The organism is Sphingomonas rhamnosi (genome assembly GCF_036663615.1).
Lineage (GTDB): Bacteria > Pseudomonadota > Alphaproteobacteria > Sphingomonadales > Sphingomonadaceae > Sphingomonas.
Genome location: NZ_JAXOJJ010000003.1, coordinates 230,687 through 346,029, shown reverse-complemented (window position 1 = coordinate 346,029; position 115,343 = coordinate 230,687). Strand labels below are relative to the sequence as shown.

Below are 115,343 nucleotides of genomic sequence, written 5' to 3'. Positions count from 1 at the left end.
CGACGCGATCGACATCGACAGCTGCCAGGACGTGACGATCCGCCGTTGCCGCTTCTCGGTCGACGACGACTGTATCGCGCTGAAGGGCACCGAGGGTCCGGGCGCCGCCGGCTATGCAGCCGCGCCACCCGTCGAGCGCATCCACGTGCACGACTGCATCTTCGAACACGGTCTCGGCTGCATCACCTTCGGCAGCAACGCGACGCTCGTCCGCGATATCAAGGTCGAGCGGATCACCAATGTCGGCGACATCCCGACGATCCGCTTCAAGGTGCGCCCCGACACGCCCGGCCAGATCTATGAGCGGCTCCACGTCCGCGGCGTCCGCCTCGCACTGGCGCCCACGCCCTACAACCACTGGCACAATGGCGAAGTGTTCTACGGCTACGGCAAACCCAATTTCGGCGCGGACGATCCCGCGATCGGCCTGATCGTCAATGCCCGCCTCACCCACGGCACCAAGGTCCCCGCCAAGTCCCCCGGCGCGATCATCCGCGACATCGTCATCGAGGATGTGAAGGGGACAACGCGGGGCTTCGGCAACATCAGCGGGAACGCGACGACGGCGGTCTCCAACTTCACGCTGCGCGATATCGACGTGACGCTGACCGACCCCAAGCGCACGAAGCTGATCGCGCACGGCGTCCCGGGGCTGAAGCTGGAAAATGTCCGGGTGAACGGCGCGCCGGCCGAAGTCGACGCGTGACGCGCGCCGTTCCCCGGCGGGCTAAAGCCGGTACGCCGCCTTGGCGAGATCATACGCCAGGGACTTCGCCACCGCGAAGGCTTCGTCGGGCTCCAGCCGATGTTCCCCGACCAGCCGCGCAAGGAACCCGCAGTCGATGCGCCGACTGAGATCATGCCGCGCGGGAATCGAGAAGAACGCACGCGTGTCGTCGTTGAAACCGACGGTGTTGTAGAACCCCGCGGTCTCGGTCACCTGCTCGCGGAACCGGCGCATGCCTTCGGGGCTGTCATGAAACCACCAGGCGGGACCGATCCGCAGCGCCGGGTAATGCCCCGCCAGCGGCGCGATCTCGCGCGCGTAATTGCTCTCGTCCAGCGTGAAGAGGATGATCGTCAGCGAACGCTCGTTCCCGAACGCGTTGAGCAGCGGCTTGAGCGCCTGGACATATTCGGTGCGCGACGGCCAGTCGTCGCCCTTCGCCTCGCCGAACGCGTTGCTGACCGCCGGGTTCTGACCGCGCAACGCACCGGGATGGATCTGCATCACCAAGCCATCGGTCATGCTCATCCGCGCCATCTCGGTCAGCATCTGACCGCGGAAACGCTCGGCATCCCGGGCACTCGCCTGCCCGTCGATTACCCGGCCATACAAGGCAGCGGCCTCCTCCTGCGGCAGATTCTCGGTCTGCGCGGTGGGATGGCCGTGGTCGGTCGAGGTCGCACCGCCATGCTCGATGAAATAGCGTCGCCGATCGCGCAGGCTGGCGAGATAGCCGTCCCAGTTGCCGATATCGCGACCCGTGATCCGACCCAGCTCGGGCAGGTCCGTCGTGAACCTTGGATGCTCGGGATCGACGACATTGTCGGGGCGAAAGGCGGTGACCACCTTGCCGCCCCAGCCGCTCGCCGCTATCGCCTTGTGGTGGCGCAGATCGTCGAGCGGATTCTCGGTCGTCGCCAGCGCCTCGATGTTGAACCGCTCGAACAGCGCGCGGGGCAGGAATTCCGGTCGCTGCAGCTGCGCATCGATCTGGTCGTAAAGGCGGTCGGCATTGTCCGCGGAGAGCCGCTCGGTTAGCCCCAGCACCTCGTGGAACGCGAAATCCAGCCACATCCGGCTCGGCGTCCCCCGCAGCAGGTGGACATTCTCGGCGAAGCGCCGCCAGATTGTCCGCGGGTCCGTCTCGGTCCAGCCACCGTCGATGCGCGGTACGCCGAGATCCTCGAGCGGCACGCCCTGGCTGTAGAGCAGGCGGAAGATGTAATGATCCGGCACGATGAACAACGTCGCCGGGTCGGGGAACGGCTGGTTCTCCGCGAACCAGGACGGGTCGGTATGCCCATGCGGGCTGATGATCGGCAGATCCTTGACCGAGCGATACAGGTCGCGCGCGATCGCGCGGGTTCCGGGATCGGCCGGCAGCAGCCGGTCGGGATGCGGCGCCAGCGGCGCGTGGATGGTCATGTCAGAACCCCTGGGATGCGCCGCCGTCGACCGGCAGCAGGACACCGGTGACGAATTTGGCGGCGGGTGAGCACAGATAGACGGCGGCAAGCCCGATATCCTCGGCCTCGCCGAACCGCTGCATGGGCGTGCGTTGCAGGATGCGGTCCGAGCGCGCGGGATCGCCGTCGAGCGCCTTACGCAGCATCGCGGATTCGATCCAGCCGGGGGCGATCGCATTCACGCGCACGCCCTGCGACGCCACCTCGGTCGACAGCGCGCGGACCATGCCGACATAGGCCGACTTCGCCGCCGAATAGGCGACCACACCCGGCATGCCGATCAGCGAGGTCATCGATGCGGTGAACAGGATGCTGCCATGCTTCGCCGCGAGCATCCCCGGCAGCACGCAGCGCGTGAGGTTGTGCGCGGCCAGCACATGCGTGTCGAGCATGCCGCTGAACTCCTCGACGCTGGTATCGACCGCGGCCTTCTTGAAGTTGATCCCGGCATTGTTGCACAGGATCGAGATCGGCCCGACCTTCGCGCGCACGCGATCGACGAGGGCTGGGATGCTGGCATAGGCGGTCACGTCGGCGACCTCCCAATGCGCGCCCTCGCCCAGGTCGGCGGCGGCGTTCTGCACCATATCCGCGCGGCGGCCGACCAGTACGACCTGCGCGCCGGCCGCGTGCATCGCCCGCGCCATGCCGAGCCCGAGGCCCGAGCCTCCGCCGCTGATCAGCGCGACCTCGCCGTCGAGGCGGAACGCCGCGGCGGGATCGAGCGGCCCGTCCCTATGCAGCACTGCGGCACCCCCGATCGAGGTCTGGTGTGTCCTGGTGCTTGTACATCACGAAATACTCCCTGTGCCCGAGCGCCTCGGGTTTGCTCGGCGTGCCGGCCGCGGTGTCGGCGACCAGCGCACCCAGTTGGTCGACGCAGTCATCGAGCGTCATCTCGCCCGCGAGCACGCGCCCCGCGTCGAAATCCATGTCCTCGTGCATCCGCGCATAGGTGCGGCTGTTGCCCGTCACCTTGATCAACGGCGCGACCGGCGAGCCGATCACGCTGCCGCGTCCGGTGATGAACAGCACGATCTGACTGCCGCCGGAGATCAGGTCCATGATCCCCTCGGTATCGTTCGGATTGGTGTAGCCGAACTGCATGAAGTGCGGATCGGGCACCGAATCCATGACCCACATGCCCGGCCAGGGCGGCGTCTCGCCGACCTTGATGACGCCCTGGATCGGCCGCGATCCGCTTTTCGCGAACGCGCCCATGCTCTTTTCCTCGATCGTGGTGAGCCCGCCGGCGAAATTGCCCGGCGACACCGAATATTGGCGCACCTCGCGGCAATAATGCTCGGCCTTGGCATAGGCGGCTGCCAGTTCGGCGCGCGCCTTCTCGTCGGCCGCGCGCGCGAGAATGGTGTCGCGCAGCCCGATCATCTCGACGATCTCCTCGCAGATCGCCGATCCGCCGGCATCGACCACCCGGTCGAACAGGCGACCGACCGCGGGATTTCCGACCAGCCCGCTCGTCCCGTCCGAACCGCCGCATTCGGCGCCCAGCGTGAGGTCGGCGAAGCCCATCGGCACGCGTGGTGTCTCGCAATGGATGCGGTCGCGAAGCGATCGGACGATTGCCTTGCCCTTCTCGGTCGACGATCGCGTGCCGCCGACGTCCTGGATGAAGAACGCGTCCGCCGGCCGCCCGGTCTTCGCCACCGCCTCGGCGATCCGCGCCGGCTGCGTGTATTCGCAGCCGAGCCCGACCGACAGCACCGCACCGACATTGGGATGCCGCGCCAGCGACAGGACCAGCCGGATGGCATATTGATTGTCGTAACAACCGGGGAAGCCAATCACCTGCACATCGTCCTCGCCCGCGGCGATGGCATGCGCGACGTGCGCCGCGCACTGCACAGTGTAGATCACCAGCACCAGGTTGCGCACGCCCTTGCGTCCATCGGGGCGAAGCCAGCCGGTCCATTCGCGCGCGAACGGGTCGTTCCGAACCTCAATCATAGACAATGTCCTTCGCCGCGCCGGTCACCACGTCGAACGCGCCCGACCGCTCGTCGAACCCGCTCACGCAATTGTGCAGATGGACCCATCCGCCCACGCCGATCGCCTCGGTTGCGCGGCCGATCGGGATGCCGAACTTCACGATCGGATCGCCCGCGGCGATGGCGGACAGCGCGATCTTGTGCCCCATCGCGATCGGCTCGGCCGCCGGAACGACGCCGACCGTCGCGCCGCGTAGTTCGACGGGGTCGCCCGCCACCGCGTCGGCGAGCAAGGTCGCGACGGTGTCCGCCGCATGGATCTGGAACGCGGTGGTCACAAGATGCCGTATTTCGCAAACGCCGCGGTGCTGGACATGCCGGCCTCGATCTCGCGGCGCACAAGCTTTTCGCCCCGCGCCTTCTCCAGTGCGCGCTCGATCACCTCGGCCTCATGGTCGCGTGGCACGATCAGCACGCCGTCCAGATCGCCGAACACCAGGTCACCCGGCTGCACCGTCACCGGTCCCACCTCGATCCGGCAGCGATAGTCCAGCACCTTGGTCCGTACGCCAGAATCCTGCGCGAACCGGCCACGGCTGAATACCGGCCAGTCCTGTTCGAGCACCTGCGGCGTGTCGCGGTGAAAGCCGTTGACCACCGCGCCGTTCGCCCCGCGCGACCGCGCCGTCGCGGTCAGGATCTCACCCCAATAGGCGCAGCGCATCGCGCCGCCGCTGGCCAGGTAGATGTCGCCCGGCTCGAGCTGATCGAGCGCCTCGGTCAGCTTCCCGAACGGTTGCGCCTGCTCGCCATAGACGTCGATCATCACCACCGGCATCGCGCGGCCGACCAGCGTCATCGCGGTGCGCATCGGTTGGATCGGCTGCGGCAGGAACTGATGGAACAGCCCCAGCGTGTCGAGGATGTCGCCGACGACCGGCGTATACAGCTCGGTGCGGACAAGGTCGAAAAGGTCTGCGTCGGTCACGGCGTTTCCATCGCTGGAGGAGTTCGGCGCAGGATCGCCGCCATCGCCGCGACGGCGAGCGGATAGGCGAGGCCTGCGCCGATGAAGAGGATCATGTAATTGCCGCCCGTTGCATCCAGGATGCGGCCGACCGCCATCGCGACGAACATGCCGCACACGCCCGCCGCGAACCCGCCGATGCCGATCACCGAACTGACGGTGCGCCCGGGCATGGTGTCCGAGACGATCGTGTAGAGATTGGCGGAAAGTCCCTGATGCCCCGCCGCGGCCAGCGCGATCAGGAGCACCGCGGGCCACAGGCCGGGCGCCGCCGCGACGCCCATCACCGGCAACGTACAGGTCGCCATGCAGGCCATCGCCAGCAGCCGCGCGTTGCGCGTCGCCATGCCGCCGCGGATGAACCGCGACGAAAGCCAGCCGCCCGCGACGCTGCCGATATCGGCGATCAGATAGATCACGACCAGCGGCCCGATCGCCGACATCATGTTGACGCCGAACCGGTCGTGCAGGAACCCCGGCACCCAGTTGAGATAGAACCACCACACCGGGCTGGTCATCAACATGCCGACGACATAGGCCCATGTCCCGCGATGGTGCAGCAGCGACAACCACGGCACGGCGTCCGTCGCTTCGGGTTCTATCCGGTCACCCTGGATATAGGCGAACTCCGCGGCGGACAGCCGTCGCTGCCGCTCTGGCCGTTCGTAGAAGCGCAGCCACAACGCGACCCAGACGATGCCGAGCGCACCTGCGATCAGGAACGCCGCGCGCCAGCCGAACGCGGCCACGACGAACGGAAGCGTGATTGGCGTGATGACCGCGCCGATATTGCTACCCGCGTTGAACAGCCCGGTCGCGAAGGCACGCTCCTGTTCGGGAAACCATTCGCGAATGGCCTTGATCGAGGCCGGGAAGTTGCCGCCTTCCGACAGCCCCAGCGCGCCCCGCGCGATCTTGAAGCCGATCACGCTGGTCATCAGGCCATGCGCTGCCGCGCTGATGCTCCAGCCGACGACAGCCAGCGACAATCCCCGCCGGACGCCGATGGCATCCATCATCCGTCCGCCGAAGAGATAGCCGAGCGCGTACAGCATCGAAAAGGTCGCGACGACGTCGCCATACGCCGTCTCCGACCAGCCGAGTTCGACATCGAGAATGGGTTTGAGCAGGCCGAAGATCTGCCGATCGATGTAGCAGATCGTGGTCGACGCGAAGAGCAGCGCACAGACCGTCCAGCGGTAACGCCCAACTCCCGGCGCGGACGCAGGAGCAGCGGGAAGCACGGTCGAAACGCTGGCCATCGGATCGCGGCTTCCTCTCCCAGGCCATAATGCCGGGACTTCCCGTACAAATCCTGTATTACAGGTTTCTAACGGTTCATATTGGGAAGGCAAGCCGATTCTTGCTACGGAAGGCCAACGGACCTGTCAGACCGGCACGGTTGCCCATCCCGACCTCTGCCAAGGAGACGATTTTGCAGCCCAGCGCCAACGCTGCCGACACCCCTCCCGTCAACGGCGGTCTTGTGGATCAGGTGATCGACTATCTGCGCGACCATGTCGCCACCGAGCAACTGCGGCCGGGCGCCCGCCTACCCAGCGAATCGACGATCAGCACGACGCTAGGCGTCAGCCGGCCGGTCGTGCGCGAGGCGATGCGGACGCTGGCCGCGACCGGGCTTGTCGAGATGGCCGTCGGCAAACGGGCTCGGATCGTGCCCGTCGAGGGCAAGATGATCGGCCGCGTTATCAAGAACGCGGTCCTGATCGGCCAGGCCGACGCCACCGACATCCTCGAGATGCGCCGCGGGATCGAGATCGCGATGGTCGCCCTCGCCGCCTCGCGTCGCAGCGACGCGGACGCGGCAGACCTGCGATCGATCGTAGACGAGATGGCCGGCCGGCTAGGCAACCCCGATCGCTATGCAGAACTAGACATGCGTCTGCATACCTCCTTAGCCCACGCCACCCGCAATCCGCTGTATCCGTTGCTGATCGAAGCGTTTCGCCAACTCATCCAGGCATCGATGCTCGAAGGCCTGGAACGCTGGGCGGCGACGCCCAAGCTGCAGCGCGTGCAGGACTTGCACGTCGAGATCGTCAACGCCGTGGTCGCAGCGGATCCTGCCGGCGCCGTGCTGGCGATGACGCAGCATTTCGACGACGCGATCAGCGCGATCCTGGGGCCGATCGTCACCGAACCGCCAGCCGATGTCTAGACTAGGCTTACTGGAACATTTGGCAGTATCGCGCGCCCACTCTATCCTGTAATACAGGTTTAGGAGGACACCGCTATGCGTATCGAAAAATTCGAAACCTGGATCTGCAAACGCCCGCATGGCCTGTTCGACGAGGAGCGCCAGGGCGCCTCGCCGATGCCGTGGAGCTATGGCGTGGGCCGGATCACCACGTCGGACGGGGTCGAGGGCATCGCGACCTTCTGGGCCGCGCGGTCGGGCGCCGTCACAGACGCGTATCTGAGCGACGTGATCGCACCGGTCATCCTCGGTCGCAGCATCCACGACCGCGAGAAGATCTGGCACGACTTCTGGAATATCGATCGCCACGGCGCCTTCTTCCCGGTGTTCCTGCCGGGTCCGATCGATGTCGCACTCTGGGATGCAGCCGCCCGCACGGCGGGCCTGCCGCTGCACCAATATATCGGCAGCTACCGCACCAGCCTTCCGGTCTATGCCAGCAGCCTGTGGCTGCCGACGATCGAGGAGTACGTCCGCGAGGCGCTCGCGTACAAGGCGCGCGGGTTCAAGGCGTACAAGGTCCACCCCTGCGGCCCGAGCAGCCTCGACATGGATATCCACGCCGCCGTGCGCGCGGCGGTCGGGCCGGAGATGGTCCTGATGAGCGATCCCGTCGCCGAATACACCCTGCCCGAGGCGATCCGCGTCGCGCGACACATGGAGAGCTTGAACTATCATTGGCTCGAGGAGCCGTTCCGCGACTACGAACTGGACAAATACGCCAAGCTTTCCGCGGCGGTCGACATCGCGATCGTCGGCACCGAAACCACGCGCGGCGGCCCCTGGGGCGTCGCACAGGCGATCAAGTCCGACGCGGTAGACATCGTCCGCGCCGACGTGTCGTGGAAGGGCGGCATCACCGGCACCTTGAAGGTCTGCCACCTTGCCGAAGCGCACGGCATGAACTGCGAACTTCACACCACGACGATGGGCCCGATGGACATCGCCAATCTGCATGTCGCCTGCGCTGTACGTAACTCTGAATATTTCGAGCTGTTCGTACCGGAGGATAGTTTTCAGGTTCCGATGGAACAAAGTCTACGCGATTTCATGGATGAAGAGGGCAACATACATGTACCAACCGGTCCCGGTCTTGGTATTGATATGGACTGGAGTCTGATAGACGACAACTGCATATCGCAACAGATTTTTACGGCTTAGCCGATAGCCCTCGCCGGCACCCAGTCAATGAGTGTAAATGATGGGTCATTTTCGTGAAAAGGGAATGGGAGCGTCGGCCCGGATCAGAGCATGGGCGATTATGACGTCGTAGTTCACCAAATCCGGCACAATGACCGCAAAGGGATTGTCGAAAACTGGGGCACATCCGCGCTAGGCGCGCCGTCACGCTGAAAAAAGTCGTCCGTCCCGACGCTGTTCAACCATACAGGGCTGCATTTGCCGCCGAATTTATACACTCCGTTGACTAGATTAGACGCCCCGGTTGAGGCGAAGACCGTCCTGGGCTGCCGCGTTGAAGTGGTTGGAACTCTCCCACCAACGGCATGGTCAACCACCTTCATTCCGCCTGCAACGATCGGAGTTGAACAATCTAGATCCAGAGCATCGGAATCGACCGGTTCCGATACATTCCCGCGTGATGCATCTAAATTAAGGCTTCAGCTGATTTCGATACAATGTATAATACGAGCCTCGTTATCGATACAGCGGAGACGAGATTGGGTCGTGTTTTTGGATATGCGCGCGTCAGCCGACAGGATCTGACCACTGACAATCAACGGCTCGAGATCGAGACCGCAGGCTTCGCCATCGAACCACGCCGCTTCGTGGCCGAAACAATCTCGGGATCCGTTCCAGCGTTCCAACGCCCGAAGTTTGCGAAGTTGGTCGACCGTGTCGAGGAACACGACCGCATCATCGTAACCAAGCTCGACAGGCTCGGCCGTAACGCGATGGACGTTCGGTCCACCGTCGATGAGCTCGCACGTCGCGGTGTATCGCTTCACTGCTTGGCGTTGGGAGGGGTCGACCTAACGAGTTCAGCAGGCCGGATGACGATGAGCGTTATCGCCGCGGTCGCGGAGTTTGAGCGTGATTTGCTCATCGAACGGACGCAAGCAGGCCTGAAGCGCGCCGTCGAGCAAGGACGTCGCCTGGGGCGTCCGCCAGCACTCGATGAGCAAAGCCGCAGTGACGTACTTGAAGCCCGTAAAGGGGGCGCTTCCTTGGGCGAGCTTGCCAAACGCTTCGGCGTGTCGCGCGCTGCAATCCAGAGGATAGAGCGGGCGACACGCGATAAGGTGCAGTAGCACATACACCTTGATGACCACTGTCGTCTTTAATGTCGATCGACCGCAAGTTCATCGTCAATGCACAGCAGCACCATGTTGGCGCTTAGTAAGCGAGCGAGCTTCCGTTCTTTATTACAGAGATCGGCCAACATGCGCTCAGCATCCTGCCGTTCAACCTTGAACGTAAAGGTATAAACGCGACGTCGCTCGGTGATGGGGCCACCATCTACCGAATTGAAGATTGTGGCGTGCTCAAAGGTTTCCTCGCGAACCCGAGGTTGAATGGCGGAGATATCGTACATCCTACACAGATCGTGGAGTCGGTTCCAAGCATATCGTTTCCGGCCTACCCTGCCGCTTAAGGGGTATATAAAGTTGATCATCACTAATACTCACAGGCTTAATTGCCTGTTACTTGGTAGGTTTCAAGCGTCAAATAAGTCTATATAATTTACAGCGTTCGTTGCGCGATCGGACTATTTGCTTCGTTGACGCCGCTTCCGCTCTTTCGCCTGCACCCGTTGACGTTCGGCCTTCTCGGCTGGGGTGAGCGTAGAAAGATCCTGCCGCCCGGGAACATCGTGGGCAAACCCCAGGTCAATTAGCTCGAGTTCAATATCGAGGCCAGATCGATCTGCGAACGACCGGGCAAGCGTGTCGGCTTGAACCCGATCATAAACGTAGGCGGTCACTGGTCTGCTGCTCGCAGCGTCACGCACTGAGGTTCGAGCGATGAATTGGTAAATCGTATCGAACTCTCGGCTTTCGATCACGGCCTGCGGATCGACATCGAGCGCTGTCAGGATACGACGCTCATGTTCATGCGGCTTGCTCGTGTAGATGAACGCCGCTTCGTCGATGTGTGCATAGCGATTGCTGCCGGCCTGCCTCGGACTGATGTAACCATGCGGTAACCGGGCTGAAAACGTTGGATGCTCGCGGCTATTGCACGACCAGATACGAGGTCCAGGACGAAGGGAAAGGTATCCGGCGATCTTTGCCAACCCGGCCTGGCCGGCGACAGAGTTGAAGCGATAGCGCGACGCATGATGGCCTTCTGCAAAATACCGGATCGTGAGGCGTCGCGGCGTGTACGAGCGCTCGAGGCCAACTTTCTTCATGGGGTGCCAGTCGACATCGGGCGCAATCGACTGGCACAGGCGGTAGAACAATGACGTGTCGAAGCCCGCAGCAAGGATCACGACAGATTGGAACGCGCAGAGTTGGGCTGGTGACCACAACGACCACCAGGTCCATGCGGGATTCTCGGCGAGTTCAGCCCACGACTCCAAGTGGGTCACTACAATGTTACGTCCGTCGGACGCCCGAGCGTGCAGCGCCGCCACGGGCGCAGCCAGCGTATCGAGATGGAACTCCCGCCGGCCTAGCGTCGACCTCGGCACGATACGACTGGCTACCTCGCCGGGTTCGATGACGAACAGCTGCTCCAGAAGACCGGTTGAAATTGATGTTTGCAGCTTGCACTGATCCCACAGCGATAGCGCCTCGTCGATTACCAGGTGCCATTCGTCGAACCGCTCGAGATTAGCGCTCTTGAGACCTTCATGGGTGCAGAATACAACGACGTGGCCGCTTTCATAGGTGGTCGGGAGTGCTTCGATCGCTACTCGCACACAGACAGTGCCGTCTACTTCGCCCGCAAACGCGCTTCTGATCTCCATGATATGGATATTGCGCCCGCCAATGCGCGCCATCTCTTCAAGCGTCGTCCTTCGCTCGACCATTAGATCTCGTTTATCAACGGCGAAGAGGTAGAGTCCTGGATCGTTCGCCATCCTTGAAATTTGATCGTAGGTTTTACCGGTACCGATTCCCCGGCTATCGTAGTTCATCGTGTAGCTCATGATGTCACGCGGCGCTTCTATATACTGTCACGCTTAGCTTAAAGTCTTAAGACTAATGTGACATGGATCAGTTGAGGGGCATGGCTAACAACCAGAAAATCGGTTTGTCGATATCTATCAATTGGCAGCAATGAACTGCGTCGGGTTCCCTTGAACCCGGCAGAGTTCAGCAGTTGCCCGCGATGGCGCGCAAGCGCTGCGCGTCATGATGATCATGATGTATGAAATCGCCATCGTGCTCGCGGCACGACGACGGGCAGTTCGAGCGATCACTCGCGACACGTCGCTTCGGATCGATCGACTGCAATTTTGGCAAGATCTCGCCTTTGGCCGGCCATCAGACGAAAAGCACAATGAAGCCGCCGCAGGCGGCGTAGTTCATAGAAGCGCTCTGTGACCCGGTATCTATAGCGATAAAGGCTGGGGTACGGACATAGCTCGGGTTATCGGCTCTGGTTGAAAAAGATATTGACGTTTGAAAAGCCGATTCTGCACTGTCGCTTAGTCAGCAAACGGAGAATGACAGTGGCAGACTACTACACCCAGACGTGCTTCAAACTAACCGCTTCGGACACGGAGATCGCGATCCTTTTGGAACTCGATCGTTATGACGAGGACGATCCCGACACAGTAACGCCGAGTTCAGGGTTTCTCTCCGCGTTTCCTCCTACAAGCGCTCACCCGTTGTCGGGATACCTGGACTATATCGAGGAAGAAGGTCAGTGTCACAGCCCATCCTTCGCCCATAGTCTGAAGAAGCGAAACGGCGAGTGGTACTTCGCAGACGGCGAGATGTACCTGGGTTATGTGTCAGCCGTCCTCGCCAAGGTCTGCGTTTCCGCTTTTCCGATTCGGTTTAGCTGGGCGTGCATTTGCTCCAGCATGCGCGAGGACGAGTTCGGGGGAGGAGTTACGATCATCGACGAGAACGGCATCAGCGGCTGGTCGACCCTCGACGCCGTCGACCAATGGAGGGCTGCTGCATAATGGGGCATTGGCGGGCGCTGCCGACTAATAGCGGCGCCCCGCCCCGACTGCTTGCTCGCCGCTCTTGATCCGCTGCTCCGTCTCGCGGGTCGCCATCTAGCGGACATTCATACGCTCGGCGAGGGCGGATGACCTATCTCTGCGACAGACGCATACCGCCGATGCACGACGACCAGTCGATCGTGAGGGCGTTCAGCCCACCACTGCTGGATCGAGCTTTCCGGATCCACGATGCGCCGCGCGCCACTGTGCGTTAAACCCCAGCGGGGTTTGCCCATACCACGTGAGCCTCAGTTCGAGTTGCATACGCCTGCACCACGTCCCGACGAAAGCCCCAGCACACGAGCATGAGCGCGAATGGCGCCGGCGCCAGGCGCTGTCGGTTTTCGTCGTGAAACCGCAGACGCCGCGGCAAAAGAACGACATCAGCAACGCCGAGCACTCGTTTTCGAAACACAACGGTTTCAGTTCGAGCCGGGAACAGGCCAATAATCGACCCCACCTCCTGTCGATCCCAAGCATCGGCGCAACGTCCAATCCAAGTCGAGAGCGACGAATATGGCGGGTTGCACCATGCAAGATCCCCTGACCACTTCGTCGTTAGACCATTATCTTCTTCGGTCAGGATTCGATCAGCCGAAACGTAACTCCGCAAGTCGCCGGCAACATCGAGCGAAAATCGACCGAAGGACCGTTCTATCTCTGCCAGAAACGCAGGCGGCGTAAAGCGCACGTCCTTCTTGACGTTATAGTGCGCGACAAAGTTGGCATTAGCCTGCGCGCGAGGACCGAGAACGCGGAGTAGGGCTTCTAGCGTTTTAACCGTCCCCCCGCCCCGCTCGAGCGACCGGACTGTCGGAACTGACACGTTCGATCGTGCAGCTACATCCGCTTGGGTCCAGCCACGTTGCGCGCGCGCGGATCGCAGCTGCTCCCCTACCGTGTTGCCTCCCGCAAGGCCTGTGACACGAAAACTTACGATGGACGCAACCTTCTCGAGTACCTGGACTGATCCTGCCCCAGTCTCCAGCCCTAAAATCGTATGCCGGCTAACGCCACATAGTTCAGCAAGCTTCGCTTGCGTGAGGCCACGGCCTTTCCGCGCATTTCGTATGGCTGCGCCAACGTCCATGCAAAAAATCCTCTACAATCCTGTCGAGGATCCTTTGCATGTACACAATCGGTTCTCAAGCAAGGCTAGGCGATGGCCTGCACGTGCGGTCACCGCATCACTGCGAAGATGTCGACGCGCCAAGTTACAGTCGACTGTGAGGGGATATAATTGCGTGACACGGCAAGGCTCCGGGATTTTCGGCCAAGCCGACCAGATCCATCGTTGAAGTCGCAAAGTATCTCGCCCGTATCGACGACGAAGGTACGGATGACGCGGCAAGCACGGTATCTTTAACCAGAGAGAGTTAAATTTATGCGTCAGATAAACCAACGGAATGTCAGCTACCAAAAGATATTGACGTATCGAAACCCGATTTGTCACTGCTGGTTTGTCGATATGACAGAACAGGAAAACCAAATGCAGATGACTACCCTATCAGAATATATCCGATGCGATTACCCTAGATTCGAGGCTTTTCGTGATGCTACCTCCGTAACCTCTGAAGATTTCAAAAACCAAAGTTCATTCCCCGTTTCACAGTCCTTCCTCAAAACCTTCCCACCAACGCGTGCCGGCGAACCACTAAGCGGGCTGTGGGATTTTCATGATCGCCTTGGATTTGGCCATGCATTGGTGCCGTCGTACTACGCTTCAAACGTCGATGTCGTTTGGCATCGAGACCGCGCGTGGATTTACGCCCGTAACAGCCAGGTCAACACGACTGCGCTGACCGATCTAATTGCTCATGTTTGCCGCAAGTACCTACCTATCAGCGTGTCTTGGATATTCCACAATCACAGCCTCTCCCGGTAGCGTCGGTGGTGCATGCGTATTGATCGATGAAGGCGGTCGTGTTGAAGGCGACTGTACTTGGAATGCGCTCGAGCGCTGGCAGGTCAAAACGGATCAAGCACATTGCGCGGATATGCCGGAGATTGACAATACTCAGCATTTCTCTGATCTTATTACGAGAGTCCGATGCCATGCGCGTCAAGATGATAATTCGAAGACGAAATCGGCGGTATCCGGTACTATTGTGATGTACGTTCCTGGATCGGCAACGCCCAAATATCGCGACAGTCGGTACAAGCCTACGATGACGGCGATGCTCAAGCCTCTCCAGCATTCTTATGTGAGAGAGTCCAGCACATGGCTGCAGAAGCCTGGCGATGAAGCAGGTGGCTTCGGCGGATCGGAGCTCGTCATTCATACTGGCGATTTGGACCTGACGCTCCGCGTATTGACGGATAGGTTGCCTAAAACCGACTTTGCTGAAGGTATTGACCTTCAGTATGATGTCAACGGACAACTCTACTTTACTAGTTATAGCGGCACTAAATGGTCCAAGCCCGCGCGAATCAGTGCTCGTGATTGCGGAAGAGCGATGCCGGCGGATCGCACTATTAAACAAAAATAATGACGTGAAGGTGCCGCAATCAACTAGGTGCTTGAGGCACCTCTCAGCCAGGATATTCCCATGACTTACAGTAAGATTAACACCAAGTTCAAATGCAGCGCGGAAATCGCTGAAGCGCTACGCGATGCATTAGCTATTAAGTCATCCGACTTCGCTGGCCAGGCATCCGTTCAATTAGGCACGAACTTTACCGCGCATTTTCCACCAACCCGGGAGGGGGAACCGCTGTCAGGTCTGTGGGATCATTTCGATCCGCAGAGACTCGGTTATGCGGCCTTGGAGTACCGTGATCCGCGGATCGAAGTCCAGCGGTTGAACGGGGGCGTCGTTCTGTCTGGCAATCGAGCCTGTATCGATCGGGCCGTCGAAATCATACGTCACGTGTGCCGTGATCAACTACCGATCGTCATCGAGTGGTTAAGCGTTGACCATCACGATAGGCCTAATCGGACGATATCGAAAACCGCCTTGATCGGGTGTGACGCAGTGTTGACCAGTAGTAGTGCAGAGACAGCGGAACAGTGGCGTACCGAAATTTCGGGTGCCGAAGTCTCCTTGAACGAAGGGCAGTCAGCCGGGGGCAGCGTCAACGAAGACGAAACGGGATACGTCGACGTATTCTTGGCGGAGGGCCTCGGCCTAGCAGCGTGTACATCGGCCTATGCGAGTCCGATAGATATAGCGCTACGGGCAGCAGGGTTAGGTACTGTGGAAAGAATGACGGACGGGTATTCGGACGAGGCTTGTGATGACGGGTCCGATGTCTGCAACGGCATCGTTGCGTACATCCAAAACATGCCCGCGGCGATTTCGCTCATTCGTCGGACGCTAACCGCTGCAGGTTGCAGCGTCGGCTGCCAAGTTCAGTATGGACGTGCTGGCAACATTCTGTTCGAAACCTTCCTGGCCGACGGTTGGTCCGACCCTTCGTTCGCCTCGGTCATTGACGGTGGGCGAGCGTTCGAAGGTGACGTTTGGCACGGTGGGGTACCGCGCTTCGCAACTCCGGTTCCTTGCGAGGACCGTACAAAAATGTAACTGAACCTTTCTATGGATATCGGTCAGGCGGTGCGCGAAGCACGTAAATCTGGAGGGCTGACCCAGCAGGCACTAGCCAACATGGCTGGGCTCAGTCGTCGTGCGATCATTCTGCTCGAAGCAAATGGGGGGCGTATTAGCAGCCTCCAGTCAGCCGCCGTCGTACTCGGACTTCGCGTTACCGGCTTGCCGGCCGGCCAGTCCCTCGCGGTACAAGTCAGTCGAGCGCGGACCAAACGAAAGATGACACAGGCAGCCCTGGCGGAGGCATCGGGGATCTCGATTCCGACTGTGCGTGAGATAGAGAGCGGTGCCGGGTCGGTTGCCTCACTCTCAGCGGTTCTCGCTGTCTTGGCGCCTAACGCTAAGCGCCGAAGACACCCGCGCAGCCATTGGGGCAGTGTTACCGATGAGCGCTTCACGCCGCCTGCTTGGCTGACTGCAATAGAAGAAACAATCGGGCCGATCAGTATCGACCCTTGTTATGATCCTCGTAGTTTCGTGCGAGCTGCAAAGTACCTCACGCAGGCGGAGGATGGCCTTACAACACGTTGGTGCGGCCATTTAGCATACGTGAATCCTCCGTACAGTCAGAACGCGACCTGGATTCACCGGTGCGCCGACGCTTGGCGCGATAGGGAAGTTGAAATCGTCGTGTCGTTGCTGCCCGCCAGGATCGAAACGGCGGCATTTCACGACAGAGTTGTCGGCTCTGCTGACATCATCCTGCTCCGAGGCAAACCACGGTTTTTCAACGAATTTGGCGAGCAGATGCCGATAGCCCCCTTTGCCGGGATGGTCGTGATTTGGGGCGCAGCGCCCCAGTGCGTGATTGATCTTGCCGAACGGCTTGGCGGGTCGATCGTGTGGGCTCATAAGTGTTCCGGTTCCCCCGCACCATGCGATCCTGTCAGCGAACTTTTGGCGGCTACATAGTACGCTGACGGTCGGCACCGAGCGGCCGTGAAGGCAACGGTATTGCAAACCACGACGTTGTCTTGTCACCACTACCCCAAAGCCCAAATTGCCGAGTGCGGACCGTCAACTTCTCGGCGAAACTGGGTGGATTACGGCCCGTCCGGTTTGGAGCGGGGGTACACGTGAGCGGACGCTTGTTAAGCGAACGACAGCGAATGAGTGTCCGCACCTGCGGGCTAAAGCAAGCGTCGCGCATGCGCGAGCGGCGATGGCGGGCGGCACCGCGTGTTACATCGAGAAGCCGGTGGACGGCGATGAGCTATTGCGTGCCTGGAGGGCGTCCTCCGCTCCCTGACCTAATCGGCCAGCCCCTGCGGGTTGCGCAGCGGCGCAAGGCCCAACGCTAAGCAGCCGTTCGCCAGAAACGTCACTAAGCCTTGCTGGCTTCCTTCAGAGCCTTCCGCCCGTCAGACCGCATGGCCGACGATGCCGTAGGCGCTGCGCTTGCCGAAACCGCGAAGATGATCACGTTGTGGGGTGCAATCGTTCCCTGAGCATCAACGACCGTCTGCATGTCGGGATCGAAGCGCCAATCGTCCCAGCGCCACGTGCTCTCGCCGGGAACCTGGACGACGACGTACGAACCGCGCCGTAGCCTAGCCGACGTGCGACTATCGCTGAAGTCGAGCCCCAGATCGAAGAGCTGGACCTGCTTGTTCCACTCCCGCCGCATCAAGTTCTTGGTGACGCCGCCAGCGAGGGCGACCAGCTGCGGGAGCGCTGGCTGGACCGACCCAAGGAGCTTCAAGCCATCCTTGAAGATCGAGCTCTCGAGCACATCGATGATCGCCTCGTCGCCGGCATTGCCGATCAAAACGGTTCGCCCCTTGAACGACAGACCGTCTGCTGGAACCGTCACCCCCGTGAAGATCGGCATGCCGCTGACGGCGGCGCGCGCGCCGTCTGAGACGTGAAGCACACTCGCGAACTGCAGATCCTGCGACTCGCCGCCCGCCTGGTCGCGACCCTGAAAGTCGAAAAGCACCTTGTGCGTTCCGTTGCCGGGATAGCGGTGGACCTGAAAAGCGTCGAGCGTCACCTTTACCCTCTGTCCGATCAGCGACCGGTCGGCCTCGATGCGCGCCGCGGGCGTGATGGTCACGAGCCCCGACCCGCCAACGCCCTCCTCGATGAACCCGAAGAGGTGGGTCGTCTGCTTCCACGGCTTGGAGAAGATGTCACCCAATCCCTGACCGCGGACGCCGGCTTCCCGAATCTCGCAAGCGCCCTCCTCGTCGCCGATATGCTCGAGGAAGGCCGCAACGTCCGCCTCGCTCTGGTACCCCAAGCTCAACTGCTCGTCGAAGTCGTTCAATTCCGTGTCCTCGTCTGCGGCATGACCCGGCTCCTTATGGAGGCGGCTATGTCGGCATTGATGCTGTCGGCCACCTCGATCGTGACCGCCATCGCATACGGCACATCCACCCTCGACATATGCGGCATCTTCGACACCGACTGCACGTTGATGACGAAGTCCCCGTCGTCGCCGAAGGGGATTGCCTTGCGATTCCCCTCGTAGACCGCGTGGATCAGCGTCCCGCGACGGGCGAATCCGACGGCGGGCTGATTGGAGACGCGCTGCACGCCTTCCCACAGCTGCGTCTTGCCCGATGTGCCTACGAGATCGAGGGCAACCGCGCGGTACTGCGAGCTGTTGGGGAATACTGGCGTGAGCCATGCGAGGGTGACGACGATGCGCCTGAACTCGACGCTGGAGCGCAGCTCCGTGGGCAGGGGTATCCGCCACTCGTGACGCTGCTCCTTGCGGATGCTGTCCTCGGCCAGCAGCGTCACGCGGTGTCCACCTCCGCCAACGACGCGATCGCTGTCCACGGCCCCGTACCCGATCGCGCGCGACACTGCCTCCTTGCGCCGGACGACGTGGCCAGACGGGATGTGTACTCCCGTCATTTCCTGACCAAGGTCCCCCCAGCTCGCGCCATGCGCGATCAACGCCTTCAGAACGCAAGGCGCGGTGGGGCGGGTGTACCAGGGCTGCTCGGTATTAATCGGGGAGTCGTCGAGCACATCGCCGATGAGCATCGCCATGCGCGTCGCCAGCGCGGCCGCGTTGCTAGTGCCGGCAGACCGGCGCGTGAAGTCCAGGTGCCCACCGTGCGGATCCGGAGATGCTACGCTCTGGCCGAAACGGTCCGGATGCTCGCGACCGTGAACGCGCAGCATCGCTCCCTCGGTCGGGTGGGCGACCTGGCGTCCGCCGGGCAGCATCACGTCGGGCTTCACGGATCGGTTGAAGCCATGGCCGAGGCCCGATGCAAGGATCGGCGCGGCCACATCCCCGAACGGATCACTGAGGTTGGCCGGGAGAGAAAGGGTCGAGCCGTCCGCATGGGCGGCCGCGACCGTCAGCGCGTTCACCGACTCGGCCGGCGCGAAGATCGTGCGCTGCGACTTCGACGCCTCCACGGCGCGGAGCAATTCGGCCCGCCGGTGCTCCGCAGTCGCGGCACGCATCGCCGCACCGGTCTTGTAGCCCGGCACCTCGAAGGTATCGCGGATGTTGCCGGCGCTGATCACGAACAGCACCTTGTACTTCCATGCGAGATGATCGAGCAGCCGCGCCCAAGCGCTCATGGTACCGGCGAAGCCGAATGCCTCATCGCAGATCGAGTGATTGATCACGACGACGTCGGGGCCACTGGCCTCGAGCCCGCCAGTGCCCTCCTTCAGCTCCTTCACGGCGCGATGGATCACGCCGAGCGCCAGCTTGTCCTTGGGCGGCGTCTCGAATGATCCATCCGGCATCAGGACCGGCACCACCTTCAGACGCCGATCGATCGGCGGATTAGCCTCACTCAGGTCTCCGCGCAGGATCAGCGACGCCATGGCCGTTCCGTGGAAGCGGCGGTTCACCGGCGCCATCGAGTCCGCAACCTCGAGCTCGATCACGTCGAGTCGGTTCCGGAGCAACGCGTGGTTCTCAACGGGCCAACCGTCCAGCAGCGCCGCGATCGACGCCCGGACAGGATCAGCTGAGCTTTCCTCATCGTCTTCCGCCTCGGTCGCGATCAATTCGTCGATCGCGAAGCGGAACCCGTTCTGGGGACGGATGGACATGATGTCGTCGTCGAGCGCCAGCGTACCGGTGCGGGCAATGATCTCGTCGACTGCGTCACCGGGAAGGTGGATCAAGGCGGAGTGGTACCGGATCTCGTCGATCCGCTCCTCGTCGAGGACCGTGCCGCCCAGCAACTCGACGTTCGCACGGAACTCCGTAACCGCGCGTAGGCGGGTGGCGCCATCGCCTCGATACCACAGGTCGACCTCGAGCCTGAGGTCGTCACCGGGCGTGCGGCTCTGCTCTTCCCTGAGGCGTCGGCGCGTGGCCTCGCCGATCCGGTCCTCGGGACCCCAAGGCCGCAATTGATGCAGGAGGCCGAACAGCTTCCACCAGTCGCCATGCTTATCGGGCGCGGGCTCGTCCGCCTTGAACTTGTTCCAGAGGCTGCGGAGGAGTTCGAACGTCGCCTTGGTTGGCATGCCGAGGTAAAGAGCGCCCGACACCTCGTCCGACGTTACATCCTCGTTGGCGAGAAGCTCGACGTCAGCGTCCAGACCGCCCTCTTCGTCCTGCTCGTCATCGTCATCCGAGACGCCGGTTGCGGGATCGAAATAGGATCGTACGCCCCGCAGTGTCGCCACTTCTTCCGCGAGCCACTCCAGTCCGACCTTGCTCGCCGCGTTGACGAAGCGCTCCGGCGAACCGATGATCTCGATGACCAGCGCACGTTCGGGAGCGAGGGCGGATGGATCGTCTGCAACCTCGATGTCATCCCGGTCGAGGATGTCGCTGAAGCCCTTGTCAATCGCAGGCCCCAATCGCTGTGCCTGGGTGCCACTTGGGACACTATGCCGTTGGCGTCGATCGGGCTCGCCCTTAATCCGCGGCAGTGTCTCCGTGCGATTCCGGGTCAGCGGCAGTATCTCGTTCTTGCTCGCCATCCCTCGAAGTCATCCCCACCCTAGGCCCGAAGCGGGCTCGCCACGCCTTCAACTGCTGCAAGACTATCGTCTTAGGCGAGCCCTTGCCGAGCACGATCTTGCGCTTGATGTCGAGCAGGAACTCCTCCGCCTCCGCGAAGCTGCTGCCCTCCAGGTCGCGAGCCAAGGCCGTCGGGTCGATGCCCAGTGCCTTGCGGTCCGCGCCGACATGATCGAGCCAACGGCGGAACACGGCGCGTGTAGGCATAGGGAGCTCCAGACGAAGCTGGAAGCGCCGCCACACCGCGCGATCGAGAAGCTCTGGGTGATTGGAGGCGCACACGATCACCGTGTACGACGGCAGGTCGTCCATCTGCAGGAGCAGGGACGACACAACCCGCTTGATCTCCCCCGTCTCGTGGATGTCACCGCGCTCCTTCCCGAGCGCGTCGAACTCGTCCAGGAACAGCACACATGGTGTCGCCCGGGCGAAGTCGAACACGCGCTTCAGGCGCGCCGCCGTCTCACCGAGATAGCTGTCGATCACCGCGTCGTAGCGAACCGTCAGGAACGGCACGCCCAGAGCGAATGCTATCGCCTCGGCGAGCGTCGTCTTCCCATTCCCAGGGGGGCCGGCGAGCATGACCCGATGACGGGGATCCAGCGAATTCGCGCGCAGGACGTCCGCCTGCTGCTGCTCCTCGATCAGGTCGCGGATCTGGGCCTCGACCGCTGGTGGCAACACCAGCTCGTCGACGCTGCGTAGTGCCGGCCGCTCCACCAGCAGATCTCTGACCTTGTCGGGCAGAAACGAACCTCCGACGGCTCGAGGGATCGGACGTGTCGCCACCGCGACCGAACCGAGCGCCTTCGACAGGCGTTCGGCGAGGGTATGATGCTGCTTTGCGCGCGCTTCCGCAACCAGCGCCGAGACAGTGCGCTCGAGCTTCGCGTGGTCGTTCTGTGCGCCGGCCTCTGCCAGCTGTACAACTAGGTCAGCCCTGCTCATCCATCACCGCCATCGGAAGCACAGCATCCGCCAGCCTCCGCCCTCTCTTCATTCGCCGCGGCCACGTGCAACGTCAAGGTCGATCAGCCTCACCAAGTGTAACAGAGTGGCACGCAATCGTGTAACACTATCTTGATCCAGGCCATCAAAGGGCTCGAATGCCGAGTGCGAACCGCCCACGGGTCCGATCACCAATTCCATGGCATGAATTTGGGACGGACGCGGGAAACTCCTGCCACTGAGGTACCTGTAGAGGGTCATGCGCGCCACGCCCAGGTCGTCAGCGGCCTCGCTCCTACTGCCGCGACTGTCAACGAACGCAGCGAGCCTCGCCCTGAACCGGTCTCGATCTTCCATCGGGCTGCATTGTAACAACTAACAGTCGTACGCAACACAAAGCGGTACATCCTGTAACACTTTGGATCGAACTAATACCGGGATTGTAGCGGCAGGACGCGGTCGCGTGGCATAACGGCGCACGTCACGGTCGAGCAGGGCGAGCGTCTCGGTGGCCCTTGCACGCGTGACCTCGATCGCCCGCTCCAGCGGAGCTAGGACGGTGAACGAAAGCTGCCGTCCCGAATCGGCGCCCAACCCAGCCATGCCGGCAGCCAGGCCGGCGCGCGTGCCGGAGCTTCCGTTCGGCACGACGAGGCTTGCGAACCGCACCCCCAGCTCCCGCTCCTGTCCGATGGTCTCAGCGGCGAATGAAGCGTAGCCGACGCAGCCGACGGCAACGATCCGCCTGAGCCTATCACGCACCCCTTCCGGCCGACCTTCTCGATATCTGCAGCATGGCGTTGCGCGGCAGAAAAGGCGTCCCCGCCGCGGGGCACACGATGGACGGCCGCGCCGAAGAGATCGTCCAGCAGGATGTTGCCGTTGTGCAGGTAAGTGTCGTCAACCCGCGGCACCGTGTTGGTCAGAAAGAGTTCGCATGCGAGCCCCGCGCGCGCCGCCGCAGCCGCGCTCAGCCGGGCGTAGTTCGACTGCTGCGCACCCGTCGTAATGAAGGTGTTGCAGCCTTTCTCCAGCGCATCGCCGATCAGGAACTCCGGTTTAAAGAGCTTGTTGCCGCCGCCGACACCCATCAGGTCGTCGCGCTTAACATAGATCGCTGGCCCACCCGCCTGTTCGAGCCGGGGCAGCCGTTGGATGGGCGTAGGACCCTCGAGCAATTGGAATCGCGGCAAGTTGGCGAGCTGGGTAAGCATAGATTTATCCGCAAGGCGTACGCCTACCGTGTATCTAATGTCGCGGCAGCTCTACAACGATGGCTGCGCGGTCCGCCCAATTTCATCCGTGACCGCAGCGGCCTCCAGAACGTGTTCAGCTGCCCGGCCAATCCCGCTATGTTTCGACGCATGTTCGATCCAACCTCGATACCCATCGCGTTCCTTGCGCGCACTGCCGACGTGCTCGGTGACACCAAGGGCGGGCTGAGCGGCCGCTGGATCATCAGGGCATTCCTTCAATATGGGCAGCGATGGGATGTCCGCGTGCCGTACCCGGAAACCTTGGATGGCGTGAACAAGCGTAACGGCATCCTCGAAAGCCTGAAGGTCTTTTCGGGAGAGCAGCAATTTATCATCATCGATGAACTGAGCCAGCATAGTTCGTTCGCCTTCGGCGGACCGAGCAAGGACCAACGCATCCGGCTCCGCCACGACCTCCACACTAAACATGGGGCGTTCAGGACCGAGACCCTCGCCAAGGAGCTCGATGTCCCGCTGGTTGAGGTCGCACGTCACTGGCTGGAAAGCTATCCGGCCGCGCTCAGTCTCTTCGACCACGCCAAGACCAAGTACGACCTGAGCGGCCTTGGTCGCAACGTACTTGACGACCTGCGCCTCGCACTCGAGAAACTGCTGCACGCAGTGCTTGCCAACGACAAGTCGCTAGAGAATCAGCTGCCCTTCCTTGGCAAGCTGCTCAAGGAGAAGGGCGCCTCGAAGGAATTGGTCAACATGCTAGATAAGCTGCTGCGCTATTATTGCGACTTCCAGAACCAGCATGTGAAGCACGATGACGACGTGAAGGACGAGGAAATCGAGATCGTCTTCGAAATGACTGCCGCGTTTATGAAGCACATCGTGCGAATCACCCGTTGAAAGGAGCCAAGCGCACGCCCGTTCTCGGCGACCACAAGCGCGTGAGGTCGAAGCTGGTCACGCCGTTCAACGAGGCGTTCGGGCCGATGCGCGAGGTGTCTTGGATCAACACGATGATCCCCGAACTGCTCTGGATCGCGCTCTTGCAGGACGCCTGGGGACCGCGGCATGGCATCGAAATAATCACGGCGTTCACGCGCGATGTGCGAGCAAGCGACGCGTCGCGCGACCGGACGATCTGGGCCTCGGCCGGTAAGTTCGCCGGGCTACCGGAAGGTACGCTGGCGTCGATCGTGAAGGGCCGGCCCTACCGCGAGGATCTGTGTCGCCCGCTCGCACCGCTCCACGCGCACTATCCCGACCACCCGCTGCGCGAACTCGTTGCTGGTGACGGCTCCACCTTGTCGATTGACCTGGGCGAGCTGAAGGCGCTGGTCAGCGAGCTGTTCGACCGCGGGTCGGTGGTCGCGACGATGACGCAGGCTACGGCGACATGGCTTGCCTTCGACAGCGATCGCTTGAAAGTGAACGAGGGCCTGGCGCTCGCGGACTTCCCGCGGATCGAGGATTACCCCAGTACCGAGCAGTCGATCCGCATCGCGGCGTCGATCAGGGCGACGATGAACCAGATGTTTGGCGACGTCGACGCGATGGCGTCGGGAAGCGACTGGCCGGTCGCGTTCTGGAACCGCGGTCTCGAACTTGAACCATGCGAGGACTGATGTGACGGATGCGCTGCCAACGGACGGCGAGGAAGACGATGGCATCGAGCTGTGGCCGCTCATCCGCGACTATTGCGCGGACGTAGACCGCGAACTCGCCGAGCGCCTTAACGCCTGGCCGCCGGACTTCGCACACATCCACGTGCACGAGGTGATCGGCGGCATGCTCGCGCGGCAAGCGACGCTCGCCAAGGACGTGGCGCATGCGCCCGCACTGTGGACAGGAAGCAGCGCGCCGATCCTCCTGCGCGCGATGGCGGACGTCTACATCAACATTGCATGGCTGTTGCTCGACCCCGTCGAGCGCTGCCGCCGGTTCGTGATGTTCGGGCTGGGGCAGGCGAAGCTCGAGCTTGAGCATCGCCGCGCGCAGATCGGAGCGCGCGAGCCGACGGCGCAGGAGGCGGCCATGCTCGGGTCCGGACAGCAATGGATCGACAGCCAGCGCGTCGAGTGGCTGCTCGACGTCGACATCGGCAATTGGTCGAGCCTATCGGTTCGTCGGATGGCCGAGGAGGCCGGTTGCCTCGACTTCTACAATTATGTGTACACGCCGTTCAGCGCCTGCGCACACTCCATGTGGCACCACGTCGCGCGCTACGACCTGGTCGAGTGCTGCAATGCACTACACCGCTATCACCGTCGGCCCATCAGCGAGGCAAGGGACCCGGACGTCCACTACCTGACGCTAGCGGCGAAATACTGGAGCAAGACGGTCAGCACCTTCAGCAATACGTTTTCGCTGACGTTCACGGAGCCGTCATCCTATCGTACGCTGCTCGCCGCCGTCAGCGATGACGGCGGCGATGACTCCCAGGATCATTGATGCCCACGCACCCCGCTCTGCGGCGCCGGCGCGGTAGCTTCCAGCCCGGCCGCACGAAGTGGTACGTTTAGCTATTCGGGATCCGCTCGAGATAATCGTTATGCTCGGGCTCGGCTTTCCAGAACACCTCGAACGGCGCCAGCTCGGCGACAACCTTGCTCGGCCACAGCCCCGACGCCTCGACATCGGCGATCGTGTCCTCGGCGACGGCCTTCTGCTCGTCATCCGCGTAGAGGATCGGTGACTGGTAGCTGACGCCGACATCGTTGCCTTGTCAGTTCCTGGTGGTGGGCTCGTGGATGCCCCGCCCGTGCTAGCCCGCTAGTCCGTTCCGCTACTTCAACTCGTCGCCTCAGGTGATCCGACTGGTAGTGATGATGTATGCCGGTTTGCTTAGCGGAAAGCCGACAGCCCGGACACGGCGAGAGAGATGGAATCTGAACCTGAATGAGTGTCAAGTTCCGGGAAGCAGAAATGATCGGTTGAATGTCGACTTGTGGGTCCTTGCCGCCGCACCTCGGTTATCGGCATCGGACAGCGGAACGTTCATGTGACTAAGCGATTTGTCATTGCGGCCTTTCAGCCTTGCGCGGTTGGGCGGATAACGATGCTACTGACTTCTACTTCGGGCGGCTGCTCGATTGCATAGAGGATCCCGCGGGCGATCGCGTCTGGCGGGATTCCGATCGCAGCGATTTGCCCTTCGAATAACGCCTTGGTCGGCCGGTCGGTGATGCTGTCACCGAAGTTTGTGGCGATCATCCCCGGAGACACCTCGGTCACTCGCAGGCGTGGTCCTGCCTCCTGTCGCAGTATCTCTGTCACCGTGCGAACGGCATTCTTGGTGGCGGCATAGACGCCCATCGTTGGCAGCATTTTGATGCCGGCAGTGGAAACGACGTTGATTATATGCCCTCTCTCCTGACACGCGAACACGGGAAGGGCGGCGGCGATGCCGTACAGCGTGCCACGCAGATTCACGTCGATCATGGCGTCCCAGTTGTCGACATCCAGCGCGTCGAAACGGGAAATGGGTGCAATCCCCGCGCAGTTGATGAGGACATCAAGGCGATCGGCGCGTTCCACCGCGAACGCGACGAGCGCTTCGAGATCTTCTCGCCGGCGCACGTCGGTCGCCTTTGCCACCGCGGTTCCGCCAGTGGCAGTGATCGCCGCTACCAACTCTTCGAGCACATCCGCGCGGCGCGCGCCAAGCACGACGAAGGCGCCGTGTTCAGCCAGCAGTTTAGCCGTCGCTTGGCCGATTCCGCTACTCGCGCCTGTGATGGCGACAACCTTGCCTTTGATACCCATCGTCAATCTCCTCGTCATGGAGATGGGCAGTGCATTGGAGATGGACTATGGCACGTCGTCTATGGATTTGTCGCAATCGTCCAAATTCTCCATCGACCCTTTGTCCGACGTGCTGACCGTTCTCGGCGCGCGGGTCGCGCGGCAAACCCGGCTGGAGGCATCGGGACGATGGGCGTTCGCCTTTCCGGCCGTCGATCGCCTGAAATTCGTGGCCGTGCTTCGCGGCAGTCAGTGGATGCTGCTTTCGGGATGCGCGCCTCAATTGATGAACGCGGGGGATGTGTGCTTGGTCGGGCGTACCGCCTATGCCGTAGCAAGCCACCCCGCCGAGCTACCGATCGATGGGCAGCCGCTCTATGCCGAATGCGATGTTGCCCAAGTTGGGGGCAACGATACGATTGGGATCGGAGGGAGCGTGACGTTCGGCGCCGGAAGCGCCGAATTCCTGCTCGACATGCTTCCGGCATTCATGATCGTCCCTCGATCCTCGCCGTCGGCCGATGCGGTCGCGACGATCCTCACCCTGATGAGCGGCGAACTAGATCGGGGTAGGATGGGTAGCGACATTGTCAGCGCCAGGCTCGCCGACGTGCTGATGGTGGAAGCGATCCGTGCTTATGCGGGCCGTGCCGATGTACCTCGGATCGGGTCGCTTGCCGCGCTTTCGGACATTCGCCTTGGCCGGGCGCTTCGTGCCATCCACGATGATGTTGCGCGACCCTGGACAGTATCGGGGCTTGCCGGCTTGGCAGGTATGTCGCGTGCCGCGTTTTCCGCCGAGTTCACTTGCCTCGTAGGGCAACCGCCGCTCACCTATGTCCGCACGTGGCGTCTTACTCTTGCCCGCGCAGCGCTGATGCGCGGCGATGCGACCGTGGCCAGCATAGCGAACAGGGTCGGCTACACCTCACAGAGCGCGTTCGGGCACGCGTTCCGGCGCGCCTTCGGCATTTCTCCGAAAGCAAACTTTTTATCGGAAGAATGACGGCTATCCAGCTAAAGCAATCAAGCACCCGCCATACCGGTGCCCGCCAAGCCTCGATGATCAGCTCCCGGGTGGTTACCTGATATTTGCTATAATGTCTCGATGAACAAATGTCTGAAGCTGGGAAGTCGAAAGCGGCCGGCGAATGGCCGATATTGGGTCAATGTTCACCGCTTAGGCATTTTCACCGGATCGAAGCGCTGCGCCAATTCGTCGATTTGAATGTTGGCACCGTGCGCGATACGCAGGCCTGAACCGTTGGGCACCAGTACCAACGACATGCGATCGCGGCTTGGCGGCCGTTGCTCACCGGCAGGCGTTCTGAAGGCGCCTACCGACCAACGTACCACGATCACGAACGCCCCGCCCGCGATGGGCTGCACCGACTCGATCTCCTCAAGTAGCAGCGGCACGCCCTTGAACATGACCTCGAAGTAGACACGGTGGGCGCGATCGACCTGCGCCTTCCCCTGCCAGTGCATCCCGACGATGTTCATCCAATGGACGTCGTCGGCATAGAGCGCGCCCATCGCATCCATGTCCGCAGCGTTCCATGCGCCTGCGTAGCGATCGACAAGATCCCGGACCCTGGCGTCCGGGACAGCAGCAGCGGCGCTCGCCTTGCCGGTCATGAGCGTTCCCGCTGCCAGGATACCCGTGATTGCCTGTCGTCTGTCCATTCGACGTCCCTCCGTTCACGGGCGTCGTTAGCAGGGACGACGTAGTGGGAATTGAATGAAAGCGTCATCGACCCGAGATCCACTCCGTGAGAAACGCGCGCGGCGCAGTGCCGGCAAGTGCGCGGCAATCGCGCACGAAATGTGCCTGATCGGCATATCCGGCGCGGTACACCAGGTCGGTCCAGCCGGTACCGGGCGAGCGTGCCTTGGCATCAAGGACAGCGTTCAGCCGCACGGTCCGCGCAAACAGCTTTGGCGTCAGACCAACCTGTGTTTCGAAGCGCCGGGTGAATTGTCGATCACTTAACCCAGCACGTTGGGCAAGCGGCTGAATGCGCAGTCGGCCGCCGGATCGGAGCAGGGCCGCCGCCATCCGCGCCACGGGATCGACGGGCGGCACGACGGTAAGCCGCTGGGCGATCCAGAATTGCGCCGCGGCGACGCGCGCGTCGAAGTCATGCGCCGACATGACACCGTCCCGCAGCGCGCTGGCTGCCTTGCCGATCACGTCGCCAGCCGGCACCCCTTCGTTGACCAGCGCGCCCATTGGGATCCCGAACAGCGCATGAAACCCGCCAGGTTGGAAGCGCATGGTGAAAACATGAAGGCTGCCCGACATGAACAGGCGTGTACGGCGATAACTCTGCGGACCGACGATTACTGTTTGCGGCGTCAGAGAGGCCGGGCCGTCATCGTGAGACACGGCGTAGCGATCGCGCAAGTAGAACTCGATAAACTGATCGGGCCGCGCAGGCAGCGGTGCTGTAACGACGTCAGTGCCGAGTATGGCCAGCCGTTCGGCAAATGACATGACGACGCTTCTCAGCTCCGCTGTCGCAAGACGCTGCGCGATGATCACACCGCATCATCGGCCGATGACACATGACGTCAATAACTAATTGTTCGCCAATGCTCGATCATCGTAGCGATGACCGCCATCGATCAACGGGCCTGAGGCAAGCGGATAATCTACCATAGAGCTTGAGTAGCGGTGACTGGTCTAGGAATCACTTCGCGGACATGAACGGGCGTCTGCTTCAAGCCGCTCCTCCAGTGCTCTGAGTGTCCGGGTGGCCTCAGATGAAGGGACGGCTGAAGTCGGGGAGGCAGAAACGGTCTGTGACTGTCCACAACTCGGTCAACGCGTCAGGGCAGGCCTCTCGGCTCGCTAGCGCCAGCTGGTCGCGCGTCGAATGACTCCTTCGACAGGCACATCATGCAATTGCCGATACCGGGCCTCTACTAGGCTGAAGAGGCCGAATGCCAGGAGTCCTGCCCCAATGATGACATCGAAAGGGCTGGTCAACCAGGATAGTACATGTGCCATGCCGCCTGCCTCGCTCGCTTGCTCTTCGATTCCAGCCCTTGCGAGAAGGTAGCCGCTGATGAGGAACACGAGACCGCGTGCCGCATAGCCTGCGCGCCCGCTCCACTGCACCAAGGCTTGTTTCGCTACCGACGGCTCAAGGTAACGCAGGAACGAGCCTTTCGCTGCTTTCGCGAGCTGGACCGCACCGAGCACGACCAGCACCGATGCGCCGACCAGGACCAATGCCCAACCGCCAGGCAGCTGCATGGCCGTCCGCGCTCCTTGTCGAGTGCTGTCCCCGGACAGAGCCGCTCCGCGCATCAGCTGTACCGACTGCCACGCGAGCAGGAGATGGATGGCGCCACTGACGCCCGCGCCTGCCCGCTCCATCATACCTTTGCGATCGGAGCCGTGACGTTCGATGTCGAGAGCCGCATCGGCTAGGCGCCATATGCCATAAGCCGTTAATCCGGCAGCGATTACCCCTAGCAGCAACTGACCGCCGCCCCGGCCGAGATATTCAATCGCTCCACTGGGATCTTCCGCTCTGCCGGTTCGAAGGATGAGCAGGGCAATGACGATGTAGAGCAGCCCGCGTGTGGCGAAGCCGATCCGGGTCAAGGCTGTCAGGCGCGAGCTGGCGTTCATGCGGTCTCCCTTACCTCGGCACAACACCTACGAACCTATCTCGTTCCGGCATCGGAACGGCTTGCCGGTCGGGCTACGTCCTTGAATTCGTACTTGAGAGCGCCAACTGGTTCCTTGGTGCACAGGGCAGTGTCAGGCCAAATGCACCAGTTGGTAACGAGAGTTTCCGCCCCCACGGCGTTCCTGCAGCCCCAATCGCCGAGCATGCGTTGGTGTGGACGGCGAAGGCCGCGGACGAAGAGGCCAACTGGCGTGGTGGTCGGAACAGTATTAATCGACACATTCGAAGAAATCTTACGAACTGGAGTTACCCCTGATATTCGTCAGGCGTGGGAGGCCGTCTACGGTGAAACTGCGAGCTTGCCTGCTGTGGCTACCGCATTCGGGCGCCGGTCAGTCGCAGTTACGTCCGCGCCCGCTCGGGTGGTCGCAACCGCGAGCAGCGCGACGCCCAACAGCGATGAATATCGTACCGTCCAACCGCAGCCTCTTTGTGAACACCCATGGTACACGCTTTCCCTGAACGGGAAGGCAACAACGTTCCGTCTTCAGGCTGAATGAACGTCCGAAGGCGGGGAGGGCGCCGGCGGACCCGGATGTGTGGCAGCGGGTCCAAGACGACTGAGCTTGCCGCAATGGAGACAGTTACAGAAGTCGGCGGACCTCAATGTCCAGCGCCTGGGATCACAAATGGTGCGCCTTGGGAGCGGTGATAAGCCGCTGTAAAAAGCCCGTTCCCGCCGGACGCGGCACTTAGCCGTCGTTAATATTTCCCGTATACTCAGGGGCGGCGCGGAGACGCCGGGTGTGGAGAGTTTGATGGCGTTAACGACCGGGGGGAGTGACTTTAGCGTCTTTTTCGAGTCATCGCCGGCTCCGGCGTTGATGCTCGATTGCGACCTGACGATTCTGGCGTGCAACGCCGCGTATGAACGTGTCGCGCATGTGGATCGGGCAACCATGGTAGGGCGCCCGGTGTTCGACGTGTTTCCAGGCTCGGACGTTCAGCAGGCAAATCGCCTCCGTGAATCGTACGACCGGGTATTGAAAAGCCGAAAGCCGGATGACATCGCGCATCTGCAATTCGCCACGGCGCTCCCAGAAAGTCCCGGACTTCACGAGCGGTATTGGACGATTTCAAACAGTCCGATCATTCAAACCGACGGCACGCTCTGCGGAATTCTGTCTTGCCCAGCCGACATCACCGAGTTGGTTCGGCTGCGTCAGGGCGCCCTTTATGACGAAGATGCGGAGGTCGAGCCCGGGGCGCAGGAGCGCCTACAGCGCTGGACGCGGACCGTGCACAATGTTCTCGAATCCGAAAAGGAGCGGCTTCGCCAGCTGTTTCAAAGCACGCCAAGTTTCATCGCCGTGCTACAAGGCCCGCACCATGTGTTCGAATTGGCTAACGACGCCTATTACCAGTTGGTCGGGCATCGGGAAATCATCGGCCATCGCGTTGCCGACGTCCTTCCTGAAATCGTTGCGCAAGGTTTCATTGAAAAACTCGATAGAGTATTTCTAACGGGGGTGCCGTTCAACGCGCGTGCCTTGCCGCTGGAGATCCAGCGCTCCGCCGGCGGTGAGTTAGAGCAATGCTATATCGACTTAATCTATCAACCCATTGTGGACAACCATGGCAAAGTCACTGGAATATTCGCTCAAGGGAATGACGTAACGGATGCTCACAAACTGGCTCAGGACGTTGCATACCAGGCGTCCCATGATTTTCTGACCGGGCTGTGCAACCGACGCGAGTTTTGTCGTCAGATTCCGGACATCGATGAACCGGGTTCCCATGCCCTACTGTACATGGACATCGACCACCTGAAAATTGTCAACGACCGGTGTGGCCATGCGGCTGGTGACACCTTGCTTCTCCAGGTTGCAGATGCGCTACGTTCGCAATGCGACGACGAACACGATCTTCTTGCCCGTCTTGGAGGCGACGAGTTCGCCCTCGTGCGGCGAAATTGCAGCGCGGAGGCCGCGCTCGCGCTTGCTACCCGTTTGTGCGCCGCGGTGAAGGATATAAGTTTCATTGAACGGGGCAAGCGTTACGGCGTAACGCTGAGCGTAGGCGTCGCCATGTTCGGAGAGGCCGAACGGCCGTCCTTCGAGACCACCCTGGGCATGGCCGATGCCGCCTGTTTTCTCGCCAAGGAGAAGGGGCGCAACCGCGTACAGATGAGCTCCGCGTCCGACGAGGATGTCGCCCTTCAACGCCAGGAAATGGACAACGTCACCCGTCTCAAGGAAGCCTTGCGCGAAGATCGCGTCATCCTTTACGCGCAGCAAATCGTCGGCCTTCGGACAGACGACGAGACGCGAGACGTGTCTTACGAGGTGCTTGCCCGATTGTGCGAACCTGACGGTACGATCGTCGCTCCCAGCGGCTTCATACCCGCGGCAGAGCGTTACGGCATGATCGAGGAGCTAGACCGCCACATCGTTTGCAAGACCTTCGCGCATCTGCAAGGGAAGGTCGGCGAACGGAATGACGACATACGATACTTCGTCAATATCTCAGGTCTGACGTTGAGTGCCCACGGGTTCGTTGCCTTTATTGATGAAGCCCTAAAGCGATGTCCGGCGGTGGGGCCGTCCCAGATATGTTTTGAAGTGACCGAAACGGCAGCATTGTCGAATGTTCAGAGGACGGCCGAGGCAATGCGACGGCTTGTCGAGATCGGATTTACCTTTGCGCTCGATGATTTCGGAAGCGGAATGGCGTCGTTCGCTTATCTTAGCCAACTACCCGTCCAGTTCGTGAAAATTGATGGTGATTTTATAAGGGCGATGCGGGATCAGCCCTCTGCCGAAATTATCGTGGACGCGGTCGCGAGACTCGGACGTGCAATGAACATTCGCACGATCGCCGAATCTGTGGAGTATGAAGAGTTGATTCCGCGTCTCAAATCCCTAGGCCTAGATTACGCGCAAGGGTATGCGTTGCATCTACCAGAACCGATTGACGAGGTAACATTTTACCCGGTTGGCCGGCGATCAGAGACTTCGCGCGTAACACGGCCCGCTCCTTGATCGAGTAGCGTCTTGCGGGGGCAGTTCGCAAATTGCCCTCGAACTTGTAAGTGCATACGCGCAGGGCGGCCGCCACTCTCGCGACGTTGACAGCCACTGCTGCATTAGCGCAACCCACGAGGCACCGGTCATCGAGCGGTAGGTTTGAACCTGAATAAGCGTCCGATCACGGAACAGGACCGGGCCTGCTTGGATGTCCAGATTGGCGTCATTCGTGACCTATTAGCTGCTAGTCGGCTGCCTCCCAACTGTAGACATACATGCGGCTTGCCAGGCCTATCTAAAGCAGACACCATGCTGCCAGCGGTATGCCGCCGCGCAGGGTGAATCGGGCTATGATGGCTGCCTTCTTAGCTATGGCGCTTCAAGCAACCTCGACGGTCATTAGCCCGCCAAGCCTGGCCGGAAATTGGACCGTTGATCTGTCAACGCAACCTGGACAACTTTACACCAGGCCCATGCAGTTGACGCTGAACCCGGACGGGACGGTAAGTGGTGTATTTTACCAGAGCACAATTGAGAAAGGTCGTTGGAAGACTGACCGCGGACGGACCTGTGCCAGCTTCCGGACCTCAGATGCGAACGGACCATATCACACGTCTGTTTGCCTCCACGGTGATCGAGCTGAAGGTCAGACTTGGGCTGAGAACCGTAACTTTCTGTTCAACTGGATGGCCGTTCGGGCACCGTAGCATTCTGCGCCTGCCTTCAATGTGCCGCCCCGCTTTTCGCCCACTAGCCGACATCCGGCTCGACCTGTAACGTTGCTCAGGAGGTGCTTTTTCCATGCGCGTTCTATACGTGATTTGCTTGGCATTGGCGGGCCTGACGAGCAGCATTTCAGCCTTGGCCCAAACGACGGACGCTGCCCGACAGGCGATCACGAAAGCCGAGGATGCCTGGAGAAAAGCAAGGATTGCAGGTGACACCGCATTCCTAGAGCGCTTCTATGCTGCGGAGGGGCGCATCCAGGGCATGGATGGCAAGGTGCAGTCCCGCACCGCCGATATCGCGCTGTTCGCTACCGGCAAGATCAAACCCAAGTTCATCAATCATGGCCCGCTCGAAATTGCGACCTATGGCAATATGGCTGTCGTCACGGGCGTAGACCATCTCGGCGGTACTGCCTTTGGGCGCTATGGCGAGATGTATCTGCGATTCACGGACGTGTTGGTGAAGCGAGACGGTCGCTGGCAGCTGGTGGTGCAGCAGGCGACTTCGACATCGGGGTTCTGAACGACGGCTCTACCAACTATTGCCTTTCAGCTGCCTGGATGCCGTGCTCACATCGAGCAGACGCAACATGAACGAGCGGCTGGTTTTGGGAAGCCGCGTGGACGCCATGAACGTCCGGAAGTGGGTCTTTTACGTTCCCGGCGTGAAGCGTTTGCAGCGGATCTGTTCCTGCTCAGGCACTGGATATCCGCCAGTACGTAGGCAAAATCGATTATTGTCCGCACGATACGATCTGAACGCAGCCGAGCAAACCCGGGCAGACTTCAGTATCCTTCCGATAATCAGATTATACTGCGTTCATCAGGCCGGTTACGTCAGCGCGCTTGGTGAAGCGGGACGATGATACGGTACCAGGTCGACACCGACGAACGAAGTCACGGTGAGGTCCGGCCATGTAATCCATCGTTTGAGCTTGTCACGGGCAATCGCACTCCTAACTGCCTCAACAATCCACTGTCGGAGTTCGGGAGTTGGCAGCCCTTCGTTGTCACAGGTGTGTGGCAGACGAAACTCAGAGCGGTTGACGCCGACGTCCGCTGAAGCACTGCCTTCCCGTAACTCTGGTATGTGCCAAGCTACGATAGCTGGAGCGGCGCGTACGGAAATGGTCATATCGCGTCTGATCACTGACGTCCCCTGACTGTTCTTCAGATTGCGCGTTCGTCTCCCCAATATCACATGACCGTTAGGAGCGGAACTTTTTCCACCACCTTACGCCGTGTTCTGTTATATACTTTGAGGCATTCAGGGCAGCAGAGAAAGGATCGCTTGCTCTTACTTCAACAAGCAGGAGCACGATCGATGAGTATCACCCCCATCGCTGGCTGGGCGCTGAACCGTATCGTTGAAATGGATGAACATCATCCTGGCATCGCCGGCCACGTGTTGCGAGCATCGGCGGAACGCCGTCAGGTCGTTGCCGCATTTCTGTCGGTCTCACGGCCTCACGTCCAGATTTCGTGCGATGACGAACGGGGCTCGTTTCTGATCCACGCTACCCACGACGCCATTCTCCGCGCGGCATATGGTGCGGTGCCTTCCGGTCTGCGACGGGCGTTGGGGCGTGCGGGGCCGACGCCACACCCTCGTCGCTTCTACCTGTACCTCTACGCTCTGCTGTCATCACCCGGGCAGCAGGCTTTCAATAAGATCCTCGGCCGAATGCCGGCCATCGACCTCGACCGGTTGCGGATCGCGCGAGTGCTGCCAACCGATCTGCTGCGTGATAACATCATCTCTCACATCACCAGCGTTTCGGACGCGCGCGACCTCCGCGCCTACGTTTCGCTACTAGCAGAACATGACGTCGACCGCGACGCGCTGATCGATGCGATCGGCTCTGCTCCCAGTCGGGATGCTATCACTCACGTTGCACGACGCTGGACGCTCAAGGCTAGACTGCCCGATCATCCCGTCCCAGCCAGCAGTACCTATCGTCCGATCAGTACCGGTGAAGAGCTGCGCCGCACGGCCCTTCGGTACCGCAACTGCATGCGGATGTACGTAGTCAACGTCCTCGAACGCCGGTCGAGCTTTGCGCTGTTTCGACATGGCGACCAGGAAGCCGTAGTTCATCTGATCGCAAGCGAAGGCGGATGGGAGCTTGAGCGCCTGTACGGTCACCGGAACGGCGCGTTCGGTTCCGGGTTTCGCCAAGAAGCTGAAGCCTATCTGCGGCAGCACCATATCCGACTCAATGCGCGAACCGGCACGAAGCGGCCACTCGATCCGCTTCGGCGAATGATGGCGCATTTCGATCCGTACGGCGACGACGACTGAGCCGGGGCAGGACGATGTCTGCCGATGTTGATGAACTCGCAAATCCACGTGAATTTCGACAAACGGGAACCACGTGGCGCACAATGCTCGTCATGAAGAACAGAACCACCAACCCCAAATCTCGCCTAACGCCCCCCCGCCCCGCTTCGTCCGACGCCGACGATTTGCCCGTCACGGTCAGCCGTGCTCCGTTGCACGATCGGCTCCTACCGCTTCAGTCGGTGATGGAGTTCGCAGGCCTCGGCAAAACGATGATCTACCGGATGATGCGCGAGGGCAATTTTCCTGCAGCGTATAAACCCGGCGGCCATGCGTCACGCTGGAGCGAGCGTGAGTTAATCGACTGGCAGGCAGCAATGGCAGCGAAGCGTTACCAGCCCCAACCGCCTCGACGGCCTTGACGATCAGCGCATCGGCCGGCCGAGCAGGCTAGCGGCCGGCGGGATGCCATCCATAACAAGGTCGGCCCATTCCTGCGCAATCTCCCGACGACGCTCCATGAAGGCCGCCCGATTGTAGGCACTCTCGACCTTGTTGGGCGGGATGTGGGCAAGCATCAGATCGATGATCGCCCGGTCGTTCGGTCGGTTAAGCGTTTCGGCACGAGAGTTCATTATCGTCGAGAACGCGGCCCGAAAGCCGTGCGGTACGTGCCGCTGGTAGTACCCGGCACGAATCAGCAACGCGCGCAGCGTGTTTTCCGAGATCGGCTTGTGCAGGTGTCGGTCGCTCGGGAAGATCACTGGAAGTTCGCCAGTAAGCGGGGCAATGGTCTGCAGTACGTCTACCGCTTGCCGCGACAACGGAACGATGTGATCCCCGTCCACCTCAGCCTTGCGATCTTGGTCGCCTTTCATCCGTGCGGCCGGAATACGCCATAGCGGCGCGTCCCCGTCCAAATCCTCGATCTCATGCCAGCGCGCGAATCGGATCTCGTTGGGCCGAGCAGCAGTAAGCGCGCTGAACCGAAGCGCGAACTTGGTCGTCGCGCGGCATCGCTGCGCCTCGCATGCCGACAGCATTTCGCGGACTTCAGCTAGATCGATCAATGCAGGTTGCGGCTTGGCCTTCGGTTTACGCTTGAGTGCCTTCGACAGGCTGGCTGCAGGATTGGCCTCGGCAACCCCGGTCACGATGGCGTAAACGAAGACGTCTGAAATACGCTGACGGAGCCGATGCGCCGTCTCGATAGCGCCGCGTTTCTCGATCGCCGCGAGCACGTCCAGTAGCACCGGCGCTGTGATAGCGCTCATGGACCATGTGCCAATAGCGGGAAAGATATCGCGCGCTAGGCTATGCAGCACGTCCTGAGCATGGACCTTCGACCACGTCGACTGGCGCTGCTCGTGCCACTTGCGGGCTAGCCGTTCGAACGTGTTCTCGCCCTCCGCTCGGACGGCGCGTAGCGCGATGCGGCGCTGCATGCCAGGGTCGAGGCCATCTCGAAGCTGTGCTTTTGCTTCGTCGCGACGCTTTCGTGCCTCGGTCAACGTCATTGCAGGGTATGAACCGAGCGACAGTGTCAGCTGCTTCGGTTTGCCAGCTGCGTTTATTCCGAACGCGTAGTTCATGCGCCAGTGCCGACCACCCGCGGGACTCACGAGCAGATAGAGCTGGCCTCCGTCGGTCAGCTTGTACTGCCGCTCGCGCGGCTTGGCGGCTTTGATTTTGGCGTCGGTCAGCATCAGCCCAACACGATACCATGGTTTTCGCTGTCAGCTACCATGGACTGAACCATGCGACACCATGAACGCGGGGGAAATCCAGTGAACGCCCGCGAACGGTCGCGGCAGCTAAGTGCTTAAAAAGTGGTAGAAAAGTAACCCCTGAGGGTCGTTCAGGAACACTGAAATGGCGGAGCGGGAGGGATTCGAACCCTCGATACGCTTTTGACGTATACTCACTTTCCAGGCGAGCGCCTTCGACCACTCGGCCACCGCTCCGCATTGCTCTGGAAGCCGTCGACCTAGAGTGACAGCGCGCGCGACGCAAGCGATTGCGTGTCGCGTGACCCTGGGGCAGTCTCGCAGGGATGATCCACATCCTGCTTCTCGCGCTCGCCGCACCCCAGGCGGGGCCCGCCCCCACCCTCCCGTCCGATCCGGCGCCGGCCGACTGGGTCGCCATCCCCGACGACCAGCTGCTCGTCTTCACCTTGGCGAGCGGCAAGACGGTCACGGTGCGCCTCGCGCCTGCCTATGCGCCGGTGCACGTTGCCAACATCCGCGCGCTGGCGGCGGCGCGTTGGTGGGATGCGGGGACCAGCGTCTATCGATTGCAGGACAATTATGTCGCGCAATGGGGCGATGCGACCGAGAAGAAGCCGCTGGCGAACGGAGTCGTCGCCAACCCGCCGTCCGAATATGAGCATGCCGGGCCGACCGCGGTGGCGCGGCTCGGGCGACGCGATCCCTATGCCGAATGGGCGGGGTATAGCCGCGATGGCTGGCCGCTCGCGGGCAACGGCGCCAGCGAGTGGCTGCCGCATTGCTACGGCATGGTCGGCGTCGGACGCGACATGGCGCCGAGCACCGGGAGCGGTGCCGAGCTGTACGCGGTGATCGGCCACGGTCCCCGCGCGCTCGACCGCAACATCGCGGTCGTCGGGCGCGTGATCGACGGGATCGAGTGGCTGTCGTCGTTGCCGCGCGGTACCGGCGAGCTCGGCTTCTACAAGACGCCGGCGGAATACAGCCCGATCGTCTCGGCGCGGCTGGCGAGCGACCTGTCCGCCGCCACGCGTCCGCATTTCCAATATCGTGCGACGACCAACGCCCGCTTCACCGCGTGGATCGCGTCGCGTGAGAACCGGGCGCCGCCGTTCTTCACGGTGCCCGCGGGCGGCGCGGACATTTGCAACGCGATGCCGCCGGTCCGCCGCGCTCCCTAGACGGCGGGCGCGGGGTCGGATCCGGGTACGACACGAGACGCCGCTACTTGACCGGACGCTTCTCGAGCTTTCGCGCCAGCGTGCGGCGATGCATCCCTAACCGTCGCGCAGTTTCAGAGATGTTGAATCCGGTTTCGGCCAGTGTGGTGTGGATCCGTTCCCATTCGAGCGTCTTGATCGAGGTCGGTCGTTCGGAGACCTGCGCGTCGACGCTGCCCTCGGTGCGGTCGAACGCCGCCTCGATATCGTCGGTGTTCGACGGCTTGACGAGATAGTGCGACGCGCCGAGCTTGATCGCCTCGACCGCGGTGGCGATGCTCGCAAAGCCGGTCAGGACGACGACCAGCGTCGCGGGATCATGCGCGTGGAGGGTCTGGACGCACACCAGCCCCGACGCGCCGCCGAGCTTGAGGTCGACGACGGCATAGCGCGGCGTCGCGCTCGCCAGCAGCACGAGCAGCTCCTCGTGGCTCGCCGCCTGCATCACCTCGTACCCGCGGCGCTCGAACGAACGGCGCAGCGTCCGCGCGAAGACTTCGTCGTCCTCAACGATGACGAGCAGTCCGGGCGTGCTCATGCCGGCACGTCCAACGCGATCGCGGCGAGCGGCAGCGCCAGCGTCACCTCGGCGCCCCCGCCGTCGCGGTTGGCGACCGACGCGGTGCCGCCGAGCTTGCGCACCACGTTGACCGCTAGGAACAGGCCGAGGCCGTGTCCCGGTTCGAGCTTGCTCGACTGATAGGGTTTGCCAAAGCCCGCCAGCCGTTCGGCGGAAAAGCCCGGACCGCGATCGCGGACGATGAGGACCAGTTGATCACCGCTGCGTTCGCCGCGAAAGCCGATCCAGTCGGGCGACGCCTCGGACGCGTTGTCTAGGATGTTGGCGATCACCTGTTTGAGGGCGGGATCGGAGACGATCTGCGGGTTGTCGCCGACGCGGGCGACATAGTCGACCTCGACGCCGGCATGCAGCGCGCGCCAGTCGTCGACGATGCCGTCGAGGAACCGGTGCAGCGAAACGATCTCGGGCGCCTCGCCGCGCGCCTCGCCCGCCGCGAGCAGGATTCCGGTGACGATCGCCTTGCAGCGCTGCACTTCGGCCTGCATCTCGCCGATCTCCTCCAGCAATTCGGGGTCGCGCGCCATCACCGGCATGCGCCGCCAATCCGCGAGGATCACCGCGATCGACGCGAGCGGCGTCCCCAGTTCATGCGCGGCGCCGGACGCGAGCAGTCCCATCCGCACGATATGATCCTCCTCCGCCGCTTGCTGGCGCAGATCGGCGAGGTGGGTGTCGCGGCCGCGCAGATTGGCGGTGATGCGGGTCATGAACAACACCAACAGGGTCGCGATCAGCACGAAGCAAAGCAACGAGCCGAGCGTATAGAGTTCGAAATAATTGCCGTCATAGCCCGCAGGCAGGATCAAGGGGCGATAGCGCACCGTCAGCACCGCGAAGCAGCAGGCGGTGACGCCGACGACCGTCCAGCTCGACCAGCGATCGAGCAGAACAGCGCCCAGCACGACCTGCAACAGGTACAGCGCAATGAACGGATTGGTCGCGCCACCGCTGAGATAGAGCTGCGCGGTCAACAGCCCGACATCGAACAGCATCGCGCAAAACAGCTGCGCGTTGGCTCCCTTTTGCCAGCCATAGAGCGGCATGCTGGCCAGGTTGAGCACGACCGCGGCGGCCATCGCCAGCGCCATCGGGATCAGCGGCAAATCGAAATGCAGTACGAACCGCGCGAACAGGATCGTCAGCAACTGCCCCACGACCGCGAGCCAGCGTAGCGTGACCAGCTGGCGCATGTTCGCGCTGCCGGTCGCGTCGGTCAGCGTGGCGGCGCGACCGAGCCAGCCCTGCCAGCCTTGGCGGACCTGGCGCGCTTCGCTCATGCGGTTCTCCCGCGAAGGCGGGAGTCCAGGGCTACAGACGCTACCGCCTGCGACTCCTGAACTCCCGCCTTCGCGGGACAACGCCGCTGCAGCGACCGTGCCCGACCACGCACTGGAACTACCGGGTTCCCTCCACCCCCCCGGCGAAGGCCGGGGCCCAATTGGGCGGCCCAAGTCAGGTAAGTCAGACTGCTATCACGCAGGCCTTCCCATTTGGACCCCGGCCTTCGCCGGGGGGGTAGACAGTGAACCAGATGGACCCGCGTCACGCGCCCGCCTTTCGTCGATCCTGGCGGACCACGATGCCGAAGCAAACCAGCGTCAGCCCCGCCAGCGCGAACCAGGTGAGCATGTAGACCAGATGGTTGTTGGGGAACGCGATCACGGTCAGCCCGCCGACCGGTGCGGCGTCGCCGACGCGGTCCGCGTCGATGAAATAGGGCGCGGCGTGCAATCCCCGCGCGCGGGCGATCGCGGCGACATCGCGCGAATACCACGCGCCCTGCGCGGGATCGTTGCGGCGCAGGAAGCCGCCGCCGGGTTCGGTGATCCGCAGATAGCCGGTGACGGTCTGTTCGCCCTGCGGCTTGCCGTGCGCGGTCCGCTGTTCGGGGGCAACGAAACCGCGGTTGACCAGGATCACCCCGTCGCGCGTCCGCAACGGGGTCATGACCCAATAGCCGGTGCCGAGCGCCGTTGCCGCGCGCACCAAAGTCTCGGAGGAATTGAGGAAGATTCCGCGAGCCACGACGCGGCGGTAGGCGTCGCGGTCGGCGGTGACCGGCACGCCCGCCGCGGGCGGCGCTACCGGCAGCGCGTGCGCCCGCGCGTCGACCTGTTCGATCAGCGCGAGCTTCCACGTCCGGCGGTGCATCTGCCACACGCCGAGCGCGATGAAGCCGGTGAAAATCAGCAGCGCGGCAACGCCCGCTACGATCGTCGCCGGCCGCGTCCGCATCACATATCCGCCATCGCCTGCGCGGGCATCATGTTGGCGTTGAGGTGGAACATCACCCAGATCGACCCCGCCAGCGTGATGACGACCAGGATGATCGTGAAGATCAACGCCATCATCGTCCAGCCGCCCTCGGACTTGGTGGTCATGTGCAGGAAGTAGATCATGTGCACGACGATCTGGACGACCGCGAACAGCATGACGACCACCACCGCGGTCGACGGATCCTTGAACGCGCCGGTCATCACCGCCCAGAACGGGATCGCGGTCAGGAAGACCGAGAGAAAAAACCCCTTGAGATAGCTGGCGCGCGAGCCGTGCGACGCGGTGTCGCCGTGCGCGTGATCCTCGCCATGCGCGCTGCCGTCGCCGTGCGCCGGAGCGGACGTATGCGGGTTCGAAATGTCGCTCATCGCAGCATGCCCATCAGGTAGACGAAGGTGAAGACGCCGATCCAGATGACGTCGAGGAAATGCCAGAACATGCTGAGGCACAGCAGCCGGCGCTTGTTCGCGGCGATCAGGCCGTGGCGCCCAACCTGGGTCATCAGCGTGACGAGCCAGATCAGGCCCATCGTGACGTGCAGCCCGTGCGTGCCGACCAGCACGAAGAAGGAGGACAGGAACGCGCTACGCGTCGGTCCCGCGCCTTCGTGGATCAGGTTCGAGAATTCGTAGAGTTCGATCGACAGGAACGCCAAGCCGAACAGCCCGGTCAGCACCAGCCAGGCCTGCATGTTGCGGACCTTGCCCTCGTCCATCGCCAGCATGGCAAAGCCGTAGGTGATCGACGAGAACAACAGCATCGCGGTGTTCACCGCGACCAGCGGCAGCTCGAACAGCTCACGGGGGCCAGGGCCGCCCGCATAGCTGTTGCCGAGCACGCCGTAGGTCGCGAACAACACCGCGAAAATGAGGCAGTCGCTCATCAGGTACATCCAGAAGCCCAGCATCGTGCTGCCGCCCTCGGGATGGTCGTGTTCGTCGACGACGTAGAAGCTCACGGGCTCGCCCTCGCCCTGCGTAATGGTCTGTGCGGACATCGGCTCAGACTCCCTGTGCGGCGAGTTGACGGGTGCGCGCGTTCTCGGTCGCGATCACCTCTTCCACCGGAATGTGGAAATCCCGCTTGTAGTTGAAGGTGTGGACGATCGTGGTCGCAAAGATCGCGATCAGCGACAGCGCCGCCAGCCACCAGATGTACCAGATCATCGCGAAGCCGAACGCCACGCTCAGGCCCGCCAAGATCACGCCGGTCCCCGTGCCGCTGGGCATGTGGATCGCCTTGAACCCGGTGACGGGACGCGCGAACTTGCGGTCCTTCATGTCGTACCAGGCATCCAGATCGTGGATGACGGGCGTGAACGCGAAGTTGTACTCCGGCGGCGGCGACGAGGTCGACCATTCGAGCGTACGTCCACCCCAGGGATCGCCGGTGTGATCGGTGAGCGCCTCGCGGTTGCGGATGCTGACGAAGATCTGCAGCAGGAACGCACCGATGCCGACCGCGATCAGCGCAACGCCGATCCCGGCGATGACGAACCAGACCTGCAGGTTCGGATCGTCGAAATAGCGCATCCGGCGGGTCACGCCCATCAGCCCGAGGATGTAGAGCGGCATGAACGCGACGTAGAAGCCGACGACCCACGACCAGAAGCTGACCTTGCCCCAGAACTGGTTGAGCTTGAAGCCGAACGCCTTCGGGAACCAGTAATTGATCCCGGCGAACACCCCAAAGATCACCCCGCCGATGATCACGTTATGGAAATGCGCGACGAGGAACAGCGAGTTGTGCAGCACGAAATCGGCAGGCGGCACCGCGAGCAGAACGCCGGTCATGCCGCCGATCGTGAAGGTCACCATGAAGGCGATCGTCCACATCATCGGCAGCTCGAACCGGATCCGCCCCTTGTACATCGTGAACAGCCAGTTGAAGATCTTGGCCCCCGTCGGGATCGAGATGATCATCGTGGTGATGCCGAAGAACGAGTTCACGCTCGCGCCCGACCCCATCGTGAAGAAATGGTGCAGCCAGACCAGATAGGCGAGGATGGTGATGACGAGCGTCGCATAGACCATCGAGCTGTAGCCGAAGAGGCGCTTGCCCGAGAAGGTCGAGGTGACTTCCGAGAAGATCCCGAAGCACGGCAGGATCAGGATGTAGACCTCCGGGTGGCCCCAGATCCAGATCAGGTTGACGTACATCATCGGGTTGCCGCCCGCTTCGTTCGTGAAGAACGCGGTACCGACGTAGCGGTCGAGGCTGAGCAGCGCGAGCACCGCGGTCAGCACCGGGAAGGCGGCGACGATCAGGATGTTGGTGCACAGCGCGGTCCAGCAGAAGATCGGCATCTTCATGAAGCCCATCCCCGGTGCGCGCATCTTGACGATCGTCGCGATCAGGTTGACGCCGGACAGCAACGTCCCGACGCCCGCGATCTGCAGTGCCCAGATGTAATAATCGACTCCGACGTCAGGACTGTAGGCCAGACCCGACAGCGGCGGCATCGCCAGCCAGCCAGTGCGCGCGAACTCGCCGATGAACAGCGACATCATCACGATGACCGCCCCCGAAGCGGTCATCCAGAAGCTGAAATTGTTCAGGAACGGGAACGACACGTCGCGCGCGCCGATCTGCAGCGGCACGACATAGTTCATCAGACCCGTGACGAACGGCATCGCGACGAAGAAGATCATGATCACGCCGTGCGCGGTGAAGACCTGGTCGTAGTGATGGGCCGTCAGATAGCCTTCGTTACCGTTGAACGCGATCGCCTGCTGGATACGCATCATGATCGCGTCGGAGAAACCCCGCAGGAGCATGACGACGGCGAGGATCATGTACATGATCCCGATCTTCTTGTGGTCGACGCTGGTGAACCACTGGTTCCACAGATAGCCCCAGAGCTTGAAATAGGTGAGTGCGGCCAGCAACCCGACGCCGCCAATCGCAACCATGGCGAACGTGGCCATCACGATCGGTTCGTGCAGCGGCAGCGATTCCAGGGTCAGGCGGCCGAAGATGGTCTTCAACAGTGTATCGGACATATCGGTTCTCTAGCCGTTCGCGACGGGGCGCGTGCCCGGCTGGGTGAGGGGTGTGGTCATGGTGTGGTTGCGGTTGTCGAGCGAACCCGGCTTGGCGTTGCCACCATCCTTCTGAATTTCTGCCGGCGCGCTCCAGTGCGGCGCGCTGCCCTTCTCGTCGGCGTCCTTCATCAGCGCACCTTCGGGACGCGGGCCCGAATGCTGCGGCCCCTTGCCGCCGTTGACGCCGGGCATCGTCATCCCGCCCTGTTCGTCATGCTTCATCAGGTCGGACATGCACGGCTTACCCGGCGTGACGCATTGCTCGACGATCGCCTTGAACAAGCCGGAATCGACCGCGCCGAAGCGCATGATCGGAACCTTCTCGGACGGCTTTTCGAGCCGCAGATAGTTGGTGCGGTTGAGTCCGCCGCCGCCGTTCTTGATCCGCGAGACCCAGCCGGCGAAGTCGGCGTCGGACACGCCGTGGAAGCGGAAGCGCATGCCCGAGAATCCGGCGCCGCTATAGTTGGACGAGAAACCCTCAAAATTGCCGGGCTTGTTGATCACCGCGTGCAGCGTCGTCTCCATGCCGGGCATGGTGTAGATCATGCCGGCCAGCGCGGGGATGTAGAACGCGTTCATCACCGAGGACGAGGTCAGCTTGAACTTGATCGGCCGATCAACCGGTGCCGCGAGTTCATTGACCGTCGCGATGCCGTATTCGGGGTAGATGAACAGCCACTTCCAATCGAGCGCCACGACATCGACCTCGAGCGGGTTGTTCGCGCCGCCGTTGATCTGCTGCGGGGTACCGCCCAGCGCGCCGACGGGAACGTTGGTGCCCGTGGTCTGCGCCTCGGGCTTGATCCGAGCCAGCGGGCGGTACGGATCGAGCAGATGCGTGCTGGTCCAGGTGATCGCGCCGAGCGCGATGATGATCAACAGCGGCACGCCCCAGATCAGCAGTTCCAGACTGACCGAATGGTCCCATTTGGGCTCGTACTTCGCAGCCTCGTTGGTCGCGCGGTAGCGGAACGCGAAGAAGAGGGTCAGCACGATCACCGGGATGATGATCAACAGCATCAGCCCGGTCGAGATCAGGATCAGGTCCCGCTGCTGGACCGCGATGTCGCCCGATGGCGACATCACGACCCAGTCACAGCCGCTAACGGCCAGGGCGAGCGGTAACGCGGTCAGACGCGGCAGCCAGGTCTTGGCCCCTGTCAGTCTTTGAGTCGGTGCGGCAACGGTCATGCGGGTCCCCTACGCCTGTCCAGCACGCTGCCATAGTGGACAATTTGTCCAATGGGCGCTGCAGTGCAACATGGGCATGACCCGAAGATCATATGGATTAACGCATGGCCCGTGCGAATGGGCCTGCCACGATCCACCGGAAAGGCGTATCAGCGGGTTCGCCACCCTGGCAGTGAGTTGAAGCATGAGCGCACAAACGGTAACCCAGACGTTCGAGGACGACGCGCGCGATATCCATGCGCACGGCAAGGCGGTGTCGCCGGGCGAGATCGCGATCGGCGTCGTGATCGGCAGGACGTCGGAGTTCTTCGACTTCTTCGTCTATGCGATCGCGTCGGTGCTCGTGTTCCCGACGCTGATCTTTCCGTTCGTCGACCGGTTGCAGGGTACGATCTACTCCTTTGCGGTGTTCGCGCTGGCGTTCATCGCCCGCCCGATCGGGTCGCTGATCTTCATCGCGGTCGACCGCATCTATGGCCGCAGCGCCAAGCTGACGATCGCGCTGTTCCTGCTCGGCACCTCGACCGTCGCGATGGGCTTCCTGCCCAGCTACGACTCGGTCGGCTATTGGGCGATCGGGCTGCTCGCGCTGCTGCGAATCGGCCAGGGTATCGCGCTCGGCGGCGCCTGGGACGGGCTCGCCTCGCTGCTGTCGCTCAACGCGCCCGAGAAATATCGCGGCTGGTACGCGATGCTGCCGCAGCTCGGCGCGCCGTTCGGGCTGCTCGTGGCGAGCGGGCTGTTCGCTTTCTTCGTCTCGACGCTGCCGACAGTCGATTTCTTCGCCTGGGGCTGGCGCTATCCGTTCTTCGTCGCCTTCGCGATCAACGTCGTCGCGCTGTTCGCGCGGCTGCGCCTGGTCGTGACGCCGGAATTCGAGGAGCTGTATCTGCACGGCGAGCTTCAGCCCGGCCCGGTCGGCGAGACGGTGCGCGCCGAATGGCGGACGATCTGGCTCGGCTCGTTCGTGCCGCTCGCCAGCTTCGCGCTGTTCCACATGGTCACGGTGTTCCCGCTGTCATGGATCCTGCTGTTCACCCGCGAATCGGCAGGGCGTTTCCTGGTGATCGAGATGATCGGCGCCGTGATCGGCCTCGGCGCGACGCTGGTCTCGGGGCTGCTCGCCGACCGGTTCGGCCGGCGCACGATGCTCGGCAGCATCGCGGTGCTGATCGCGATCTTCGCGATCGCCGCGCCGATGCTGCTGTCGGGTGGCGATCTGGGCGAACGCGTGTTCATGGGGATCGGCTTCGTGCTGTTCGGCCTGTCATTCGGCCAGTCCTCGGGCGCGGTCGCGTCCAGCCTGTCGCCCAAGCATCGCTATTCGGGGTCCGCGCTGACCACCGATCTGGCCTGGCTGTTCGGCGCGGGCTTCGCGCCGCTCGCCGCGTTGCTGCTGTCGAGCAAGTTCGGACTGGCCGCGAGCGGCGCCTATCTGTTCTCGGGCGCGGTGTTCACGCTGATCGCCTTGGGGCTCAACAAGGAACTGGCAAAGCGTAACATCGTACGGTGACACCACTGACCCCGTCACCCCTGCATACTGGGGTGACGGACTAGGGCGTAGTTGCTTGCGCTACGCTTCGCAGGGCAGTGGTCCTGCCACAGCCGGCGCACCGCGGCGCTCGATCCCCCAAGACACCGCCCAAACCGCCAGGCCACCGAGCGCCAGCGCCATCCCGACCCACCCGGTCGACGTCCAGCCATAGCCCGCGGCGATCGCCAACCCGCCGAGCCACGGCCCCAGCGCATTGGCGGTGTTGAACGCCGAATGGTTGAGCGCCGCGGCCAGCGTCTGCGCCTCGCCCGCGACATCCATCAGCCTGGTCTGCAGGATGGTGCCGAGGCCCCCGCCGCACCCGATCAGCACGATCACCGGCAGCATCGTCGAAAGCTGCGGCGCGGCCCACGCGTAGAGCGACAACGCAACCGCACCAAACAGCAACGTCGCGCCCGCGGCTGGCATCAACGCATAATCCGCCGCCTTCGCGCAGACCAACGTGCCGATCGTCATGCCGACGCCGAACAGCGCGAACGCGACCGGCGTGTACGCGGTCGACATGCCGGTGACGTCGGTCAGCGTCGACGCCAGATAGGTGTAGACGCAGAAAATCCCGCCAAAGCCGATCGCGCCGACCAGCAAGGTCAGCCACACCTGCCCCTTACGCAGCGCCGCCAGTTCACCGAGCGGACTCGCATTCTTCGCCGGCTGCAGGATCGGCGCGAACCGAAACAACATGCCGATCGTCGCCGCGGCGAGAAGGGCGACCAGCCCGAACCCCCAGCGCCAGCCGACCCATTGGCCGATCCCGTTCGCCAGCGGCACGCCCAGGATCGTCGCGCTGGTCAGCCCCAGCATCATCCGTGACACCGCGCGCGACCGTTCCTCGTGCGGGACGAGCGAGGCGGCGACGAGCGCGCCGACACCGAAGAACGCCCCGTGCGGCAACCCGCTCAAGAAGCGGAAAGCGAGCATCCAGTGATAGGTCGGCGCCATCGCCGACAGGCCATTGGCGATCCCGAACATCGCCATCAGCGCGATCAGCAGAGTCCGCCGCTCCATCCGCGCCGCCAGCACAGCGATCGTCGGCGCGCCGACCACGACGCCCAGCGCATAGGCGCTGATCACGTGCCCCGCGGTCGGCTCGTCGATGCCGAGTCCCCGCGAAAATTGCGGCAACAGGCTCATCGCCGCGAATTCGGTGGTGCCGATCGCGAATCCCCCGACCGCAAGCGCGAGAAGCGCATAACGCGGATTGACGGCGGGCATGGTCTTAACGGTCATCAGTGGGCCTTCGCAGGTGCAGCATGATGCGTGCAACCGCGGAACACCCCGCTCCGTTCCGACGCGACGACGTTTGCGGGTAACAGCAATGGCCCTAAGCTGTTCGCTCCGCTGACGATGCTAGAGATCGCGACCGAAACGATTGTCGGCACGGACCCTTGTGTTGCCCAAATACAACACTATTTTTGTGCCATTGGCTGACAGGAAACCGGCATGAACATCGACAAATTCACCGACCGCGCGAAGGGCTTCCTGCAATCCGCGCAGACCGTCGCGATCCGGATGAACCACCAGCGGATCGCGCCTGAGCATCTGCTGAAGGCCCTGCTCGAGGACGATCAGGGCATGGCGTCAGGGCTGATCGCCGCCGCGGGCGGTGACGCCAAGCGCGCCGCGTCAGAAACCGATCTCGCGCTCGCGAAAATTCCCGCGGTGTCGGGATCGGGCGCGCAGACCACGCCGGGAATCGACAACGACGCGGTTCGCATCCTCGACCAGGCCGAGCAGATCGCGACCAAGGCGGGCGACAGCTTCGTCACCGTGGAGCGGCTGCTGGTCGCACTCGCATTGTCGCTCAACACCGCCGCGGGCAAGGCGATCAAGGCGAGCGGCGCCACGCCCGAGGCCCTCAACACCGCGATCAACAGCCTGCGCCAAGGCCGCACCGCCGATAGTGCGGGCGCCGAGGATCGCTATGATGCGCTGAAGAAATTCGCGCGCGACCTGACCCAGGCGGCGCGCGACGGCAAACTCGACCCGGTGATCGGCCGCGACGAGGAGATCCGTCGCACCATCCAGATCCTCGCGCGCCGCACCAAGAACAACCCCGCGCTGATCGGCGAACCCGGCGTCGGCAAGACCGCGATCGCGGAAGGGCTCGCGCTGCGCATCGCCAATGGCGACGTGCCAGACACGCTGAAGGGCCGGCGGCTGATGTCGCTCGACCTCGGCGCGCTGATCGCGGGCGCGAAATATCGCGGCGAGTTCGAGGAGCGGCTGAAGGGCGTGCTCGACGAGGTGAAAGCCGCGGAGGGCGACATCGTCCTGTTCATCGACGAGATGCACCAGCTGATCGGCGCGGGAAAATCCGAAGGCGCTATGGACGCCGGCAATCTACTCAAGCCTGCGCTCGCGCGCGGCGAGCTGCACTGCGTCGGCGCGACCACGCTCGACGAATATCGCAAGCATGTCGAGAAGGACCCTGCCCTGCAGCGCCGGTTCCAGCCGGTGTTCGTCGGCGAACCAACCGTCGAGGACACGATCAGCATCCTGCGCGGGCTGAAGGAGAAGTATGAGCTCCATCACGGCGTGCGGATCACCGACGGTGCCATCGTCGCCGCCTCGACGCTCAGCAACCGCTACATCACCGACCGCTTCCTGCCCGACAAGGCGATCGACCTGATGGACGAGGCCGCGTCGCGGATCCGCATGGAGGTGGAGAGCAAGCCCGAGGAGATCGAGACGCTCGACCGCCGCATCCTGCGCCTCAAGATCGAGCGCGAGGGGCTGAAGCGCGAGACGGACGAGGCTTCGCAGGACCGGCTGGCGAATATCGAGGGCGAACTCGCCAATCTCGAGGAACAGTCGGCGTCGCTGACGATGCGCTGGCAGGCGGAGAAGGACAAGATCGCCGGCGGTGCCAAGCTCAAGGAAAAGCTCGACGCCGCGCGGCTCGAGCTCGAACAGGCACAGCGCTCTGGCGACCTCGCGCGTGCCGGGGAGCTGTCCTACGGCACGATCCCGCAATTGCAGCGGCAACTCGACGAGGCCGAACAGCAGACCCAGGGCGCGATGCTGCGCGAGGAAGTCACCGCCGACGACATCGCCGGCGTCGTCAGCCGCTGGACCGGGATTCCGGTCGACCGGATGCTGTCGGGCGAGCGCGAGAAATTGCTCGCGATGGAAGCTACGATCGGCAAGCGCGTGATCGGCCAGGCCGACGCCGTACGCGCGGTATCCACCGCGGTGCGGCGCGCGCGCGCGGGGCTACAGGATCCGAACCGGCCGCTGGGCTCGTTCCTGTTCCTCGGGCCGACGGGTGTCGGCAAGACCGAGTTGACCAAGGCGCTCGCCGAATTCCTGTTCGACGATCCCGCCGCGATGGTGCGAATCGACATGAGCGAGTTCATGGAGAAGCACGCGGTTGCGCGGCTGATCGGCGCCCCTCCGGGCTATGTCGGCTATGAGGAAGGCGGCGTGCTGACCGAGGCGGTGCGGCGGCGGCCCTATCAGGTGATCCTGTTCGACGAGGTCGAAAAGGCGCATTCGGACGTCTTCAACGTGCTGTTGCAGGTGCTGGACGACGGGCGGCTGACCGACGGCCAGGGCCGCACGGTGGATTTCAGCAACACGCTGATCATCCTGACGTCTAACCTGGGCAGCCAGTATCTCGCCAACATGGAGGGTGAGGACGTGTCGGCGGTCGAGCCGCAGGTGATGGAGATCGTCCGCGGCCATTTCCGCCCGGAATTCCTCAACCGGCTGGACGAGATCATCCTCTTCCACCGCCTGGGCATGGCGCAGATGGCTCCGATCGTCGACATCCAGGTGAGCCGTGTCGACAGACTGCTGGCCGACCGGAAGATCGTGCTGGAACTGACCGATGCGGCGCGCGCCTGGCTTGGGCGCGTGGGGTACGACCCGGTATACGGCGCGCGACCGCTGAAGCGCGCGGTGCAGCGGTACCTGCAGGACCCGCTCGCGGATCTGATCCTGCGCGGTGAGGTGAAGGACGGCGCTACGGTGCGGGTCGACGAGGGGGATGGGAAGCTGGCGTTGAGCGTCGCCTGAGCCAGACCCTTTCTCGTCACCCCGGGCTAGACCCGGGGTCCCGCTTCTCGACAGCACAAGAAGCGGGACCCCGGCTCAAGGCCGGGGTGACGGGTGCGGCAGTCTTCGCCAGACAAAAAAGGGGCGGGTCCCGAAGGACCCGCCCTGCAATGGTAGCGGATGGTTCGGCTTAGAAGCTGAACTTGGCGCCCGCCCGATACTGGCGGCCGAAGATGCCGTCGCCACCCTGCACCGCGTTGTACAGATACGCGCCGTAGGTAACGGTATCGACCGGCGGCAGGCGATCGAACAGGTTCAGCGCGTTGACGTAGAAGCTGAACTGGTCGTTGACCTTGAAGTTCACGTTCGCATCGACCGTGATGTAGCTCTTCACGTGGCAGTTGTTGTACACCGCGGCCTGGCCGCAATCCTTGTACTCGTCGCCCTGGTCGGTTGCCGAGAGATCATAGCCCGACGTGTAGTTGACCGTGCTGCTGACCGCGAAGTCGCCGAAGTCGAACGTGTTGAGCCAGTTGCCCTTCCACTCGAACGTCCCCGACCCTGCGGTCAGGTTGAAGTTGCCGAGCGTGCCCTCGTAGCGCTGCTTCACGCCGTCGATCGTCGTGCTCAGCTCGAGGATGTAGCTGGCGTTCAGGTTGGACGTCCACTTGACCGGACCGAAGTCGTACGCGCCGTTGATGCCGAAATCGATGCCCGACGACTTGATCGTGTCGGCATTGATCAGCTGCGAGCGGACGAAGGCGATCTTCGGACGGGCGTTCGGGTTGTTGGTGTCCACCGCGTCGGCGATGACCTCGAACCCGGCGGGGATCGCCGCGCCGGCATAATAGGCCGCGATCGCCGGCGAGTTGTCGGGCGTCGTAATCGCACCGGTCTTCTTGATGTTGTAGTAATCGACCGTCAGCGACACGCTGCGGATCGGGTCGAACTTGATCCCGCCGGTGAAGCTGCGCGACTTCTCAGGCTTCAGGTCAGGCGAGGCCAGCGTGGTCTGCCCGATCGAATAGGACGTGAGGTAGGTCGGGCAACCGGTCGGCGTGGCCTGCGAACAGCCCGCGCCATACTGGGCGAGGAACGCGTTGGGAATGCCCGAAATCTGCTGCGTCACATAGCCCGTGGTGGGCAGCGCGTTCGCTTCGCCGAAGCTGGGGATACGGAAGCCGCGCGAATAGGTGCCGCGCACCGTGACCTGCTTGACCGGGGTAAAGATCGCACCGACCTTCGGCGAGAAGTTGCTCTGGCCGGTCGAATAGTGATCGTAGCGGCCCGAACCGTTAAGCGTCAGAACGTCGAGGATCGGCGCGTTGAGCTCGGCGAAGGCCGAGGTGACCGTGCGGTTGCCCTTGGTGCCGAATGCGTTGAGCGTGAAGTAACGCTGCGTCGGACCGTTATAGTCGTCGTTGGCGCTGGGGGCATCGACCGCTTCGTAGAAGATCGAGCCACCGACCGCGAGGCGCAGGTCACCACCGGGCAGCGTCGCGAGCGACTTCTGCACCGTCAGCTGTGCCTGATACAGATCCGACGTCGTGTCGGTGATGTTCTCGGGCGACAGGTAATCGCGCACCGCCTGGGTGTTAAGGCCCGGGTTGACGAAATTGTAGCTGCCGTCGGCGATCACGTCGAGCAGGTGCTGGATGTACACATACCCGGTCGTCTTGAGACGCAGATCGGTGTGCATCGCGGTCGCGTTGAAGTCGTAGTCGACGTCGTCGAGCACGGTACCCTTGAGGCCGAAGGCGGCACGATACACGCGGCTGCGGGTCGAGTTCGACGTTACCGTGTCGGGCAGCGCGCCGACGAGGCGAGCAACCTGGCCCTGCGCCGCGAACGGGTTGTTCGGGTTCAGCGTGCCGTTCGCCGCGGTGCAGTTCACACGCGCCGCGCAGACGTAGACCGGCAGCGCGAGAATGGCCGAGCCCGCAGCCAGCGCTGGCGTCTGGTTCTGCGAGGTAGAGAACTGCGGGAAGAGGATGCCCGCCGGCGCGTTGCCACGGATGGCCGCCGGACGGCCCGTATAGTTGGTCGCCGACTGCGAGAAGTTGACCATCAGGTACGCTTCGGAATTGTCGCCGACCTTGGCGGTGAAGCGCGCCGTTCCACCGAACCGCTCGAGGTTCGGGGTCACCATGTCATACTTGTTGGTGTTGTCGACCTGGCAGACCGTGGTCGGCGTCGTCACGTTTGCCGCCGTCGCAAGCTGCGCTGCGGTCGGGTTGTAGGCGGTGCCGTTGAGGCAGCCGGCGGCCTGGTTCAGCAGCTGATAACGACCCGAGGCCACAGTGTTCGTGGCATCTGCCGGACGGACATAATAGTTGCCCGTGCCGATGATGAAGCCGTTGAGGTTGCCCGCCGAATCGAGGCCGTTCGAGATGTTGTTCGGGCCGCACTGCGTGGTGCCGGTACGGTTCGAACAGATGCCAGTCTCGTTATCCGAGTTGAACGGCGCCGGCAGGTCGCGCTGGTACGTGCCTTCGCTGCGGTAATAGAAACCGCTGACATAGGCGTTGTAGCCCTTCTCATCGAGATCGCCGGTGCCTGCGGTCAGCGTCAGGCGCTGGTTGGCGTTGACGCCGTCCTCGGAAATGCCCGCTTCGGCGCGGCCGGAGATGCCGTTGAACTTGCGCTTGGTGATCACGTTGACCACGCCGGCGATGGCGTCGGCGCCGTAGCTCGACGATGCGCCGTCGCGCAGCACGTCGATGCGCTCGACGACGTCGTCGGGGATCGTGTTCAGATCGACGAAGTTGCGCGAACCGTCATCCGACAGCGGATAATAGGCGGCGCGCAGGCCGTCGAACAGCACGAGGGTCGAGTTGGTCGACAGGCCGCGCAGCGACACCGACGATGCACCCGCGGCGAAGGCGCCGTTGGCGGTGAACGAGTTGGTCAGCGCCGGGCCGTTGTTCGAAGACAGCGCCTGGATACCGGCCTGAACCGTGTTGATGCCGCGCGAATCGAGGTTTTCGGTGGTCAGCGTCGTGACCGGCGAGATGCCGGTGTCGGTGCCGCGGATGATCGACCCGGTGACGACGATCTCTTCGCCGGTGGGCTGGTTCTGCTCGGCGATATCGCCCGATGCGACACCGTTCTGCTCGGGGGGCGTCGCCTGCTGCGCGAACGCCGGCGTCGCCATGGCGAACGCGAACGGGGTTGCTGCGGCGAGCAGGAGCGCCTTCTTGGTGAGTGAAATGCTGGTCATTATGATCCCTCGCTGGCACCCGGTCGTCCGCGTCGCGGTACGCCGGGTAATGCTTCGTCCCCCTTTCATCGCACCGAAGCGCGACCCCGAAGGACATGAGGATGGGATGGAGGTGCTGTCGCATTCTGTAAAGAATGGTTCCCGACCGGACCCCATTTTCGCAACCGCCTGTAGCGAAAATGACACAAGTGTTTTCTAGTCGAGGCCAAAAATGCATATTCGAAAGGCAATGGTGCACTGCAGCGCACGATAATTAGGCATCGGTGCGTTCACATTGCGCCGGCGATCAGCGTCGGATCGAGCTTTGCTCCCTGCCACCGGAGCGACCAGTGCAGGTGCGGGCCGGTCGCGCGGCCGGTGCGGCCGACCGCGCCGACCGGCTGCCCCTGACGGATATGGTCGCCGACCTTCACGTCGATCCGCGACAGATGAAGGAACGCGCTGTTCAGCCCCATGCCGTGATCGATCATCAGCAGATTGCCCTCCAGCGTGAACGGGTGATCCGCCGCGAGGATCACCACGCCGTCGGCCGGCGCCGACACCACGGTGCCGGTCTCGCGCGCGACGTCGACTCCTGAATGATAAGAGCCGGCCTCGCCGTTCGCGTAGATCCGTTGCGAGCCGAACAGCGTGGAGATGCGGCCGGTCACCGGCCAGATGAAGCGTTGCCGCCAGCCGTCCGATACCGCGCCGGCCGCGCGTGCCGCGACGATCTGCGCGAGCTCGGGCGGGCGGATCCGCGCGAACTCGGCGTCGGGCACCGGAATCTTGGGCAAGGTCGGCAGCCGCGAGATCGACCAGGCGCGGGGTGATATCGTGAGCGTCTCGCTGACGACGCGGCCGTCACCCAGTGTCGCGGCCAGGACCGCCTGGGGTTTGGCGTCGCGGTCGAACCCTGCAACAAACCGACCGTCCGGCGCGATGGCCACCGGCGTGCCATCGAGCGCGAGCGCGCGCGTGCCCGCCGGGGCGGTGCCGAGGATCAGCCCGCCCTGCACCGCCGTCCCGGTCCAGCGGAACGCCGAGGGCGCGACGGATGTCGTCTGCTGCGGTGCCGCGAGCGCGACGCCCGCCAGTCCGACGAGCATCGCTGCGGCAAGGATTTTCATCGCGGCGCCAGCGCCTCGCTGGCGAGCTGCGCGGTGGCATAGGCCTCCTGCTTCGCCACGCTCCAGTAGCGCAGGTCGTCGAGGGTGATCCGCACCCCGGAGCCGGCGCAGACGACATGGTCGCCGGGGCTGAGCACGCGGAACCCGTTCGCCATATAGTGGAGCCGCGCCTGGCGGTCGGTGTTGGACATCAGCATTGCGGGTCTCTCGGGTCAGAGCAGCGAGTGCTGCTCGGGAACGGTCTTATCATAGGTTTTGGGCGTCGGCCGCTCAACCCGCGCGTCCACCGCGCCGTCCCGGAACAGCAGGGTGATCGCGCCCGCACCGCGCACGGCCTTGGCGGAGGCGAGCGTCTCGCCGCCCGGCCGCGCGGTGATGCGCGCATAGCCGCGGTCTAGGATGGTGTCGGGGTTGAGCGACTGGACCAGCCGCCACGTCGCATCGAGCTGCGCGCGCTTGGCGTCGAGCCTGTGCTGCAACGTCGCCGGCCTCAGCGCGCCCGCCGCCCGATCAAGCGTACCGCGCGCCACCGTCAGCCGCCGCTCCAGCCCGCGGTCGAGACGTTGCCCGAAATCGTCGGCGCGCTGGCGCTGCGGCCCGAGCAACTGATCGCGCTTAGGCAAATGCCGCGCGAGCGCCGCCAGCCGTTCGCGCCCGCGCTCGACATACCGTCGCGCGCACCGCTCTGTCCGGTTGGCGAAACTATCGATCGTGAGCCGCAGGTCGGCCAGCACAGGCACCGCAATCTCGGCGGCTGCGGTGGGCGTCGGCGCGCGCAGGTCGGCGGCGAAGTCGCACAAAGTCGTGTCGGTCTCGTGCCCGACCGCCGAGATGATCGGGATCGAACAGCCCGCGACCGCGCGGACCACGACCTCTTCGTTGAATGACCAAAGATCCTCGACCGACCCGCCGCCGCGCGCGACGATGACCAGATCGGGCCGCGGCACCGGCCCACCGGGCAGGATCGCGTCGAACCCGCGCACAGCTGCGGCGATCTCGTTCGCTGAGCCGTCGCCCTGCACCTTGACCGGCCACACAATCACATGCGTCGGGCAGCGATCCTCGAGCCGGTGGAGGATGTCGCGGATCACGGCACCAGTGCCCGACGTCACCACGCCGATCACCTGCGGCATGAACGGCAACGGCTTCTTGCGCGCCGGGTCGAACAGCCCCTCGCCCGCCAGCTTGGCCTTCAGCTTTTCGAGCAGCGCCATCAGCGCGCCGGCGCCCGCCAGCTCCATCCGCTCGATCACGATCTGGTATTTCGAGCGGCCCGGATAGGTGGTCAGCTTGCCGGTCGCGATCACCTCGATGCCGTCCTGCGGCACGAAGGCGAGGCTAGCGGCATTGCCCTTCCAGATCACGCCGTCGATCACCGCCTGGTCGTCCTTCAGGCTCATATAGCAATGGCCCGACGCCACACGCTTCCAGCCCGAAATCTCGCCGCGCAGGCGGACATGGCCGAATTCGCCCTCGACCATGCGCTTCAGCTTGAACGCGAGTTCGCCGACCGAGACGGTCAGGGCGTTGTCGCCCGGCACCGGCTCGGCTACCAGCCGCGCGTCATCGAATAGGGGATCGGGCATGAACGTCCTGCTGCTGGGCTCGGGTGGGCGCGAACATGCGCTCGCGTGGAAGCTGGTGCAATCGAGCGGTCTCGATACGCTCTATGCCGCGCCGGGCAACCCCGGGATCGCGACGCTTGCGACCTGCGTGGCGCTGGACGCGACGGATCACGCCGCGGTGGTGCAGTTCGCGCACGACCACGCGATCGGGCTGGTCGTGATCGGGCCCGAGGCGCCGCTGGTCGACGGCCTCGCCGACACGCTGATCGCCGCCGACATTCCCGTATTCGGCCCAACCCGCGCCGCCGCGCAGCTGGAGGGCTCGAAAGGCTTCACCAAGGAACTCTGCACCCGTGCCGGCATCCCGACCGCCGGCTATGCCCGCGTGCGCAGCCGCGTCGAGGCCGAGACGACGATCGCCAACGTCTTCGCGCTGCCCGTGGTCATCAAGGCCGATGGTCTCGCCGCGGGCAAGGGCGTCGTGATCGCGCTGTCGCAGGCCGAAGTCACCGCCGCGCTCGACGCGCTCTATGGCGACGATCCCGCCGCCGACGTCGTGATCGAGGAGTTCCTCGACGGCGAGGAGGCGAGCCTGTTCGTCCTCACCGACGGCAAGACGATCATGCCGTTCGGTTCGGCGCAGGACCACAAGCGCGTCGGCGACGGCGATACCGGCCCCAACACCGGCGGGATGGGCGCCTACAGCCCCGCGCGCGTCCTGACCCCCGAACTCGAGGCGCGCGCGATCGCGGAGATCATCGCACCCACCGTGAAGACGATGGCCGACGAAGGCATGCAGTTCAGCGGCGTGCTCTATGCCGGGCTGATGCTGACGCGGAACGGTCCCAAGCTTATTGAATACAACGCGCGGTTCGGCGATCCCGAGGCGCAGGTGCTCATGCTGCGGTTCAAGGGCGACCTGCTCGCGACGATGCTCGCGGTCGCCGAGGGCCGACTCGCGACGATGCCCCCCGCCGCCTTCTCCGACGAGACCGCGCTGACCGTGGTGATGGCCGCGAACGGCTATCCCGGCACGCCGCAGGCGGGGGGATCGATCGCCGGGATCGACGCCGCACGCGCGGCGGGCGGCACGGTGTTCCAGGCCGGTACGCGCTATGTCGATGGCGGCCTCGTCGCCGCCGGCGGCCGCGTGCTGGCGGTGTCCGCGACCGGCGACGACGTCCGCGAGGCGCAGGCGGCGGCGTATCGCGCGGTGTCGGCGATCGACTTCCCAACCGGCTTCTACCGCCGCGACATCGGCTGGCGCGAGGTCGCGCGCGCGGATTAGCGCTCGAAAGGGGCGCATCGTCCCGCTACGGTCGGTGGATGACCAACACGCAGACATCCGCTTCCGGCCTCAGCCTGCTGCCCGAGGGCACCGCGACGATCACGACTCTCCACCTCGCGATCATCGCGGCGCTGGCGGTGCTCGTGATCCTCGGAATCCTGTGGGGCGTCCGCAAGAAGCGCGCGCGCGTCGAGGCCGAACGCGAACTGGTCGAGCATGCGCACGAGGCCGGCGTACCACCAGCGGCACCCGATGCGGCGCCCGCACCGACTCCGACGCCGGCCGCGCCGCCGGCCCCGGTGCAATCGCAGGTCCAGGTCTCGGTACCACCCGTCGCCCCTGCCCCCACTCCGATTGGCCCTCCGGTCGCACCGACATCGATCACGCAGTCGCCTGTCGCACCCATCGCAGAAACGCCGGTTCTTCCCGCCCCCGAACCGATCGCCGACGAACCCGTCGCCGCTAGCTTCGAGGCAAGCCCGGCCACCGAACTCGCCCCGCCCGCCCCAACGCCGGCCCCCGTGCCCGCCGTCGACTACGCCAGCGAGCCGGTCACCCAGCTGAAGGGCCTCGGCCCCAAGGTCGCAGGCCGCCTCGCCGAACTCGGCGTGACGACGATCGGCCAGATGGCGGCGCTGTCGGACGGACAAGCCGAATCGATCGACGCGCAGCTCGGCGCCTTTACCGGCCGCATGGGCCGCGATCGCTGGATCGAACAGGCGCGCTTCCTGGCCGCGGGCGACCGGGCGGGTTTCGAGGCGGTGTTCGGGAAATTTTGAGCGAACAAAAAAACGCATCAGATTTAATCATCATCGATGCCTTTGACTTCGCAATGCTTCTTTGGTGATTCGCAACCTGCTTTTTTGCACCAAGAACGGTAAATGACGGGGATTGCCCAATTTTCTTTGGCCCCTCGTTTTATCTCAGCCTACTCGTAAACCACTTCACTTTCAGGGAGATCGACGGTCATAACAATCGCAGCCGTGATTGGCGCCGATCGCCGATAAAGCAGGCTAGCAAGAATTTCGTCTTGAGCATCCTCGAACAAACGCCCTTCTCGGCACCGCATAACTTCATCTGCTACAAAGGTTTCAAGCCGCCAGCCATGAACTGCGAACGGATCGAAACTCGATTTCCGTTCTGGGTTCTTCATCGCCGCGAATGATGGAGTGCTGCCTACGGACATTCCACCTAAAATGTCGTTCACTTCCTCGCGCTTTAGAACGCGACAACCGACCTCATTATCCTCAAGCGGTTTGATCCCACCTATCTCGGGATGAAGCCCGCTGCTCGGCACACATGCGGGGTTATAGAGAGCATAGTAAACCGGGATGCCTCGCTCATCGACATAGTCGTCGATCCGCTGCACCTGCTCGCTACCTGATGACATCGCGCCGTAGACGCACTTATCGGTAAACGAGAATTTCCGCTGCTTAAATAGCGGCATCATCTTGTCAGTTCGGTCAATCAATCGAGCAACGCCGATTTCGTAATCACTTCTATCGATATGCTCGACCGAAATTTCTTTTGAGTAGAGTCGCTTTGTCTGAAGAAGGGCCACCTTGCGGGCGACAAGACCTCCTTGTACCCGCACCGCTATCACAACGGCAATATCTGAGATTTCCCATCGGCCCCAATGCCTCCGCCCACCGAGCCAATGCGTTTCGATCGCCAAAGCCGTTCCAGATTTCAGGATTTGCGCGCCAAACTCATCAAGCTTGGAAACAAGGTGGAAGTCCAATCCTTCCTCATGCATGGCCGGTTGCCGCGTCAGCAAATGAGACACACGATCGTTCGCATCGGAGAACGCCGCTCGTGCAGCATCTATTACGTCTTCAGGAAGAATAGGAAACATCGACGTACAGTAACCGCATTTCCGAGAAGAGCCACCCTAATTGAACCCCGCCAGTTAGATTACCCCATTCTCGATGCAAAACTCAGGCTTCACACTCAACTGTGCGAAGCATTAGACCTCGCTCACCAGCATCTTGTCGATCCGCCGCCCGTCGAGATCGACTACCTCGAACCGCCAGCCCTGCTCGACGAAGCTCTCGCCCTCGCCCGGCAGATGGCGGAACGCCGCCAGCGCGAGCCCTGCGACCGTCGCGTAGTCGCGGTCCTCGGGCAGGTCGATGCCGAGCCGATCGGCCAGCGCATCCGCCGCCATCGTCCCCGCGACCAGCAGCGAGCCGTCGTCGCGCACCACCACCGACGGCGCATCCGAAGGATCGGCGTCCGACTTGAACTCGCCGGCGATCGCTGCGAGCAGGTCGGCGGGCGTCACGATCCCCTCGAAATGCCCATATTCGTCGTGGATCAGCGCCATCGGCACCTCGGCCTCGCGCAACGCCATCAGCGCGTCCATCGCGTCGATCTGGTCGATCACCACCGGCGCCTTGCGCATCAGCTGGCGCAGGTCGAGCGGCAGGCCGCGGAACAGCGCGGCGGCGATGTCGCGCGCCTGCACCACGCCGGCGACATTGTCGATCGATCCGTCGCCGACCGGCAGCCGCGTGTGCGCGCTTGCCAGCAGCGTGTCGCGAATCTCCTCCGCGGTTGCATTGCAGTCGAGCCAGTCGATATCGGTCCTGGGCGTCATCACCTCGCGCACCGGACGGTCGGCAAGCCGCACCACGCCCGAGATGATCGAGCGCTCATGCTCCTCGATCACGCCCGACTTCGATGCTTCGGCGACGATCATGTGCAGCTCTTCGGCGGTGACATGCTCCTCCGATTCGCGATCGAGCCGCAGCAGCTTGAAGATCAGCGCGCTGGTCGCATCGAGCAGCCAGCCGAGCGGTGCGGTCGCGACCGCGATCCAGCGCATGATCGGCGCCATGAACGCCGCGATCGGCTCGGGCGAGCGTAGTGCGAACTGCTTAGGGACCAGCTCGCCGATGATCAGCGAGGCGAAGGTGGTCAGCCCGATGACGATCGCGAACCCCGCCGTCTCGGCGGTCTCATGGCTCAGCCCCAGCAGTTCGAGTCGCGCTGCGGTCGGCGTGCCCAGGCTGGCACCCGAATAGGCGCCGGCCAGCACGCCGATCAGCGTGATGCCGATCTGCACCGTCGACAGGAACTTCCCCGGATCCGACGCCAGCAGGATCGCCGCGCGCGCACCACGCTTGCCGCTGCGCGCCATGGCCTCCAACCGCGCCTTGCGCGCGGAGACGATCGCGAGTTCGCTCATCGCGAACACGCCGTTCAGCGCGACGAGTGCGAGGATGATCGCGACGTCGATCCAGGGGAAGGGGGGAAGCGGTGCCATCGGCTCGGCCCCTATTGGCGTACAACGCGGCACTTCACAACCGTCCGGACAGCGCGCATTCAGACCGCAGGCGGAACAATCGCCGGCAACACGAAGTTTTCAGAGCCAAGACCAAAAGGGATGATACCGATGAAGACGATCCTCGCCGCCGCCGCGCTGTCCACGCTCGCGCTCACCAGCGGCTGCGTCACCGACCCCGAAACCGGGCGGCAGACGATCTCGAAGACCGCGCTCGGCGGCATCGGCGGCGCGCTTGGCGGCTATCTGCTCGGTGACATCGTCGGCGGCCGCAACGATCGCACGGCGAAGCTGCTCGGCGCCGGGATCGGTGGGCTCGCGGGTGCGGGCGTCGGCGCGTACATGGACAAACAGGAGCGCGACCTGCGCGCGCGCACCGCGGGCACCGACGTGCAGGTGATCCGCCAGGGCGACGATCTGGTGCTCAACATCCCGTCAGGGATCACCTTCGCCTATGACAGCGCCGACGTGCAGCCGCAGTTCCAGCGCACGCTCGACCAGGTCGCGCAGACGCTCGGCCAGTACAACCAGACCTATATCGACGTGTACGGCCACACCGATTCGACCGGCAGCGACGCGTACAACCAGACGCTGTCGGAGCGCCGCGCGGGATCGGTGGCGGATTATCTGGCAGGCCACGGCGTCCAGTCGGCGCGAATCGGCACCCGCGGCTATGGCGAGACCCAGCCGATCGCGTCGAACGACACCGACGAGGGCCGCGCCGCCAATCGCCGCGTCGAAGTGAAGATCGTGCCGATCACGCAGAACGACATGCGCTAATCGGCAATTGGGGCAGCGCCCGGTTCGGTGTTGTCCCCGCCCCATCACGTCATCCCAGCGAAAGCTGGGATCTCCCTGGGGCGGGTGCTGCGCGCGTTACGGGAGATGCCAGCCTTCGCTGGCATGACGAGTGCGGAGGACGGTCGGTTAGGTTACCGCCGCCCCGCGAAAAATTCGCGCAGCAAGCCCGCCGCCTCGCCTTCGGCGATCCCCGCATAAACCTCGGGCCGATGATGGCACGTCGGCTGACCGAAGAATCGCGGCCCATGTTCGACCGCCCCACCCTTCGCATCCGGCGCCGCATAATAGAGCCGGGCGATCCGCGCATGCGCGATCGCGCCCGCGCACATCGCGCACGGCTCCAGCGTCACCCAAAGGTCGCAATCCTCCAGCCGATCGCGTCCGAGCGTCTGCGCGGCCGCGCGGATCGCCAGCATCTCCGCATGCGCGGTGGGATCGCTCAGCGCACGCGGCGCATTGGCCGCGACCGCGATGACCTCGCCCTTCAGCATCACGACCGCGCCGACCGGCACCTCGCCGGCCAGCGCCGCCGCGCGCGCCGCGTCGATCGCGCGGCGCATGGGATCGGGAACCGGGAACATCGGCGCCCCCTGCCCCGACCCGCTCACGCGGTAAAGATCAGTTCGGTGCCTGCGCGTTGGTCTGCGCACCCGGCTTCTCGACCGAGATCGTCGGCACCGCCACCGTCTTGTTCTCCGTCCCCAGCGTCACCTTGGCGACGTCAGCCTGGAATTTGGGGGCCTGCACCACGCCCTGCTGCGTCTGGTCGATGTTGATAATGCCGAAATACATCAGCACGACGACACCCAGAATGACGATCGCGACGAGCGAGAGAAGTGTACGCATGAATAGTCCCCTGTACCGGTTCGATGACCTCGATCGGACGATAGCGCAGTGCAGGTTGCACGGCGAGCCCATCTGAATCGGTTGACGCGCCCCCCCTCGCGGGGTATCGGCGCGCCTTTCCGGGGGTCATCCCGAAACTGATAGGTAAACAGATGTCGCGCATTTGCGAACTGACCGGCAAGGGCCGGATGGTCGGGAACAACGTGTCCCACGCCAACAACAAGACCAAGCGTACGTTCCTGCCCAATCTGCAGAACGTCACGCTGCTTTCCGATTCGCTCGAAAAGGGCGTTCGCCTGCGCGTCTCGACGCACGGCCTGCGTTCGGTCGAGCATAATGGCGGGCTGGACAACTGGCTGGTCAAGACCTCGGACGACAAGCTCTCGCTGCGCGTGCGCCGCCTGAAGCGCGAAATCGTCAAGAAGCTCGCCGTCGCCGCATAAGCGACGCGCGCTGAGATCGACGGCCCGCCCCGCACCACCGCGGGGCGGGCCGTTCTCGTTTGGGCGGCTCAGCGGTTCAGGCGGAACTTCAGCAACAGCGTGCGTTGTAGAAGCGCTGTGTCGTTGTCGTCGGACACCAGCCACAGCATCGTCGCACCGCCCTCGCGGGTCGCCGCGACGCCCTCGAAATTGTCGTGGATCAGCGGTGGTGCCAGCGTGGCGATCGCCCGCCCGGTCACGGTCGCACCTTCGCGTATCTCGCGCGGGTCGATCAGCACCAGCACGTTGGTGAACACGAACGGTAGGCTGAACGCGCGGTTGAGCACCAGCAGCCGCCCGTCGGGCAGTTCGGTGGCATCGGCGGGATCATAGCCCTGCGGCGGCATGTAGGTGAAACGCACCGAGGGCCGACTCTGCGTTAGCGGATCGCCCGCGAACACCAAGGCCTGCCGCCCGCGCCGCAGGGGCACGGGCACACGTGGCCCCCGCGCGGTCTCTGCGATCACCAGGAACCGCCCGTCGCGCAGCCGCACCATGGATTCGGCGCCACCATTGTCGGGCCAGTGTTTCATCGCCTTAGGCGCGTCCCGCCCCTCGACCCGCGCAAACCCGGGCGCATAGCGCCAGATCGCGTTCGCACCCTCGAACCCCACCCAGATCCGGCCCGAGCGCGGATCGATCGCCATCGATTCGCTGTCGCGGTCGGCCTTTTTCCAGCCCTCGTCCGGACCGCCCGGCAGGTTCAGGAAGCTGATGTCGGCGGGCTTCCAGTCCGGGCCCATGCGAAACCGCACGACATTGCCGCCGTCGCTGAGCAGCGTGACGCAGTCGCCGACGACGCCGAGCGACGAATAGCCGCCGAACGCGGGGTCGCGGCTGGTCAGGTGGACGCCGCCTTCATAGGTCAGCACCCCCACTGTGGTGCGCACGGGATCGTCGGAGTCGAGCGCAACGCGCGTCGCGACCAGATTGGCGTGCGTGCCGAGCAACGGCAGCCGCACCTCGCCGGTCCAGCCGGGCGCGATCGCCAGCACGGTTCCGACGACGAGCAACAGGGTCAGCGGACGGCGCATCGTCGCCTCATAGGGGGTGCGCGCACGAGCGGAAGCCTGAACCGCGGATAACGAGCGCATTCAGGCTTCGCTCAATGCGAATCGGCCAAAAGGGGTCATCGAGGATGGAGGGGCCGCCCAAGCGGCTCCGATATCCCCAACGGGAGAAACCAGATGTTCAAGACCTTTACCCTCGCTGCCAGCGCTCTGGCGATGACCGCAACCGCACTGGTTCCCGTCGCCGCCGACGCGCAGCGCTACCGCGGTGGCTATGAGCGGGGCTATGATCGTGGCCACGACAATCGCGGCTACAACGGCAATGGCTACCGCGACTATCGCGGCAACGACCGCCGCTATTCGAACCGCCGCCGTGGCGAGGGTTGCGACAACACCGGCGGCACGCTGGTCGGCGCACTCGCCGGTGGCCTGCTCGGTCACACGGTGGCGGGTCGCGGTGACGGCACGCTCGGTGCGGTGCTCGGCGCAGCCGGTGGTGCACTTGCCGGTCGTGCGATCGATAAGTCGGACAACCCGCGCTACTGCCGCCGCTAAGCCGGTCGCTCCCCAGTTCCCCAGTTCCCTCGCGTAGCGTATCGAGGGCGGAGGCCGGCTTCCTTCAGGGAAGCCGGCCTCTTGTTCGTTCCGGCACCGGGCCCGGCTGCAAGATCGCCATCGCAAAGGCTACGCCATGCATCCCCAGTTTCCTGTTCTTCCGGGGTCACGGCGCATCCTCCGCATCGGTGCACGCCGATGGTTTGGCATTATCGCCCTTTCGACGTCGGTCGGCGCCTGCGTCCCTTCCGGGCAGTTGGCGCAGCACCAGGCGGCTGTGCCGGCGTTCGATCCGGTCACCTTCTTCGCTGGCGCTACCGAGGGGCGCGGAAGCCTCAAAATTTTGACCAAGCATCGCCAGCCGGTCATGGTCAGGGGGCAAGGCGTCGTCACCCCGGACGGCGGAATCGTGCTCGATCAGGATGTCCGGCGGGACGGCGCTGCGCCAACCCACCGCATCTGGCATTTGCGCCGCGTGGCGCCCGATCGGTACGCCGGAACCCTCACCGACGCGACGGGTCCGGTGACCGGCGAAGTATCGGGCAATCGCCTGCACCTGCGCTTCGCGACGCGCGGCGGACTGCGCGCAGATCAGTGGCTGTACCTTCAGCCGGGCGGCCAGATCGCGCGCAACCGGATGGTGATCCGCAAATTCGGGATCGCAATCGCCAGCCTCGACGAAACCATCACGCGCGTTGCGCCGTGACGAAGGGGCCGATAATGCGCGACTCCGCGGTCGACGGCGTGCCGTCGGCGCGGGCAACGACGCCGATCGGGTCGACCTGCCCCGACCGCCCGGCTCCGGCCTCGACCCGATCGATCCGCCGCGGCTCGACCGCATGTTCGGCGACCATTGGCTGGCGGGTGCCGCCGGTCGCCAATGCCTCATGCCGACTGGGGAGTGATGCTGATCATCTGATCTTCGCTAGGTTCCTTTGCGGGCTTCAGCTTGAGCGCCTGATCGGGTTGCACTTGGCGGGTGCGACCGGCGGGGTCCAACGTCACGGTTTTGCGGGTCTCGAGCGACTGCTCGATCGCCGCGAGCACGCGCATGTCGAGCAGCCCTTCCTCGCCATCGGCCTCGGGGTGAAGGTCGTTGAGGATGCAGTCCGAGAAGTATTGCGTCTCGTTCCCGAATTGCTCGACCGGGCTGAAGCTGTGTTCCTTGCTGCCCGCGCTCGTCGTCTCGACATAGCTGATGCCGGTGGTCGGCCCGAACATGAACGACGGTGATGCGCGGATGCTTGCCTTGGTCCCGACCAGCTCGAAGAACTCCGACGAAGCCGTAGCGTAGCTGACGGTGAACTGCGCCAGCCGCTCGTCCGGGAACCGCAACGTCACCGCGACGGTATCGTCGAAATTGAACCCGCGATCGGGCGTCTTGGTGCCGACGGCGTGCACCGAGATCGGCTCCTGCCCGAACAGGTTGCGCACCGCGTTCAGCGGATAGGTGCCCATGTCGGGGACGGGGCCACCCCAATAGCCATTGTGGCCGCGCGAATTGGCCTCGGCGACGTTCTGCGCGAACACCGAGACGAAGCTGCGCAGGTCGCCGAATTCGTTGGCGCGCGCGCGGGTGATCATCTCGACCGTCCCGGGCTCATGATGGAGCCGATAGGCGACCATAAGTTTGGCGCCGCCTTTTGCCTGCGCCGCCAGGATCATTTCGGCCTCCGCGACGCTCGACGCCATCGGCTTTTCGAGCAGCACGTGAATGCCGGCTTCCAGCGCCGGAACGGCGTATTGCATGTGCACGAAATTGGGGGTCGCGACATAGACGGCGTCGATCTCGTCCGACGCCAACAACTCGCCATATTGCTCGTAGGTCCACGCCTTGATGCCGTACAGCTTGGCAAGCTTGTCGGCCTTGACCGGGTCGCCGGTGACCAGCGCGGCGAGCGCCGAATTGCTGGTCCGGCCGATGCCCGGCATGAACGCCTGTTGCGAAATCTGGCCGCCGCCGACGACGGCGTAGCGCACCTTCTTGGTGAGTCCGAACATGGTAATCCTTCGGTTTTGTAACGGGATACGGGGCGAACGACCGGGCGGGCGCGGTCGTTGCATCGCGCCCACCGATCCGCGGGCGGAACCGCGCCACGAGCGCCGCTGATTAACGAACACTTATGCAGTCCTGTCCTAACTGGGGCCATGGGAGACGGACGCTGGACCTGAGTCAGACATCGCGAGACCGCAGAACCCGAACCGAGTTCGTGTTGGCGATTGCGGCGACCTTGACCATCACCGGCGTGTGCGTGGCGAGCGATACGTTCGAACTTTTGGTCTCGTTCGTCACCACCTACGAAGCGTGGCAACTGGACGAAGTGATCGTGCTCCTGCTGGCCTCGGGCGTCGCCGCGGGTGTCCTGCTGGTCCGGCGTTCGCGCGAGCTTCGCCGTGAGATCGTACTGCGAACGGCTGCCGAACAGGCGAGCGCGGCGCTCGCGCACAGCGTGGCGATGGACGGTCTGGCCGAACGTCGTCTGCTCGAAGAGGCTGTACGCGCCAACGAGCAACGGCTCGCGAGCATCCTGGCGACCGCGCATCAGTCGATCGTCACGATCGACCGGCATGGCCTCATCACCCAGTGGAACCGGCACGCCGAACTCACGTTCGGATGGCCCGCGCAGGACGTGGTGGGCCGCCTGATGTCGGAAGTCATCGTCCCGCCCGAGGCGCGCGCCGCGCACGACGCCGGGCTCGCCCGCTTCATGGCGAGCAAGACCGCGCGTTTGATCGGCAGCCGCGTCGAAGTGCAGGCGCTGCGCCGCAATGGCGCGCTGTTCCCGGTCGAGTTGGCCCTGAGCGCGACCAACGTCGGCGAGGATTGGCAATTCACTGCGCTGATCCAAGACATCTCCGAACGGCGTGCGCAGACCGCGTTGTTCGAGAACGCCTTCGATCATGCGCCGATCGGGATGGCGCTGGTCGCGCTCGACGGGCGGCTGCTCAAGCTCAACGCCGCGTTCTGCGACCTGATGGGGTATGACCCCGCGGAAGCCGAGACGCTGGATTTCGCGGCGATCACCCATCCCGACGATCGCGAGCGCGACATGGATCTGACCGCGCGGCTGCGTGCCGGCGAGATTCCGCGCTATCAGTTGGAGCAGCGCTACGTCCGCAAGAGTGGCCGCATCGTGTGGATTCGGCTCTCGGTCTCGATGGTCCTGGCCGAGGACGGTACGCCGCGGCACTATATCGCGCAGTTCCAGGATCTGTCGGCCGAACGCGAATCGGAAGATCGCTATCGCCTGCTGGCGGATAGCGCCAACGACATGGTCGGGCTCTACACGGTCGACGGGCGCTGCATCTACATGTCGCCGTCGAGCCAGCGGATCCTGGGCTATGCGCCGCACGCGTTGGTCGGCCAGTCGGTGCTGGAGTTCGTCCCGGCCGGCGAACGGTTCGCGCTGTTGAAAGCGACCCGGCGCCTGCACGATGCGCCGCCCGATGCCACGGTGACCCATCTGACGCGGTTGCGAAACAGCGCCGGCGACTTTCTCCACATCGAGTTCGTCGCGCGGCTGGTCGCGAGCGATGACGAGGGTTGGCGTATCGTCGCGGCGTGTCGCGACGTCACGATGCGGATCGAGGCGCAAAACGCACTCGAGGACCGCTCGAAGGACTTGGTCCGCGCACACGAGGCGGCCGAGACGCTGGCCGCGACCGCACGGCAGGCGCAGGCGCTGTTCGAAGGCATCTTCGAGAACTCGCCTGATCTGAATTTCGTTCACGACGTCGTCGACGGCGCGTTCCCGATGAGCTTCATGAATGCGGCCGCCGAACGCGCCTTGGGGACGACGGTTGCCGAGGCACGCGGCGCGGATCTTGCCGCGCTGTTCGTACCCGGCGTGGCAGACTCGACGCGACGCGAAATGGCGATCGCCGTGGCATCGGGCGAGGTCCGCCGGCTGATCGAACAGGATCGGACGGCAGGAAACGACACGACCTACGATGTCGGGCTGGTCCCGCTCCGTGATGATACCGGCCGGGTGGTTCGCATCTTCGTCAGCAAGCGCGACATCAGCATTCTCAAAGGCGCCGAGGAGGCCGCGCTGCAAGCCAACGCGCTGATGCGTTCGGCGGAGAAGATCGCGCATATGGGATATGTGGTGATCGATCTGACCACCCAGATCATGTCGTGGTCGCCGGAAATCTGGGCGATTCTCGACGTCGATCCCGCTAGCAAAACCGCGTCGATCAAAACGATCCTGGAGCGCTGTCACCCCGATGATCGCGCCCGCGGCCTGGGGGCGCTGGAGACGGCGATCGCCGACGGATTGACGGAGTACGATAACAATTATCGCCTGGTCCTGCCCAGTGGCGAGATCCGATACGTTATGAGCCGCGGCACGATCCGGCGCGTGAACGGCGTCGCGGTCAGCGTGCTGACCGTCATCGTCGATATTTCGAACTTGAAACGCGCTGAGGAAAAGGCGCGCGAAAGCGATCAGCGCTACCGGTTGATGGCCGAGAATTCGACCGACGTGATCGTCACCAGCGACCTTGAAGGCCGCACGACGTTCGTCTCGCCCGCATCGGTATCGATCACGGGGCACACGATCGAAGATCGCATGGGCGGACGTGCCGACGAGATCGTCCACCCCGACGATATCGCCGATCTGCGTGCGACCTTCCACGCCCTGCGCGACGGGGCCGTCGGCAAGCACGTCCGCTGGCGGGCGCGGCACAAGACCGAAGATCGCTGGGTCTGGCTCGAATCCAGCCCAGCGATGCTGCGCGATCCGGCGACGCAACTGGCGACCGGCTATCTTGACGTCATCCGCGACGTCACCGCGCAAAAGGAGCAGGAGGATGCGCTCGCCGCGGCGCGGCTCGAGGCGGAACGGGCGATCCATTCGAAGGAGCGCTTCCTGGCCAATATGAGCCATGAGCTCCGCACCCCGCTCAACAGCATCATCGGATTTTCGCGTCTGCTCAACGAGCGCAACGGGCTTGGCGCCGAAGACCAGCGCCGCGTCCGCCTGGTCCACAATGCCGGACTCGCGCTGCACGCCGTGGTCGACAACGTGCTCGATTTCTCGAAACTTCAGGCCGACCGGCTGGTGCTGCACTGCAGTCCGTTTGACGTTGCCGGCTTCTTTGCCGGCACGGTCGCGCTGCTGGAACCGCAGGCGGCGACCCGCGACGTGACCCTGTTGACCGACATCGCCGCCGACGTCCCCGCCCGGCTAGTCGGCGACGTCGGACGGCTGCGCCAGGTCCTGCTCAACCTGCTGTCGAACGCCGTGAAGTTCACGCAGGACGGCTCGGTGACGACCAGGGTCGTGTTGATCGGCGAGGAGGACTGCGACGCGCGGTTGCGGATCGAAGTCATCGATACCGGCGGCGGCATCCCGAAGGACAGGATCCCGACGCTGTTCAACCGGTTCATCCAGGCCAGCGCCGCGACCGCGGTTCAATATGGCGGCACCGGCCTGGGCCTTGCGATTTCGCGGCAGTTGCTGACGTTGATGGGCGGCGAAATCGGGGTGGTCAGCGAACCGGGACTGGGATCGACCTTCTGGGTCGAACTTGCCTTGCCGATCAGCGACGACGTCGAGTGCGTCGAACATCACGCACTGGCGTCCGGAGTTCTGTCGCTGCCGGGCAAGCGCATCCTGGTGGTCGATGACGTCGATCTCAATCGCGAGCTGATGCTCGCGATGCTGTCGAAATACAGCTGTGCGGTCGAACTCGCGGAGGATGGCCTCCAGGCGCTCGCCGCGCTCGATCGGACGCCGTTCGATCTCATCCTGATGGACTGCCAGATGCCGGTGATGGACGGCTTCGCGGCGACGCGGGCGATCCGCACGCGCGGCGGCTCGGCCGCCACCATGCCGATCATCGCGTTGACCGCCAGCGCCCAACCCGAACACCGCGCGCGGTGTCAGGAGGCGGGCATGGACGAGCATCTGACCAAGCCGCTCGATCCGGGCGCGCTCGAATCGGTACTCAGCCGATATCTGAGCGGCAGCGACAGCGTGTCCGGCAAAGCTGCGCTCGACCGTCCCAGCGCCTACCCGCCCGTCGCGCTGTGCGACCCGCCGCGCGACGACGTGACGGTGAGCGCTCGGGTCCCCGACCCCATTGCTGACTCCGTTGCCGATCCGATACCGGATCAGGAGCTTCCACGGCGCGCGGCGACCGGATCGCTGCAGGAGCGATACGCGGCGCGTAAAGCCGAAATGCTGTCGGCGCTCGACGCGATGATCCGCGCCGGGCTGTTCACCGACACCGAAATCGGCGCGCTTGCCGTCCTGGCGCACAATCTGGCCGGGACAGCCGGCATGTTCGGCGAACCCGAACTGGGCGACGCCGCCGCCGAGCTCGATGCCGGCCTCGACCATTGGCACCCTGACGAACGCGCCGACCAGATCCGCGAATGCGCCGTGACGATCCGGCGAACGGCGCTGCGCCATGCGTAGCGCGTTGCCATGGGTGCGGGTCACGGCGGTGGCGGCGCTGTTCTTCGCGCTCGCGCTGCTGGGAATCATTCTGACGCGCGATCGGGGGCCGGTGGCCGCGCTGTGGCTGCCAAATGCCGTATTACTCGCGGCGACAATCCGAAGCAGCGAACGGCGCAGCGCGGAGCTTGCCGCCTGTTTCGGTGCCAGCGTGGCCGTCAACCTGATCGTGGGCTATGGCTGGATAATCGGCTTGGGACTGGCCGGATGCAACATCCTGGAGGTCGTGACGATCCTGTTCGGCATGCGTCGGATGGTTCCGGCGGGCGCGGATCTGACCGAACTGAAGCCGCTTCTGCTCTTCACCGCCTTGGCGGGGATTATGGTCCCGGCCGCGGTCGCGTGTCTCGCGTTCGCGGTCTTCCGGCTCGGCGGCGAGCCGGTCGGTTTTTCCGCGTGGCTGACCTACGCCAAGGCCCACGCGCTGGGGCAGCTCGTCTTCGTGCCGATCCTGCTCATCCTCGCGCAAGCACGGCTGGCGCCCGGGCGCGCGACCGTTCGAACCGTCACCGAAGCATGTGTCGTGCTCGGCAGCGTGATCCTGGTCTGCTGCGCGGTGTTCACGCAGGACCGATACCCGGTGCTGTTCCTGGTCACGCCGTTCGTTCTGCTCGCCGCCTTTCGCCTGGGTGCGTTCGGTGCGGCGTGTGCCGTGATCATCGTCGCGAGCGCGGCCGGTCTTGCGACCTTTCTCCACACCGGCCCGATCGCGTTGGTCGAAGGGGTGGGGACGAAGCTGACGATCCTGCAGCTGTTCGTCGCGACGAGCTTCATGTCCGCATTGCCGGTCGCCGCGTCGCTCAGCCAGCGCGCGCGGCTCGCCGCGGCGTTGCGCGCCAGCGACAAACGTCTGACGTCGATCACCGACAACATCCACGAGGTGGTGTTCCGCACCGATGGCCAGGGTCGGTGGTCGTTTCTCAACCCGGCATGGCAAGCTTTGACGGGTTACCGCGTCGCCGACAGCATCGGGCGGTCGATGATCGACCTGGTCCCGGCGACAGACGTCGATCGGATGCGCGTGCAGTGGATCGAGCTGGTCCGCGGCGAACGCGCCGAAGTGCAAGTTCGGACGCAGATCCGGCATAGCGATGGCCATCTCCGCTGGATCGAGGCGACGATTCGCCGCCAGGAGAACGCGGCGGGCGACGGGCTGGATACCATCGGCAGCCTTCGCGACGTTACCGAACGCCATGAACAGGCGCTCGCGCTGGCGAGCCGCGAGCGCGAGCTGCGGCTGGTGACGACGCATTCGGCCGACATGATCGTCCGCACCGGGACCGACGGGATCCGCCGCTACGCCTCGCCGCGCAGCCTGACTCTGCTCGGCTATGCGCCCGAGGAAATCGTAAATCAGGCGCCGTTCCACGGCATCCATCCGGACGACGTAGCCGCCGTCGACGCCCGGTGCCGCGAGGCAATCGCGTCGGACAGACCGGCGCATTCGATCTATCGGCAGCGGCACCGCGATGGCCATTATGTCTGGGTGGAAGCCAATTATAGCGTGGTGCGCGACGAGGCGACCGGCGAACCGCTGGAGTTCATCGCCAGCGTCCGCGACTTCGGCGCGCGCAAGCAACTCGAGGAAGACCTGCACGCGGCGCGCATCCAGGCCGAGCAGGGCGCGCGCCTGAAGGCCGCGTTCCTGGCGAACATGAGCCATGAGATCCGCACGCCGATGAACGGGGTGATCGGTTTCACCGACCTGCTGCTCGCGGGCGATCTCGACGCGGACCAGCGCCGCTACGCCAGCCTCATCCGCGATTGCGGCCGCACGATGATGGCGCTGCTGAACGACATTCTCGACCTGTCGAAGATCGACGCGGATCAGATCGAGATTGCCGACGAGCCCTTCGACATGTTGCATGCGATCGCCGGCACCGTCCGCATGATCTCCGCCGGCGCGACCGCCAAGGACCTGTCGATCGAGCTGGCGCTCGACGACGCCCTGCCCCGCTATGCGATCGGCGACGCCCAACGGATCCGCCAGATTTTGCTCAACCTGCTGTCGAATGCGATCAAGTTCACCGATGCGGGCGTCATCCGGGTCGGCGCGGGGACGGCGCACGGTGCGCTCGAACTGGTGGTCGAGGATTCCGGTCGCGGCATCCCGATCGATCGCCAACCAAAGATCTTCGACCAGTTCGTCCAGGGGGATGCGTCGATCGCGCGGCGCTATGGCGGGACCGGTCTCGGGCTTGCGATCAGCCAGCGTCTGGCGCGGTTGATGGGCGGCGATCTCCGCCTTGCCAAATCGGACGCGACGGGCACCCGGATGCAGCTGAGCCTCCCGATACGCACGGTACCCACCGGCGTGGTGCCGCGGCGCGAGGCGTCCACCAGGCGGCCAGCCAAGCCGGTATCGGCAGCGCGGATCCTGGTGGCGGAGGATGTCGAGATCAACCAGCTGCTGATCGAGGCGCTGCTGCAACGCCACGGCCATAGGGTGACGATCGTCGCCGACGGCGCGCAGGCGGTCGCCGCGTTCGTCGCCGATCCGGACGGTTATGAGCTGATCCTGATGGACATGCAGATGCCCGAGGTCGACGGCATCGAGGCGACACGCCGGATCCGCGCGCTCGGCGGCACTGGGGCGACGATCCCGATCGTGGCGCTGACCGCCAACGCTTTCGCGTCCGACGCCGAAGTCTGTCTGGCCGCCGGGATGAATGCCCATCTGTCGAAGCCGATCGACGTCGATGCGCTCATCACCACGATCGCGCGGCTGATTGCGGATCCTCCTCCGGCGCCGCAACCTCGACCGGTCGAGGACCCCGCGGTGACCGCGCTGCGCGCGCGCTACGACGCCAGCAAGCGGACCTATTCAGCGGAGTTGCAGCGGCTGGAAGCCACGCTGCGCGACGCCGACGACGCGGCGCAACCCGAAGCGCGCGCCGCTATCGCTAGTATCTGTCACAAGTTCTGCGGGTCGGCGGGCATGTTCGGCGACGCCGCGCTCGGCACGCTGGCGCGTACGCTCGAAGAGGACGCGTTGGGCGGCGCGGCGGCCGCGCCGCTGGCGGACCGGACCCGCAGCCTGGCCGAGGCGCTCGGCCGTTCCACTGCCGACCCTGCCGTCCCCCTCCCATAGGTACCCTCAAGCATGAGCCGTTCCCGATGTCCCTGATCCTGATTGCCGACGACGACGAACTCGTCGCCGCGCTGGTACAGTATAAGCTCGAAGCCGCGGGGCACCGTGTCGTCGTCACCGAAGACGGTCCGGCCGCACTGGACGCCGCGACACGCGAGCCGCCGGATCTCGTCCTGCTGGACGCGATGATGCCCGGGCTGACGGGCTTCGAGGTGCTGGCGCGGCTGCGCGCGGCGCCCGCGACCGCGATCGTGCCGATCATCATGCTGACGGCGCGGCGCAGCCAGGATGACATCGACGCCGCGCGCCGTGGCGGCGCGACCGACTATCTCACCAAACCGTTCGTGCCCGACGACCTGTTGGCAAGGGTGGAATCCGCGCTGGCGCAGTCCCGCCCGCCGGCGTTGCCCGACGCGGCGCTCTGAGAGGCGTATGAGATCGTCCGGACTGCTCCCCTTTGTGCCCCCACTGGCACGCGAACGTGAAACACCATCGAATTGCGTCGTATCCCGGCCGCACAGACTTCGGACGTCCTTACAGACGGCGATCCAGTCGCGTCCGCTTGCTGACACGTCTGGTAGCGACCGCCCCGCGACCCTACATCAAATTGACAAGCAAGGGATCGCCACAGTACCTGCTGACGTGGTGGCAAGCCCGAGACTTTTCTTTCATTTAGGCCGGATCCGGCGCCCCAAGCCGTCTGGGGGGCTGCGCGTCATATTCCAGCTCACCGAAGTCATGCGCGATCTAGGGATCGACGCGACGGTGATCCTCTCAACAGAATCCCGATTGTTTTTCGCGCTTGGCGATCGGTCCTTACTGACAGCGGACCCCGAGGAGGTTCGTTCGGGCGATATCGTCATCTTCCCCGAGACGGACTTGCGGCCGATCTCCGAATATCCAGCAGACGTGCGAAAGTGGATCTTCGCCCAAAACCATTTTTATCTGTTCAATCAGATCGATGAGACTCCGCATTGGGCGGAGCTGGGCATCGAACGGGTGCTGTGCAGCTCCCGCGCAATCCGCTCTTTCCTCCGCGCGTCTCACCCGAATATCCCGCTAACCCTCATCCCCTGTTTCATCGAAGGCACGTCGCCCGAAACCGCAAAGCTACGCCAGATCGCGTACATGCCCCGTAAGCTGCCCCGTCTCGCGAGCACCGTGCGCGGCGCGCTGCCGCTCATGTATCCGAAACTGGCGGACGTACCCTGGGTTGCTATCGACGGGATGCCATTCGAGCAGGTCATGTCGGTGCTGTCGTCATCCGCGGTGTTCTTGTCGCTGAGCCATCATGAAGGGCTCGGTCTGCCGCCCTTGGAAGCGATGGCGTCGGGATGCCTCGTGACCGGAACACTGGGCGGCGGAGGCCGGGAATTCGCCTCGCCGTACAACGGTCTTTGGCGAGAGATCGATGATCCCGAACGTGTCGTACAAGGCGTTGCCGAAGCCTGGACATTACTCGATGATCAGCCAGCGAAAGCGCGTGACATGATTGACCAGGGTATCTCCACTGCCCGGCGTTACACTCGCAAAGCGACGCAGGCCCGCGTCGCCGCACTTTTCCGCCGGATCGGGTTGCTGGCGGGCGAGTAAGGTCTGTTGCTACGCTGCTGTTATCGAAACCGGGCCAAGCCCCGACCGTTTGGCGAGGGCCAAGCCCGTTTCCCTACCCAAAGTGCCCCAGGCAGGACCTAGACGGCTACCCACCGGAAAGGCCGTTCCGCTGTAGCCGCGGGCGTTCCCTTGTGGAAGTGCCATAAAGTAGCTGGTGCCGCTTAGAGGACTTGAACCTCTGACCCCCGCATTACGAATGCGATGCTCTACCAGCTGAGCTAAAGCGGCGCGACGGGCGCTTGGCCTGTCGAGGCCGTGCCACTAACAGGTCGGGAAATCGCTGACAAGCGTCATTGCGCACCCGCCGCGGACACGTTTCGCAGGCCGTTTTACGGCTCGTTTACCAAACGCGGTGCACAAGCGGATCGGATGCAATGGGGACTAGCGCATGAAGACGGCACGCGGCCAGAACGACGGGCGGATCGAGCGCGATGCCGACACCGGCGCCGATACCATCGACGCAGGCGTCAACGATGCGATGTTCGATCTCGGCGGCGACGAACGGCGCATGCATGTGCGCGCCTATAACCACTGGGTCTCGTTGCTGAAGGGACGCCCCTATCCGCCGATCGCGGACCTCGACCCCGCCGGCATCACCGATTTCGGTCCGCACAGCGTGTTGCTCGATTTCAGCGCGGGCGTCGAAAACCCCGGCATCGCGTATCTCGGCCAGGCACTCCGCGAGGAGTGCGCGCTCGAAGGGCCGATCACGTCGATCGCCGACGTGCCCAGTCGATCACTGCTGTCGCGCCTCACCGACCATTATCTGCAGATCATCGCCAACCGCGCGCCGATCGGCTTCGAAGCCGAGTTCGTCGGCAGCCGCGGTCGGACCACGCTGTACCGCGGGATCCTGATGCCGTTTTCGTCGAGTGGCGCGAATATCGATTTCCTCTACGGCGTGATCAACTGGAAGGAGCTGGTCGACGACAGGCTCCAGGCGACGCTCGATGCCGAACTCGACGCCGCGGTGCGCGCGACGCCGCGGGCCGGAACCGACACGCCGATCTGGGCGGACGGCCCCAGCGGCGGGTTCGCGGAGGCGTACGCGGCCGCGGCACAACCGGCGCCAGCGGAATTGCTGCTGACCGAGCTGGCCCCCGACGACACCGCCGACCGTGCGCTGGCGTCGGGACCGCTCGACGCGCAGCTCGCCGCGGTACGCGCGAGCAACGGCGACGTCCGCGCCGCCGACGCGCAGCGACGGGCCGCCTTGTACCGCGCGCTCGGCCGTGCGCATGATTTCGTCCTCGCCACGGACTGCGACCACGCCGGCTATGCGCGCCTGCTGGCGGAGGCCGGCATTCCCGCGCAGGCGGACGATGCGATGACGCCCGCCGTCGCGCTGTTGTTCGGCGGCGAATATCCCGAAGCACGGCTGGCCGATTTCGCGACGGTGCTGCGGCATGCGCGGCGCCAGGGGATCGTTGCAGGCGGGCTCGCGGCGTTCCTTGGCAGCATCCCGGGCGGGATCAAGGCCGTCGTCGGTGCCGAACGCTTGGCGAGCGCCCCCGCCAAGCCGCGCCGCAAGCGCGCCGCACTTGCTAACTGAACAGCGCGCACCGAACGCAGACGCCACCGGCCGAGCGTGTATGCGGTGCAGCATAACCCTTCGCACCTGCCACAAGCCTTGAGCTGACTGGGCGGGCGGCGCATAGCCGCGCGCTATGGCGAACCACATGCAGATGCTGACCGACGCCCTTGCGGCCCGGCTTACCGAACGCGCGCTTCCGGGCGAACTCAAGGACTTCGGCACGGAGGAGGTCGCCAACGCCGCCGCCTTCGTTGCCGCGGCGGCGTTGCACCGCGATGGCCACGCGCCCGGAATCGCGATCGAGCCGATCACGTCGGACGATGCGCACCGCCGCATGCGCGTGGCGATCGTCAACGACGACATGCCGTTCCTGGTCGATTCGATCGCCGCGACGATCGAATCGCATTGCATCGCGGTCGACCGGATCATCCACCCCGTAGTCGGCACGACGCGCGATGCCGACGGCACGCTGACTGCGATCGGCGAGACCGGCACGCCCGAATCGATGGTCTATCTGGAGATGGAGCGCGCCGACGCGCGTGACCGGCGCGGGCTGGTCGACGATCTGACCGCGGTGCTGGTCGACGTGCGCGCGGCGGTGACCGACTGGCCCGCGCTGCAGGCGCGGATGGCCGCCGATATCGCGGCGATTCCCGCGGGCGAAGGTGCGGCGCTGCTGCGCTGGTTCCTCGACGGCAATCTGACGCTGCTCGGGCACCAGATCTGGCACCGCGACGGCAGCGGCGGCGACGCGCTGGGCATCGCGCGACAGGACCACCGCGTGCCGATCCTCGCCGAGGCGTCGCGCGCGCTCGCGATCGCGTGGTTCGAGAATGGCGGGCGGGTGCCGCTGTTGCTGAAATCGAACCTGATCTCGACCGTCCACCGCGCGGTACCGCTCGACCTGGTCGTGGTGCCGGTGATGGCGGGCACGACCGTCGCCGGGCTGTCCATCCACGCGGGTCTTTGGACCAGCGCCGCGCTGGCCGCCCCGCCGCGCGAGGTACCGGTGCTGCGCGCCGCGCTGGAGTCGCTGGAACGCAAGTTCGGGTTCGACCCGCGCGGCCATGCGGGCAAGTCGCTGACGCATGCGCTGACGCAGTTGCCGCACGATCTGGCGATCGCGTTCGACGATGCCGGGCTCGAGGAGCTCGCGCTGACCGCGATGAGCCTGGCCGATCGGCCGCGCCCCGCACTCGTGCTCGTCCAGTCGGCGCTGCGTCGGCATTTGTTCGCGTTCGCGTGGCTGTCGCGCGACGATCTGACGACGGGGCGGCGAATCGCGATCGGCACGATGCTGGCCGAGGCCGCGAATGCGAGCATTCTCAACTGGTCGATCAGCCTGGGCGACGGCGGCGTCGCGCTGATCCGCTACACGCTCGACCTGCGTGGCCTGCCACAGGGCGGCGCCCCGTCGGAGGTGCCGCGGGTGGCGGGCCCGATGCCCGACGTCGCGCCGCTCGCCGCGCGGCTGCAGCATATGGTGCGCGGCTGGGTCCCCGATGTCGAAGAGGCGCTCGCCGCGACGCTGGCGCCCGCGCGTGCGGCGCGGCTGGCGCTGCGCTGGGCGGCCGCCTTCCCGCAGAATTACCGCAACATCAGCAGCGCGGCGGAGGCGGCCGCCGACATCCAGCGGTTCGCCGCGCTCGACAGCCCGGAGGCACGCGGCGTGCGGCTGGTCGCCAGTGCAGCCGGCGAGGACCGGCGGCTGAAGATCTACAAGCTCGGTGGCGCACTGGCGCTGTCCGACGCGGTGCCGGTGCTCGAGAATTTCGGCTTCCGCGTCGTCGGCGAGCTGCCGACGCGGCTCGACGACGGCGTCGATGCGTTCGTCCACGACTTTCTGCTCGAAGCCAATGATGCCGCACTCGACACCGACCCGGCGACGCTGGAGGGCGCGATCGCCGCGGTGTTGGAGGGTGCCGCCGAGAACGATGCGTTCAACAGGCTGATCGTCGAACTGGGCATGGCGCCACGCGCGGTCGTGCTGTTCCGCGCCTGGTTCCGCTATCTGCGCCAGGCGGGTCTGCCGTACGGGCTGGGCACCGTCGTCGACGCGCTGCGCCGTGCCCCGAAAGTCGCCGCCGCGCTGGTCGCGCGCTTCGACGCGGTGCATGATCCCGACCATCCCGGCGACGCGATCGAGGCCGACCAGGCGATCGAAGCAGGGCTCGACGCCGTCGCCGCGATCGACGACGACCGCATCCTGCGCGCCTATCGCAGCCTGATCGCCGCGACGCTGCGGACCAATGCGTTCACCGATGCGGGTGCCGAAGCGCTGGCGTTCAAGCTCGACAGCCATCTGATCCCGGGGCTGCCAGCACCCGTGCCATGGCGCGAAGTGTGGGTGTACAGCCCCCGAGTCGAGGGCATCCATCTGCGCGCCGGCCCGGTCGCGCGCGGCGGCCTGCGCTGGTCCGACCGCCGCGACGACTTCCGCGTCGAGATCCTCGGCCTGATGAAGGCGCAGCGCGTCAAGAACGCGGTCATCGTGCCGACCGGCGCCAAGGGCGGCTTTTATCCCAAGCAGCTCCCCTCCCCCTCCCCCGCCAACCGCGATGCGTGGCTCGCCGAGGGCACTGAAAGCTACCGCATCTTCATCCGGTCGCTGCTGTCGATCACCGACAACATCGTCGAGGGCGCGGTAGTGCACCCGGAGGGCGTGACGATCCTCGACGGCGACGACCCCTATTTCGTCGTCGCCGCCGACAAGGGCACCGCGACGTTCAGCGATGTCGCCAACGCGCTCGCGCTCGACCGCGGCTTCTGGCTTGGCGACGCGTTCGCGAGCGGCGGCAGCGTCGGCTACGACCACAAGGCGATGGGCATCACCGCCAAGGGCGCGTGGGTCAGCGTCCAGCGCCACTTCGCCGAGCGCGGCATCGACGTGCAGACGCAACCGATCACGGTGGTCGGCTGCGGCGACATGTCGGGCGACGTGTTCGGCAACGGCATGCTGCTGTCGAAAACGCTCAAGATCGTCGCGGCGTTCGACCATCGCCATATCTTCCTCGATCCCGACCCCGATCCGGCCGCCAGCTGGGACGAACGCAACCGCATGTTCGCGCTGCCCCGCTCGAGCTGGGCCGACTATGACAAGGCGCTGATCTCCGAAGGCGGCGGCGTGTTCGCGCGCACCGACAAGGTCGTGAAGCTCTCGCCGCAGGTCCAGGCCGCGCTCGGCATCACCGCGACCGAGCTCGAACCCGGCGCGCTGATCACCGCGATCCTCAAGGCGCCTGCCGACCTGCTCTGGTTCGGCGGCATCGGCACCTATGTGAAGGCGGCGTCGGAAGCCAATGTTGCGGTCGGCGACCCCGCCAACGACCGGCTGCGCGTCAACGCCGAGGATCTGCGCGTCACCGCGATCGGCGAAGGCGCCAATCTGGGCGTGACCCAGGCCGCACGCATCGCGTTTTCGGCGCGCGGTGGCCGGATCAACACCGACTTCATCGACAATTCGGCAGGCGTCGATTGTTCGGACAACGAGGTGAACATCAAGATCGCGCTCAACCGCGAGATGATCGAAGGGCGCTTGGCGTACGAGGACCGCAACACGCTGCTCGCGTCGATGACCGACGACGTCGCGCATTTGGTGCTCGAGGACAACCGCTTGCAGACGCTGGCCTTGTCGATCGCGGAAGCCGACGGCGCGGTCGCAGTGCCGAGCTATGTCCGCGTCATCGAGATCTTCGAAGGCAGCGGGCGGCTAGACCGCGTGGTCGAGGGGCTGGCGTCGAACGACATCCTGCTGCGCCGCGGTCTCGATGGCCAGGGGCTCACCCGTCCCGAACTCGCCGTGTTGTTCGCGACCGCCAAGCTCGCGCTGCAGGACGCGATCGAGCAGAGCGACATCGCCGCCGACGATGAACTGAAGCCCGACCTCCACGCCGCCTTCCCCGCGGCGATGCGCAAGCGCTTCGGTGCGGCGATCGATGCACATCGGCTGCGCGGCGAGATCGTCGCGACCAAGCTTGCCAACCGCATCGTCAACCGGCTGGGCGTGCTCTACCCGTTCGAGCTCGCCGAGGAGGAAGGCGCGGCGATGGGCGATATCGCCGCAATGTTCGTCGTCGCCGAACGGCTGTTCGACCTGCCCGCCTTGTGGACCGAGATCGAGACGACCGCGATGCCCGAGGCGGCGCGGATCGCGCTCTTCGACGAGGTCGCGGTCGCGACGCGCTCGCAGATCGCCGACCTGCTGCGCGTCACCATCCCCGGCGCGGGGCCGGGTGACGTGCTGACGCGGCTCGCCACGGGCATCCGCCAGCTGGACAGCCAGACCGAGGCGCTTCTGCTCGAAGAGGCGAGCACCCAGAGCGCGCGCATCGCCGCGCAACTCGAAGCCGTCGGCGCGCCGACCGCGCTTGCGCGCAAGGTCGTCCGGCTGTTCGAACTCGACGGTGCGGTGGGGCTGGCCGATCTCGGTCAGCGGCTGTCGCTCGACGAGGCGGTGCTGACCCGCGCGTTCACGCATCTCGGCCAGGCGCTGGGGCTCGATTGGGCGCAGGCGAACGCGGCGCGGATCACCCCGACCGACCCGTGGGAGCGGCTGTTGATCGCCGGCCTCGCGCGCGACTTCCAGCAATTGCGGTTGGAATTCCTCGCTCGCTGCGGCGCGACCGATCCGCAAGGCGCGGTCGAGACCTGGCTGCTCGCCAACGCCCCCCGCGTCGCGCAGTTCAAGGCGGTCATCGACCGCGCGCGGCACGCCGCAATCCCCAACGCGGCAATGCTCGCACAGATCGCCAGCCAGGCGCGGGTACTGCTCGGACGCTGACTTACACGTCCTCTCCCGTCGGGAGAGGACGTTCGGCCCTCAGGACCGCCTTAGCGACTCCCCGGCGAAAGCGGGGGAGTCGCGCTCGATCAGACGGCGCTCGCCGCCCGCTTCGCCTGCATCTTGCGCTTCAGTTCAGCCTTCCAGCCGCGCGCACGCCACCACATGATCACACCGGTCACGGCGAGCACCGCCGGCAGGATGCCGCCGACGAAGATGATCACCTGCCAGACGATCCCCATATCGGTGCCGTCGTGGATGCGCCGCATCCAGCGGGCAACGCCGCCTTGCGGTCGCGCCGGCGCTGCGCTGGCGCTGCCGGTGTCGTCGGCGACCTTGATCGCCACCGGCCGGCCCTTTCCGGCGAACGTCACGGTCCAGTCGGGCGTACGGTCGGTGGGCCATGCGACGCTTTTCAGCGGCACGCCAGCCGCAAGCGTTGCGGCGCGGGCGATCACGACGTTCAGCGGTTGCGCCGGGCTCGCCAGCGGCTTGGCACGCGCCATCGCGGCCCGATCGGGCATGCCGCTGCGCGGACGGTTTTCCCCCGCGATCCGGCCAAAGAATTGCGGGAAGGATATCCACGCCCCGGTCAGCGAGAGCACGAACAACGGCAACGCGACCCAGAAGCCGAACAGATAGTGGAGGTTGGTGTCGGTGTTGCGGTGGCGCCGATAGCGCAGGCCCCGCGCCCATTTGCCGACGGTCGGCCACCACAGCCACAGCCCGGTGAAGCACGAGACCATCATGAAGACGCCGATCCAGCCGACGATCTGGCGCCCGACACCGGGCAGCTGCAGGCTGCCGTGCAGGACGTGGAGGAAGCGGACGAGCCCGGCGTTGCTGGGTGCGACCTGCAGCACGCGCGCGCTCGGCGGATCGAGATAGACCATCGTCCGCGTCGGTGGTCCGCCGCGCGCCGGACCCGTCGCGGTGGCGGGGGTCGCAGAGACGACCACCGGGCCGCCCTCCTCCGGCATGGCGATCTGCGCGATCCGCTGCGCGGGACCGAGCACGGCCTTCGCTGCGGCGAGATAGGTCGCGGGGTCGCGGGTCGTCGTCCCCGACACAGCATAGCGCGCCGGGTTGACGATCCGGTCGAGTCCGTCGTGCCAGACCAGCGCCGCGCCGCTGATCGACAGCGGGATGATCAGGATCGCCAGGATCAGCCCGATCCATTTATGGACCTGGAACCAGGCCCTCCGCATCGCGATTTTGCTCATTCCATTCCCCCTAATGCCCCAAGGCGCGCCGCGCCGAACCGACCCCGCGTCAGGCATCGGCCCAGCGGCGCAGCAGATTGTGATAGACCCCGGTCAGCTGGATCGTCGCCGCATCGCCCTGCCCCTGCGCCGCGGCGACCGCCTGGACGCCCTGGTCGAGATCGAACAGGATCCGCCGGGCGCCGTCGTCGCGGACCATCGACTGGATCCAGAAGAACGACGCCGTGCGCACGCCACGAGTCACCGGGGTCACGCGGTGCAGGCTCGATGCGGGGTACAGCACCATGTGGCCGGCGGGCAGCTTGACCGTCTGCGGGCCGAACTGGTCCTCGATCACCAGCGCGCCGCCGTCATAGTCGGCGGGATCCTCCAGGAAGAGCGTCGCCGACAGGTCGCTGCGGAGGCGAAAATCGGTACCGCGGCGGATACGGATCGCGTTGTCGACGTGCAGCCCGAAATCCTGCCCGCCGGCATAGCGGTTGAACAGCGGCGGAAACACCTTCAGCGGTAGCGCAGCGGCGACGAACAGCGGCGCGCGGCCGAGCGCATCGAGCACCAGGCCGCCCGCTTCGCGCGCCGCGTCGCTGTCCTCGGGCAGCTGCAGGTTGCGCTTGGCGAGCGCGCTCTGCGGTCCCGAGGTGGCGTTGCCGTCGACCCAGTCCGCGGCATCGATCAGCGCGCGGACATGCGCCACGCCGGCGGCGTCGAGGACATCGGGGATCGCGATCAGCATGCAGCGACCCTAGACGCTTACAGGCTGTAGAACAGCGTGAAGCGCACCGACCGCGCCTCGCCCGGCGTCGCCCACCCGTTGTTGCGGATGCCCGTATAATATTTCTTGTTGGTGAAATTCTGCACGTTGAGCTGCGCGGTCAGGCCGTTGCCGATGGTGTACGACAGGAAGGCGCGGTGCGTCAGGTAATCCTCCGAATGGAACACCGGGGTCAGCACCGCCGTCGGCGCCAGCGGAATCGCCAGCGCGCTGTTGTTGAGCGCGAACGCGCCCTGATAGGTCAGGCCGTACCCCAGCTGCAGCCCGAACGGCAGCGTGTAGGTGGTGAACAGGCTGCCCGAATGTTTCGGCGTATTGGTCAGCTGCTCGTCGGCCTGCGGATCGAGCACCGCCGCCGAGTTGCCGCACGGATTGGTGATCGTCGTGACGGTGCCCGTCGTCGCGCTCCGTGGTCCGGGATTGGCCAGACAGTAGTTCGACACGCTCTGCAGCACCGTGGCGTCGAGGTAAGTGTAGTTGGCGAAGATCGCCCACGCCTTGGTCACGTTGCCGCTGGCACCCAACGCGATCCCGTCGACGCGCGAGCGACCGTCGGTCACCGCCAGCGTTGTCACGATCGGGTCGTTGGTCGCGACGCGGTAATTGGTGCGCTCGTTGCGGAACAACGCGGCGGTCAGCTGCAGCTTGCGCCCGAACAGGTCGGCCTTCGCACCGATCTCGTAATTCACCGCCTTTTCTGGCTTCACGTCGCAGGGATCGAGCGACCCGCCCGGCGCCGCAATCAGCGTTCCGCAACCGAGCCGTACCGTTGCCGAGGTCGGCGTGGTGGAATTGCCGTACGAAGCATAGAGGCTGACGGTCTCGACCGGCTTGAAATTGATGCCGCCGCGATACGAGAACAGCGTCTCGTCGTTGGTCTGGTCCAGCCCGCGGGTATAGTCCCCCAATGTCGCGCCCGGAACGACCGAGAAGGTGTCGGCGCGAAAGCGACCCTTGGCATGCTCGTAGCGCAGGCCGACATTGACCTCGAGTTGCGGCACGATCTTGACGGTGTCGAACAGATAGGCCGCGGCGTTGGTGGTGCTGCCCTGCGAGCGACCCGCCGGGATGAAGTTGATCGGGCCGGTATAGCGCGTATCCGGATCGGCAAGGCTGATCGGCGGCTGCGCGGCCGTCGTACCGTCCGCATTGCGCAGCAGGTTGCCGGTGACGATCGTATAATCCTCCTGCGCGAACGATGCGCCGACGACCAGCGTATGTTCGAGCCCTGCGGTGTCGAAGACCGCGCGCAGGTCCGTCTGGTTGTAGAGGATCTGATTTTCCTGGTTCCGCACGAACCCGCGCGGGCCGCTGGGGATATAGGTTCCGAGCTGCTGGCCCGGTGCGCAGGCCAGTGGAGTCGTGGACACGTTGGAGGTCGCGATCGGCTGGAACCCGCTCGACAAGCAGAACCCGTTGGGGTTCGGCGCTTGCGGCGCGCTGGTCGTCGAATCCTGACCGACGCGCTGCCAGCGGCTCAGGTTGCGGATCGACACCGTGTCGGAGAAGCGATGGCTGATCGTCGCGGTTGCCTGGTCGACCTTGATGTCCTGCCGGTCGAGATTGGCGATGCCGAAATAGGCGGAAGCGTCCGCACCGGGCAGCGCGCCACTGTTCACCGCGTTGCGGAAATAGGGCACGCCATACACCGGTGTGTTATCGTCCTCCTGATGCAGATATTGCAGCGTCAGGCTTGTCGGGCCTTCGACGCCCACGGTCAGCGACGGCGCCACCGCCCAGCGCTTGTTGCGCTCGACATCGCGTCCGGGGACATCATTCTTGTGGCCGACCGCATTCAATCGCACCGCGACCAGATCGCTGACGCGAACGTTCGAGTCGAGCGTGCTGCGATAATAACCGTCGCTGCCGATCCCGCCCGAGACCACCGTCAGCGTTTCCGCCTGCGGTCGCTTGGTCACCAGGTTGATCGTGCCGCCAACCGATCCGCCGCCGCCGAACACGCTGTTGGCGCCGTTATAAACTTCGACCTGCTGCAGGTTGAACGTCTCGCTGCGGCTATATTGCGCGCTGTCGCGCACCCCGTCGATCGTGATGTCGTTATTCGCAGAATAGCCACGCAAATTGATGCTGTCGCCATAACCGCCCCCGCCCTCGCCCGCGCCGAAGGTAATGCCGGGGATGGTCTGCAGCACGTCGCGTAGCGTCAGCAAATTCTGTTTGCGGATCGTCTGGTCGCCGATAACCGTCACCGTCTGCGTCGTATCGAGAAGATCGCGAGTCGCCTTGGGGCTTTCGAGCGTGGCGGCGGGTAGCGTCTTGCCATTGACGATGATCTCGTCACGCCCGAGCCGCTTATCCTCTTCGTTCAAGTCGCTCGACGGCGCCTCTGGCTTGCGGTCGGCAGCATAGGCAGGCGCGCTGGCGATAAAACCGACGCACGACAGCGCGATGAACGACATGGACGGCTTCGGCATCAACTTTTCCCCCGGTTATGGGAGGACCGCTATTGCGAAGCGTTCTCACAGTCAATGCTAATGATAGCGATTCGCACTAAGCGCCGTCGAACAGCCATGTGCGAAGCGCGCTCGCAAGGTTCGGCGGGTTCGGTGCAACGATCCGCAAAGCGTCGATCTCCGCGACGAGCGCGCTGAGCGGCAAGCCGCGCGCGGTCGCCGCCGTTTCGAGCGCCTGCCAGAAGACCGGTTCGAGGCTGATCGATGTCTGGTGGCCCGCGATCGTCACCGATCGCTTGACCGGACCCTGGAAGCCCCCACCGGGCGCCGCGATCATTCGGTGTCGAACAGCGCCGCGAGTTGCTCGATCAGCGTCCCGCCCAATTGCTCGACATCCATGATCGTCACCGCGCGCGCATAATAGCGCGTCACATCGTGTCCGATGCCGATCGCGGACAGCTCGACCGGCGACTTGGTCTCGATCCAGCCGATCACCTGGCGAAGATGCCGTTCCAGATAGCTGCCTGAATTGACGCTCAGCGTCGAATCGTCGACCGGCGCGCCATCGCTGATCACCATCAGGATCCGGCGTTCCTCGGGACGCGCCATCAGGCGGCTATGCGCCCACATCAGCGCTTCGCCGTCGATATTCTCCTTGAGCAACCCTTCGCGCATCATCAGCCCGAGCGAGTTGCGCGCCCGGCGCCAAGGCTCGTCGGCGCGCTTGTAGACGATGTGGCGGATGTCGTTGAGCCGCCCGGGTTGCGGTGGCCGGCCCGCAGCGAGCCACGTCTCGCGACTCTGCCCGCCCTTCCAGGCGCGAGTCGTGAAGCCGAGGATCTCGGTCTTGACGCCGCACCGCTCGAGCGTGCGTGCGAGGATGTCGGCACTGATCGCCGCGATCGAAATCGGACGTCCCCGCATCGACCCGGAATTGTCGATCAACAGAGTCACGACGGTGTCGCGAAATTCGGTCTCGCGTTCGATCTTGTAGCTGAGCGACAGCGTCGGATTGACCACGATCCGCGCCAGCCGCGCCGCGTCGAGGATGCCTTCCTCCTGGTCGAAATCCCAAGACCGCGACTGCTGCGCCATCAGCCGGCGCTGCAGGCGGTTCGCGAGCTTCGACACCGCGCTCTGCAAATGCACGAGCTGCTGGTCGAGATACCCGCGCAGGCGCGCCAGCTCGTCGGCGTCGCACAATTCGGTCGCGGCGATCACCTCGTCGAACTGCGTCGTCCACGGCTTATAGTCGAACGCGGTCGACATGTCGGCGGCGGGACGATTGGGCCGGACGGGCTGCATGCCCTCCTCGCCATCGTCACCGGGCTCGCCGTCCATATCGTTGGTGGAGTCCTCGCTGGTCTCCTGGCTCTCGCCCTCGTCCTGCTGCTGTTCGGACTGTTCGCCGCGCGCCTCGACTTCGCCCTGGCCCTGATCGCCCTGCTCGTCGCCCTCTTCGCCTTCGTCCTGCTGCTGCTCGTCGGTGCCCTCGTCGTCCGAGCCGCCTTCGTCCGACTCCTCGGGAACCTGGTCGCCCTCGACGAGCTCCAGTTCCTGCAGCATTTTCTGCGCTAGGCCCTGGAACGCCTTCTGGTCGTCGAGCGCGAACGCGAGTGCTTCGAGGTCTGTCTTCTGTTCGACCCACTCGCGGACCAGCGCGAGGCCGGGCGCCGCGATCGCCGGCGATTCCTGCCCGGTCAGCTTCTCGCGGACCAGCAGGCCGAGCGCGGTCGACAGCGGCACTTCAGATTGGTTGCGCGCGCGCGTGATCGGATCCGCCCGCAGCCGGACGTCGAGCGCCATCGCCAGATTGTCGGTGATCCCGGCATAGCCGCGTGCGCCCAATGCCTCGATCCGCGCGGTCTCGACGGCATCGAACACTGCGCGCGCCACCGCCTCCGCCGGTGCTGCACGCGTATGCAGCGCGACGTCGTGATGCTTCAGCCGCAGCGCAAACCCATCCGCGAATCCGCGCGCCTCGGCAACTTGGTCCGCCGGCAGCGTACGCCCGGGCATTGGCACCTTGATATGCTTGCCCGACTGCACCGGCGCGTCCGCCGTATAGGCGAGCTCGACCTCCGCCTCTTCGGAAATCGCGCGCGCGGTCCCGGCCAACACGGCCTTGAAGCGGTCGAGGGGCGTCTCGTTGGCCAAGCCTATGCCTTCCCGACGACGCTCTCCGGCAGATCCTTGCCGAACACGCGCTGGTAATATTCCGCCACCAGCGAGCGCTCCGCCTCATCGCACTTGTTGAGGAAGCTTAACCGGAACGCGAAGCCGACATCGCCGAAGATCAGCGCGTTCTGCGCCCAGGTGATCACCGTGCGCGGGCTCATCACGGTCGAAATGTCACCGTTAACGAAGCCCTTGCGGGTCATGTCGGCGACGCGGACCATGTTCTCGACGGTCTTCTTGCCCTCGGGCTTGTCATATTCGCCCGACTTGGCGAGCACGATCTGCGCCTCGACCGCGGCGGGCAGATAGTTGAGCGTGACAACGATATTCCAGCGGTCCATCTGGCCTTGGTTGATCTGCTGCGTGCCATGATACAGCCCGCTGGTGTCGCCCAGGCCGACCGTGTTCGCGGTCGCGAAAAGCCGAAACCACGGGTTCGGGCGGATCACACGGTTCTGATCGAGCAAGGTCAGCTTGCCCTCGGCTTCCAGCACGCGCTGGATCACGAACATCACGTCCGGCCGGCCCGCATCATATTCGTCGAACACCAACGCGGTCGGGGTCTGCAGCGCCCAGGGCAGCAGGCCTTCGCGGAACTCGGTGATCTGCTGGCCGTCCTTCAGCACGATGGCGTCACGGCCGATCAGGTCGATGCGGCTGATATGCGCGTCGAGGTTGATCCGGATCGACGGCCATTTCAACCGCGCCGCGACCTGTTCGATATGCGTCGACTTGCCGGTGCCGTGAAAGCCCTGGACCATCACGCGGCGATTGTGCGCGAAGCCGGCCAGCACCGCGAGCGTGGTGTCGGCGTCGAACACATAGGCCGGATCAAGATCGGGCACGCGTTCGTCGGCTTCGGAGAACGCCGGCACCTCCATGTCGGTGTCGATCCCGAACATGTCGCGCACCTTGACCATGCGGTCGGGGGCGTCGAGAATCGTCGTCTCACGGCTGTCGGGCTGGGTGTTCGGAATATCGGTCATCTGTGCCTCGTGTTCCCGACTGCTCTAGGCCAAGCACGGGCGGTTACTCAACCACGACCTTCGACGGTAGCAGGAAGAGTGTGACGAACCGTTCGGCCAGCGCGCGGTTCCCGGCAATCCGCAATTGGCCCGCGGCTTCCGCATCGGCGAAGGGCCGCCCGCCATAGATGATCGACGCCATCGTCATCGGATCGCTATCGAACACCACCTCTGCGCTGACGGGATCGTCGCGCCGGATGTGGATCCAGTCGCCATCGATGGTCCCGACGAACCCGTCCGCGCCGAACCGAAAGCCGATCGTCGCCACGAACCCGTCCGCACGCTCGCGGCTGAACATCGTCCGGAACGACAGCATCAGCGAGGCGCCGCTGAGCGGCAAGGTCGGATCATGCTGCGGCGAGCGCGCTGCCCAACGCCCGAGCGCGCGGATCGCAGCTTCGCTCTCCAGTCCCCACGGCGTCAGCGCATAGGCCTGGACCGAAGCCGGCGGCGGCAGCTGGCGGCGCGCCACGATCCCCGCGCGTTCGAGACCGGTCAGGCGCTGCGTCAACACGTTCGCGCTGACGCCGGGCAAGCCGGCGCGCAGCTCGCCGAACCGCCGCGGTCCGAACATCAGTTCGCGCACGATCAGCAGCGCCCAGCGCTCGCCCACCAGTTCCATCGCCAGCGCAGTACCGCAGGCGTCGCCATACCAGCGCTTGGTTACTTCTTCTAACTTCATGGTTGCTTTTACTAACCGAAATGGGTATTCAAGACAAACAGCGAGTCGTGGGGGGGGGGATGTCATGACGAAAGCGATATTCGTGAATTTGCCGGTGGGCGACGTCGCGGCCTCGACCGCCTTTTATCAGGCGATCGGGATGACCAAGGACCCGCGCTTTTCCAATGACGTCGCCTCGGCGATGATCTGGTCCGACACGATCAGCGTCATGCTGCTGTCCCGCGATTTCTATTCGACATTCACACCCAAGCCGATTGCCGACACGGAGACCACCAGCGCGGTCCTGCTCGCGCTGTCGCTGGACAGCCGAGAGGAGGTCGACCGGATCACCGACGCCGCGATCGCCGCCGGCGGCCGCGAGGCGCACGATCCCGAGGATCAGGGCTTCATGTATTCGCGCGCGTTCGAGGACCTCGATGGCCACGGCTTCGGGCCGTTCTTCATGGACATGGCGGTGGCCATGGAGACGATGGGCAAGACCGAGCCGGCGTAGCCACCCAGGGAGGCACGACGATGATCTATATCGGCGGTTTCATCGCGCCGGTGAACGCAGGCACGACTTGCGAAGCCTATGTCGCGCTCGCCGAGAAAGCCGCGCCGATCCTGAAAGAATACGGCGCGCTGCGCGTCGTCGAGGGTTGATGCAGAAAGGGACGATCATGACGACCCGTTACGGCATGCCGATCTGGTACGAACTGATGACCTCCGACCCGGCAGGCGCGGCGCGCTTCTATGGCGACATCGTCGGATGGAAGACCGGGGCGTTCGACGGCCCGGGAGACTACACGTTGTGGAAGGCGAGCGATGAGGCCGCGGTCGGCGGCATGCTGCCGATGCCCCCCGGCATGCAGGGCGGTCCCGCCTGGTTCGCCTATTTCCATGTCGCTGACGTCGACGCCGCGGTGGAGACCGTCGAACACTCGGGCGGCACCGTCCACCTGCCGGCGCAGGACGTGCCCGGCGCCGGGCGGTTCGCGATGGTCGCGGACCCGCAGGGCGTGCCGTTCTATGTGATGACCCCGCCCGCGACGGAAACGGGGACCAGCACGAGCTTCTCGCCGGTGCTGCCGCAGCGCTGCGCATGGAACGAGTTGGTCACCAGCGACCAGACCGCCGCCCTGCCCTTCTACGCCGAATTGTTCGGCTGGACCTCCTCGGGCGCCATGCCGATGGGCGAGATGGGTGACTATAGCTTCATCGAATGTGGCGACATCCAGATCGGCGCGATGATGAATCGGTCGGGGCCGGACCAGCCGGTGCGGTGGGGCTTCTATTTCACCATCCCCGACGTCGACGCGGCGGCCACCTGGATCACCGATGCCGGCGGACAGATCATCATGGGCCCGATGGATGTGCCCGGCGGCCAGCGGGCCCTCGTCGCGGTCGATCCCCAGGGCGCGCAGGTCGGATTCGTATCGGGCGATCCGGCCTGACGCCAATCCCGGCTATCGACGCTTCGAAACGGGGCTAGGCCCCGCGTCCGTCAATCCACCTTGAACAACCGCAGCGGCGACTTCGCCGGCAGCGGCAGTGGGGTCAGCCACGCCGGCACTCGGTTGCGCGCCATCTGCGCATAGAAGCCGTTCGGCCCGCGCGACTTGTAGTTGGTCGATTCGGCGGCGTTGGGACACAGCAGAAGCATCGTCGCGCCGTGCCGCTTGATGATCGCATGCGCAGCATCGGTGCCGTTGGTGAAGGCGTGCTGCACGTCGAGGATCGCGTCGCCGTTGCGATGATAGGGCCCGGCGATCGCATCGTGATGCGTGATCGTGATCAGCCGCGGCCCCATGTCGACGAAGGTGAAGACGGTCTGCGCCGGATAGCGGTTGAGCGCCGCCAGCACCGTGGTGCGCAGGCAGTTGCCCGTCGCCGCGTTGACGCGGTTCTCATACGGCTTGGGCCGCGCGATCGGCACATATTGCAATAGCAGCCCGACAAAGAGCCCGGAGATGATCAGGAAGCCGCCGACCGTGCCGAACACGCGCACTGGCATCGAGCGATGATGGATCAACCGGGGCAACAGCAGCCAGCCGAACGCGGTCGCGCCCGACACCGCCAGCAACTGCGCCGCGGGACCCGCACGCACCTGCCACAACAGCATCGCCACCGCGAAGGCGGTGAACAGCGCGACGCAGACCCAGCCGAGCCCACGGGCGTCGTGTCGCGCGCGCCAGCTCGCGACGATGGCGCCGATCAGCCCCAGGATCGGCAGAGTCGCCATCGCGAAGCCGGTACGGAAGCTGTGCTTGTAGATCGGTTTGGCTTCGCGGACATTGTCGAGCCAGTTGCGCGCCAGCTCGGGCGAGACCTGTTCGGGACGCCCCAGGCATTGCGGAAACATCAGCGCGAACCCGGCCGCGATCGCCACGCCTGCGGCAATTGCCAGGGCGAGACGGAGGCCACGCGACTCCGGTCCGAACCGCGCGAGCAAAAACAGCAGCAGCCCTGCCGCGATCATCACGCTCAACCACACCGGCGTCAGCGCGTCACAGCGCATCGCCTGGTTGGCGTTCGACGCGAACAGCGCAAAGCCGAGCGCACTGCCACCGCCCATGCTCAGCGCATAGACCGACAGCCGGTCCGCCTCGCCGCGGTCCCAGACCCAGCGCAGCGCCAGGATCGCTCCCGCCATCGCCGCATAGGGCAACAGTTCGAGCCCGATCGTCAGCGACACCGCGCTCGCGATCCCGACCACCGCGCCGCCCCGCACGCCGCGCGGATCGCACAGTCCGGCGACCGTCAGGCTGAGCATCGCCAGCTGCCAGCCATGATGATCGATGCGTTCGGGGGTGAACATCAGCATCGTCGCGGTCGCGCCGATCAGGAACACGATCGCGAGCGGCCAGGCATAGGGGCTGACCAGCCGCCGCGCGGTCGCCGCGGTGCCCAGCATCGTCACCGACAGCGGCAGGATCGGCGCGATCCCGCACGCCAGCCGCTCGGCCCAGCTGTTGGTGGTGAACAGCCGAAAGAACAGGATCAGCCCGGCGATCGGCAGGTCGACCAGCCGGCTCCAGTGGATGTCGAACCCCGCCGGCGGGTTGAGCCGATAGTTGCGCAGATCGTACCATCCCTGCCCGTCCAGCAACGCACGGACCTGCATCAGGCGCATATTGTCGTCGGTGTCGCCCAGCGACAGCCAGCGAATCTGACCCCAGCGATCGACCATCAGCCATGCCGCGACCGCGAGCCATGCGACCAGCGTGAGCGCGACCCAGTGGCGGTCCAGCTCTTCCGGCAAAGACCGCGTGGCCGGCGGCACCGGCGGGGGGGACTGATCCAAAATGCTTTCCTCCTGTCCCGGCGCAGACTAATGCGCCGGGCTTCCGATGTGCGCCGCTGTATCGACGCGCGGTTAAAGAACAAGGCGGGCATGCAGGCGATTCGGCGACAGATGGGGCAGATGCGGGCCAGCGGCCTGCTGGGCCAGCTGGTGCGCTTCGGGATCGCAGGCGGGGTTTCGAGCGTAATCTACTCGCTCGTCTACCTACCGCTGACGCAGTTCGTCTTCCCGCCGCGGCAGGCGGTGGCGGCGGTGCCGTTCGCGTTCGCGGTCGCCGTGGTCGCGGGCTATTTCATGCACAGCCGGTGGAGCTTCAAAGGCCATGCCGCCGAGCCGGGCGCTGCCAAACACGTCAAGTTCGTCGCGGTGCAGGGCACCGGCCTGGCGATCAACGCGTTGGTCACCTGGATCGGCACCGCGTTGCTGCACCTCCACCCCTGGGTGCCGCTGATTCCGGCGGTATTCCTCGCCGCGATCGTCACCTTCGTGCTCAACCGTTTCTGGGTTTTTAATTGATGGCCAAGATCTGATGGACCGCATCGTCTACGACCGCATGGCCGCACATGATTCGACGCACTGGTGGTACCGCGCGCGCCGCGACATCCTGGCGGATTACCTGACCCGCTACGGCGCGCTCCCTGCGCAGGCGCGAATCCTGGAGATCGGCTGCGGCACCGGGCACAATCTGCCGATGCTGGCTAAATTCGGCGAGGTGGACGCGATCGAGATCGACCCCGCCGCGCGCGAGATTGCGAGCGAACGGCTCGGCAAGCCGGTCGACGCGGCACCGCTGCCCGAACTGCCGGGCGTACCGCGCGGCCATTACGACCTGATCGCGGTGCTCGATGTCGTCGAGCATATCGAGGACGACGTCGCGGCGCTGGCGGCGATGCGCGCGTGCCTGGCGCCGGGCGGCAAGATCCTGATCGCAGTGCCTGCGCACCAATGGATGTGGAGCGCGCACGACACCGTCAACCACCACCACCGCCGCTATTCCAAGGCGACGCTGCAGTCGGCGATCGAACGCGCCGGGCTGAAGCCGCAGAAGCTCGGCTATTTCAACTCGTTGCTGTTCCCGCTCGCCGCCGCCGCGCGGATCGCCGGCCGGATGAGCGGCCGCGACGACAGCGACGATTCACCACCACCGGGCCCGGTGAACGCGCTGTTCGAGAAAATCTTCCGGCTCGAGCGACACCTGGTCGGCCGCGTGCCGATGACGCCGGGGGTTTCGATCGTGACGCTGGCGGTGCCGGCATAAGCTGCTCCCCTCCCTGAAAGGGAGGGGTCGGAGGTGGGTCGGCTTGGGGCATGGCGTTCCCTCGACACCCACCCATCCCCAGCCCCTCCCTTCCAGGGAGGGGAGCACATCAGTCGGACAGTCGCACGACTTCGACCGGCTCGGCACGAAACCCCAGCGTCGCCTTGCCCTGGATCGGCCCGGCGACATCCGCGACGATATACAGCGGGCGCCGCTTCGATTCGACGTATAGCCGCCCGAGATACTCGCCGATCATCCCCAGCACGAACATTTGCACCGCGCCCAGCAGCACGACGACGAGCATCGTCGAGGTCCAGCCTTGCACCGCGCTGCCGGTCAGGAAGCCGACCGCGATATAGACCAGCAGCAGCAGCGACGCCGCGGTCAGCGCGAGGCCGACATGGCTCGCGAACCGCAAGGGCGCGGTCGAGAAGCCGGTGACAGCGTCGAACGCCAGCCGGATCATCTTGGCGAGCGGGTAATTCGTTTCCCCCGCATGCCGCTCGGCGCGGTCATAGGCGAACGGCACCTGCCGAAACCCGATCCACGCGACCATTCCGCGGATGAAGCGCGCCTGTTCGGGCAAGGACAGGAACGCGTCGAGCGCGCGCCGGCTCATCAGCCGGAAATCGCCGGTGTCGAGCGGGATCGGCGTCTCGGTCATCCGCGTCAGCAGGCGATAGAACGCCGCCGCGGTCGCCTTTTTGAACAAGGTCTCGCCCGCGCGCTGGCGGCGCACCGCATAGACCACGTCAGCCTCCTGCGCCGCCATCGCCGCGCGCATGTCGCTCAGCAATTCGGGCGGGTCCTGCAGGTCGGCGTCGATGATCAGGATCTGCTCGCCCGCGCACAGATCGAGCCCCGCGGTCAGCGCCAGCTGATGGCCGTGGTTGCGCGACAGGTTGATCGCGACCAGCCGCGGATCGGCCGCGGCGAGGCGCTGCATCGTCCCCCAGCTGTCGTCGCGCGATCCGTCGTTGATCAGCACGATCTCGTAATCCTCGCCCACCGCCGCCTTCGCCGCGCCGGAAATGCGGGCGTGGAGCAGGTCGAGGCAGGCGGCCTCGTTGTAACACGGGACGACGACGGACAGCGCGGGACGGGTCATCGGCCCCGTCTAGGGTCGCGCGGCCCCCGCCGCAACGGTCGAGCGCCCTTCCCGATCGACGGCGAAGTGCGATAGGGCGGGGCATGACCGATCCCCGCCCCCGCCTCGCCTATCACCACACCCCGGGCGCCGGCCCCGCCATCGTATTCCTGTCGGGCTATGGCTCCGACATGACCGGGACCAAGGCGGTCGCACTGGAAGCCTGGGCCAAGGCGCAGGGCCGCGCATTCCTGCGCTTCGACTATGGCGGCTGTGGCCAGAGCGAGGGCGCGTTCGAGGACCAGACGCTGGCCGACTGGCGCGACGACGCGCTGACGATGATTGACGCGCTGGTCGAGGGACCGGCGTTGCTGGTCGGATCGTCGATGGGCGGCTGGCTGATGCTGCTGATCGCCAGGGCGCGTCCGGACAAGGTCGCCGGGCTGGTCGGCATCGCGCCCGCGCCCGACTTCACCGACTGGGGCTTCACCACCGACGAGAAGATGACGTTGCTGAGCGCGGGGCGGCTCGAGCGCGTCAGCAAATATGGGCCGAAGCCGGTCGTCTACACCCGCGCCTTCTGGTCGTCGGGCGAGGCGAACCGGCTGATGTTCGGCGAGATCGCGGTGACCTGCCCGGTGCGGCTGGTGCAGGGCCAGCGCGATCCCGACGTGCCCTGGGCGCGCACCGCGCGGCTCGCCGAGCTGTTGCGTTCAGCCGATGTGCAGACATGGCTGGTCAAGGACGGCGACCACCGCCTGTCGCGCGATCCCGACATCGCGCTGATCATCCGCGCGGTCGAGGATGTGATCGCCGCCCTATGATCCTGCTTCTTCTCGCCACCGCCGCCGCCGCGCAGGCTGGCCCCGCCGATACCCGAATCGCACGGTTCGAACGCTGCGCAGCGCTTGCCGAACGCGATCCCGCCGCGGCGCGGACCGAGGCGGGTCGGTGGCAGGCCTCGGGCGGCGGTCACTACGGGCGCGCCTGTGCGGGTCTCGCCTTCGCTGCCGAAAAGGGCTGGGCCGCGGCGGCGGCGGAATTCGAGGCGGCGGCGCGCGCTGCACAGACGGCGCGGAGCGATCGCGGCGCAAGTTATTGGGCACAGGCGGGCAATGCCTGGCTCGCCGCCGGCGACGCGCAAAAGGCACGGACCGCGCTCGATTCGGCGCTGACGACGGGGACGCTCAACGGCCTGGCGCTCGGCGAAGCGCAGCTCGATCACGCCCGCGCGCTGGTGGCGGAGGGCCAACTCGATGCCGCGCGGACCGACATCGACCTCGCGCTGGCGACGGCGAGCGACGATCCGCTCGCCTGGCTGCTGTCGGCGACGCTGGCGCGGCGGACGGGCGACCTGCGCCGCGCGAAGACCGATATCGGCGAGGCGCTGAAACGCTCCGCGGACGATGCCGCGGTGCAGCTGGAGGCCGGCAACATCGCCGCGCTCGGCGGCGACGAGGCGGGCGCGCAGGCGGCCTGGGGCACGGCGGCGCGGCTTGCGCCGACGAGCGACGCGGGGAAGAACGCGGTCGCCGCGCTGAAGCAGTTCGACGCGAAGTAACGCCCCTCCCTGGAAGGGAGGGGTCGGGGGTGGGTGGACGTCGAGGAAACGCCACGCCCCCAACAAACCCACCCCCAGCCCCTCCCTTCCAGGGAGGGGAGCAGGCATGGATTACCGCGCAGCGAACCCTATCTGTCGCGCACGTTATTCGGAGTCTCGCATGAAATACCTCCACACGATGATCCGCGTCACCGACCCCGACGCCACCATCCGCTTCTTCGAGCTGCTCGGCCTGAAGGAGGTTCGCCGGCTCGAAAACGAGAAGGGCCGCTTCACGCTGATCTTCCTCGCCACCCCGGAAGACCTCAACGCGCCCGGCGAACGCGCCAATGCCGAGGTCGAGCTGACCTACAACTGGGATCCGGAAGAGTATGGCGAGGGCCGCAATTTCGGCCATCTCGCCTACCGCGTCGACAATATCTACGAGACCTGTCAGCGGCTGATGGACGCCGGCGTCACAATCAACCGCCCCCCGCGCGACGGCCACATGGCGTTCGTGCGCACCCCCGACAACATCTCGATCGAGCTGCTGCAGGACGGCGTGCTCGAGCCGGCCGAGCCATGGGCGTCGATGCCGAACACGGGCCACTGGTAATGCTGGAGATCGTCCGGGTCCCCGTGCTCGCCGACAATTACGCCTGGCTCGTCCATGACGATGCCGGCGGCGAGACGGTCGCGGTGGATCCGGGCGAGGCGGCGCCGGTGATCGCCGCGGCCGAGGCGCGCGGCTGGCGAATCGCGCAGGTCTGGACCACGCACTGGCACGGCGACCATACCGGCGGGAACGATGCCATGAAGGCCTATGGCGCGACCGTCACCGGCCCCGCGGCGGAGGCCGAACGGATCCCGACTCTGGACACCGGGGTCGGTGAAGGCGACACGGTCCGGATCGGCGATCATGTCGCGCAGGTGATGACCGTTCCCGGCCACACCGCGGGCCATATCGCGTTCCATTTCGCCGAGGACGGCGCCATCTTCACCGGCGACACGCTGTTCGCGATGGGCTGCGGCCGGCTGTTCGAGGGCACACCTGCCGAGATGTTCGCGAACATGCAGCGCTACGCCACGCTGCCCGACGACACCCGCGTCTATTGCGGGCACGAATATACGCAGAGCAACGGCCGCTACGCGCTGGTCGCCGAGCCCGACAACGCCGCCGTCGCAGCGCGGATGGTCGAGGTCGACGCCTTGCGCGCGCGTGGCGAAGCGACGATACCGACGACGATCGGCCTGGAACGCCAGACCAACCCGTTCCTGCGCGCAGCGTCCGCAGAAGAATTGAGCGCGCGGCGCCAGGCGAAGGATTCTTTCCGGGGCTGAATGCGTTGGGGATGAAGGAGAGATGCCGATGCGTATGATCCTGCCCCCGATGGTGCTCGCGATGCTGGCCGCCTGCACGCCCACGCCGCAACAGGCCGCGCGCGCCGTGGTCGAAGCCGACGCCACGCAGGCCAAGCTCGCCAAGGCGCTATCCGGGCTCACGCCGGGCAAGCCGATGAGCTGCATGAACCAGCTCCAATCGTCCAACCTCGAGGCGTACGGTCCGACGCTACTGTATCGTGTCAGTCGCAGCCTGGTGTATCGCAACGACACCGCAGGCGGGTGCGAACGCGCCGGCCGCGACGACATCCTCGTCACGCGCTCGCCGACCGGGCAGTTGTGCCGCGGCGATATCGGGCAAACCTTCGATCGCGCCTCGCGCTTCCCGACCGGCGGGTGCAGCCTCGGCGACTTCGTTCCGTACCGCAAGCCATGAGGCGGCTCGCCACCCTTGGCGCGCTGGCGCTGACGCTGGCGGCGGGCCGCTCCGACCCGCTGGCCGGCCGGATCGCCGGCGCGCCGGTCGATTGCGTCGATCCATCGCGGCTGAACGGGCCCGACATCGTCGACGCGAACACCATCCTCTATCGGCAGTCGGGCAAGCGGATCTGGGTCACCGGGCCGGTGGGGGACTGTCCGTCGCTCCGGCCCCGCGACACGCTGATCGTCGAGATATACGGCGGCCGATTGTGCCGCAACGACCGGTTCCGCACGATCTCGCCAGGCATCTCGATCCCGTCGGGAGTCTGCCGGTTCCGCGCGTTCGTCCCCTATGACCGGGCGACGCCTAGTCGGTGAACACCGCCGCGCGGCGTTCGATATTCGCGCGGACCTGTTCGATCTGATTGGCGCTGCGGATCACCTTGCCCTGCTCTGCGCTCTCGGCGCGCAGCACGGTCGCGGCATCGGCATCGGCGGCGAGATTGTAGAGCCGCTTTGCCCCGCGGATCGCGTGGGGGTTCTTCGCGGCAATCTCATGCGCGAGCGCCATCGCCGCGGCGTGCGGATCGTCGGCCAGCCGCGTTACGAACCCCATCGCCTGCGCCTCGACACCGTCGAACTCGCGCGCGGTATAGGTCAGTTCGCGCAGCACGTCGTCTCGCGCCAGCGTCCGCCACAGCGCGATGCCGGCCATGTCGGGCACCAGCCCCCAATGCGCCTCGCGGATCGCAAACCGCGTATCGGCGCGCGCGATCCGGATGTCCGCCCCCGACATGATCTGGAAACCACCGCCGAACGCGACGCCGTGCACCGCCGCGATCACCGGCATCGGCAGCGTCCGCCAGCCCCAGGCGACCTGCTGCGGCCCGTTCGCCAGGCCGTGGGTGCGCGCATCGATGTCGAGCCCCGACCCGCCATCCGCCATCGACGCCATGTCGAACCCGGCGCAGAACGCGCGCCCCTCGCCCGACAGCACGACGACGCGGATGGCGTCCATCGTCGCGAGCCGGTCGATCGCCGCGGCGATGCCGTCGAACATCGCCGGATCGATCGCGTTCATCTTGTCCGCGCGGTTGAGCCGGACGTCTGCGACATGGCCTTCGCAGCTGATCGTGACCCGGTCGTTCATGGCCTCTCCTCTTCCCGATCCAGCTACGCGCGCAGCAATTGCGTCGCAACCCGGCCCGTGTAGAGGCTGCATTCATGACGGACTTCGACGTACGCCAGTTCAGCAACTGGATCTGGGGGCATGGCGCGGCGCTCGGCTATGCCTATCATGCGCATGGCGACGACTGGGCCGAACTCGCGCTGCCCTATGCCGAGTCGCTGATCGGCGATCCGACCAGCGGGGTGATCGCCTCGGGGCCGATCGTCGCACTGATGGACATGGCCGCGAGTCTGGGCATCTGGGCGAAGATCGGCCGTTTCAAGCCGATCGCGACTCTCGATCTGCGCGTCGACTATCTGCGCCCCGCGACCCCCGGCAAGACCGTCATAGGGCACGGCGAATGCTATCGCCTGACGCCCTCGATCGCGTTCGTGCGCGGCCAGGCGCATGACGGCGACCCGGCCGATCCGCTCGCGCACATCGCCGGCACCTATATGTTCTTGAAGGCCCCCGCATGACCCCCGGGATGACGTTGCCGCCCTATGCCGATCTGCTCGGCGTGACGATCGAAACGCGCGACGACGCACCGCCGGTGCTGGTGATGCCGTTCGGCGACGCGGTGCTCGGGCGACCGGGCTTCCTGCACGGTGGCGCGATCTCGGGACTGCTGGAAATGGCGGCGATCGCCGCGCTCCAGTATGCGCTGGCGGCGGAGGGCGGCGGACGGATCAAGCCGGTCAACGTCACCGTCGATTTCATGCGCGGTGGGCGCGACAAGCCGACGCGCGCGGCGGGCGTGGTCACGCGGCTGGGGACGCGGGTGGCCAATGTCGAGGCGACCGCGTGGCAGGACTCACCCGACGCCCCGATCGCGGCGGCGCGGATGAACTATCTGTTAGTGCGCGGCTAACCCGGACGAACGCCGGGACGAGCGCGGTTTAGCGGAAATTGTCCGCGTAACTCTGCAGCTTCAGAGTCTTTTCCGGCGACGGCACGACCGTGTGGTCCAACCCTTCGCGCGCGCAATAGGCAATTGCCGCCTCCAGCGTCGAGAAGAACAACCGCACCTGATCGCGCGTGTCGCCGCTGCCGGCCCAGCCGGTCAGCGGGTCGGGCCGCTTGGGCTCGGACGGCTCGAATTCCAATTGCCAGGCGTCGGTCCGGAATTTGCCGGACTGCATGGCGTTCTTGGGGCGCTGAAAGATACGGGCGGTAGGCATAGCTCTCCCCTACCGCGATCCGGCGGCCCTTGCATCCGCCTTTTTCGTGCGCAGCGTCGCCGATGCCGATGCGGGATCGTCGGGCCAAGGATGTTTGGGATAACGGCCGCGCATTTCCTTGGCGACCGCGGTCCAGCTGCCCGCCCAGAAGCCGGGCAAGTCGCGCGTCGTCTGTATCGGTCGACCGGCGGGCGAGGTCAGACTGAGGACCAGCGGCACGCGCGCCTCACCGACCACCGGATGCACCGCCAGCCCGAACAAGGTCTGCACGCGCAGGTCGACGCGCGGCCCGCCCTCCGCGGCATAGTCGATCGCGTGGGTGCTGCCCGCGGGGCTGGTGAAGTCCGCGGGCGCAAGCCGGTCGATCGTCCGCATCGCATCCCAGCCGAGCAGGTTTCGCAGCGAGTCGGCCAGCGCGCCGGGCGCGATCTGGTCGAGCCGCCGCTTGCCCGCGATCAACGGCGTGAGCCATTCGTCGGCGCGCTCCAGCAGTGTTTCGTCGTCGAGCGGCACGCCTGCGAACGCCGCGCGGTCGCGCAAAGCCTGCGCGCCCTCGCCCCAGGGCAGTCGTGCGAGACCGTGCACTCGCACACCGTCGAGCAATGCGGCGGCGACCGTCGCCGGATCGGCGGCGCTGTCGGGCCCGCTCGACAACCGGATCGCGCCCAGGCGGCGCTCGCGGATCGGCTGCACCCCGCCCGTCGCGGGGTCGAAGGTCGCCGTCCGGCGCGTCTCGATACGATCGGCGAACAGCGATTCGACGGTCGCCAGATCGATCGCGGCCGCGGACAGGATGCGCGCGCCCCAGGCCGCACCTTGCGTATCGGCGACCGCCAGCCATTCCGACCGCGCGAGTGGCAAGGTCGGATCGAGCCGGAACCCCCGGCCCCCGACCGACGCCCAGGTCTCTCCCGAAATATCGCGCCGCCGCGCGATGCGGTCGGGGAAGCCTAGAGCAAGGGCAACAGACACCCCCCCTCCCGCAGGCGAGTGTTGGGTGAACAGCGCCCCGCGCTGTTCAGACTGTGCTGCGAGCCCAGCCGACCCGACACTGGGGTTGGGGGGTGGGCTCGCGCTATCGACGTTGCGCGACGTGGATGCCGGGAGCCCACCCCCCAGCCCCCTCCCGCGAGCGGGAGCGAGCTTGGCCCATCGCTCCGCCATCCCCCGCGCCGCCTGCGCCTTGGCCCCGCGCTCGCCTTTCCACCGTCGCAACCGCGCCTCCACGTCGACGTCCGGCCCGCCGATCCCGCGCTCGCCCAGCAGCACCGCGACTTCCGCCGCCACCGTTCCCAGCCCGCGCTCGCCCGCCCGGATCAGCATATGCGCCAGCCGCGGCGGCATCGGCAGCGCTGCGATCCGACGCCCGTGCGCGGTCGGGCGGCCATCCGCGTCGATCGCCTCCAGCGTCGCGAGCCGCGCCTGCGCCTCGTCGGTCGCGGCCGCAGGCGGCGGATCGATCCAGCGCAGGTCGCGCGGGGCCACGCCCCACAAGGCGCACGCCAGCACCAGCGCGGACAAATCCGCCTCCAATATCTCGGGCGGATCGTACCGCGGCAGCCCCGCGGTCGCTGCCGCCTCCCACAGCCGATACGCCACCCCCGGCCCCTGCCGCGCCGCGCGCCCCGCGCGTTGCGTCACCGCAGCCTGGCTCGCGCGTTCGGTCACCAGCCGCGTCATCCCCGCCGCGCGATCATAGCGCGGGCGCCGCGCGAGCCCCGAATCGACCACGATACGGATGCCGTCGAGGGTCAGGCTGGTCTCGGCGATGCTCGTCGCGAGCACGACCTTGCGGCGCCCGTCGCGCTGCAGCGCGATCGCGGCGCGTTGCGCGGCGGGGTCGAGGCTGCCGTGGAGTTCGTGCAGCGCAATATCGTCGGGCAAGCCCGCCAGCCGTTCGGCGGTGCGCTCGATCTCGGCAACGCCGGGCAGGAAGGCGAGCACCCCGCCTTCGCTTTCGGACAGCGCCTGCCGAACCGCGGCGGCAACCGAATCCTCGATCCGCAGTTCGGCGTTACGGCCGATATGGCGCAGCGCCAGCGGATAGCTGCGCCCTTCGCTCTCGATCACCCGCGCGTCATCCATCAGCGCCGAGAACCGCGCGCCGTCGAGCGTCGCCGACATCGCGACGATGCGCAGATCGGGGCGGAACCCCGTCTGCACGTCGAGCGCGAGCGCCAGCCCGAAATCGCCGTCGAGGCTGCGCTCGTGGACCTCGTCGAACAGAACCGCCGAGACGCCCGCGAGTTCGGGGTCGGCCTGGATCCGCGCGACGAAAATGCCTTCCGTGATCACGGTCACGCGCGTCGCGGCGGAGCGCTTGCTGTCCATCCGCGTCGCATAGCCGAACGTCACACCGACCGGTTCGCCCGCGGTCGCCGCCATCCGCTCGGCGGCTGCGCGCGCGGCGAGACGGCGGGGGGAGAGGAGCAGGATCTCACCGGGGCACCACGGCTCGCCGAGCAGCGCCGGCGCGACCGCGGTCGTCTTGCCCGCACCCGGCGGCGCGACGAGGACCGCGGACGTGCGGTCGCGCAGTGTCGCGAGGAGCTCGGGCAGGACGGCAAGGATCGGCAGCGCGGGGGTCATCGCCGTCTGCTGCCACAACTCGGACGCTCAGAACACACACGGTTCTCCCGCGAAGGCGGGAGAACCGTGGATCGGATAGCGCCCCATCTACCACCATACCTTCGTCGAAGCGCAACACGCGCTTTACCGAACGCCGCTGGCAAGCGCCCCCGAACCTGCTAAACGCTCGGCCCAGTTTATGGCATCCGACCCTTCCCCCAGCTCAACCAGCAAGACCCTCCGTTCAGCCGAGGGCGCCCGTGGGTGGCTTGCCCGCGCCTGGGCCCGCAAGCTGGTCAAGGCGGCGGTCGCGCTGTTCGTCCTCGGCCTGATCGCGATCTTCGGCTTCTGGCTGCTGGTCGTCCGCGACCTGCCGTCGGTCGATGCGCTGCGCACCTACGAGCCGCCGTTGCCCACCAACGTCCGCGGCATCGATGGCGCCCCGATCCATTCCTATGCCCGCGAACGCCGCGTCGAGCTCAGCTACGGTGAATATCCGCCGCTGCTGATCCGCGCGTTCCTGGCCGCCGAGGACAAGACGTTCTTCGAACACCACGGCGTCGACTTTCCGGGCCTGGCAGGCGCGGTGATCGATTACGCGTCGAAGATTGGCACCGGCCGCCGCGCCAAGGGCGGCTCGACGATTACGCAGCAGGTCGCCAAGAACCTGCTGATCGGCAACGAATATTCGCCGACGCGCAAATTGCGCGAGGCGGTGCTGGCGTACAAGATCGAGGATACGCTGACCAAGCAGCAGATCCTGGAGCTCTACCTCAACCAGATCGCGCTCGGTCGCAACGCGTTCGGCGTCGAGGCCGCAAGCCACGCCTATTTCGACAAGGAGCTCGACCAGCTCGATCTCGCGCAGATGGCCTATCTGGCGATCCTGCCCAAGGGTCCGTCCAATTACGATCCGGTGCGATCACGCGAGCGCGCGACGATCCGGCGCAACTATGTGCTCGACCGGATGCTCGAAAACGGGTTCATCACGCGCGGCCAGCACGATCAGGCGCGCGCCGAACCTCTGGTCGCGGTGTTGCGCCGCACGCCCAAATTCGAAAGCGTCGGCGGCTATTTCGTCGAGGAAGTCCGTCGCCAGCTGCTCGCAAAGTTCGGCGAGAACGCCAAGGACGGGCCGTACAGCGTCTATTCTGGCGGGCTGTGGGTGCGCACCTCGCTCGACACGCAGCTGCAGGATCTGGCGCAGAAGGCATTGCGCGATGGCCTGATCCGCTTCGACCGTGGGCGTGGCTGGAGCGGGCCGATCCGTCACGTCGACCTGATCACCGACGATGCGGGCCAGGCCAACTGGCTGCAGTCGCTGCTCAATACCAACATCGCGCTCGACTATAACGACTGGGTCGCAGCGATCGTGATCGCCCGGACCGGCGGGTCGGCGGAACTCGGCTTTGCCAACGGCGCCACTGGCACGCTGCCGCGTTCGGGCGCGCAGATTCCGGTGCGCGGCAAGGGCGGCACCGCGTTTGCCGCGCTGAAGGCGGGTGACATCGTCGCTGTCGCACCGGAGGGCGGCGGCTTCGGGCTGCGCGCCATCCCCAAGGTTTCGGGCGGCTTCGTCGTCGAGGAACCCGCGAGCGGCCGCGTGCTGGCAATGCAGGGCGGCTTCGACGACCGCATCCAGGCGTTCAACCGTGCGACGCAGGCGATGCGGCAGCCCGGCTCCACCATCAAGCCTATCGTCTATTCGGCCGCGCTCGATAACGGGATGACCCCCGCGTCGATCATCGTCGACGGCCCGTTCTGCGTTTATCAGGGCGCTAGGCTGGGCAACAAATGCTTCCGCAACTTCGGCAATTCGCGTGGCGCGGGCCCGCACACGATGCGCTGGGGAATCGAACAGTCGCGCAACCTGATGACGGTGCGCACCGCCGCGCAGACCGGCATGGTCAAGGTCGTCGCGACGATCAAGAAGATGGGGATCGGCGATTACCCGCCATATCTCTCGTTCGCGCTCGGCGCCGGCGAGACCACCGTCGGCCGCATGGTCAACGCCTATTCGATCCTCGCGAACAACGGCAAGGGCGGCCCGCCGTCCCTGATCGACTTCGTGCAGGACCGCCACGGCAAGGTGATCTGGCCCGAAAACTGGCGCGCTTGCGAGCGCTGCAACGCGCCCGACTGGGACGGCAAGGCGATGCCGCGGCCGGTCACGCGCCAGCGCCAGGTGCTCGACGCGCTGACCGCGTATCAGATGGTGCACATCACCGAAGGCGTGGTCCAACGAGGCACCGCGGTGACGCTGCGCGATCTCGACCGGCCGATGTTCGGCAAGACCGGCACCAACAACGGCCCCACCGATGTGTGGTTCGTCGGCGGCACCCCGCAGTTCGTCGGCGGGCTGTACATCGGCTACGACACGCCGCGGAACCTGGGCGGCGCCGCGCAGGGCGGCACGCTGGCCGCGCCGATCTTCAAGCAGTTCGCGGCCAAGGCGTATGAGGGGCTGGAGAAGCTCCCGTTCCGCGCGCCTGCCGGAATCCGCATGGTCCGGATCGATCGCGGCAGCGGTCGCCCGGTCTATGGCACCTGGCCCAACACCGCCGATCCCAAGCCCGCGGTGATCTGGGAAGCGTTCAAGCCGGAGAGCGAACCACGGCGTGCCGCGCGTCGCACCGCGCCGCTCGCCCCGGTTGCGGCCAAGACCGTGGCACCTCGCCGCGAGACCCCGCGCGACAGCGATTTCTTGCAAAGACAGGGCGGCATCTACTAGGCCCTGACCTATATACCCACGTCATCCCGGCGCAGGCCGGGATCGTTTGACTACAGGGCGCGCGCTTGCCGCCCGAGACCCCAGCCTCCGCTGGGGTGACGGTTTTTGGAGAATACCCATGCGCGCCGAAGCGCAGGCTCATGTCGACACCATCAACGACGCGCTGGCGCTGCTGCGCCGCTTCCTCGACTGGGACCGCGCGCTGCGTCGCCTCGACGAGCTGAACGCGCGCGTCGAAGACCAGGCGCTCTGGTCCGATCCGAAGGCCGCGCAGGACGTGATGCGCGAGCGTCGCCGCCTCGACGAAGCGATCAGCGCGACGCGCGCGATCGAGAGCGAGCTCAGCGACACGTCCGAGCTGATCGTGATGGCCGAAGCCGAAGGCGACACCGCGATGGAGGCGGACGGCGTCGCCGCGCTCGCCGAACTCGCCGCGCGTGCCGACAAGGACAAGATCAAGGCGCTGCTCGCGGGCGAAGCCGACGGCAACGACACCTATATCGAGGTCAACGCCGGCGCGGGCGGTACCGAGAGCCAGGACTGGGCGGGGATGCTCAGCCGGATGTATTCGCGCTGGGGCGAGCGCCACGGGCTGAAGGTCGAGCTGATCGATCAGCATTCGGGCGAGCAGGCCGGGATCAAGTCGGCGACCCTGCTGCTGAAGGGCGAGAACGCCTATGGCTATGCCAAGACCGAGAGCGGCGTCCACCGCCTCGTCCGCATCAGCCCGTACGACAGCGCCGCACGCCGCCACACCTCGTTTGCCAGCGTCTGGGTCTATCCGGTCGTCGACGACAATATCGACGTCGAGTATAACGAGAGCGACCTGCGCATCGACACCTACCGTGCCTCAGGCGCGGGCGGGCAGCACATCAACACGACCGATTCGGCGGTGCGCATCACGCACATCCCGACCGGCATCGTCGTGCAGTGCCAGAACCAGCGATCGCAGCACAAGAACAAGGCCGAGGCGTACAATCAGCTCCGCGCACGGTTGTACGAGCGCGAACTCGCGATCCGCGAAGCCGCCGCCAACGCCGAGAACGCGGGCAAGACCGACATCGGCTGGGGCCACCAGATCCGCTCCTACGTTCTGCAACCGTACCAGATGGTGAAGGACCTGCGCACCGGCGTGGTCTCGACCAGCCCGTCCGACGTGCTCGACGGCGATCTCGAGCTGTTCATGGCGGCGGCCCTGTCGCAGCGCGTGACCGGCGAGGCGATCGAGGTGGAGGACGTCGATTGAGACCGGCCGTCGGACTGGCACTGATCGCGGCCCTGCCACTGACCCTGGCCGCGTGCGACGGCAGCAAGCCGCTCATCAAGCGTGAGGCGAAGGGGCCTGGCCCCTTCCCCGCCGCCGACCGTCCGGTCGCGTCGATCGTCTCGGCGCGCTGGTCGAACGAGGAAGCACGCGACCGGCTGAACGAGGCCGGTGAGGTGATGAACAAGGCCGATATCCGCATCGGCATGACGGTCGCCGATATCGGCGCGGGTGAGGGCTATTACACGATCCGCCTCGCCGCGCGCGTCGGCAAGGACGGTCGTGTGCTCGCCGAGGACATCGTCGCCGGCGTCCGTGATCAGCTCGCCGAACGCGTCGCGCGCGAGCGCCTCGACAATGTCAGCGTGAGGCTGGGTGAACCCAACGACCCGAAGCTGCCGCCGGCGAGCTTCGACCGCGTGCTGATGGTGCACATGTATCACGAGATCGCGCAGCCCTATGAGTTCCTGTGGCGGCTTCGGCCCGCGCTCAAGCCCGACGGCCTCGTCGTGATCGTCGACGCGAACCGCCCGACGCGTAACCACGGCACGCCGCCGCGGCTGCTCAAATGCGAGCTGGCGGCGGTCGGTTATACGCAGGTGGCGATGGCGGAAATGCCGTCGGCGGGCGGTTACATGGCGACATTCCGCGCGACCGGGAAGCGTCCCCAGCCGGCTGGGATCGTGCCGTGCCGGATGGATACGCCGACCTCCTGACCTGGTCCCTGACCTGATCACGGTGTCACCGATCGGATGCTGGTGACCGCGTCTCCTGCGAGAACGAGGTGGTCTAGCAGTTCGACGTCAACTGCTGCCAACCCGCGCGCCAGTGCCCGTGTGAACGCCAGGTCGCGCTCGCTGGGTCGGACGTCGCCGCTCGGATGATTGTGCGCCATCACCACCCCGACCGCGCCGAGCATCAGCGTATCCGCCACGACGTTGCGCACCGAACAGACGACGTGCCCCCTACGTCCGGCAACGTGGCGCAACCCCAGAAGCCTCCGTTTCGGATCAAGATATCCCAGTCCCAATATCTCCTGCCGCGCATGACCGATCGCGCGGAACAGCGCATGCGCGGTCGCAAGATCATCGATTGGCGGCAGGTCCGGCACGAACCGGCATGACGCACGGCGCGCGTCGGCGCACGAACAGCTGTCTCCATCTTGGCGCTTCGCATCCGTCCGCGTAAGCAACCGCGATGCGTCAATATCTCGATCTCATGGACCGCATCCTTTCGACCGGCGTCGAGACGATGGACCGCACCGGCACCGGCACGCTGAGCGTCTTCGGCGCCCAGATGCGCTTCGATCTGGCGCAGGGCTTCCCGGTGCTGACGACCAAGAAGCTGCATCTGCGCTCGATCATCGTCGAACTGCTGTGGTTCCTGCGCGGCGACACCAATGTCCGGTGGCTGCAGGAGCGCAAGGTCGCGATCTGGGACGAATGGGCGGACGAGAACGGCGATCTCGGCCCGGTCTATGGCAAGCAATGGCGCGACTGGGCCACCGCCGACGGCCGCCATATCGACCAGATCGCCGAGCTGATCGACCAGATCAAGACCAATCCCGCCAGCCGCCGCCAGATCGTCAGCGCGTGGAACCCCGGTGATCTGCACGCGATGGCGCTCGCCCCGTGCCACTGCCTGTTCCAGACGCACGTTGCAAACGGCAAGCTGTCGCTGCAGCTGTACCAGCGCTCCGCCGACATCTTCCTCGGCGTGCCGTTCAACATCGCCAGCTACGCGCTGCTGACGCATCTGCTCGCACAGCAATGCGGGCTCGAAGTCGGCGAGTTCATCTGGACGGGCGGCGACTGTCACCTCTATTCGAATCATGTCGAGCAGGCCCGCCTGCAGTTGGCACGCACGCCGGGCCCGTTGCCGCGGCTCGAAATCCTCCGGACGCCACCGTCGATCGGCGCGTACGACTACGAGGATTTCGTGCTGCACGATTACGTCGCGCAACCACACATCAAGGCGCCGGTCGCGGTCTGAAGCGATCGAATCGCAATAGGAACCGGTCGTGGGCGTCCGCGGTTGGGCGCGGATGGACATTACACAGCTCATCCTCGACGAACACGCGCAGCAGCGGAACCTCTTCGCCCAGATCGACCAGATCGATCCCAAGGATACTGAGGCGCTGTCGGCGCTCTGGACCCGCCTCAAGAACTTCCTCGACTCGCACGCAGAAGCGGAGGAGCGCTTCTTCTACCCGCGGCTCATGAAGATCGGCACCGGCGGCAACGACGCCGAGTCCGCCGCCGAGGAAACCGAAGACGCGATCGACGACCACAACGACATCCGCGACACCGGCGAGGCGGTCGACACGCACCCCGTCGGTTCGGACGCGTGGTTCGAGGCGGTCGGCGCGTGCAACAAGGCGAACAGCGATCACCTCGCCGAGGAAGAACGCCAGGGCCTGACCGATTTCCGCAAGCACGCGACTCTGCAGGAGCGGCACGACCTGGGCGTCAAGTTCGCGGCATTCGAGGCGAATCACCTGAACGGCGTGAAGGTCGTCGACAAGGATCCCGAAGCCTACGTCAAAGAACACGCGGCGGGGTGACGCCAACCTACGGTCATCCCACCTACCTCCGTCATCCCAGCGCACGCTGGGATCTCTAGAGGCTGCTGCCGAGTCCCGTGTCTCACGAGACCCCAGCCTTCGCTGGGGTGACGGATGTTTTTAGCGGCTTGGCGCTCCTTGCCGCATCCGGCATGACCCGGACCATGATCTCGTTCCATCTCGCCCGCGCCAGCAACGGCGTCATCGGCCGCGACGGCCAACTCCCCTGGCGCCTTCCCGCCGATCTCAAGCGCTTCAAGGCGCTAACGATGGGCAAGCCGATGATCATGGGGCGGAAAACCTTCGAGAGCTTCCCGAGCCCACTCCCCGGCCGCCGTCACATCGTGCTGACGCGCGGCAGTTGGACCGCGCCGGGTGCCGAGGTGGCGCATTCGGTCGACGAGGCGCTGGCGCTGGCGGGCGACGACGTCGCGGTGATCGGCGGCGCGGAAATCTTTGCCCTGTGCCTGCCCCACGCCGACCGCATCGAGCTGACCGAAGTCCATCTCGAGCCCGAGGGCGATGCGACCGTGCCTGCGTTCACGGGCTGGACCGAAATCGCGCGGGAGGACCATGCGGCCGAAGGCGAGCGACCTGCCTATAGTTTCGTAACGCTAACCCGATAAACATTCGTTCTCCCGCGAAAGCGGGAGTCGAGGAGCCACGAACGCCGACGCCTGGGATCCTGGGCTCCCGCCTTCGCGGGAGAACGGGACAGAGAACAGTATAGCGTCCCCCTCCCGCCCCCCCTATAGCCCGCGGCCATGCAGCGGCTCGACGGGGGCGCTTCGATCCCCCCGCAGCTTGCAGGCGGCATCGTCGCGCTCGGCAATTTCGACGGATTCCATCTCGGCCACCAGGCGGTGGTCGCGCGCGCGATTGCGTGGGCGAAGGCTGAGGGGCGCCCGGCGCTGGTCGCGACCTTCGATCCGCACCCAGTGCGCCACTTCCGCCCCGACACCGCGCCGTTCCGTCTGACCACGCTCGACCAGCGCGAGCGGTTGTTCGCGCAGGCCGGCGCGGACGCGATGATCGTGTTCCGGTTCGACGGCGACCTCGCCGCGCTGACCGCCGAAGATTTCATCGCGCAACGCTTGGAACGCGCGCTCGAGATCGCCGGCGTGGTCACCGGCGAAGACTTCACCTTCGGCAAGGCAAAGCGCGGCACCGTCGCCACCCTCGCCGCCCGCGGCCCCGCACACGGCTTCCGCGCCGAAACCGTCGGCCCGGTCGCGCTCGACGGCGAAACCGTGTCCTCGACCCGCATCCGCGACGCGCTCCGCGCCGGCGACGTGGCCACCGCTAAGAGGCTGTTGACGCGGCCCTTCGCGATCGAAGGCCGCGTCCAGCACGGCGACAAACTCGGGCGCACGATCGGCTATCCGACCGCTAATCTCGACATGGGCAACTATCTCCGCCCCGCCTACGGCATCTACGCGGTGACCGGACGGCTGGAAGACGGCCGCATCCTGAAGGGCGCCGCGAACCTCGGCATCCGGCCGAGCTTCGATCCGCCGAAGGAACTGCTCGAACCCTTTTTCTTTGATTTCTCCGGCGACCTGTACGGCCGGACGGTCGAGGTCGCGCTGGTCGAGTACCTCCGCCCCGAAGCGAAGTTCGACACCCTCGAAGCCCTGACGACCCAGATGGACGCCGACTGCGCGCGCGCGAGAGAGATCCTCAAGTAGATTTGGTTCGCGCAGAGGCGCGGAGACGCAGAGAGGTTATGCCTGACGCCTCGTCAGGGCTTGCGGCAGCTCTGTTCCAGCGTCGCGGTCTGAAGGCCGCTCCGCGGCAATGCCGACACCTCTGCGTCTCTGCGCCTCTGCGCGAACCAAATCTAAGCTATTTGTGTAAGACCGACAGCGCGGGTAAAGCCCCGCCTTCATGACCGACGCCCCCGCCCCCGCCGCGCGCGATTACCGCGACACTGTCTTCCTGCCGAAGACCGACTTCCCGATGAAGGCCGGCCTCGCCGCCAAGGAGCCGGCGATCCTAGAGCGCTGGGCGAAGCTCGGCATCTACGACCGGCTGCGCGAGCAGCGCGCGGGGCGCGAGCGGTTCATCCTGCACGATGGCCCGCCCTACGCGAACGGCGACATCCATATGGGTCACGCCATGAACAAGGTGCTGAAGGACATCATCGTCCGCAGCCAGTCGCTGATGGGCAAGGACGCGCCGTACGTGCCCGGCTGGGACTGCCACGGCCTGCCGATCGAGTGGAAGGTCGAGGAAGCCTACCGCGCCAAGAAGCTCAACAAGGACGACGTCCCCGTCGACCAGTTCCGCGCCGAATGCCGCGCCTATGCCGAGAAATGGGTCGCGGTGCAGAAGGACGAGTTCGCGCGGCTGGGCGTGATGGGCGACTGGGCCGATCCGTATCTGACGATGAAGTACGAGGCCGAGGCCGCGATCGTCGGCGAGTTGCTGAAGTTCGCGGAGTCCGGCCAGCTGTACCGCGGTGCGAAGCCGGTGATGTGGTCGCCGGTCGAGAAGACCGCGCTCGCCGAGGCCGAGGTCGAATATGAGGACATCGTCTCGACGCAGATCGACGTCGCGTTCGAGATCGTGGAGGCGCCGAACGCGCCCGAACTGGTCGGCGCACATGCGGTGATCTGGACGACGACGCCGTGGACGATCCCGGTGAACCAGGCGCTGAGCTATGGGCCTGACATTCATTATCACGCCTTCCACGCCGAAGACGGCCGTCGATTCCTGATCGCGTTTGATCTGAAGGAAGAGTTCGAACGCCGCACGGACATAAAGCTGGATTCCGGCAAT

At 65.1% G+C, this 115,343-nt stretch carries 104 protein-coding genes, 2 tRNA genes and 1 pseudogene (2 of these 107 running past the window's edge); 54 read left to right on the top strand and 53 right to left on the bottom strand.

What is annotated here, in order from left to right:
- Positions 1–706: the 3' portion of a glycoside hydrolase family 28 protein gene (locus U1701_RS09090; protein ID WP_332782232.1), read on the top strand. 662 nt of this gene lie to the left of the window's left edge; the window shows 706 of its 1,368 coding nt (coding positions 663–1,368); its start codon lies off the left edge, out of view; its stop codon occupies positions 704–706.
- 21 nt (positions 707–727) lie between these two features.
- Here the strand turns inward: U1701_RS09090 and uxaC are convergent, their stop codons facing one another.
- Genes uxaC through U1701_RS09060 form a run of 6 tightly spaced genes read right to left on the bottom strand, consistent with a single transcriptional unit; the run spans position 728 to position 6,431 of the window.
- Positions 728–2,152, bottom strand: a complete 1,425-nt coding sequence (uxaC, locus tag U1701_RS09085) for a glucuronate isomerase (protein ID WP_332782231.1) — start codon at positions 2,150–2,152, stop codon at positions 728–730.
- 1 nt (position 2,153) lies between these two features.
- Complete coding sequence (locus U1701_RS09080; RefSeq protein ID WP_332782230.1) at positions 2,154–2,939, bottom strand: SDR family NAD(P)-dependent oxidoreductase; 786 nt, start codon at positions 2,937–2,939, stop codon at positions 2,154–2,156.
- Entirely contained in the window at positions 2,929–4,161 is a 1,233-nt protein-coding gene (locus U1701_RS09075) for a UxaA family hydrolase (protein WP_332782229.1), read from the bottom strand. The genes U1701_RS09080 and U1701_RS09075 overlap by 11 nt, the downstream gene beginning before the upstream one ends.
- Positions 4,154–4,480, bottom strand: coding sequence for a UxaA family hydrolase (locus U1701_RS09070; RefSeq protein WP_332782228.1), 327 nt, complete (start codon positions 4,478–4,480; stop codon positions 4,154–4,156). The genes U1701_RS09075 and U1701_RS09070 overlap by 8 nt, the downstream gene beginning before the upstream one ends.
- Positions 4,477–5,130 carry an RraA family protein gene (locus U1701_RS09065; protein ID WP_332782227.1) on the bottom strand — a complete coding sequence of 218 codons (654 nt, stop codon included), beginning with the start codon at positions 5,128–5,130 and terminating at the stop codon, positions 4,477–4,479. The genes U1701_RS09070 and U1701_RS09065 overlap by 4 nt, the downstream gene beginning before the upstream one ends.
- On the bottom strand, positions 5,127–6,431 hold the full coding sequence (locus tag U1701_RS09060; RefSeq protein WP_332782226.1) for an MFS transporter: 1,305 nt from the start codon (positions 6,429–6,431) through the stop codon (positions 5,127–5,129). Before U1701_RS09060 ends, U1701_RS09065 begins: the two co-directional genes overlap by 4 nt.
- Before the next feature lie 173 nt (positions 6,432–6,604).
- Here U1701_RS09060 and U1701_RS09055 point away from each other — a divergent pair, with 173 nt between their 5' ends.
- From U1701_RS09055 to U1701_RS09045, 3 genes are all read left to right on the top strand, one after another.
- Complete coding sequence (locus U1701_RS09055; protein ID WP_332782225.1) at positions 6,605–7,348, top strand: FadR/GntR family transcriptional regulator; 744 nt, start codon at positions 6,605–6,607, stop codon at positions 7,346–7,348.
- 75 nt (positions 7,349–7,423) lie between these two features.
- Positions 7,424–8,548: an enolase C-terminal domain-like protein gene (locus U1701_RS09050; RefSeq protein ID WP_332782224.1), complete on the top strand. Its 1,125-nt coding sequence runs from the start codon at positions 7,424–7,426 to the stop codon at positions 8,546–8,548.
- 476 nt (positions 8,549–9,024) lie between these two features.
- Entirely contained in the window at positions 9,025–9,657 is a 633-nt protein-coding gene (locus tag U1701_RS09045) for a recombinase family protein (RefSeq protein WP_332782223.1), read from the top strand.
- Between the two features lie 29 nt (positions 9,658–9,686).
- Here U1701_RS09045 and U1701_RS09040 read toward each other — a convergent pair whose 3' ends face one another.
- Both U1701_RS09040 and U1701_RS09035 read right to left on the bottom strand, forming a co-directional pair.
- Positions 9,687–9,941 carry a hypothetical protein gene (locus tag U1701_RS09040; protein ID WP_332782222.1) on the bottom strand — a complete coding sequence of 85 codons (255 nt, stop codon included), beginning with the start codon at positions 9,939–9,941 and terminating at the stop codon, positions 9,687–9,689.
- Between the two features lie 174 nt (positions 9,942–10,115).
- Positions 10,116–11,504 carry a hypothetical protein gene (locus U1701_RS09035; protein WP_332782221.1) on the bottom strand — a complete coding sequence of 463 codons (1,389 nt, stop codon included), beginning with the start codon at positions 11,502–11,504 and terminating at the stop codon, positions 10,116–10,118.
- 205 nt (positions 11,505–11,709) lie between these two features.
- Between U1701_RS09035 and U1701_RS09030 the strand changes: the two genes are divergently transcribed.
- Positions 11,710–11,901, top strand: a complete 192-nt coding sequence (locus U1701_RS09030; RefSeq protein WP_332782220.1) for a hypothetical protein — start codon at positions 11,710–11,712, stop codon at positions 11,899–11,901.
- A gap of 128 nt (positions 11,902–12,029) precedes the next feature.
- Positions 12,030–12,491, top strand: coding sequence for a hypothetical protein (locus U1701_RS09025; protein ID WP_332782219.1), 462 nt, complete (start codon positions 12,030–12,032; stop codon positions 12,489–12,491).
- Between the two features lie 253 nt (positions 12,492–12,744).
- Here U1701_RS09025 and U1701_RS18715 read toward each other — a convergent pair whose 3' ends face one another.
- Positions 12,745–13,623, bottom strand: coding sequence for a DNA N-6-adenine-methyltransferase (locus U1701_RS18715; RefSeq protein ID WP_443026022.1), 879 nt, complete (start codon positions 13,621–13,623; stop codon positions 12,745–12,747).
- A 399-nt stretch (positions 13,624–14,022) separates the two neighbouring features.
- On the opposite strand from U1701_RS18715, the gene U1701_RS09020 reads away from it, so the two are divergent.
- From U1701_RS09020 to U1701_RS09005, 4 genes are read left to right on the top strand one after another with little or no spacing between them, the layout of a single operon-like run.
- On the top strand, positions 14,023–14,418 hold the full coding sequence (locus U1701_RS09020; RefSeq protein ID WP_332782218.1) for a hypothetical protein: 396 nt from the start codon (positions 14,023–14,025) through the stop codon (positions 14,416–14,418).
- A gap of 19 nt (positions 14,419–14,437) precedes the next feature.
- The gene (locus U1701_RS09015) at positions 14,438–15,022 is read left to right on the top strand and encodes a hypothetical protein (RefSeq protein WP_332782217.1); all 585 of its coding nucleotides are present in this window, start codon (positions 14,438–14,440) and stop codon (positions 15,020–15,022) included.
- A 60-nt stretch (positions 15,023–15,082) separates the two neighbouring features.
- Entirely contained in the window at positions 15,083–16,060 is a 978-nt protein-coding gene (locus tag U1701_RS09010; protein WP_332782216.1) for a hypothetical protein, read from the top strand.
- Positions 16,061–16,072: 12 nt separating this feature from the next.
- The gene (locus tag U1701_RS09005; RefSeq protein WP_332782215.1) at positions 16,073–16,996 is read left to right on the top strand and encodes a DNA N-6-adenine-methyltransferase; all 924 of its coding nucleotides are present in this window, start codon (positions 16,073–16,075) and stop codon (positions 16,994–16,996) included.
- A 412-nt stretch (positions 16,997–17,408) separates the two neighbouring features.
- Here the strand turns inward: U1701_RS09005 and U1701_RS09000 are convergent, their stop codons facing one another.
- The 4 genes from U1701_RS09000 to U1701_RS18710 form a co-directional block, all read right to left on the bottom strand.
- Entirely contained in the window at positions 17,409–18,353 is a 945-nt protein-coding gene (locus tag U1701_RS09000; RefSeq protein ID WP_332782214.1) for a hypothetical protein, read from the bottom strand.
- The gene (locus tag U1701_RS08995; RefSeq protein ID WP_332782213.1) at positions 18,350–20,878 is read right to left on the bottom strand and encodes a S8 family peptidase; all 2,529 of its coding nucleotides are present in this window, start codon (positions 20,876–20,878) and stop codon (positions 18,350–18,352) included. Before U1701_RS08995 ends, U1701_RS09000 begins: the two co-directional genes overlap by 4 nt.
- A 58-nt stretch (positions 20,879–20,936) precedes the next feature.
- Complete coding sequence (locus U1701_RS08990; protein WP_332782212.1) at positions 20,937–21,989, bottom strand: AAA family ATPase; 1,053 nt, start codon at positions 21,987–21,989, stop codon at positions 20,937–20,939.
- A 551-nt stretch (positions 21,990–22,540) separates the two neighbouring features.
- Positions 22,541–23,203, bottom strand: a complete 663-nt coding sequence (locus U1701_RS18710) for a pyridoxal-phosphate dependent enzyme (protein WP_443026021.1) — start codon at positions 23,201–23,203, stop codon at positions 22,541–22,543.
- Positions 23,204–23,353: 150 nt separating this feature from the next.
- On the opposite strand from U1701_RS18710, the gene U1701_RS18705 reads away from it, so the two are divergent.
- Genes U1701_RS18705 through U1701_RS08975 form a run of 3 tightly spaced genes read left to right on the top strand, consistent with a single transcriptional unit; the run spans position 23,354 to position 25,648 of the window.
- A complete protein-coding gene (locus U1701_RS18705) occupies positions 23,354–24,100 on the top strand; it encodes a hypothetical protein (protein ID WP_443026020.1) in 747 nt (248 codons plus the stop codon).
- A gap of 41 nt (positions 24,101–24,141) precedes the next feature.
- Entirely contained in the window at positions 24,142–24,822 is a 681-nt protein-coding gene (locus U1701_RS08980; RefSeq protein WP_332782210.1) for a hypothetical protein, read from the top strand.
- 1 nt (position 24,823) lies between these two features.
- Positions 24,824–25,648, top strand: coding sequence for a DUF5677 domain-containing protein (locus U1701_RS08975; RefSeq protein ID WP_332782209.1), 825 nt, complete (start codon positions 24,824–24,826; stop codon positions 25,646–25,648).
- Positions 25,649–25,715: 67 nt separating this feature from the next.
- On the opposite strand, the pseudogene U1701_RS08970 reads toward U1701_RS08975, so the two are convergent.
- Both U1701_RS08970 and U1701_RS08965 read right to left on the bottom strand, forming a co-directional pair.
- Positions 25,716–25,910: pseudogene (locus U1701_RS08970) on the bottom strand (peptide-methionine (S)-S-oxide reductase); the annotation flags it as partial.
- A gap of 317 nt (positions 25,911–26,227) precedes the next feature.
- Positions 26,228–26,962: an SDR family oxidoreductase gene (locus tag U1701_RS08965; RefSeq protein WP_332782208.1), complete on the bottom strand. Its 735-nt coding sequence runs from the start codon at positions 26,960–26,962 to the stop codon at positions 26,228–26,230.
- On the opposite strand from U1701_RS08965, the gene U1701_RS08960 reads away from it, so the two are divergent.
- The gene (locus tag U1701_RS08960; protein WP_332782207.1) at positions 26,952–27,947 is read left to right on the top strand and encodes an AraC family transcriptional regulator; all 996 of its coding nucleotides are present in this window, start codon (positions 26,952–26,954) and stop codon (positions 27,945–27,947) included. The two genes, U1701_RS08965 and U1701_RS08960, sit on opposite strands and share 11 nt — an antisense overlap.
- Positions 27,948–28,114: 167 nt before the next feature.
- On the opposite strand, the gene U1701_RS08955 is transcribed toward U1701_RS08960, so the two are convergent.
- The 3 genes from U1701_RS08955 to U1701_RS08945 all read right to left on the bottom strand — a co-directional run bounded on the left by U1701_RS08955 (position 28,115) and on the right by U1701_RS08945 (position 30,584).
- Positions 28,115–28,579: an SgcJ/EcaC family oxidoreductase gene (locus U1701_RS08955; RefSeq protein ID WP_332782206.1), complete on the bottom strand. Its 465-nt coding sequence runs from the start codon at positions 28,577–28,579 to the stop codon at positions 28,115–28,117.
- Between the two features lie 112 nt (positions 28,580–28,691).
- A complete protein-coding gene (locus U1701_RS08950) occupies positions 28,692–29,486 on the bottom strand; it encodes an AraC family transcriptional regulator (protein ID WP_332782205.1) in 795 nt (264 codons plus the stop codon).
- A gap of 309 nt (positions 29,487–29,795) precedes the next feature.
- Positions 29,796–30,584, bottom strand: a complete 789-nt coding sequence (locus tag U1701_RS08945; RefSeq protein WP_332782204.1) for a DUF1206 domain-containing protein — start codon at positions 30,582–30,584, stop codon at positions 29,796–29,798.
- Between the two features lie 819 nt (positions 30,585–31,403).
- On the opposite strand from U1701_RS08945, the gene U1701_RS08940 reads away from it, so the two are divergent.
- From U1701_RS08940 to U1701_RS08920, 4 genes are all read left to right on the top strand, one after another.
- Positions 31,404–33,626, top strand: a complete 2,223-nt coding sequence (locus tag U1701_RS08940; RefSeq protein ID WP_332782203.1) for a sensor domain-containing protein — start codon at positions 31,404–31,406, stop codon at positions 33,624–33,626.
- A 786-nt stretch (positions 33,627–34,412) separates the two neighbouring features.
- On the top strand, positions 34,413–34,862 hold the full coding sequence (locus tag U1701_RS08930) for a nuclear transport factor 2 family protein (RefSeq protein ID WP_332782201.1): 450 nt from the start codon (positions 34,413–34,415) through the stop codon (positions 34,860–34,862).
- An 801-nt stretch (positions 34,863–35,663) separates the two neighbouring features.
- A complete protein-coding gene (locus tag U1701_RS08925; protein ID WP_332782200.1) occupies positions 35,664–36,641 on the top strand; it encodes a hypothetical protein in 978 nt (325 codons plus the stop codon).
- Between the two features lie 14 nt (positions 36,642–36,655).
- Positions 36,656–37,042: a helix-turn-helix transcriptional regulator gene (locus tag U1701_RS08920; protein WP_332782199.1), complete on the top strand. Its 387-nt coding sequence runs from the start codon at positions 36,656–36,658 to the stop codon at positions 37,040–37,042.
- Positions 37,043–37,045: 3 nt separating this feature from the next.
- On the opposite strand, the gene U1701_RS08915 is transcribed toward U1701_RS08920, so the two are convergent.
- Positions 37,046–38,326, bottom strand: coding sequence for a tyrosine-type recombinase/integrase (locus tag U1701_RS08915; protein ID WP_332782198.1), 1,281 nt, complete (start codon positions 38,324–38,326; stop codon positions 37,046–37,048).
- 167 nt (positions 38,327–38,493) lie between these two features.
- A tRNA-Ser gene (locus U1701_RS08910) sits at positions 38,494–38,584 on the bottom strand.
- 89 nt (positions 38,585–38,673) lie between these two features.
- On the opposite strand from U1701_RS08910, the gene U1701_RS08905 reads away from it, so the two are divergent.
- A complete protein-coding gene (locus tag U1701_RS08905; RefSeq protein ID WP_332782197.1) occupies positions 38,674–39,531 on the top strand; it encodes a peptidylprolyl isomerase in 858 nt (285 codons plus the stop codon).
- A gap of 43 nt (positions 39,532–39,574) precedes the next feature.
- Here the strand turns inward: U1701_RS08905 and U1701_RS08900 are convergent, their stop codons facing one another.
- The 7 genes from U1701_RS08900 to U1701_RS08870 form a co-directional block, all read right to left on the bottom strand.
- Complete coding sequence (locus tag U1701_RS08900) at positions 39,575–40,108, bottom strand: response regulator transcription factor (RefSeq protein WP_332782196.1); 534 nt, start codon at positions 40,106–40,108, stop codon at positions 39,575–39,577.
- On the bottom strand, positions 40,105–41,430 hold the full coding sequence (locus U1701_RS08895) for an ATP-binding protein (protein WP_332782195.1): 1,326 nt from the start codon (positions 41,428–41,430) through the stop codon (positions 40,105–40,107). Before U1701_RS08895 ends, U1701_RS08900 begins: the two co-directional genes overlap by 4 nt.
- A gap of 265 nt (positions 41,431–41,695) precedes the next feature.
- Entirely contained in the window at positions 41,696–42,388 is a 693-nt protein-coding gene (locus U1701_RS08890; RefSeq protein WP_332782194.1) for an SURF1 family protein, read from the bottom strand.
- Positions 42,388–42,798 (bottom strand): cytochrome o ubiquinol oxidase subunit IV, encoded by a 411-nt coding sequence (gene cyoD, locus U1701_RS08885; RefSeq protein WP_332782193.1) that lies wholly within the window; start codon positions 42,796–42,798, stop codon positions 42,388–42,390. Before cyoD ends, U1701_RS08890 begins: the two co-directional genes overlap by 1 nt.
- Entirely contained in the window at positions 42,795–43,427 is a 633-nt protein-coding gene (cyoC, locus tag U1701_RS08880) for a cytochrome o ubiquinol oxidase subunit III (RefSeq protein ID WP_332782192.1), read from the bottom strand. Before cyoC ends, cyoD begins: the two co-directional genes overlap by 4 nt.
- Before the next feature lie 4 nt (positions 43,428–43,431).
- Positions 43,432–45,432 carry a cytochrome o ubiquinol oxidase subunit I gene (gene cyoB / locus U1701_RS08875; RefSeq protein ID WP_332782191.1) on the bottom strand — a complete coding sequence of 667 codons (2,001 nt, stop codon included), beginning with the start codon at positions 45,430–45,432 and terminating at the stop codon, positions 43,432–43,434.
- A 9-nt stretch (positions 45,433–45,441) separates the two neighbouring features.
- Positions 45,442–46,668 carry a ubiquinol oxidase subunit II gene (locus U1701_RS08870; RefSeq protein ID WP_443026018.1) on the bottom strand — a complete coding sequence of 409 codons (1,227 nt, stop codon included), beginning with the start codon at positions 46,666–46,668 and terminating at the stop codon, positions 45,442–45,444.
- Positions 46,669–46,852: 184 nt separating this feature from the next.
- On the opposite strand from U1701_RS08870, the gene U1701_RS08865 reads away from it, so the two are divergent.
- Complete coding sequence (locus U1701_RS08865) at positions 46,853–48,181, top strand: MFS transporter (RefSeq protein ID WP_332782190.1); 1,329 nt, start codon at positions 46,853–46,855, stop codon at positions 48,179–48,181.
- Positions 48,182–48,241: 60 nt separating this feature from the next.
- Here U1701_RS08865 and U1701_RS08860 read toward each other — a convergent pair whose 3' ends face one another.
- Positions 48,242–49,450: an MFS transporter gene (locus tag U1701_RS08860; protein ID WP_332782189.1), complete on the bottom strand. Its 1,209-nt coding sequence runs from the start codon at positions 49,448–49,450 to the stop codon at positions 48,242–48,244.
- A 213-nt stretch (positions 49,451–49,663) separates the two neighbouring features.
- On the opposite strand from U1701_RS08860, the gene clpB reads away from it, so the two are divergent.
- Complete coding sequence (gene clpB / locus U1701_RS08855; RefSeq protein ID WP_332782188.1) at positions 49,664–52,240, top strand: ATP-dependent chaperone ClpB; 2,577 nt, start codon at positions 49,664–49,666, stop codon at positions 52,238–52,240.
- A gap of 169 nt (positions 52,241–52,409) precedes the next feature.
- On the opposite strand, the gene U1701_RS08850 is transcribed toward clpB, so the two are convergent.
- The 4 genes from U1701_RS08850 to xseA all read right to left on the bottom strand — a co-directional run bounded on the left by U1701_RS08850 (position 52,410) and on the right by xseA (position 58,134).
- Complete coding sequence (locus U1701_RS08850) at positions 52,410–55,439, bottom strand: TonB-dependent receptor domain-containing protein (protein ID WP_332782187.1); 3,030 nt, start codon at positions 55,437–55,439, stop codon at positions 52,410–52,412.
- A 269-nt stretch (positions 55,440–55,708) separates the two neighbouring features.
- A complete protein-coding gene (locus U1701_RS08845) occupies positions 55,709–56,548 on the bottom strand; it encodes a M23 family metallopeptidase (RefSeq protein WP_332782186.1) in 840 nt (279 codons plus the stop codon).
- Positions 56,545–56,745 carry a DUF2093 domain-containing protein gene (locus tag U1701_RS08840; RefSeq protein ID WP_332782185.1) on the bottom strand — a complete coding sequence of 67 codons (201 nt, stop codon included), beginning with the start codon at positions 56,743–56,745 and terminating at the stop codon, positions 56,545–56,547. Before U1701_RS08840 ends, U1701_RS08845 begins: the two co-directional genes overlap by 4 nt.
- A 15-nt stretch (positions 56,746–56,760) precedes the next feature.
- Positions 56,761–58,134, bottom strand: a complete 1,374-nt coding sequence (xseA, locus tag U1701_RS08835) for an exodeoxyribonuclease VII large subunit (protein WP_332782184.1) — start codon at positions 58,132–58,134, stop codon at positions 56,761–56,763.
- Between xseA and purD the strand changes: the two genes are divergently transcribed.
- The gene (gene purD / locus U1701_RS08830) at positions 58,133–59,401 is read left to right on the top strand and encodes a phosphoribosylamine--glycine ligase (protein ID WP_332782183.1); all 1,269 of its coding nucleotides are present in this window, start codon (positions 58,133–58,135) and stop codon (positions 59,399–59,401) included. The genes xseA and purD overlap by 2 nt on opposite strands.
- Positions 59,402–59,439: 38 nt before the next feature.
- Positions 59,440–60,180 (top strand): helix-hairpin-helix domain-containing protein, encoded by a 741-nt coding sequence (locus U1701_RS08825; protein ID WP_332782182.1) that lies wholly within the window; start codon positions 59,440–59,442, stop codon positions 60,178–60,180.
- Between the two features lie 149 nt (positions 60,181–60,329).
- Here the strand turns inward: U1701_RS08825 and U1701_RS08820 are convergent, their stop codons facing one another.
- On the bottom strand, positions 60,330–61,256 hold the full coding sequence (locus U1701_RS08820; protein WP_332782181.1) for a hypothetical protein: 927 nt from the start codon (positions 61,254–61,256) through the stop codon (positions 60,330–60,332).
- Between the two features lie 111 nt (positions 61,257–61,367).
- Positions 61,368–62,669 (bottom strand): hemolysin family protein, encoded by a 1,302-nt coding sequence (locus U1701_RS08815; RefSeq protein ID WP_332782180.1) that lies wholly within the window; start codon positions 62,667–62,669, stop codon positions 61,368–61,370.
- 129 nt (positions 62,670–62,798) lie between these two features.
- Here U1701_RS08815 and U1701_RS08810 point away from each other — a divergent pair, with 129 nt between their 5' ends.
- Complete coding sequence (locus U1701_RS08810) at positions 62,799–63,467, top strand: YiaD family glycine zipper/OmpA-like lipoprotein (protein WP_332782179.1); 669 nt, start codon at positions 62,799–62,801, stop codon at positions 63,465–63,467.
- A gap of 152 nt (positions 63,468–63,619) precedes the next feature.
- On the opposite strand, the gene U1701_RS08805 is transcribed toward U1701_RS08810, so the two are convergent.
- Together U1701_RS08805 and U1701_RS08800 are read right to left on the bottom strand one after the other, a co-directional pair.
- Complete coding sequence (locus tag U1701_RS08805) at positions 63,620–64,048, bottom strand: nucleoside deaminase (RefSeq protein ID WP_332782337.1); 429 nt, start codon at positions 64,046–64,048, stop codon at positions 63,620–63,622.
- A gap of 58 nt (positions 64,049–64,106) precedes the next feature.
- Entirely contained in the window at positions 64,107–64,334 is a 228-nt protein-coding gene (locus tag U1701_RS08800; RefSeq protein ID WP_332782178.1) for a hypothetical protein, read from the bottom strand.
- 152 nt (positions 64,335–64,486) lie between these two features.
- On the opposite strand from U1701_RS08800, the gene rpmB reads away from it, so the two are divergent.
- On the top strand, positions 64,487–64,777 hold the full coding sequence (rpmB, locus tag U1701_RS08795; RefSeq protein ID WP_332782177.1) for a 50S ribosomal protein L28: 291 nt from the start codon (positions 64,487–64,489) through the stop codon (positions 64,775–64,777).
- Positions 64,778–64,845: 68 nt separating this feature from the next.
- On the opposite strand, the gene U1701_RS08790 is transcribed toward rpmB, so the two are convergent.
- Positions 64,846–65,850, bottom strand: coding sequence for an esterase-like activity of phytase family protein (locus tag U1701_RS08790; RefSeq protein WP_332782176.1), 1,005 nt, complete (start codon positions 65,848–65,850; stop codon positions 64,846–64,848).
- Positions 65,851–66,003: 153 nt separating this feature from the next.
- Here U1701_RS08790 and U1701_RS08785 point away from each other — a divergent pair, with 153 nt between their 5' ends.
- Together U1701_RS08785 and U1701_RS08780 are read left to right on the top strand one after the other, a co-directional pair.
- Positions 66,004–66,381, top strand: coding sequence for a glycine zipper 2TM domain-containing protein (locus U1701_RS08785; RefSeq protein ID WP_332782175.1), 378 nt, complete (start codon positions 66,004–66,006; stop codon positions 66,379–66,381).
- Between the two features lie 136 nt (positions 66,382–66,517).
- A complete protein-coding gene (locus U1701_RS08780) occupies positions 66,518–67,087 on the top strand; it encodes a DUF3833 family protein (protein ID WP_332782174.1) in 570 nt (189 codons plus the stop codon).
- On the opposite strand, the gene U1701_RS08775 is transcribed toward U1701_RS08780, so the two are convergent.
- Both U1701_RS08775 and U1701_RS08770 read right to left on the bottom strand, forming a co-directional pair.
- A complete protein-coding gene (locus U1701_RS08775) occupies positions 67,068–67,262 on the bottom strand; it encodes a hypothetical protein (protein ID WP_332782173.1) in 195 nt (64 codons plus the stop codon). The genes U1701_RS08780 and U1701_RS08775 overlap by 20 nt on opposite strands.
- A gap of 4 nt (positions 67,263–67,266) precedes the next feature.
- Complete coding sequence (locus tag U1701_RS08770; RefSeq protein ID WP_332782172.1) at positions 67,267–68,382, bottom strand: Gfo/Idh/MocA family protein; 1,116 nt, start codon at positions 68,380–68,382, stop codon at positions 67,267–67,269.
- A 230-nt stretch (positions 68,383–68,612) separates the two neighbouring features.
- Between U1701_RS08770 and U1701_RS08765 the strand changes: the two genes are divergently transcribed.
- The 4 genes from U1701_RS08765 (at position 68,613) to U1701_RS08750 (ending at position 77,529) form a co-directional block, all read left to right on the top strand.
- A complete protein-coding gene (locus U1701_RS08765; protein ID WP_332782171.1) occupies positions 68,613–72,806 on the top strand; it encodes a PAS domain S-box protein in 4,194 nt (1,397 codons plus the stop codon).
- A complete protein-coding gene (locus tag U1701_RS08760) occupies positions 72,799–75,936 on the top strand; it encodes a PAS domain S-box protein (protein WP_332782170.1) in 3,138 nt (1,045 codons plus the stop codon). Before U1701_RS08765 ends, U1701_RS08760 begins: the two co-directional genes overlap by 8 nt.
- Before the next feature lie 26 nt (positions 75,937–75,962).
- Entirely contained in the window at positions 75,963–76,361 is a 399-nt protein-coding gene (locus U1701_RS08755) for a response regulator transcription factor (protein ID WP_332782169.1), read from the top strand.
- Between the two features lie 313 nt (positions 76,362–76,674).
- Complete coding sequence (locus tag U1701_RS08750) at positions 76,675–77,529, top strand: glycosyltransferase (RefSeq protein ID WP_332782168.1); 855 nt, start codon at positions 76,675–76,677, stop codon at positions 77,527–77,529.
- Positions 77,530–77,702: 173 nt separating this feature from the next.
- Here U1701_RS08750 and U1701_RS08745 read toward each other — a convergent pair.
- Positions 77,703–77,778 (bottom strand) — tRNA-Thr (locus U1701_RS08745).
- A gap of 160 nt (positions 77,779–77,938) precedes the next feature.
- Here U1701_RS08745 and U1701_RS08740 point away from each other — a divergent pair.
- Both U1701_RS08740 and U1701_RS08735 read left to right on the top strand, forming a co-directional pair.
- Complete coding sequence (locus U1701_RS08740; RefSeq protein ID WP_332782167.1) at positions 77,939–79,102, top strand: PAS domain-containing protein; 1,164 nt, start codon at positions 77,939–77,941, stop codon at positions 79,100–79,102.
- A 115-nt stretch (positions 79,103–79,217) separates the two neighbouring features.
- Entirely contained in the window at positions 79,218–83,864 is a 4,647-nt protein-coding gene (locus U1701_RS08735) for an NAD-glutamate dehydrogenase (protein ID WP_332782166.1), read from the top strand.
- 89 nt (positions 83,865–83,953) lie between these two features.
- Here U1701_RS08735 and U1701_RS08730 read toward each other — a convergent pair whose 3' ends face one another.
- The 7 genes from U1701_RS08730 to U1701_RS08700 form a co-directional block, all read right to left on the bottom strand.
- Positions 83,954–85,087 (bottom strand): PepSY-associated TM helix domain-containing protein, encoded by a 1,134-nt coding sequence (locus U1701_RS08730; protein ID WP_332782165.1) that lies wholly within the window; start codon positions 85,085–85,087, stop codon positions 83,954–83,956.
- Between the two features lie 49 nt (positions 85,088–85,136).
- Positions 85,137–85,820: a Fe2+-dependent dioxygenase gene (locus tag U1701_RS08725; protein WP_332782164.1), complete on the bottom strand. Its 684-nt coding sequence runs from the start codon at positions 85,818–85,820 to the stop codon at positions 85,137–85,139.
- 17 nt (positions 85,821–85,837) lie between these two features.
- Complete coding sequence (locus tag U1701_RS08720; RefSeq protein ID WP_332782163.1) at positions 85,838–88,294, bottom strand: TonB-dependent receptor; 2,457 nt, start codon at positions 88,292–88,294, stop codon at positions 85,838–85,840.
- Between the two features lie 76 nt (positions 88,295–88,370).
- A complete protein-coding gene (locus U1701_RS08715; protein WP_332782162.1) occupies positions 88,371–88,610 on the bottom strand; it encodes a ribbon-helix-helix domain-containing protein in 240 nt (79 codons plus the stop codon).
- On the bottom strand, positions 88,607–90,430 hold the full coding sequence (gene cobT, locus U1701_RS08710) for a cobaltochelatase subunit CobT (RefSeq protein ID WP_332782161.1): 1,824 nt from the start codon (positions 90,428–90,430) through the stop codon (positions 88,607–88,609). Before cobT ends, U1701_RS08715 begins: the two co-directional genes overlap by 4 nt.
- 2 nt (positions 90,431–90,432) lie before the next feature.
- Entirely contained in the window at positions 90,433–91,437 is a 1,005-nt protein-coding gene (cobS, locus tag U1701_RS08705) for a cobaltochelatase subunit CobS (protein ID WP_332782160.1), read from the bottom strand.
- A 43-nt stretch (positions 91,438–91,480) separates the two neighbouring features.
- Complete coding sequence (locus U1701_RS08700; protein ID WP_332782159.1) at positions 91,481–92,158, bottom strand: winged helix-turn-helix transcriptional regulator; 678 nt, start codon at positions 92,156–92,158, stop codon at positions 91,481–91,483.
- 64 nt (positions 92,159–92,222) lie between these two features.
- Here U1701_RS08700 and U1701_RS08695 point away from each other — a divergent pair, with 64 nt between their 5' ends.
- The 3 genes from U1701_RS08695 to U1701_RS08685 are packed head-to-tail and all read left to right on the top strand — an operon-like array spanning position 92,223 to position 93,591.
- The gene (locus tag U1701_RS08695) at positions 92,223–92,651 is read left to right on the top strand and encodes a VOC family protein (protein ID WP_332782158.1); all 429 of its coding nucleotides are present in this window, start codon (positions 92,223–92,225) and stop codon (positions 92,649–92,651) included.
- Between the two features lie 20 nt (positions 92,652–92,671).
- A complete protein-coding gene (locus U1701_RS08690) occupies positions 92,672–92,800 on the top strand; it encodes a DUF1428 family protein (protein WP_332782157.1) in 129 nt (42 codons plus the stop codon).
- A gap of 17 nt (positions 92,801–92,817) precedes the next feature.
- On the top strand, positions 92,818–93,591 hold the full coding sequence (locus U1701_RS08685) for a VOC family protein (protein WP_332782156.1): 774 nt from the start codon (positions 92,818–92,820) through the stop codon (positions 93,589–93,591).
- Between the two features lie 50 nt (positions 93,592–93,641).
- Here U1701_RS08685 and U1701_RS08680 read toward each other — a convergent pair whose 3' ends face one another.
- Positions 93,642–95,441, bottom strand: a complete 1,800-nt coding sequence (locus U1701_RS08680; RefSeq protein WP_332782155.1) for an AcrB/AcrD/AcrF family protein — start codon at positions 95,439–95,441, stop codon at positions 93,642–93,644.
- Between the two features lie 30 nt (positions 95,442–95,471).
- On the opposite strand from U1701_RS08680, the gene U1701_RS08675 reads away from it, so the two are divergent.
- Together U1701_RS08675 and U1701_RS08670 are read left to right on the top strand one after the other, a co-directional pair.
- Complete coding sequence (locus tag U1701_RS08675; RefSeq protein WP_332782154.1) at positions 95,472–95,957, top strand: GtrA family protein; 486 nt, start codon at positions 95,472–95,474, stop codon at positions 95,955–95,957.
- A gap of 13 nt (positions 95,958–95,970) precedes the next feature.
- Entirely contained in the window at positions 95,971–96,699 is a 729-nt protein-coding gene (locus tag U1701_RS08670) for a class I SAM-dependent methyltransferase (protein ID WP_332782153.1), read from the top strand.
- Positions 96,700–96,808: 109 nt separating this feature from the next.
- Here the strand turns inward: U1701_RS08670 and U1701_RS08665 are convergent, their stop codons facing one another.
- Positions 96,809–97,807 (bottom strand): glycosyltransferase family 2 protein, encoded by a 999-nt coding sequence (locus U1701_RS08665; RefSeq protein WP_332782152.1) that lies wholly within the window; start codon positions 97,805–97,807, stop codon positions 96,809–96,811.
- An 83-nt stretch (positions 97,808–97,890) separates the two neighbouring features.
- On the opposite strand from U1701_RS08665, the gene U1701_RS08660 reads away from it, so the two are divergent.
- The 6 genes from U1701_RS08660 to U1701_RS08635 all read left to right on the top strand — a co-directional run bounded on the left by U1701_RS08660 (position 97,891) and on the right by U1701_RS08635 (position 101,465).
- The gene (locus U1701_RS08660) at positions 97,891–98,610 is read left to right on the top strand and encodes an alpha/beta fold hydrolase (RefSeq protein WP_332782151.1); all 720 of its coding nucleotides are present in this window, start codon (positions 97,891–97,893) and stop codon (positions 98,608–98,610) included.
- Complete coding sequence (locus U1701_RS08655) at positions 98,607–99,347, top strand: tetratricopeptide repeat protein (protein ID WP_332782150.1); 741 nt, start codon at positions 98,607–98,609, stop codon at positions 99,345–99,347. The genes U1701_RS08660 and U1701_RS08655 overlap by 4 nt, the downstream gene beginning before the upstream one ends.
- Positions 99,348–99,507: 160 nt before the next feature.
- Positions 99,508–99,942 carry a VOC family protein gene (locus U1701_RS08650; protein ID WP_332782149.1) on the top strand — a complete coding sequence of 145 codons (435 nt, stop codon included), beginning with the start codon at positions 99,508–99,510 and terminating at the stop codon, positions 99,940–99,942.
- Positions 99,942–100,667, top strand: a complete 726-nt coding sequence (gene gloB, locus U1701_RS08645; protein WP_332782148.1) for a hydroxyacylglutathione hydrolase — start codon at positions 99,942–99,944, stop codon at positions 100,665–100,667. Before U1701_RS08650 ends, gloB begins: the two co-directional genes overlap by 1 nt.
- A 28-nt stretch (positions 100,668–100,695) precedes the next feature.
- Positions 100,696–101,103, top strand: coding sequence for a hypothetical protein (locus tag U1701_RS08640; RefSeq protein WP_332782147.1), 408 nt, complete (start codon positions 100,696–100,698; stop codon positions 101,101–101,103).
- Entirely contained in the window at positions 101,100–101,465 is a 366-nt protein-coding gene (locus U1701_RS08635) for a hypothetical protein (protein ID WP_332782146.1), read from the top strand. The genes U1701_RS08640 and U1701_RS08635 overlap by 4 nt, the downstream gene beginning before the upstream one ends.
- Here the strand turns inward: U1701_RS08635 and U1701_RS08630 are convergent.
- On the bottom strand, positions 101,455–102,237 hold the full coding sequence (locus U1701_RS08630) for a crotonase/enoyl-CoA hydratase family protein (RefSeq protein ID WP_332782145.1): 783 nt from the start codon (positions 102,235–102,237) through the stop codon (positions 101,455–101,457). The two genes, U1701_RS08635 and U1701_RS08630, sit on opposite strands and share 11 nt — an antisense overlap.
- Positions 102,238–102,311: 74 nt before the next feature.
- Between U1701_RS08630 and U1701_RS08625 the strand changes: the two genes are divergently transcribed.
- Positions 102,312–102,734, top strand: coding sequence for a PaaI family thioesterase (locus U1701_RS08625; protein ID WP_332782144.1), 423 nt, complete (start codon positions 102,312–102,314; stop codon positions 102,732–102,734).
- Between the two features lie 8 nt (positions 102,735–102,742).
- Entirely contained in the window at positions 102,743–103,126 is a 384-nt protein-coding gene (locus tag U1701_RS08620) for a PaaI family thioesterase (RefSeq protein ID WP_332782336.1), read from the top strand.
- A gap of 28 nt (positions 103,127–103,154) precedes the next feature.
- On the opposite strand, the gene U1701_RS08615 is transcribed toward U1701_RS08620, so the two are convergent.
- Positions 103,155–103,436 (bottom strand): ETC complex I subunit, encoded by a 282-nt coding sequence (locus tag U1701_RS08615; RefSeq protein ID WP_332782143.1) that lies wholly within the window; start codon positions 103,434–103,436, stop codon positions 103,155–103,157.
- Positions 103,437–103,445: 9 nt separating this feature from the next.
- The gene (gene hrpB / locus U1701_RS08610; RefSeq protein ID WP_332782142.1) at positions 103,446–106,025 is read right to left on the bottom strand and encodes an ATP-dependent helicase HrpB; all 2,580 of its coding nucleotides are present in this window, start codon (positions 106,023–106,025) and stop codon (positions 103,446–103,448) included.
- Between the two features lie 178 nt (positions 106,026–106,203).
- Between hrpB and U1701_RS08605 the strand changes: the two genes are divergently transcribed.
- The 3 genes from U1701_RS08605 (at position 106,204) to U1701_RS08595 (ending at position 110,715) form a co-directional block, all read left to right on the top strand.
- Positions 106,204–108,735 carry a penicillin-binding protein 1A gene (locus U1701_RS08605; protein WP_332782141.1) on the top strand — a complete coding sequence of 844 codons (2,532 nt, stop codon included), beginning with the start codon at positions 106,204–106,206 and terminating at the stop codon, positions 108,733–108,735.
- A 118-nt stretch (positions 108,736–108,853) separates the two neighbouring features.
- Positions 108,854–109,981, top strand: a complete 1,128-nt coding sequence (gene prfB / locus U1701_RS08600) for a peptide chain release factor 2 (RefSeq protein ID WP_332782140.1) — start codon at positions 108,854–108,856, stop codon at positions 109,979–109,981.
- A complete protein-coding gene (locus U1701_RS08595) occupies positions 109,978–110,715 on the top strand; it encodes a class I SAM-dependent methyltransferase (RefSeq protein ID WP_332782139.1) in 738 nt (245 codons plus the stop codon). Before prfB ends, U1701_RS08595 begins: the two co-directional genes overlap by 4 nt.
- Positions 110,716–110,732: 17 nt before the next feature.
- On the opposite strand, the gene U1701_RS08590 is transcribed toward U1701_RS08595, so the two are convergent.
- Positions 110,733–111,110, bottom strand: coding sequence for a JAB domain-containing protein (locus U1701_RS08590; protein WP_332782138.1), 378 nt, complete (start codon positions 111,108–111,110; stop codon positions 110,733–110,735).
- Positions 111,111–111,196: 86 nt separating this feature from the next.
- On the opposite strand from U1701_RS08590, the gene U1701_RS08585 reads away from it, so the two are divergent.
- The 5 genes from U1701_RS08585 to ileS all read left to right on the top strand — a co-directional run.
- Positions 111,197–111,991 carry a thymidylate synthase gene (locus tag U1701_RS08585; RefSeq protein ID WP_332782137.1) on the top strand — a complete coding sequence of 265 codons (795 nt, stop codon included), beginning with the start codon at positions 111,197–111,199 and terminating at the stop codon, positions 111,989–111,991.
- Between the two features lie 28 nt (positions 111,992–112,019).
- Complete coding sequence (locus U1701_RS08580) at positions 112,020–112,562, top strand: hemerythrin domain-containing protein (protein WP_332782136.1); 543 nt, start codon at positions 112,020–112,022, stop codon at positions 112,560–112,562.
- Between the two features lie 164 nt (positions 112,563–112,726).
- Positions 112,727–113,188, top strand: a complete 462-nt coding sequence (locus U1701_RS08575; protein WP_332782335.1) for a dihydrofolate reductase — start codon at positions 112,727–112,729, stop codon at positions 113,186–113,188.
- A 138-nt stretch (positions 113,189–113,326) separates the two neighbouring features.
- Positions 113,327–114,250: a bifunctional riboflavin kinase/FAD synthetase gene (locus U1701_RS08570; protein ID WP_332782135.1), complete on the top strand. Its 924-nt coding sequence runs from the start codon at positions 113,327–113,329 to the stop codon at positions 114,248–114,250.
- Positions 114,251–114,449: 199 nt separating this feature from the next.
- Positions 114,450–115,343, top strand: partial view of an isoleucine--tRNA ligase gene (gene ileS / locus U1701_RS08565; RefSeq protein WP_332782134.1) — the 5' portion only. The gene runs 2,067 nt beyond the window's last position; only the first 894 of its 2,961 coding nucleotides appear in the window; its start codon is at positions 114,450–114,452; its stop codon lies off the right edge, out of view.

What these genes read in the sequence shown, in the direction of transcription:
- uxaC (WP_332782231.1), bottom strand. Translation starts at nt 2,152, where the DNA reads ATGACCATCCACGCGCCGCTGGCGCCGCATCCCGACCGGCTGCTGCCG.
- U1701_RS09075 (WP_332782229.1), bottom strand. Translation starts at nt 4,161, where the DNA reads ATGATTGAGGTTCGGAACGACCCGTTCGCGCGCGAATGGACCGGCTGG.
- U1701_RS09060 (WP_332782226.1), bottom strand. Translation starts at nt 6,431, where the DNA reads ATGGCCAGCGTTTCGACCGTGCTTCCCGCTGCTCCTGCGTCCGCGCCG.
- U1701_RS09050 (WP_332782224.1), top strand. Translation starts at nt 7,424, where the DNA reads ATGCGTATCGAAAAATTCGAAACCTGGATCTGCAAACGCCCGCATGGC.
- U1701_RS09045 (WP_332782223.1), top strand. Translation starts at nt 9,025, where the DNA reads ATGTATAATACGAGCCTCGTTATCGATACAGCGGAGACGAGATTGGGT.
- U1701_RS09040 (WP_332782222.1), bottom strand. Translation starts at nt 9,941, where the DNA reads ATGTACGATATCTCCGCCATTCAACCTCGGGTTCGCGAGGAAACCTTT.
- U1701_RS09035 (WP_332782221.1), bottom strand. Translation starts at nt 11,504, where the DNA reads ATGAGCTACACGATGAACTACGATAGCCGGGGAATCGGTACCGGTAAA.
- U1701_RS09030 (WP_332782220.1), top strand. Translation starts at nt 11,710, where the DNA reads ATGATGATCATGATGTATGAAATCGCCATCGTGCTCGCGGCACGACGA.
- U1701_RS18715 (WP_443026022.1), bottom strand. Translation starts at nt 13,623, where the DNA reads ATGGACGTTGGCGCAGCCATACGAAATGCGCGGAAAGGCCGTGGCCTC.
- U1701_RS09020 (WP_332782218.1), top strand. Translation starts at nt 14,023, where the DNA reads ATGCAGATGACTACCCTATCAGAATATATCCGATGCGATTACCCTAGA.
- U1701_RS09010 (WP_332782216.1), top strand. Translation starts at nt 15,083, where the DNA reads ATGACTTACAGTAAGATTAACACCAAGTTCAAATGCAGCGCGGAAATC.
- U1701_RS09005 (WP_332782215.1), top strand. Translation starts at nt 16,073, where the DNA reads ATGGATATCGGTCAGGCGGTGCGCGAAGCACGTAAATCTGGAGGGCTG.
- U1701_RS08990 (WP_332782212.1), bottom strand. Translation starts at nt 21,989, where the DNA reads ATGAGCAGGGCTGACCTAGTTGTACAGCTGGCAGAGGCCGGCGCACAG.
- U1701_RS18710 (WP_443026021.1), bottom strand. Translation starts at nt 23,203, where the DNA reads ATGCTTACCCAGCTCGCCAACTTGCCGCGATTCCAATTGCTCGAGGGT.
- U1701_RS18705 (WP_443026020.1), top strand. Translation starts at nt 23,354, where the DNA reads ATGTTCGATCCAACCTCGATACCCATCGCGTTCCTTGCGCGCACTGCC.
- U1701_RS08965 (WP_332782208.1), bottom strand. Translation starts at nt 26,962, where the DNA reads ATGGGTATCAAAGGCAAGGTTGTCGCCATCACAGGCGCGAGTAGCGGA.
- U1701_RS08955 (WP_332782206.1), bottom strand. Translation starts at nt 28,579, where the DNA reads ATGACCGGCAAGGCGAGCGCCGCTGCTGCTGTCCCGGACGCCAGGGTC.
- U1701_RS08945 (WP_332782204.1), bottom strand. Translation starts at nt 30,584, where the DNA reads ATGAACGCCAGCTCGCGCCTGACAGCCTTGACCCGGATCGGCTTCGCC.
- U1701_RS08940 (WP_332782203.1), top strand. Translation starts at nt 31,404, where the DNA reads ATGGCGTTAACGACCGGGGGGAGTGACTTTAGCGTCTTTTTCGAGTCA.
- U1701_RS08930 (WP_332782201.1), top strand. Translation starts at nt 34,413, where the DNA reads ATGCGCGTTCTATACGTGATTTGCTTGGCATTGGCGGGCCTGACGAGC.
- U1701_RS08925 (WP_332782200.1), top strand. Translation starts at nt 35,664, where the DNA reads ATGAGTATCACCCCCATCGCTGGCTGGGCGCTGAACCGTATCGTTGAA.
- U1701_RS08920 (WP_332782199.1), top strand. Translation starts at nt 36,656, where the DNA reads ATGTCTGCCGATGTTGATGAACTCGCAAATCCACGTGAATTTCGACAA.
- U1701_RS08915 (WP_332782198.1), bottom strand. Translation starts at nt 38,326, where the DNA reads ATGCTGACCGACGCCAAAATCAAAGCCGCCAAGCCGCGCGAGCGGCAG.
- U1701_RS08905 (WP_332782197.1), top strand. Translation starts at nt 38,674, where the DNA reads ATGATCCACATCCTGCTTCTCGCGCTCGCCGCACCCCAGGCGGGGCCC.
- U1701_RS08900 (WP_332782196.1), bottom strand. Translation starts at nt 40,108, where the DNA reads ATGAGCACGCCCGGACTGCTCGTCATCGTTGAGGACGACGAAGTCTTC.
- U1701_RS08895 (WP_332782195.1), bottom strand. Translation starts at nt 41,430, where the DNA reads ATGAGCGAAGCGCGCCAGGTCCGCCAAGGCTGGCAGGGCTGGCTCGGT.
- U1701_RS08890 (WP_332782194.1), bottom strand. Translation starts at nt 42,388, where the DNA reads ATGCGGACGCGGCCGGCGACGATCGTAGCGGGCGTTGCCGCGCTGCTG.
- cyoD (WP_332782193.1), bottom strand. Translation starts at nt 42,798, where the DNA reads ATGAGCGACATTTCGAACCCGCATACGTCCGCTCCGGCGCACGGCGAC.
- cyoC (WP_332782192.1), bottom strand. Translation starts at nt 43,427, where the DNA reads ATGTCCGCACAGACCATTACGCAGGGCGAGGGCGAGCCCGTGAGCTTC.
- cyoB (WP_332782191.1), bottom strand. Translation starts at nt 45,432, where the DNA reads ATGTCCGATACACTGTTGAAGACCATCTTCGGCCGCCTGACCCTGGAA.
- U1701_RS08870 (WP_443026018.1), bottom strand. Translation starts at nt 46,668, where the DNA reads ATGACCGTTGCCGCACCGACTCAAAGACTGACAGGGGCCAAGACCTGG.
- U1701_RS08865 (WP_332782190.1), top strand. Translation starts at nt 46,853, where the DNA reads ATGAGCGCACAAACGGTAACCCAGACGTTCGAGGACGACGCGCGCGAT.
- U1701_RS08860 (WP_332782189.1), bottom strand. Translation starts at nt 49,450, where the DNA reads ATGACCGTTAAGACCATGCCCGCCGTCAATCCGCGTTATGCGCTTCTC.
- clpB (WP_332782188.1), top strand. Translation starts at nt 49,664, where the DNA reads ATGAACATCGACAAATTCACCGACCGCGCGAAGGGCTTCCTGCAATCC.
- U1701_RS08850 (WP_332782187.1), bottom strand. Translation starts at nt 55,439, where the DNA reads ATGACCAGCATTTCACTCACCAAGAAGGCGCTCCTGCTCGCCGCAGCA.
- U1701_RS08845 (WP_332782186.1), bottom strand. Translation starts at nt 56,548, where the DNA reads ATGAAAATCCTTGCCGCAGCGATGCTCGTCGGACTGGCGGGCGTCGCG.
- U1701_RS08840 (WP_332782185.1), bottom strand. Translation starts at nt 56,745, where the DNA reads ATGCTGATGTCCAACACCGACCGCCAGGCGCGGCTCCACTATATGGCG.
- purD (WP_332782183.1), top strand. Translation starts at nt 58,133, where the DNA reads ATGAACGTCCTGCTGCTGGGCTCGGGTGGGCGCGAACATGCGCTCGCG.
- xseA (WP_332782184.1), bottom strand. Translation starts at nt 58,134, where the DNA reads ATGCCCGATCCCCTATTCGATGACGCGCGGCTGGTAGCCGAGCCGGTG.
- U1701_RS08825 (WP_332782182.1), top strand. Translation starts at nt 59,440, where the DNA reads ATGACCAACACGCAGACATCCGCTTCCGGCCTCAGCCTGCTGCCCGAG.
- U1701_RS08820 (WP_332782181.1), bottom strand. Translation starts at nt 61,256, where the DNA reads ATGTTTCCTATTCTTCCTGAAGACGTAATAGATGCTGCACGAGCGGCG.
- U1701_RS08815 (WP_332782180.1), bottom strand. Translation starts at nt 62,669, where the DNA reads ATGGCACCGCTTCCCCCCTTCCCCTGGATCGACGTCGCGATCATCCTC.
- U1701_RS08810 (WP_332782179.1), top strand. Translation starts at nt 62,799, where the DNA reads ATGAAGACGATCCTCGCCGCCGCCGCGCTGTCCACGCTCGCGCTCACC.
- U1701_RS08805 (WP_332782337.1), bottom strand. Translation starts at nt 64,048, where the DNA reads ATGCGCCGCGCGATCGACGCGGCGCGCGCGGCGGCGCTGGCCGGCGAG.
- U1701_RS08800 (WP_332782178.1), bottom strand. Translation starts at nt 64,334, where the DNA reads ATGCGTACACTTCTCTCGCTCGTCGCGATCGTCATTCTGGGTGTCGTC.
- rpmB (WP_332782177.1), top strand. Translation starts at nt 64,487, where the DNA reads ATGTCGCGCATTTGCGAACTGACCGGCAAGGGCCGGATGGTCGGGAAC.
- U1701_RS08790 (WP_332782176.1), bottom strand. Translation starts at nt 65,850, where the DNA reads ATGCGCCGTCCGCTGACCCTGTTGCTCGTCGTCGGAACCGTGCTGGCG.
- U1701_RS08785 (WP_332782175.1), top strand. Translation starts at nt 66,004, where the DNA reads ATGTTCAAGACCTTTACCCTCGCTGCCAGCGCTCTGGCGATGACCGCA.
- U1701_RS08780 (WP_332782174.1), top strand. Translation starts at nt 66,518, where the DNA reads ATGCATCCCCAGTTTCCTGTTCTTCCGGGGTCACGGCGCATCCTCCGC.
- U1701_RS08770 (WP_332782172.1), bottom strand. Translation starts at nt 68,382, where the DNA reads ATGTTCGGACTCACCAAGAAGGTGCGCTACGCCGTCGTCGGCGGCGGC.
- U1701_RS08760 (WP_332782170.1), top strand. Translation starts at nt 72,799, where the DNA reads ATGCGTAGCGCGTTGCCATGGGTGCGGGTCACGGCGGTGGCGGCGCTG.
- U1701_RS08755 (WP_332782169.1), top strand. Translation starts at nt 75,963, where the DNA reads ATGTCCCTGATCCTGATTGCCGACGACGACGAACTCGTCGCCGCGCTG.
- U1701_RS08750 (WP_332782168.1), top strand. Translation starts at nt 76,675, where the DNA reads ATGCGCGATCTAGGGATCGACGCGACGGTGATCCTCTCAACAGAATCC.
- U1701_RS08740 (WP_332782167.1), top strand. Translation starts at nt 77,939, where the DNA reads ATGAAGACGGCACGCGGCCAGAACGACGGGCGGATCGAGCGCGATGCC.
- U1701_RS08735 (WP_332782166.1), top strand. Translation starts at nt 79,218, where the DNA reads ATGGCGAACCACATGCAGATGCTGACCGACGCCCTTGCGGCCCGGCTT.
- U1701_RS08730 (WP_332782165.1), bottom strand. Translation starts at nt 85,087, where the DNA reads ATGAGCAAAATCGCGATGCGGAGGGCCTGGTTCCAGGTCCATAAATGG.
- U1701_RS08725 (WP_332782164.1), bottom strand. Translation starts at nt 85,820, where the DNA reads ATGCTGATCGCGATCCCCGATGTCCTCGACGCCGCCGGCGTGGCGCAT.
- U1701_RS08720 (WP_332782163.1), bottom strand. Translation starts at nt 88,294, where the DNA reads ATGCCGAAGCCGTCCATGTCGTTCATCGCGCTGTCGTGCGTCGGTTTT.
- U1701_RS08715 (WP_332782162.1), bottom strand. Translation starts at nt 88,610, where the DNA reads ATGATCGCGGCGCCCGGTGGGGGCTTCCAGGGTCCGGTCAAGCGATCG.
- cobS (WP_332782160.1), bottom strand. Translation starts at nt 91,437, where the DNA reads ATGACCGATATTCCGAACACCCAGCCCGACAGCCGTGAGACGACGATT.
- U1701_RS08700 (WP_332782159.1), bottom strand. Translation starts at nt 92,158, where the DNA reads ATGAAGTTAGAAGAAGTAACCAAGCGCTGGTATGGCGACGCCTGCGGT.
- U1701_RS08695 (WP_332782158.1), top strand. Translation starts at nt 92,223, where the DNA reads ATGACGAAAGCGATATTCGTGAATTTGCCGGTGGGCGACGTCGCGGCC.
- U1701_RS08690 (WP_332782157.1), top strand. Translation starts at nt 92,672, where the DNA reads ATGATCTATATCGGCGGTTTCATCGCGCCGGTGAACGCAGGCACGACT.
- U1701_RS08685 (WP_332782156.1), top strand. Translation starts at nt 92,818, where the DNA reads ATGACGACCCGTTACGGCATGCCGATCTGGTACGAACTGATGACCTCC.
- U1701_RS08675 (WP_332782154.1), top strand. Translation starts at nt 95,472, where the DNA reads ATGCGCCGGGCTTCCGATGTGCGCCGCTGTATCGACGCGCGGTTAAAG.
- U1701_RS08670 (WP_332782153.1), top strand. Translation starts at nt 95,971, where the DNA reads ATGGACCGCATCGTCTACGACCGCATGGCCGCACATGATTCGACGCAC.
- U1701_RS08665 (WP_332782152.1), bottom strand. Translation starts at nt 97,807, where the DNA reads ATGACCCGTCCCGCGCTGTCCGTCGTCGTCCCGTGTTACAACGAGGCC.
- U1701_RS08660 (WP_332782151.1), top strand. Translation starts at nt 97,891, where the DNA reads ATGACCGATCCCCGCCCCCGCCTCGCCTATCACCACACCCCGGGCGCC.
- U1701_RS08655 (WP_332782150.1), top strand. Translation starts at nt 98,607, where the DNA reads ATGATCCTGCTTCTTCTCGCCACCGCCGCCGCCGCGCAGGCTGGCCCC.
- U1701_RS08650 (WP_332782149.1), top strand. Translation starts at nt 99,508, where the DNA reads ATGAAATACCTCCACACGATGATCCGCGTCACCGACCCCGACGCCACC.
- gloB (WP_332782148.1), top strand. Translation starts at nt 99,942, where the DNA reads ATGCTGGAGATCGTCCGGGTCCCCGTGCTCGCCGACAATTACGCCTGG.
- U1701_RS08640 (WP_332782147.1), top strand. Translation starts at nt 100,696, where the DNA reads ATGCGTATGATCCTGCCCCCGATGGTGCTCGCGATGCTGGCCGCCTGC.
- U1701_RS08635 (WP_332782146.1), top strand. Translation starts at nt 101,100, where the DNA reads ATGAGGCGGCTCGCCACCCTTGGCGCGCTGGCGCTGACGCTGGCGGCG.
- U1701_RS08630 (WP_332782145.1), bottom strand. Translation starts at nt 102,237, where the DNA reads ATGAACGACCGGGTCACGATCAGCTGCGAAGGCCATGTCGCAGACGTC.
- U1701_RS08625 (WP_332782144.1), top strand. Translation starts at nt 102,312, where the DNA reads ATGACGGACTTCGACGTACGCCAGTTCAGCAACTGGATCTGGGGGCAT.
- U1701_RS08620 (WP_332782336.1), top strand. Translation starts at nt 102,743, where the DNA reads ATGACGTTGCCGCCCTATGCCGATCTGCTCGGCGTGACGATCGAAACG.
- U1701_RS08615 (WP_332782143.1), bottom strand. Translation starts at nt 103,436, where the DNA reads ATGCCTACCGCCCGTATCTTTCAGCGCCCCAAGAACGCCATGCAGTCC.
- hrpB (WP_332782142.1), bottom strand. Translation starts at nt 106,025, where the DNA reads ATGACCCCCGCGCTGCCGATCCTTGCCGTCCTGCCCGAGCTCCTCGCG.
- U1701_RS08605 (WP_332782141.1), top strand. Translation starts at nt 106,204, where the DNA reads ATGGCATCCGACCCTTCCCCCAGCTCAACCAGCAAGACCCTCCGTTCA.
- prfB (WP_332782140.1), top strand. Translation starts at nt 108,854, where the DNA reads ATGCGCGCCGAAGCGCAGGCTCATGTCGACACCATCAACGACGCGCTG.
- U1701_RS08585 (WP_332782137.1), top strand. Translation starts at nt 111,197, where the DNA reads ATGCGTCAATATCTCGATCTCATGGACCGCATCCTTTCGACCGGCGTC.
- U1701_RS08575 (WP_332782335.1), top strand. Translation starts at nt 112,727, where the DNA reads ATGATCTCGTTCCATCTCGCCCGCGCCAGCAACGGCGTCATCGGCCGC.
- U1701_RS08570 (WP_332782135.1), top strand. Translation starts at nt 113,327, where the DNA reads ATGCAGCGGCTCGACGGGGGCGCTTCGATCCCCCCGCAGCTTGCAGGC.